The sequence below is a fragment of the Agrobacterium radiobacter genome, from assembly GCF_040801995.1.
GTDB lineage: Bacteria > Pseudomonadota > Alphaproteobacteria > Rhizobiales > Rhizobiaceae > Agrobacterium > Agrobacterium radiobacter.
The window spans coordinates 740791-852046 of the sequence record NZ_JBEGHX010000002.1 but is presented as its reverse complement, the minus strand read 5'-3'; the positions used below and the strand labels follow the sequence as shown (position 1 = coordinate 852046).

Below are 111256 nucleotides of genomic sequence, written 5' to 3'. Positions count from 1 at the left end.
GAAATAGATTTGCGCATTATCAAGCCCGCCGAGAATGGGCATGATGGCCAGCAGGATGGAGACCGCGCCACGCAGGCCCACCCACGCCACGAAGGATGTTTCCTGCTGGGTATAGTTGAAGGGCATAAGGCTCAGCCACACCGCGAGCGGGCGGGCGACGAAAATCAGGAACAGCGCAAGCAGGACGGCGGGGATGGCGATCGCCGGAAATTGCGACGGTGTGGCGAGAAGGCCGAGCATCAGGAACATGATGATCTGGGCAAGCCAGGTCAGCCCCTCATGGAAACGGCGTATGGTTTCCTTGGCGAAAATCCGGCGGTTGCCGGCGACGATGCCCGCCACATAGACCGCCAGAAAACCGCTGCCGCCAATGGTGCCGGTGAAGGAAAAGACGAGCAGCGCCAGCGCCAGCACGAAGATCGGCGCGAGCCCGCGGTCGGCGGCGAACCGATTGACGACGGTGGCGATCATGATCCCGCCGAGCAGGCCGAAAATCACGCCAAGGCCCATCTGCTCGATGAAAAGCAGCAGAAAGCCGCTGTCGATGCCGGCAAGCCCCTGACCTTTGGCGATGATTTCGACCAGGGCGATGGTGAGGAAGATCGCCATGGGATCGTTGGTGCCGGATTCGACTTCCAGCGTGGAGCGCACCTGATCGCGGATATGAATGCCGCCGATGCGCAGCAGGAAGAAAACGGCGGCCGCATCCGTGGAGGCGACGATGGCGCCAAGCAGCAGGCCCTCCAGCCAGGAAAGCCCGAGCAGCAGGGCGGCCGCGCCCGCGAAAAAGACGGATGTGAGAATGACGCCGACCGTGGCGAGAGCGACAGCCGGGGCTGCCGAAAGCCGGAAGGATTGTATCGACGTACCGAAACCGGAATCGAAAAGAATGACGGCAAGCACGAGCGAACCGAGCATATAGGCCAGTGGATTGTTGGTGAATTCAATGCCGAGGCCATCCACACCCGCCGCAAGGCCGATCATCAGGAAGAGTAACAGGAGAGGTGCGCCGAAGCGGAAGGCGATGAGGCTCGAAAACGCCGCGACGAGAACCAGAACAGTTGCGACCAGCAACAGAAGATAAAATGATTCCACGTCCACCGCCTCATTCAAACCGCGTTGACCGCCGCAATGAATGCTCTGCGCGTCTGCAGTCAATGCGCCACGGGTTGCGGTCTGTCAGCGCTGTTTCGGGTGGCGTTGAAAGGCGACGCAAGGCGGGTGTATCGAATGATACGGCAGGGCCGAAGTGCATTGCGCACGACCGTTATCCCTGTGTCTCTTGTCCGTCTCAAAGTGGACCAGACAAAGGCAGGAAATGGGAATTTTTTCGGCTCGCGGGCGAAAAAATGGATGGCAAGGAGAGCGGCAGATACCCCCGCAGAAACAATTCATCTTCCGGCGTCTCAACGTAACATAGAGACAATGCAGCTGCGTTAGTTCTCTCGTCCGAATTGCTTTTCAACATTACCGGAGCGATCGGATGAAGCGGATAAATATTACTGGACTTTTTATAGTATTGGCGGCGGGCTCGATTGTTTCGGGCTGCTCGAGCACGGAACAGACGGCTGAAAACATGGCCGCGCAACGCGAGCGCTGCCGCTCCTTTGGTTACCCCGAAGGCTCGCGGGATGCTGCCGACTGCATGATGAAGCTTTCCATGCAGCAAAGCGAGTTGAGGCAGCAGACTTTCGATACGATCTGGAGCAATGCCGGCTCGCGGGACCCAATCATCATCAACAACAGAAGGTGACGGTTGCGCCGGCAGGCTGGCAGCGGGTTGGTTCCTCTTGTCCCCCAACGATGGTTTCGATCCGAAGCGCCCCGCCTTGCTTCCGGATCGATGCCGACGGGTTTCCTCGTTCCCGTCGGCATTGTTACAAATAAAAAGCCGGCAGGATTGCTCCTGCCGGCTTTTTGATCGAACTGAGTTCCGCTTAGATGGTCTTCGCGAATGCGACGGCCGTGTCCGACATGCGGTTGGAGAAGCCCCACTCGTTGTCGTACCAGGACAGAACGCGCACGAACTTGCCTTCCATGACTTTCGTCTGGTCGATCGCGAAGATCGAGGAATGGCTGTCATGGTTGAAGTCGCGGGACACCAGCGGCTCTTCGGTGTAGCCGAGGATGCCCTTCAGCTTGCCATTGGCGGCGGACTTGATCGCTTCGTTGATTTCCTCAACCGTCGTGTCGCGCTTGGCGATGAACTTGAAGTCGACGACCGAAACGTTGGGGGTCGGAACGCGGATCGACGTGCCGTCCAGCTTGCCCTTGAGGTGCGGCAGAACGAGGCCAACGGCCTTGGCTGCGCCCGTCGAGGTCGGGATCATGGACAGGGCTGCGGCGCGGGCGCGGTACAGATCCTTGTGCATGGTGTCCAGCGTCGGCTGGTCGCCGGTGTAGGAGTGGATCGTCGTCATGAAGCCATGATCGATGCCAACGACGTCATCGAGAACCTTAACGACCGGCACGAGGCAATTGGTGGTGCAGGATGCGTTGGAAATGACCAGATGGTCCTTCGTCAGCTGGTCGTCGTTGACGCCGAAGACGACGGTGAGGTCAGCGCCGTCAGCCGGAGCGGAAACGATAACGCGCTTGGCGCCTGCCGTCAGGTGTGCTGCGGCCTTGTCGCGGGCGGTGAAGATGCCGGTGCATTCGAGCGCGATATCGACGCCGAGTTCCTTGTGCGGCAGCGTCGCCGGATCGCGAACGGCCGTCACCTTGATCGGCTTGCCGCCGCCAACGATGATCGTGTCGCCTTCGACCTTTACGTCGGCAGGGAACTTGCCGTGGATCGAATCGTAGCGAAGCAGATGGGCGTTGGTTTCAACCGGGCCGAGGTCGTTGATGGCAACAACTTCGATATCGGTACGGCCGGATTCGACGATGGCGCGCAGGACGTTGCGGCCGATGCGGCCGAAGCCGTTAATGGCAACTTTTACAGTCATTTACAGTCTCCCGAACAAGATATGTGCTTGGTCTTTGCGGAAATGTGAGGGCTTGGGAAGCCCTCACGCAAGTTTTGCCTCGACTGCGGCGACGACGGCTTCCGCCGTGATGCCGAAGTGCTTGAAGAGATCCTTCGCCGGGGCAGATGCTCCGAAGGAATGCATGCCGACGAAAGCGCCATCGTTACCGATGAAATAGTCCCAGCCCTGACGAATGGCGGCTTCGACCGCGATCTTGACCGGAGCCTTGCCGATGATGGCGTTACGATAGGTTTCCGGCTGTTCCTTGAAGAGCTCGAAGCAGGGAACGGAAACGACGCGGACGGAAACGCCGTTGTCCTTCAGCGTTGCAGCGGCCTTGAGCGCCACTTCGACTTCCGAACCGGATGCGAAGATCGAAACCTTGGCGTCGCTGGCGGATACGAGTTCGTAAGCGCCGTAAGCGGAAAGGTTCTTCTCTTCATATTCCTTGCGCGAGGGTGCGAGGTTCTGGCGGGTGAGTGCCAGGGCAGACGGACGATGCTTCTGCTCAAGCGCCAGCTGCCAGCATTCCGCCGTCTCGGTTTCATCCGCCGGGCGGAAAACGAGGAGGTTCGGAATGGCGCGCAGCGCTGCAATCTGCTCCACCGGCTGGTGGGTCGGGCCGTCTTCGCCGACGCCGATGGAATCATGCGTCAGAACGTGGACGACGCGGATGCCCATGAGCGCGGCAAGGCGGATCGACGGACGGCAATAGTCCGAGAAGATCAGGAAGCCGCCGGCATAGGGGATGAGACCGCCATGGAGCGCGATGCCGTTCATCGCGGCCGCCATGCCGTGCTCGCGGATGCCGTAATGCAGATAACGGCCGGAGAAATCCGTCGGGGTGATGGACTTCATCTGGCTGGTCTTGGTGTTGTTGGACGGCGTCAGGTCAGCCGAGCCGCCGACCATTTCCGGCAGGATGCCGTTGATGACTTCAAGCGAGTCTTCAGAAGCCTTGCGGGTGGCGACAGTCGGGTTGTTCTCGATGATCTTCTTCTTGAAGGCATCGATCGAACTGTCGAAATTGCCGGGCAGATCGCCGGCGAAGCGGCGCTTGAACTCGGCCTTTTTGCCGGCTTCAGCGGCCTCGAGACGGGCTTCCCAGTCCTGACGGGTCTTGGTGGAGCGCAGGCCGGCGAGACGCCATGCATCGAGCACATCTTCCGGAATGACGAAAGCTTCGGCTTCCCAGTTGAGGCTCTTGCGCGCAGCGGCGATTTCTTCGGCGCCGAGCGGGTTGCCGTGTACCTTGTGGGTGCCCTGCTTGTTGGGCGCGCCGAAACCGATGACGGTCTTGCAGGCGATGAAGGTCGGGCGGTCGGATTTCTGCGCGGCCTCGATGGCGGCAGCAATCGCATCCGGATCATGGCCATCGACGCGGATGGTGTTCCAGTGAACGGCCTGGAAGCGGGCGATCTGGTCGGTGCTGTCGGAGAGGCCAACTTCACCGTCGATGGTGATGTTGTTGTCATCCCAGAACAGAACGAGCTTGTTGAGCTTCAGGTGGCCGGCAAGCGCGATGGCTTCGTGGCTGATGCCTTCCATGAGGCAGCCGTCGCCGCACAGCACATAGGTGAAGTGGCTCTGCAGGTCGGAGCCGAATTCCTCTTCCAGCTTGCGTTCGGCAATAGCCATGCCGACGGCGTTGGCGATGCCCTGGCCGAGCGGGCCGGTGGTCGTTTCGATGCCGGTCGCATGGCCATATTCGGGATGGCCGGCGGTCTTGGAGCCGAACTGACGGAAACGCTTGATCTCGTCGATCGTCATGTCCTCGTAGCCCGTCAGATAGAGCAGCGAGTAAAGCAGCATCGAACCATGGCCTGCCGACAGCACGAAGCGGTCGCGGTCAGCCCAGAGCGGCGCCTTGGGATCGAATTTCAGGTAACGGGTGAAAAGAACGGTGGCGACATCAGCGGCGCCCATCGGCAGACCGGGGTGGCCTGAATTGGCCTTCTCCACTGCATCCATGGCAAGAAAGCGGATCGCGTTTGCCATCCGGTTGTGTTTGTCGCGAGAAATCATGGCTTTTCCGTCTGTTTCCGGGTGAAAGGAGATAGTTTTACGCAACTATCCAAAAAGCGGGTTGATCCATAGCAGGTGAGGCAGGCAAGTCAATAAATCCACGGGCGTTTGCGGTTCCCTCAGGGAGAAAAAATCGTTTAGAAAATCGGTCATCCTGACAAAATCCGTGCGATATGTGCCGCCGCCTCTTCGTTCATCCACAGAGCAAAACGCCTCAATGCACTGGTTTGATTGACGGGATGGTAAATCGGGTAATAACCTCGTGATTGTTGAAAAGGCCTGAAACCGGACGATTCGCCCGGTGGCGTGCGAGTTGGAAAAAACGATGTCGGCTGAGAAGACCGTACAATCTGCGCTGACGGAGCTGAATGCTGCCATCACAAATCTCGAAAATGCCATCGATATGCGTATCGAACGGCAAAGGGAGACGGGCGAGATCGATAATGAGGTCAAGCGGGTCCATGTCGACCGCGCAAGGCTCGCACATGAGCTGGATCAGGCCGAATTTCGCGCCAATCGTCTTGAAGAAGTCAACCGCGAGGTTTCCCGCCGGCTGGTAACGGCCATGGAGACGATCCGCGCGGTGCTGGATCGATAGGAGCGGGTTCATGGCGCAAGTCACAGTTATGATCGACGGCAAGGCCTATCGCATGGCGTGCGAGGCAGGGCAGGAAGACCATCTGACTGATCTCGCAACCAGGTTCGACCGGTATGTCGGGCACCTCAAGAGCCAGTTCGGTGAAATAGGCGACCTTCGCCTGACCGTCATGGCCGGCATCATGGTGATGGACGAGCTTTCCGAACTCAACCGCAAGATCGAAAAGCTGGAAGGAGAGGTCGCATCCCTTTCCCGCAACCGTGACGGCATGGCCGAGCACAGGGCGAAATCGGATGAAGTGGTGGCGCTCGCCATCGGCGATCTGGCCGACCGGTTGAACGGCATTACCGAAAAACTGCTGGCGCGGCCGAAGCCCGCGGCGCATTGACTGCGCAAAGAGTTCTGAGGCGGCAAAATTTCGCTCGGTGCCCTCTGGTGGTTTCCCCCGATCCGTCCTATATCTTGGATGCGTTCTGCGCTTCCCGACAGGAACCACAATCCCTGGGGCCATACTCGATCCAAAGGGAGCTGTCCCTGGCCAGTCCCGTGGGACTGGACACACGGCGCCCACCTACTTTTGTAGGCACCCAGGATCGTAAATCTCCATCGGTCGCCGTGGATCGCGCTTGAAGTTTCGGATCAACCCCGATGCTTCACCATATCCTTGATATATTCGACAGTGATTTTTCATAACTGCCGGACGCGGCTTTTTTATATTGCCGTCATTGCAATGGCGGAACAATTCCCTATTATTCGGATTGGTATGTCTGTCATGCCCTTTAAAAAAGGGCGCTGCGGCCAAAACCGCGACGTGCCGTTCAACAGCCCAAAGAGCTAAACTTGTTTACTGAAATTATGATCGTGGTCCTGCTCACCGTATTGAACGGTGTGCTTGCCATGTCCGAGCTTGCCGTTGTCTCCTCCAGACCGGCGAGGCTCAAGGTGCTTGCCGCGCAAGGCAGCAAGGGCGCCACCATGGCGCTCGGCCTTTCCGAAAATCCCGGACGCTTTCTTTCCACAGTGCAGATCGGCATCACGCTGGTCGGCGTCCTTTCCGGCGCTTTTTCCGGTGCCACGCTCGGTGCCCGCTTTACGGCGTGGCTTCTGGAACAGGGTGTTCCCGACCGTGCCGCCGATGCGCTTGGCGTCGGCTCGGTGGTCGTCGCCATTACCTATCTGTCGCTGATCGTCGGCGAACTTGTGCCCAAGCAGATTGCGCTGCGCGATCCCGAAAAGGTCGCTGCCCGCGTCGCACCCACCATGATGCTGCTGTCCAAGGTCGGCGCGCCGCTGGTATGGCTGCTCGACAAGTCGGGCAAGACGGTTCTTGCCCTTCTCGGTCACAGCGGCGAGTCCAACGCATCGGTCACCGATGATGAAATCCGCACGGTTCTGGCCGAAGCCCATAGCGCCGGTGTGATCGAGACCGAGGAATCGGCGATGATCACCAGCGTCATGCGCCTTGCCGACCGCAATGCGCGTGGCCTGATGACACCGCGTCGTGATGTCGAAGTGGTCGATATCGAAGACAGCGCCGAGGAAATCCGAGAGCAGCTTCGCCAGACGCAGCGTTCGCGCCTTCCGGTACGCAACGGCGCTTCGGATGAAATTCTCGGCGTGCTTTTCGCCAAGGATGCCTTCGATGCGCTGGCCTCCGGCAAGGAGCTCAACATTCGTGAGCTTCTGCGCGAAGTTCCTGTCGTGTCGGATCTGACGAGCGCGGTGGATGTCATCCAGTCGCTGCGTCGCTCCACCGTACACATGGTACTGGTCTACGACGAATATGGCCATTTCGAAGGTATCGTCAGCTCTGGCGACGTTCTGGAGGCCATCACCGGCGCCTTCCAGGAAGATAATGACGAGGAGCCGGCCATAGTCGAGCGCGAGGACGGTTCGTTCCTCGTCGCCGGCTGGATGCCCGCCGATGAGTTCGCTTATCGCATGGGCTTCAAGATCGACGAGGATGCCGAGTTCGAAACCGTTGCCGGTCTGGTTCTGGACGAGTTCCGTCGCCTGCCGGAACTGGGCGAACATGTGACCCGCAACGGCTGGCGTTTTGAAGTCATCGACCTCGACGGCCACCGCATCGACAAGGTTCTCGTGAGCCGGGCTGCCTGATGCCCGGCGATGTTGCCGAAAAAGCGAGGCTGCGCGGCGAAAGGCTCGCCGCGCGCGATGCGCTGACGCTGACGGAGCGGCAGCAGAAGAGCCAGTCTATAACGGCCCATGGCGCCTCCGACATTGCCTTTGCGCGTGGCACCGTGATTTCCGGCTTCATGCCTATCCGCTCCGAGGCCGATACACGGCCGCTGATGGAAGCATTGCGGACAAGGGGCGGGCGTCTCGTTCTTCCCGTTGTGCTGGATCGTGAAACCATCGTCTTCCGTCGCTTCGAGGCGGATACGCCGCTGGTGAAGACCGGCTTCGGCACGACTGGCCCGGGCGAGGATGCGGAGGTTGTCGATCCGGATATTCTGCTCGTGCCTCTCTCGGTCTTCGATGGGCGCGGGCAGCGGGTCGGTTATGGCGCGGGCCATTATGACCGCGCCATTGCGCGGTTACACGCGATGGGCAAACAGCCAGTTCTCATCGGCGTCGCCTTTGATTGTCAGGAAGTGCCATTCGTACCGGCGGAGCCGCATGATATGTCGCTTCACGCCATTCTGACGGAAAGCGGCCTGCGCTGGTTTTCCGCTCCGTTGTCGATCTCCGATAGTGGGCAAAAGGCGCTTTAGCACTTTTTAAAAGATGGATTACCCGCTAGAGGGGACGAAATATAGAAACATGCGCAAGATCGGGGCGGGTGAATGAGGCTTCTTTTTCTCGGAGATATGGTTGGCAAGACCGGACGCACTGCTGTCTGGGAACGATTGCCGGGGCTGATTTCCGATCTGAAGCTCGATTTTGTGATCGTCAACGGTGAAAACGCCGCCGGCGGCTTCGGCATCACCGAAGATATCTATCTCGAGACCATCAATGCCGGCGCTGATGTTGTCACGACCGGCAACCATGTCTGGGACCAGAAGGAAGCGGTTTCCTTCTGCGAGCGCCACGACCAGTTCCTGCGGCCCGCCAATTATCCTGACGGTACGCCGGGCAAGGGCTCGGGCCTTTTTTATGCCCGCAACGGCGCACGCATATTGGTCGCCAACATCATGGGGCGGGTCTTCATGCATCCGGAACTGGACGATCCCTTCAAGTCTGCGGAAAACATTCTTGCCGCCTGCCCGCTGAAGGAACAGGCCGACGCCATCATCTTCGATTTCCATGCGGAAGCGACGAGTGAAAAACAGTGTTTCGGCCATTTTGTGGATGGCCGCGCGAGCTTCGTTGTCGGCACCCACACCCATGTCCCGACGGCGGATGCGCAGATCCTTAATGGCGGCACGGCCTATATGTCGGATGCCGGCATGTGCGGCGATTATGACAGTTCGCTTGGAATGGAAAAGGAAGAGCCGATCAACCGCTTCATTTCCAAGATGCCGAAGGGCCGTTTTGAGGCTGCCAGCGGACCGGCGACGATCTGCGGCGTCGGCGTCGAAATCTCCGACCGCACCGGGCTTGCAGAAAAGATCGCGCCGCTGCGCATCGGTCCCCGGCTCTCGGAAACCCTGCCGTCCTTCTGGGCGTAATCTCTCCCTGAAGCGTTCACAATGACGAGAGTGTGAGCCTTCCGGCACTCTTGTAACTGGACGCTCCGCAAAACCTGCCCCATCCTCCCAACCTTCGCAAGTTCAGGGAGTGGCATGATGCTGCGCGTGCTAATGCTTGCAATATCGGGGCTGATCGCCTCATCGGGAGCGGCCTTCTCCCAGACGGAAAGCCGCCCGCCCGTCAGTCAATGCCAGGCGATCGCCAGCAAAATTCCCGGCGTCATGTTTGCGAGCTTCAGTCCGCCGGGTGTTCAGCTGGCTCAGGCGGCGGCGAAGGAAGAGGTGAAGATCAGCTTCATCGGCCATTCCACCTATCTGATCGAAAGCCCAGGCGGGGTAACGATCGCCACGGACTATAACGGCGTCTATCGCCCGCCGGTCGTGCCAACGGTAGTAACGATGAACCGGGCGCATTCGACCCACTTCACCCTTAGTCCGGACCCTGCCATTCAATATGTGCTGCATGGCTGGAGCGATACGCCGGGAGAAAAGGCCGAACACAAGGTTCTGGTAGGCGATGTCTATATTCGCAATGTCGCAACCGATATCCGCAACCGCTGGGGCGATTACGAATCCTTTCAGGAAAACGGCAATTCCATCTTCATCTTCGAAGTTGCGGGCCTGTGCATCGGTCATCTCGGCCATCTGCATCATGAGTTGACGGATACGCATTATGCAGAGATCGGCCGTCTGGATGTGCTGATGGTGCCGGTGGATGGCGGCTTGACCATGGGCGCTGACAGCATGAGCCGGGTGGTCAAGCGCCTGCGCTCGGCGCTGATCCTGCCGATGCACCGCACCGGCCCGCCGCTGGAGCAGTTTCTGACAATGTTTGGCGAAAGTTTTCGCATTGCCTATGCGACCGACCCGGTGATCCGGGTTTCGATGAGAAATCTTCCCCGCCAGCCGCAGATACTCGTGCCGAAAGGCATGTAACATGGCGGTGGGCGAGGAAAGGCCATAGGAGATGTTGATCAGGCAAAGTTGAGATGCTGGCGAACGCCTACATCTGGCGTCTTGTCATCCGACATGTTCGCCTTGGCGATTTCCCAGCCGAATTTAAGCGTGCTGTCCGTCGAAGCCCAGATATCGGCATCGTCGACATGCAACGCCAGCATTGTCAGCTGTGGATCGCTCTTGCCATGTTCATACCAGGCGGCCGTGACGGAATTCCAATATTCCTCGATCTTGGTTTTGTCGTCGCGCACTTCAAGAATGCCTGAAAGGCAGGCATGGTAGTCATGGTCCTTCCCCACGACGCAGAAATGCGCCCGGGAACCGGATTTCAGCGACTTCACCAGATCGGTGTCTTTTTTGGAGAAGAACCAGATCGTGTTGGTCTTGGGATCAGCGTGAGGTGCCATGGGCTGCATGTGATTATGCAGGCCTTCAAGACCGAGCATGCCGGCGTGGACGGAGTTGATCTCGTCCCAGAGCTGACGGGCCGGGGCTTCTCTTGCTTCAGTCAGGCTGACCATTTGTTTTCTCCTTCCGGTCTGATGCTGCGATGGAGAGAAATCAGGTGCCCTTCCGTCGCGTTCATGATCAGAACGAAGAGCGGATAAATCAGTTCCTTCTGTTGTTGCGGCAAGAGAAAGCGCTTGCGGGGTTGAACGGCGGGCGTATCGCACTTATAAGGCCCGCAATCTCCAAATTAAGACAATCAGGTTTTCCATGGCTGGTCATTCACAGTTCAAGAACATCATGCACCGCAAGGGCAAGCAGGACTCCGTACGGTCCAAAATGTTTTCCAAGCTTGCGCGTGAAATCACCGTTGCGGCAAAGGCGGGCATGCCCGACCCGAACATGAACGCGCGCCTGCGTCTGGCGATCCAGAACGCCAAGGCCCAGTCCATGCCGAAGGACAATATTGAGCGCGCCATCAAGAAAGCTTCCGGTGCAGACAGCGAAAACTACGATGAGGTCCGTTACGAGGGTTACGGCCCGGGTGGCGTCGCCGTCGTCGTCGAGGCCCTGACCGACAACCGCAACCGCACCGCCTCAAACGTACGCTCCATCTTCACCAAGGCTGGTGGCGCACTCGGCGAAACCGGCTCGGTCTCCTTCTCCTTCGACCGCGTAGGCGAAATCACCTACAAGGCGGAAGTGGGCGACGCCGACAAGGTCATGGAAGCGGCCATCGAAGCGGGCGCTGACGATGTCGAATCTTCCGAAGATGGCCACACCATCATCTGCGGTTTCGAAGCGATGAACGAGGTTTCCAAGGCGCTGGAAGGCGTGCTCGGCGAAGCCGAAAGCGTCAAGGCCATCTGGAAGCCGCAGAATACGGTGCCGGTGGATGAAGAAAAGGCGCAGTCGCTGATGAAGCTCATCGACAATCTCGAAGACGATGACGACGTGCAGAGCGTCTATTCCAACTTCGAGGTTTCCGAAGAAATTCTCGCCAAGCTTTCCGCCTGACGTTTCATGTTTCAAAAAAGCCCCGGCAGCGATCCGCTCCGGGGCCTTTTGTTTACGCGGCCTTCTTTATGGAGGTTCGCACATCGGCAAAAATCTCGACCGACCGCAGCCGCTTTTCGATGTCATGGATCGGCATCGAGACAATCAGCTCATCCGCCTGCGTTTCCGCCAGGAAGCCATCGAGATGGCGTTCGATCGTCTCAGGCGAACCGACGGCGGCGAAACGCAGCGTGTGTTCGACAGAGAAACGCTCCATTTCGTTCCAGTAATCGTCCATGCTGTGCACCGGCTTCGGAAACTGCGTGCGCACATTGCGGCGCAGGTTGACGAATTGTTGCTGCGAGGAGGTGAAGAGACGTTGCGCCTCCTCGTCCGTATCTGCGCCGACACCCATTACACCCACCATCACATAGGGCTTGTCCAGCACTTCAGAAGGCTGGAACCGCTCGCGATAGATATGGATCGCTTCCATCAGCATATCGGGCGCGAAATGCGAAGCGAAGGAATAGGGCAGGCCAAGCGCTGCGGCGAGATGCGCACTGTAGGTGCTGGAGCCGAGCAGCCAGAGCGGCACGTTGGAATTCATGCCCGGTACGGCAAGGATTGCCTGATCCGGCTGCGGCGGACCAAGATAACGCTGGAGTTCGACGATATCGTGCGGGAAGTTTTCCGCGCCGGCATCGAGATTGCGGCGCAGGGCTCGCGCTGTGCGCATATCAGTTCCCGGAGCGCGGCCTAGACCGAGATCAACGCGGCCGGGAAGGAGCGCTGCAAGCGTGCCGAACTGCTCGGCGATAACGAGCGGGGAATGGTTGGGCAACATGATGCCGCCGGAACCGACGCGAATATGTTTCGTGGCCGCGCCCACATGGGCAATGACGAGCGACGTTGCCGCGCTGGCAATGCCGGGCATGCCGTGGTGTTCCGCCAGCCAGATGCGGTTATAGCCGTGTTCTTCGGCCTTGATCGCCATTCGGCGGGAATTCTCAAGCGCCTGACTGACGCTCTCGCCTTCGCCGATCGGCGAAAGGTCGAGAATGGAAAAAGGTATCATCCGACGCTCCTGCGAAATTTAAATCTTTGCTGCGGATGTAAGGCGCGTGTCCCGATTTACCAGTGAAGTCGCGCAGAATTGAAGGATGGTTCAAAAAAATTGGGGCCTCCGAAGAGGCCCCGGTATTTCGCCGGCTGGCCTGTCTCAACCCACCCGCCTGAATTGCCTGTCCTCGCAATGCCCCGCGGCCTCGTTCTCCGGAGCCAATACGAACTGTCCGAGCCTGCCGTCCATTTCACCCGCTTCGGAAGCGAGATTGTGAATGGCGGCCGTCGTTTCCTCCACCATGGCGGCGTTCTGCTGGGTCATGGTGTCGAGGCTGGTGACGGTACTGTTGATTTCCGAAAGCGTGTGCGCCTCCTCGCGGGTAGACTCCATGATCTCTTCGATACGCGTGCTGATGGTCTGCACGTGTTTGCCGATGCCGGTCAGCGAAGCACCTGCCTTTTCCACCAGCACCACGCCCGAGGATACCTCGTCGGTGGAGCGTTTCAGCAGGCTGGTGATTTCCTTTGCGGCGGCGGCCGAGCGCTGCGCCAGTTCGCGCACTTCCTGGGCCACGACCGCAAAACCCTTGCCTGCGTCGCCTGCGCGCGCCGCCTCCACGCCGGCATTCAGCGCCAGAAGGTTGGTCTGGAAGGCGATTTCGTCGATGACGCCGATGATCTGGTTGATCTGGCGTGATGAGGTCTGGATCGCCTCCATGGCGGCGATTGTCTGCTCCATGACGCGGCTGGATGCCGTTGCCTCCGTGCTGGCGTCGCGGGCGATCCGCGTTGCCTGTTCGGCGCGTTCGATCTGGTCGCGGACGGCTTCGGTGATCGCCTTGATGGCGCTTGCGGTTTCGGTGATGGAGGCTGCCTGCCGTTCGGTACGTTCGGCGAGCTGGTCGGCTCCCACCCGCATTTCCTCGGAACCGCCACGAATGGCGGCGGAATTGCCGCCGATGGCCTGCATGGTTTCGCTGAGCCGGGCAAGCGCCGTGTTGAAGTTATGGCGCAGGCTTTCGAGATCGTCGGGGAAAGCGGTCTCGATACGATAGGCGAGGTTGCCATTCGCCAGCCGGTCGAGCCCCTCATCCAGAGATTGCACGACCATTTGCAGGGTGCCTGCCTCGGCCTCCCGTTCCGCAAGATGCGCGCGCCGGGCTGTTTCGGCTTCTTCCCGTGTGCGTGATGCGGTCTCTTCCATGTCCCGCTGCAGGATAAGTTTTTCACGGAAACTGCCGAGCGCACGCGCCATGCGGCCGATCTCGTCCTTTCGGTCCTGATTGCCGATCTCCGCATCGAGACGGCCTGCGGCCACTTCGCCGGTCAGTCCGGCAAGCTTTTCCAGCGGGGCGAAGAGACGCCGCGCGAAAAAGGCCGTCGCTGCACACATGGCGGCCAGAACGCAAAGGCCGATCACGGCAAGCGTGCCGGCAATCGAGATGGAGCCGGCGTTCAACTCGCTGCGCAGCATGCTTTCCACCGCGAGATATTTTTCGTCGGCGAAAGAGAAGGGGCGGGTATAGGCATTGGCTTCGCCATCCGCGCGGTCGATCTTGGCAATGGTCATGCCCGCCGCGTTCAGGGCCTCGCCGTGGAAATCGTAGATGGCTGGGTCAAGGCTGATCAGCCTGTCGCCCTCAACACCGATAACCTTGCCATCGGCTGATATGATCGCGGATTGTTCCGAACTGCCCGCCGCGATGCCTTTCGTCAGAATCTGACTGAAAACGCCTTCCTTGACCTGGAAGAGGACGATGCCCTTGAACGCGCCGAATTTGACGACCGGAACGCCGAAATAAATACCGGCCTCTTTTGTCGCAGCATCAATCCGCAGGCCGGAGAAACTGGTCTGCGCCACGTCGTTGACCGCCTTTTCGGCGTTCGCCGCGCCGCGGGCGAAGGCCGTGCCAAGGCCGCTTTCCGCCCAGGCGCCGCCCTTGACGGTTTCCCCGAAGGCCGGTCCCTTCAGATAGGAATAATAGACTGTACCGGCGGGATCGATGAAGAGAACATCGCTGAACGGCGTTCCCTTGATATAAGCGCCGATATCCGTCTGGGTCTTCTCATGGGTGGAGTAATAAAAGCCGCTGGGGCTTTCCGGCTTGATCAGCTTTTCCTTTTCGCCGAAGGGGTTTTCCTTGACGAAGACGCGCTGGAGTTCCGCCTTTGCGTCGCCGGAGTTTTTCTGCACGGTGGCCCAGCCGCTGCGCATGGAGACAACAGCCATCTGCAGGGATTCGATCTTGGCAATGGAATCCGCCTGTGTTTTCAGCTGCTCAAGGCGTTCCTGAAGCATGTCGCCGCGGAAAACCAGAATGCTCTCCATGGATCTCGACGCCTGCTCCTCAAGAACGCCGCTGCTGCTTTGATAGCCGAGAAGTGTCAGAGCCCCGGTCGAGATCGCCATCAGCGCCAGGAAAATCGCGAGCACTTTGGTGGATATGGAATGAAAACGGTTCAGCATGGCCGATGCAGCCCTCAATGTCGGATCAGTTCCCGCGCCATGCATGGATGGCGCCATTGGACGGCTGATATGGCGAACATATTGTGCTGCGGATCATCATGTCCGCAGCTCCCCTTTTTTGATTTTGTGGAGAACAATGCGGTACGCGGTTTAAGCAGAGGTAAATGCTGCACTGCAAATTTGATCAATGTTGTCGTTTTGTTCACTTATCGCTGGCAGGGTCGCAGCCGGAAAGATAAGGTGCCTCATGCAAAAGACGATTCGAATCATCGGCATTGACCCCGGATTGCGGCGCACCGGATGGGGTGTCATCGAAACCCTTGGCAACAGCCTTCGGTTCGTCGCCTCCGGTACCGTGACATCGGATGGCGATATGGATCTCGCCTCCCGGCTGTGCCAGTTGCATGACGGGCTGGCTGACGTCGTGCACAGCTACCAGCCCGACGAGGCGGCGGTGGAGCAGACTTTCGTGAACAAGGATGCGGTTGCAACATTGAAACTTGGTCAGGCGCGCGGCATCGCCATGCTGGTTCCGGCGCGGGCAGGACTGCCGGTGTTTGAATATGCGCCGAATGCGGTGAAAAAAGCCGTCATCGGCGTCGGGCACGGCGAAAAGCAGCAAATTCACATGATGCTGAAAATCCTGATGCCGAAGGCCGAATTCAAGGGTAACGATGCGGCGGACGCTCTCGCCATCGCAATCTGCCACGCGCATAATCGCGGCGGCGACAGGATGGCGCGGCTTTTGGCGGCCGGTTGAATATTTAAAGTCTCATTGCAGCGGGCGGCATCATGATCGGAAAACTGAAGGGCAGCATCGAGGAAATCGGCGCGGACTATGTGCTGGTGGATGTGCATGGCGTCTGTTACGTCGCTTATTGTTCGGCGCGCACGCTGTCGAAAATCGGCTCCGTCGGGGAGGCGGTGGTGCTGTTCATCGAAACCTATGTGCGTGAAGACCAGCTGAAGCTTTTCGGCTTTCTCTCGGCACTGGAGCGGGAATGGTTTAACCTGCTGCAGAGCGTGCAGGGCGTGGGTTCGAAAGTGGCCCTGGCCGTCCTTTCCACGCTCTCGCCCTCCGAACTCGCCAATGCCATCGCGCTTCAGGACAAGGTGATGATTTCGCGTGCGCCAGGCGTTGGGCCGAAGGTGGCGGTGCGTCTTGTGACCGAACTTCGCAACAAGGCGCCTGCCTTTGCGGGAGAGGCTTCCGCCTCGATCGGGCTCAAGCAGGAGCTTGGTGAAGGCGTTGCATCCGCGCCGGTGGCGGATGCCGTTTCCGCGCTCACCAATCTCGGCTATTCGCGCGACCAGGCCGCCAATGCGGTTGCTGCCGCGCTGAAGAATGGCGGGGAGGGCGGTGACAGCGCCAAGCTTATCCGGCTCGGGCTGAAGGAGCTTTCGCGGTAAGGACGCCTGGCATGCGGACGTGGAGCCCCGGTTATCCTGAATTTCGTGAAGCGCGTTGATGCGATAGTCGTGATATAGGGGCGGCGACCACCTGATGAATTCGGTTAGAACAATGGAATGCCCTGAATGAGCGATGCGGAGAGACTGATTACCCCGGAAAAGCGTGGCGAGGATATCGACACCACGCTGCGCCCGCAGTCGCTGGATGATTTTACCGGCCAGGCGGAGGCCCGTGCCAATCTCAAGGTGTTCATCGAGGCCGCCAAGAACCGCGGCGAGGCGCTGGATCATGTGCTGTTCGTCGGCCCGCCCGGCCTCGGCAAGACCACGCTGGCGCAGATCATGGCCAAGGAACTTGGCGTCAACTTCAAATCCACTTCCGGGCCTGTCATCGCCAAGGCGGGTGATCTCGCCGCACTTCTCACCAATCTGGAAGAGCGCGATGTGCTCTTCATCGATGAAATCCACCGCCTCAATCCGGCAGTGGAAGAAATCCTTTATCCTGCCATGGAGGATTTCCAGCTCGATCTCATCATCGGCGAGGGGCCGGCGGCGCGCTCGGTGAAGATCGATCTTTCCAAATTCACCCTCGTTGCCGCCACCACCCGCCTCGGCCTCTTGACGACACCGCTGCGCGATCGTTTCGGCATTCCCGTCCGGTTGGCTTTCTACACCGTTGACGAGCTGGAACTGATCGTCCGGCGCGGCGCGCGGCTGATGGGGCTGAATATGACCGATGAGGGCGCGCGTGAGGTGGCAAGGCGCGCGCGCGGCACGCCGCGTATCGCCGGGCGGCTGTTGCGCCGTGTGCGCGATTTCGCCGAGGTGGCGCGGGCGGAAGCCGTCACCCGTGAGATCGCCGACGAGGCTTTGACGCGGCTGCTGGTCGACAAAATGGGTCTCGACCAGCTCGACATGCGTTATCTCACCATGATCGCCGTCAATTTCGGCGGCGGCCCGGTTGGCATCGAAACCATCGCCGCCGGCCTCTCGGAGCCGCGCGATGCGATCGAGGACATCATCGAGCCCTATATGATCCAGCAGGGTTTCATCCAGCGCACACCGCGCGGGCGCATTCTGACTGCAACAGCCTGGAAACATCTGGGCATGCAGCCGCCCAAGGATATCGAGGCGGCGCAGTTCCGTCTGACGCTTGAGGATGATTGAAGGAACAATCCCGGCTTGCCGGCTTTGATCGTCTTTGGCACGGAGATGGTCATGTCTGGATATCGAAAGGGTACCAAGGTCCGGTGGAACTGGGGCAGTGGCACCGGTGAAGGTAAAATCGTCGAGACTTTCACTGACGATGTCGAACGCACCATTGCCGGCTCCAGAATAAAACGGAAAGCGAGCAGGCAGGAGCCTGCCTATCTGATCGAACAGGAAGACGGTGCGAAGGTTCTGAAAAGCAGATCGGAGCTGGAACACGTCGATTGAACGACGCCGTCCTCTGGCGTCAAGGGAGGTACCCTCATGCCTTACGATCCGCTGCGGGTTTTCCGCAAACTCGCGCGCAACAACCGGCTGGCCAATTTCCGGCTGCATCAGGCCTGTCTTCAGCTTTCGCAGGAGGCGTTTGTCGCTTCCCGTGTCAGTTTCTTTCCCACGCTCAGGGCGACGCTGAACCACATCTACACCGTCGACCGGTTTTATATCGATGCCCTCCAGGGCGGCACGCTCGGCCTTGCCGCTTTTGCCGAAGAGGAGCCCTTCGCCACCATGTCGGATCTGCGAGCCGCTCAGATGGAGCTTGACGAGGCGCTGATCGCATTTGTCGATGGTTTGGACGAAGACGGCCTTGCGGCCGACGTCAATATTCACCGCGGCAGGCGTATCCAGCGGGATCGCTGCGACGATGTTCTGTCCCATCTCTTCCAGCACCAGACGCATCATCGCGGGCAGGCGCATGCGATGTTATCAGGGACCACGGTCAAGCCGCCGCAACTGGATGAATTCATTGTGGGAGATGATGCAAAGACGAGAAAAGACGAGATGGATGCGTTAGGGTGGACGGAAACCGATTTGATGTTTCCAGCCCGCAGGCCAGCACCATGACACACGATACCAAGCAGGACACCCGCATCCGCATCAAGTTCAAGCCGAAGCGCATTTTCCAGATGCGTGTCGCGGGACTGGCGTTTCGTGATGGCCATGTGCTGGTGCACCGGGCGTCGCATGAAAAATTCTGGACCTTTCCGGGCGGCCGTGCCGAAATGGGCGAACGCTCCGAAGAAACGCTGGCGCGTGAAATGGTCGAGGAGCTTGGCGTTGAAGCCAAGGTGGGACGTCTTCTCTGGGCGGTCGAGAATTTTTTCCACTACGAGGGCAAGGACTGGCACGAACTCGGGTTTTATTACCTGATGGACCTGCCGGAAACGCTGGCCTTTCATCCGACTGACATCATTCACCGCGTTCAGGACGGCGATAACGAACTGGAGTTCCGCTGGGTTGCGGCAACCCGGCAGGCATTGACGGAGCTTGATATTCCGCCCTATTTCATCGCCGACGAAATAGAACACCTGCCGAAGACCACACGACACCTCGTCTGGCATGACGGCGATCTGGACGATAAATGATCTCTGCGCCTGAACGCCACATGATCCGGCTGGACCGGAAACCGCAGCTTTTCAGCATGCGGGTTGCGGCGCTGATCTTGCAGAATGAGCATCTTCTGGTCCAGCGCGGCACGAAGGACAGCTACTGGGCCTTGCCCGGCGGCCGTGCCGAAATCGGCGAAAGCTCCGAGGAAACCATCATCCGCGAGATCGGCGAGGAGCTTGACCGGGATTGCTCGGTCGAGCGTCTCCTCTGGTCGGCCGAAAATTTTTTCGCCTATGACGATTATGCGGCGCATGAGCTGGGATTTTATTATCTTATTTCGCTTCGCCAGCCTCTGCCGTTCCATGAAAACGATATCGTGCATCGGGTGCTGGATGGCGTCGAGGTGGAGTTCCGCTGGCTGCGCGCGCAGCCATCAGCGCTTTTGAAGAGCGATCTGAGGCCCCGTTTCATCGCGGAGCGTATCGAGGCGCTGCCTCAACGGCATGAGCATCTTATCATCCGCGAAGGTCGTTCCGATGCTGCCGAAATTCTCAAGGAGATAGTATGAGCGAGCTTGTGGTTTCGCTTTCGGGTGAACTGATCGAACATGGCCACCGCCTGACGCAACGGGTCTATTATGAGGATACGGATTTCTCCGGCCTCGTTTACCACGCCCGTTATCTGCATTTTCTCGAGCGCGGCCGCACCGATTACCTGCGTTGCCTCGGCTGCGAACAAAGCGCGCTTTTGACCGCCGATGAGGAGGGGCTGGTCTTCGTCGTGCATCGCATGGAGATCGATTTCAAAAGCCCGGCGCGGATGGATGACGTGTTGACGATCACGACCATCACCGAAAAGGCCGGCGGCGCGAAAATGGTGCTCAATCAGGAAATCCGGCGGGGCGAAACCCTGCTGGTCGCCGCCAAGGTCATCATCGCCGTCATCAATGCCAATGGCCGCCCGAGGCGTCTTCCGGAGGCGGTTGCCGAAAAATTCCTGAAGTAATTGACGGCTCCGTCCAGTAAATCCATCCGGCGTGGCCCGGCTGTAACACTCCTTTAACCATAATGGTGTCTTACTTTAGCAACTGGCATTTGTGCGGCGCACGCCTTCCTTTCACCAAATTTATTGGCAAGTAAGGCTTACTGGCAAGTATCGGGGTATGGCTAAGGGGTTGGCGGCTGCGGCTGCAGGACTTCGAGCGTTAACACGCGTTTGAATCGCCCGGTCCCGTACCGGGCGTTTGGATTCGGGGATTGGATATTTATGGAACAGGCAGGTTTGGCAGCGGCGACGCACGATGTAAGTCTCTGGGCGCTGTTTATGCAGGCGGGCCTCATCGTGAAGCTCGTGATGATCGGACTTATCGCCGCCTCGGTCTGGACGTGGGCGATCGTCTTCGACAAATATGTGAGCTTCGGCAAGGCAAAGCGCCAGTTCGACCAGTTCGAACAGGTCTTCTGGTCGGGCCAGTCGCTCGAGGAGCTTTATCGCACGCTGGCGGAACGCCAGAATGGCGGTCTTGCGGCAATTTTCGTTTCCGCCATGCGGGAATGGAAAAAATCATTCGAGCGCGGCGCGCGTTCGCCCATTGGTCTGCAGATGCGTATCGACCGGGCGATGGATGTGACGATCGCGCGTGAAGGCGAACAATACGAGGCGCGCCTTGGTTCGCTCGCCACCATCGGTTCGGCTGGTCCCTTCATCGGTCTCTTCGGTACGGTTGTTGGTATCATGACCTCGTTCCAGGCGATTGCCGGTTCGAAGTCCACCAACCTTGCGGTCGTGGCGCCGGGTATCGCTGAAGCGCTTCTGGCAACGGCCATCGGCCTTGTCGCGGCTATTCCGGCAGTTATCGCCTACAACAAGTTCACGGCCGACGCGCACAAGCTTTCCGCCCGCATGGAAGGTTTTGCCGACGAGTTCTCCGCGATCCTGTCGCGCCAGATCGATGAAAAACTTCAGACGCGGCAGGCCGCCCAGTAAGCGGCCGCATGCTGTGCATGCTGTGCAGTAATTTGCCGCAAGGCAAAATGGAGTAGATGATATGGGTATGTCAGCAGGTGGCAGCGGCGGTGGTTCCGGTGGACGCCGGGGTGGGCGCGGCGGACGACGCAAAGGCGGCGCGATCAGCGAGATCAACGTCACGCCGCTGGTCGACGTCATGCTCGTGCTGCTCATCATCTTCATGGTGGCGGCGCCGATGATGACTGTCGGCGTGCCGATCGACCTGCCGCAGACCTCCGCCAATGCGTTGAACTCGGACACGCAGCCGATCACCATTTCCGTTAATGCCAATGGCCAGATCCATCTGCAGGAAACGGAAATTCAGGCGGCCGAAGTGGCCGACAAGCTGCAGGCGATCGCCACGACTGGTTATAACGAACGCATCTTCGTGCGTGCGGATTCCGTTGCCGCCTATGGCGTCGTTGCCGACGTGATGGCGCGTATCCAGGCGGCAGGCTTCAAGAATATCGGCCTCGTGACCCAGCAGAAACAGGACAATTGACGTAAAACGATGAAGGGCAGCCTTACCACATCCGCGATCGTGCACGCGTCGCTTCTGGCTTTCGCCCTCGTTTCCCTGGGCTCGCCGGAACCGCTTGACGTGTCGCAGGCCGAGGCCCTGCCTGTCGAGCTGGTGCCGATCGAGGAATTGACCCAGATCCAGCAGGGTGACAAGAAGGCACCGAAGGCCGAAAAGTCCGCTCCTGTTCCGACCACACGTCCTGACATCATCGAGAACGCCCAGAATGTCGGCAACAACACGGCCGATCTTGACGCGCCCCCGACGCCTACCACCAAGCCTAACGACAATATTAGCGCGGCGGCTCCGCCCAAGCAGGAGAAGCCGCAGCCGGTCGTCGATACCAAGGCGAACGAGGTGAAGGAAATCGTCAAGGAAGAAACCTCGGCTCCCAAGCCGCAGGAAATGGCCGCCTTGCCGCAGACCAAGCCTGAAATCGCGCCGCAGCCGAAGACGGAACCGCCGCCGCAGGAAACCAAGGCCGAAGAGCCGCCGCCGGCAACGCAGGAGCCGGCCGAAATTCCCGTGCCGCAGAACGTGCCGCGTCCGAATTCCCGCCCGGAGCCGCCGAAGCCGGAGGAGCCGAAGCAGGCCGAGACCAAGCCCGCCGAGCAGAAGCCCGCGGAAAAACCGGCCGAGACCAAGCCCGATCAGGCGAAATCCACCGATAAGCCTTCCGACAAGAAGCCGGGCGAGAAGAAGCAGGAGACTGCAAAATCCGCCTCTTCGAAGGAAAGCGATTTCAACGCTGACGATGTTGCAGCGCTTTTGAACAAGCAGGCGCCTTCCGGCGGCGGCGCCAAGCGCTCCACCCAGCAGGCGGCCCTTGGCGGCAAGAAATCGACCGGCGGCTCTACACTCAGCCAGACGGAAATGGATGCGCTGCGCGGCGCAATCCAGAAAAACTGGCAGATCATTCCCGGCATGGCGGATGCCTCGGACGTTCGCGTCCGGGTCACCATGAAGCTTGACCGTGATGGAACCATCATCGGTCGGCCCGAGATCGAGGCAACCGGCGGTTCGGAAGGAACGCGCCGTGCTCTTTCCGGCGGAGCCTATCGCGCCATCATGCGTTCTGCTCCGTTCACGAACCTTCCTGCCGACAAATATGACGCATGGAACGAAGTCGTCGTGAACTTCGATCCCAGTGAATTGCTATGAATGCTGAAAGGCCTGGCAACATGAAGATATTTTCGCCGATCCGGCTGGTGCTCGCTGTCGCGGCCCTCATGTCGGTTTTCTCCGCACCGGCTTTTGCGCGGGTGGAAATCAACATCAACAAGGGCAATGTCGAGCCGCTGCCTATCGCCATCACCGACTTCATGTCGAGCGATGGTATCGGTGCGCAGGTTTCCGCGGTCATCGCCGCCGACCTGCAGCGTTCCGGCCTCTTCGCGCCGGTCAACAAGAACGCCTTCATCGAAAAGATCAGCAATCCGGATCAGCAGCCGCGTTTCGAGGACTGGAAGGTCATCAACGCCCAGGCGCTCGTGACCGGCCGTGTCACGCGTGAAAGCGATGGCCGCCTGCGCGCCGAGTTCCGCCTGTGGGATACTTTCGCAGGCCAGCAGATGACCGGCCAGCAGTTCTTCACGCAGCCGGAAAACTGGCGCCGTGTCGCCCACATCATCGCCGACGCGATCTATGAGCGTGTCACCGGTGAAAAGGGTTACTTCGACACCCGCGTCGTTTTCGTCTCCGAAAGCGGCCCGAAAACCGCCCGCAAGCGCCAGCTCTCGATCATGGATCAGGACGGCTTCAACGTCCGCAATCTTACCAACTCGAACGACATCGTTCTGACGCCGCGTTTTTCGCCGAACCGTCAGGAAGTGACCTACATGTCCTTCGAAGGCCAGCAGCCGCGCGTTTACCTGCTGCAGCTGGAAACCGGACAGCGCGAAGTGGTCGGCAACTTCCCCGGCATGACGTTCTCGCCGCGCTTCTCTCCTGATGGCCAGAAGGTCATCATGAGCCTGCAGCAGGATGGCAATGCCAATATCTACACCATGGACCTGCGCTCGCGCACCACGACGCGGCTGACCAATACGTCGGCGATCGATACGGCGCCGTCCTATTCGCCTGATGGTCAGCGTGTCGCCTTCGAAAGCGACCGCGGCGGCCGCCAGCAGATCTACGTCATGAATGCCGATGGTTCCGGCCAGCAGCGCGTCTCCTTCGGTGATGGTTCCTATTCCACGCCGGTCTGGTCCCCGCGCGGCGATCTGATCGCCTTCACCAAGCAGTCGGGCGGCAAGTTCTCGATCGGCGTGATGAAGACCGACGGTTCGGGCGAGCGCATTCTGACCAGCGGGTTCCACAATGAAGGCCCGACCTGGGCGCCGAACGGCCGCGTGCTGATGTTCTTCCGCCAGAACGCCGGTGCCGGTGGTCCGCAGCTCTATTCGATCGACCTGACGGGATATAACGAACAGCTCATCAAGACGCCGACCTTCGCTTCGGATCCGGCATGGTCGCCGCTTCTGGACTGATATGACTGTCATGATGGCGCCAGCATGAACCGGCGCCATCATGTTTTACCTGATACCATGGGGAAGTGTGCCTCTTTCTTGCCGCAAAGTGTTGTGAGGGAGCAAAAAACTGGGACATTTTCTTTCTGTTAACCATAAGCGTTTGCCGGCTATTAACCGCGATCAGTTAGTGTCCGGAAACGTTATTGAAATCCTAAGGAGAGACCGGCGATGAGCCGTACACACATTTCGGCACTCAGCCCCATGCAGAAACTGGCCCGTAACCCGGCTGTCATCGCCATGACGCTCGCGCTTGCTCTCGCAGGCTGCGCGAACAAGAAGAACATGCCGAACAGCGCCGGTGAACTCGGCCTTGGTGGCGCGGGCTCCGCAACGCCGGGCTCCCAGCAGGACTTCACGGTCAATGTCGGCGACCGCATCTTCTTCGACACTGACTCCACCTCGATCCGCGCCGACGCCCAGCAGACCCTGCAGCGCCAGGCCCAGTGGCTCGCCCGTTATCCGAACTACGCCATCACCGTTGAAGGCCATGCCGACGAACGCGGTACGCGTGAATACAACCTTGCGCTCGGCGCCCGTCGTGCGGCTGCAACCCGCGACTTCCTGGCTTCCCAGGGCGTTCCGGCAAACCGCATGAAGACGATCTCCTACGGCAAGGAAAAGCCGGTCGCGGTTTGCGACGACATTTCCTGCTGGTCGCAGAACCGCCGCGCCGTGACGGTTCTCGGTGGCGCGGGCATGTGATTGCCTGACGTTATTGTGATCTTGAATGGGAGGCGGTCTTCGGGCCGCCTTTTGTTTTTTTCATAGTTTGGCCGAAGTTAAGTTGCTTTTTCGGTTGATATGGAAAAAATCCGGCTTGCGCCATTCCGGTGCAAATCAGTTAAGGCAGGACGAATGAGATGAAGAAACTTGTCGTGGCGGGAATGCTGGGGCTTGCAGCCTGCACCGGCTTGAGCGGCGCAGCCGTTTCGGGTCCGCTGTTCGGTGCGGGGGGTAGTTTCGGCACGATCAACTCTCAACAGCAGCTCCCGGTCGTCCGGGTTCAGGCCAATGAAGCCTATCGGGTTCAGCAGCTTGAAGAACAGATCCGGCAGCTCAATGGCCGTATCGAAGAAATGAGCTTCCAGCTTCTGCAGATGCAGGAAACGATCCGCAAGGCGCAGGAAGACAACGAGTTCCGCTTCCAGGAACTGGAAGGCGGCAATGCCGGCGGCAAGGGTGCAAGCCCGACCGCTGCACCGAAAAAGAAGGCGGAAGCCAGTCCGGTCAATCCGGCCTCGCCGCCGACCGACGACGTTGCAACGATCATCGAAACGCCACCCGAGGGTGGCGCTTCCGTTTCTCCCTCTGCTCCCTCCAGTGCTCCGACAGGCGCACCGGGAGAGACGACGCTCGGCTCGATCGAGCTTGATTCCAAGGGAATGCCGATTGGCGGCACGCTCAATTCCGGCGCCAGTAATTCCTCCGGCAACCTTCCCGGTGTGACCACCGGCAACAGCGCCCGCAAGACCGATCCTGTCAACACGGCGGCGCTGACCAGCGAAGGCGACATCTATCAGGCCGCCTACGGCCATGTCCTTTCCGGTGACTACAAGCTGGCGGAACAGGGTTTCCAGCAATATCTGCAGGGTTACCCCAAAGGCACCAAGGCCGCCGATGCGAGCTTCTGGCTGGGCGAGGCGCAATATTCCCAGGGCAAGTTCAACGAGGCCGCCAAGACCTTCCTGAACGGCCATCAGGCCTATGGCAAGTCTCCGAAAGCGCCGGAAATGCTGATGAAGCTCGGCATGTCACTTGCCGCTCTCGACAATACTGAAACCGCCTGCGCCACGCTGCGCGAGGTGCCGAAGCGCTATCCCAATGCTTCGAAGACCGTGCTGACCAAGGTCGCCAGCGAACAGAAACGGCTGAGCTGCTGATTTTCCCCTGCCATGGCGGGTATTTCCATGCCGGTTGATGCCCGCACTCCGAATGAAAAGACAGTTGCGCCGCTCGCGGCGGCACAGTTTTTTGTCGGAAATCTACAAAACCCCGCCCATATCCTCGTCGCAATCTCCGGCGGCAGTGATTCCACCGGCCTGTTGCTGGCATTGCATGAGGCAACGGCGGGAGTGGGTAAGGACCGTTTGCGGCTTTCCGCCGTCACGGTCGACCATGCGCTGAGAGCGGAATCCGCCGATGAGGCGTGCAAGGTCGCCATGCTCTGCGCCGAACTTGGCATCCCCCACGTTACCCGCCGGTGGGATGGTGCCAAACCGGCCTCCGGCCTTTCCGAAGCCTCCCGACTTGCCCGCTACCGCCTGATTGCCGAGGTCGCCCTTGAGACTGGCGCCGATCTTGTCGTGACGGGGCATACAATCGGCGACCAGCGTGAAACCGTGGCGATGCGCGCCGCCCGCAACGGCGGCAGTAATAATCTCGGTCTATCCGGCATGGCGGACGCGGTTTTATACGATAGCCGCTACTGGGTCATGCGGCCGTTCCTGATGTGTGAGAGGCAGGCGATCCGTGACTATGTATCGTCCCGCGAGCGCGGGTGGCTTGACGATCCGAGCAATGAAAATATCAGATATGAGCGGGTGCGTGTTCGGCAGGCGCTTCCCGTCTCCCCCGCGTTGATCGATGCGGAGGTCTCTTTCAAAAGACGGGCGCTTTCCGACAAAACAGCCGTTTTCCTGCGCGATCACACGCAGATTTTCCATGCTGCTCTCGCCAGACTGGCCGACGATGCCGTCAATCCCGATCTTCCCGAGTTCCGGCACGGGTTGGCGGCGCTGATCGCCATCCTTGGCGGAAGGGCATATTTTCCGGCCGCAAGCGGCATGGAGCGCGTTTTGCGGTTTCTCAAAACGGGTGAAAACGGACGAATGACAGTCGGCCGTGTTCTTCTCGATCGGCGGCGGGATGGGCTTTATTTGTTGCGCGAGCAGCGAAACCTGCCGGAGCTTCATGTCGGCGCGCATCAGCAAGGGCTGTGGGACGATCGTTTCCTTGTGAAGAATGGATCGGCTTTTCCAATCCTTGTCAAAGCGGGCAGGGTTGGTGATGCCGTGGAAATGGCCGCGCATTTTCCGTCGGTGCCATCAGGGGTGACAAAACCGGCGATGGCGGGTCTGCCGCAAATTGCCGCAGCGGCCGAAGGGGAGGTTTCCATGCCGCAGGCCGTCACCATCACGCCGAGGCTTGCACCTTTCGATCTTTTCCTGCCGCGCTTCGACCTTGAGTTGGCAAATGCAATCGCCAATTTATTCGGACGGACGGCCTATCCACAGCCACCGGTTTAAATCCGGCCTCTTTTTCGTGAATTGCCATGGAAGAGTTTTTACACCAAAACGCATCAGATAACGCGCTTTGCCTTGGCAACGGCGGATGTCGTCCTTATGTTAGGGGCACATAATAGCGGGCAGCAGATATGCCCGTGTGAGTTCGGGGAGTTCGATGAACCCAAATTTCAGAAATTTCGCCTTGTGGGCCGTGATCGCCCTCTTGCTGATCGCGCTGTTCAGCATGTTCCAGACCTCGCCGACGCAAACGGGCTCGCGGGAAATCCCGTACTCCCAGTTTCTTCGCGATGTGGATTCCGGGCGAGTTCGCGACGTGACCGTCACCGGTAACCGGGTTCTCGGAACCTATACCGAAAACGGCACGGCCTTTCAGACCTATTCCCCCGTCATCGACGACAGCCTGATGGAGCGCTTGCAGAGCAAGAACGTCACCATCGTCGCGCGTCCCGAAAGCGATGGTTCCTCCGGTTTTCTGAGCTATCTCGGCACGCTTCTGCCGATGTTCCTCATTCTCGGCGTCTGGCTGTTCTTCATGCGGCAGATGCAGGGCGGTTCCCGTGGCGCGATGGGCTTTGGCAAGTCCAAGGCCAAGCTTCTGACGGAAGCGCATGGCCGCGTGACGTTTGATGACGTCGCAGGTGTGGACGAAGCCAAGCAGGACCTCGAGGAAATCGTGGAATTCCTGCGCGACCCGCAGAAGTTCCAGCGCCTCGGCGGCAAGATTCCGCGCGGCGTGCTGCTTGTTGGCCCTCCGGGTACCGGTAAGACGCTTCTGGCGCGTTCCGTCGCCGGCGAAGCCAATGTGCCGTTCTTCACCATTTCCGGTTCGGACTTCGTGGAAATGTTCGTCGGCGTCGGCGCAAGCCGCGTGCGTGACATGTTCGAGCAGGCTAAGAAGAATGCACCCTGCATCATCTTCATCGACGAAATCGACGCTGTCGGCCGCCATCGCGGCGCCGGTCTTGGCGGCGGTAACGACGAGCGCGAGCAGACACTGAACCAGCTGCTGGTCGAGATGGACGGTTTCGAGGCGAATGAAGGCATCATCCTCATCGCTGCCACCAACCGTCCCGATGTTCTTGACCCCGCACTTCTGCGTCCAGGCCGTTTCGACCGTCAGGTCGTCGTGCCGAACCCTGATATCGTTGGCCGCGAGCGCATCCTCAAGGTGCATATCCGCAACGTGCCGCTGGCGCCGAATGTCGATCTCAAGATTCTGGCCCGCGGCACTCCCGGTTTTTCCGGTGCGGACCTCATGAACCTCGTCAACGAAGCCGCCCTGATGGCTGCCCGCCGCAACAAGCGCGTGGTCACCATGCAGGAATTCGAAGACGCCAAGGACAAGATCATGATGGGTGCGGAGCGCCGTTCCTCCGCCATGACCGAGGCCGAAAAGAAGCTGACGGCCTATCACGAAGCCGGCCATGCCATCACCGCGCTGAAGGTTGCCGTGGCCGATCCGTTGCACAAGGCGACGATCATTCCGCGCGGCCGTGCACTGGGTATGGTTATGCAGCTGCCGGAAGGCGACCGCTATTCCATGAGCTACAAGTGGATGGTGTCGCGCCTGGTCATCATGATGGGTGGCCGCGTTGCCGAGGAATTGACCTTCGGCAAGGAGAACATCACGTCAGGCGCGTCTTCGGATATCGAGCAGGCCACCAAGCTTGCCCGCGCCATGGTCACGCAATGGGGCTTCTCCGACGCTCTCGGCCAGGTGGCCTATGGTGAGAACCAGCAGGAAGTCTTCCTCGGCCATTCCGTCTCTCAGTCGAAGAACGTCTCCGAGGCGACGGCGCAGACGATCGACACCGAAGTCCGACGTCTGATCGACGAGGCCTATACCGAGGCACGGCGTATCCTCACGGATAACCACGATGGCTTTGTCGCAATTGCCGAGGGTCTTCTCGAATACGAAACCCTGACGGGCGACGAGATCAAGGCGCTGCTGAGGGGTGAGAAGCCGGCGCGCGATCTGGGTGACGATTCTCCGGGCAGCCGTGGTTCGGCGGTGCCGAAAGCCGGCGCCAAGAAGGACGGCCCGAGCGAAGCGAAGGGTGACGGTGAGGCCGAAGGCGGCATGGAGCCGCAGCCGCATTGATCGTCCGGGCATGTTAGAAATTGTAAAAGGCCATCCGGGTTTCCGGGTGGCCTTTTCATTTTGGTAACAAGATATAAGCCATTTTTGCGGTAATTTACGTGCTGTTTATCGTGGTTTGTGGCATCTAGCCAAAAACGCTTCCGGCTGTTTTCAGCTTTTGCCGGAATGCCCGAAAGATTTGGAGTTCAAATGGCACGCCGTTATTTCGGAACCGATGGTATCCGCGGACAATCGAACGTATTCCCCATGACGCCTGATCTGGCGATGCGTGTGGGCATTGCCGTTGGAACGATCTTCCGCCGGGGCCATCATCGTCATCGCGTGGTCATCGGCAAGGATACGCGGCTTTCCGGCTATATGCTGGAGAACGCACTGGTTGCCGGTTTCACCGCCGCCGGCCTTGATGTCTTCCTGCTCGGCCCCATCCCGACGCCCGCCGTTGCCATGCTGACCCGGTCGCTACGTGCCGATATCGGCGTGATGATCTCGGCTTCGCACAATCCCTTCTCCGATAACGGCATCAAGCTTTTCGGACCTGACGGATACAAGCTTTCCGACGAGCTGGAGCTGGAGATCGAGGATCTTCTCGACAAGGATATCTACGCCCAGCTCGCCAAGCCGAGCGAGATCGGCCGCGCCAAGCGCGTGGATGGTGACATCTATCGTTATATCGAATTCGTCAAACGCACCCTGCCGCGCGATGTGACGCTGAGCGGGCTTCGGATCGCGATCGACTGCGCCAATGGCGCTGCCTACAAGGTCGCACCCGCTGCGCTCTGGGAACTCGGCGCGGAAGTCGTCACGATCGGCAATGAGCCGAACGGCATCAACATCAATCTCGAATGTGGCTCCACCCATCCGGAAGCTCTGCAGAAGAAGGTGCATGAAGTGCGGGCCGATATCGGCATTGCTCTCGACGGTGATGCGGACCGTGTCATCATCGTCGATGAGCGCGGCGAGATCGTCGATGGTGACCAGCTGATGGCTGTCATCGCTGATAGCTGGGCCGCCGACAACACGCTGCGCGGCGGCGGCATCGTCGCGACTGTCATGTCCAATCTCGGGCTGGAGCGCTTCCTCGGCGACAAGGGCCTCACCCTTGCCCGCACCAAGGTGGGCGACCGTTATGTCGTCGAGCACATGCGCAACCACAATTTCAACGTCGGCGGTGAACAGTCCGGCCATATCGTGCTGTCGGACTACGGCACGACGGGCGATGGCCTCGTCGCGGCATTGCAGGTTCTCGCCAAGGTCAAGCGCTCCGGCCTCACGGTCAGCGAAGTCTGCCGCAAGTTCGAGCCGGTGCCGCAGCTTTTGAAGAACGTGCGTATCTCCGGCGGCAAGCCGCTGGAAAATCCTGTTGTGCAGCAGGCGATTGCGGATGCGGAAAGCGCATTGGCCAATAATGGCCGCCTCGTCATCCGCCCCTCCGGCACCGAGCCGCTGATCCGCGTCATGGCGGAAGGTGATGACAGCGCGCAGGTGGAGCAGATCGTCAACGATCTCGTCGGCGTCATTGCCAATGCTCGCTCGGCCGCGTGAGCCGAGGCGTCAGTAATGTCCTAACAAAGCCGGCTGCCCAGCCGGCTTTTTCTTTGCGTATTTGCTAATAAATATAGTGAATGATCGTGGTTAATCGGGACTTAACCATTTTACGTCAATCTCCATGACTGAACAGTTCACTGGCATCTGCTGCCGAAAACGCACGTGCCTCTTCTGGAGTGGAAGTCATGAAAAACGCCCTGGCCGGATTTCTGGCCGTCCTGCTGACCGGTACCAGCGCTATCGCTGCCGATCTTTATCAAGCCGAACCCGCACCGGCCTATGTCGAGGCCCCCGAGGTCGCGATCACCCAGGCGAGCGGCTGGTATCTGCGCGGCGATGTCGGTTATTCCTTCAACAAGCTGCGCGGCGCCCATTATTATCAGGGTGGCCCGGGTGGCTATCTACAGGATTTTGATACAGCGACAATCAAGGACAGCTATGTCATCGGCGGCGGTGTCGGTTATCAGTTCAACAACTATTTCCGCAGTGACGTGACCTTTGACTATATGGGCAAATCGGATTTCAGAGGCTCCACGAGCGGCTTCTGTGGCTCTGTTCCCGGTCGTTGCGTCTCGGCGGATCTTAGCTCCCTGCGAGCCTACACGCTGATGGCCAACGCCTATGTCGATCTCGGCACCTATGGCCGCGTCACACCCTATGTGGGCGGCGGTATCGGCGGCTCTTACGTGAAATGGGACAAGCTGCGCAACACGTCGTGCAGCGTCAATGGCCTTGGCTGCGACCCGACCACCGAACATGGCGGCAAGGGCAAGTGGCGCTTTGCCTACGCTCTGATGGCCGGTGCGTCCATTGACGTCACCTGTAACCTGAAGGCCGATATCGGCTACCGTTTCCGCCACATCAACAAGGGCGATATGTTCGCTTATGAGAATGGCGGCGGTCCGGGCCGTGACAAGGGCCTTTATTCACATGAAGTGCGCGTCGGCGGCCGTTATGTCTTCAATGGCTGCGACACTGCGCAATACATGCCGCCCGCTGATATTCCGCTGCAGCCTGCCGTTTATAAATAAACGTCACGCACCGCTGGTACTTTCAGACCGTCCGCATCCTCCGGGTGCGGGCGGTTTTGTTTTACCGGCATCGGACACCGCGCATGACGCATATGGACCAAAATTCTTCTGCGCAGCGACATATTCCGCTTGACTGGGATCGGCGACAGGAATAGCAACGGCGTCAGGACACCTCTCCCTAACGAGAGGCGCCTATCTGAAAGGGTAGTTAAATGACAGATATAGTGAAGCCGGACGTGCGTCCGGGCAATACGCATTTTTCCTCTGGTCCCTGCTCGAAGCGTCCCGGTTGGTCGCTAGATGCTCTCTCCGATGCACCGCTCGGTCGCTCGCATCGCGCCAAGGTTGGCAAAGCCAAGCTGAAGCAGGCCATCGATCTCACCCGTGAAATTCTTGATGTTCCTGCCGATTATCGCATCGGCATCGTTCCCGCATCCGACACCGGCGCTGTTGAAATGGCGCTCTGGTCGCTTCTCGGTGAACGGGGCGTTGACATGCTCGCCTGGGAGAGCTTCGGCGCTGGCTGGGTTACCGACGTCATCAAGCAGCTTAAGCTGCGGGACGTGCGCAAGTTCGAGGCCGATTACGGTCTGCTGCCGAATCTCGCCGAAGTCGATTTCGACCGTGACGTCGTCTTCACCTGGAACGGCACCACCTCTGGCGTTCGCGTTCCCAATGCCGACTTCATCCCTGCCGACCGTAAGGGCCTGACCATCTGCGACGCCACCTCGGCGGCCTTCGCGCAGGACATGGACTTTACGAAACTCGACGTCGTCACCTTCTCCTGGCAGAAGGTTCTGGGCGGCGAGGGCGGCCATGGCGTCATCATTCTTTCGCCCCGCGCCGTCGAGCGCCTGCTGAGCTACGCGCCGGCATGGCCGCTGCCGAAAATCTTCCGCATGGTCTCCGGCGGCAAGCTGATCGAAGGAATCTTCACCGGCGAAACCATCAACACCCCATCCATGCTCTGCGTGGAAGATTACATCGACGCACTGCTCTGGGCGAAGAACCTCGGTGGCCTTAATGCGCTGATCGGCCGTGCCGACGCCAACGCCAAGGTCATCTACGACTTCATCGAGAAGAATGACTGGATCGCCAATCTGGCCGTCAAGCCGGAAACCCGCTCCAACACCTCCGTCTGCCTGAAGATCGTTGATCCCGAGGTGCAGGCGCTGGATGCGGCCGCACAGGCCGATTTCGCCAAGGGCGTCGTCGCCCTGCTCGAAAAGGAAAATGTCGCCCTCGATATCGGCGCTTACCGTGACGCACCGTCCGGTCTGCGCATCTGGGCCGGCGCGACCATCGAGACGGCCGATATGGAAGCCGTCATGCCCTGGCTCGCCTGGGCTTACCAGACGCAGAAGGCAGCACTTTCCAAGGCTGCCGCCTGATTTTGATACCGGCCCTGCGCTGATGCAGGGCCGCACATTCCCCGCTTTCAAAACTGCACCGCTTTTCAAGGAGCCCGTGAACCATGGCACCTCGCGTACTCGTATCCGACGAACTGTCGGAAACCGCCGTCCAGATTTTCCGTGATCGTGGCGTCGAAGTCGATTTCCAGCCGAAGCTCGGCAAGGACAAGGACAAACTTGCCGAAATCATCGGCAATTACGATGGTCTGGCCATTCGTTCCGCTACCAAGGCGACCGAAAAGCTGATCGAGGCGGCAACCAACCTCAAGGTCATCGGCCGGGCCGGCATCGGCGTCGACAATGTCGATATTCCGGCGGCATCGCGCCGCGGTATCATCGTCATGAACACGCCGTTCGGCAACTCCATCACCACTGCCGAACATGCCATCGCGCTGATGTTTGCCGTTGCGCGCCAGCTTCCGGCCGCCGACAGCTCTACGCAGGCCGGCAAGTGGGAAAAGTCGAAATTCATGGGTGTCGAAATCACCGGCAAGACGCTCGGCGTCATCGGCGCCGGCAATATCGGCTCCATCGTCTGCTCGCGTGCGCTTGGTCTCAAGATGCATGTTCTGGCCTACGACCCCTTCCTGTCGCCGGAGCGCGCGCAGGAAATGGGCGTCACCAAGGTTGAGCTCGACGAACTGCTGGCGCAGGCCGATTTCATCACCCTGCATGTGCCGATGACTGACAAGACGCGCGGCATCCTCAATGCCGAAAACCTTGCCAAGACCAAGAAGGGCGTGCGTATCGTCAACTGCGCCCGTGGCGGTCTGGTGGATGAAGCGGCTCTTGCCGAAGCCATCAAGTCCGGCCATGTCGCCGGCGCCGGTTTTGACGTGTTCGAAGTCGAACCCGCCACCGAAAGCCCGCTTTTCGGCCTGCCAAACGTCGTCTGCACGCCGCATCTCGGCGCTTCGACCACGGAAGCACAGGAAAACGTCGCTCTTCAGGTTGCCGAGCAGATGTCGGATTATCTGGTCAAGGGTGCCGTCTCCAACGCCATCAACATGCCGTCGATCACGGCTGAGGAAGCACCGCGCCTGAAGCCTTTCATCCGTCTGGCGGATGTTCTCGGCTCCTTCGTCGGTCAGGTGCAGGAAAGCGCCACCAAGGAAATCGAAATCCTTTATGATGGCGCAACCGCCAACATGAACACCAAGGCGCTGACCAGCGCCCTTCTGGCCGGCCTGATCCGCAGCCAGGTTGCGGATGTGAACATGGTTTCGGCCCCGGTCATGATCAAGGAAAAGGGCATCATCCTTTCTGAAGTCAAGCGCGACAAGACCGGTGTTTACGACGGTTACATCAAGCTGACGGTCAAGACCGAAAACCAGATACGCTCGGTTGCCGGCACGGTGTTCTCGGATGGCAAGCCGCGCTTCATCCAGATCAAGAACATCAACATGGATGCGGATGTCGGATCGCACATGATCTACATCACCAACACCGACGTTCCCGGCATGATCGGCTTCATGGGCACCACGCTCGGCGAAGCTGGCGTTAACATCGCCAACTTCCAGCTCGGCCGTGAAAAGGAAGGCGGCGACGCCATCGCGCTGCTCTATGTTGACGGCCCGGTTTCCGAAGAGGTGCTGGACAAGCTGCGCGCCAACCCGGCCATCCGCCAGGTCAAGCCGCTGACGTTTAACGTCGACTGATCTATCGTTCCTCCCAAGGGGACAATAAGGACCGGTGCAGGGGCAACCCTGCGCCGGTTTTTGTTTCTCCAGTTGCCCATTTTATGGCAATCCGCGCCGGTCTCGCGCCTCGGTTGCATATCACAAAAAATTTAAGCCGAGTGGTCTAAAAATGATGATCATGAGTTGCTATATCGCCTGCTGAGATGCCGCTCATGGGAGGGCGGCCAACAGGAGATAACGATGTTTGCTGCCTTTCGGCGCTTCAAGGGTTTGTTCGCAGTCGCCGCGCTTGGTATCGCGGTGTCTTTCGTAGCTGTTGATATGGCAGAAGCACGCCGCGCCAGCGGTGGTTTCGGCAGCCGCGGCACGCGCACCTATTCGGCTCCGCCTTCGACCAGCACGGCGCCAGGCCAGACCGCGCCGATCAACCGCAGCATGACGCCCAATACCAATCAGGCAGCACCGAGCGCTGCTCAGCCGGCCCGTCCCGGTGCGCAGGCGCCGCAGCAAAATCGCGGCCTGTTCGGCGGCATGATGGGTGGTTTGATGGGCGGCCTGTTGATGGGCGGCCTGTTCGGCATGCTTCTCGGCGGTGGCTTTGGTGGCATGGCCGGTTTCTTCGGCATGCTGCTGCAGGTGGCGCTGATCGGTCTCCTCGTTATGCTCGCCATGCGTTTCTTCGCATCGCGCCGTCAGGGTCAGCCCGCTTATGGCTCGGCCGGCGGTTCGCAGCGCACTGATCATTCAAGTTCCTCCTATAATGGCGGTTCGCAGGCGGGTCCTTCCGCATCCTCGTTCAAGATTCCGAAGATTGGTGCTCTGGCTGGTGCTGCGGGTGGCGCTGCGGCTGCTACTGCGGCAACGGCAAAGCCCGTGCCCCACGCCAATGCCATCTCGGAAGGCGATGAAATCGGTATCACGCAGGGTGACCTCGAAACCTTCCAGAAAATGCTGGAAGATGTGCAGGCTGCCTATGCGGCCGAGGATTACGGCACGCTGCGCAAGCTGACGACGCCGGAAGCCATGTCCTATCTCGCGGAAGAACTGAGCGACAACGCGACCAGCGGTGTGAAAAACGACGTGCGCGACGTGACGCTGCTGCAGGGCGATGTCGCCGAAGCCTGGCACGAAGAAGGGCAGGATTACGCAACGGTTGCGATGCGTTACTCCGCCATCGACGTGATGCGTGACCGCACGTCCGGCAAGGTAGTCGAAGGCGATGAACAGCATCCGTCCGAAGCGGTCGAGATGTGGACCTTCGTCCGTCGCCCCGGCAACGATAACTGGCAGGTCGCCGCCATTCAGGCCGCCGCCTGAGGCAACAGCCCGAGTTTTATAGAACGAAATGGCCCGGAGGTTCACGAACCTCCGGGCTTTTGTTTATCAGGACGCAAAGACGTCGACCGTCCTGAAATTTAGTCCCGGATACTCCTTGCCCTGGGCAGACGCGGCAGGGCAAAAAACCGATTGATAAATCTAACGGGTGATATCTCCGCCGATCATTGGCTGCAATTTCCGCTTCACCCTGCTATGCAGGGTTTTGAGCCCTGTTTGTCGTGGCATGTCGCCGGTGCATGGCTCGACCGCTTCACGGAATTGCCTTTTTTCATTCATCCGGCATTCAGTCCCTGCATCCTAACCAGAAAGCATACACGTCAATGTGACTTTTCGCGCCGGTTCTAAACCGCTTTGGAAAGGGAACCACAGCCGCAAAACAGCGTTGACAATCCAATTCCCGGCCCGCCTCCCGCAAGCCGGGCTGGGTGGCCGGGCAATGCACGGCCCGCGAGAACGGAGAGCTATCGAGATGAAACGCTTCGACCTGATCGACGGGATGCGTGGTTACTTCCTCGTCTTCATGCTGATCAACCATCTGGTGTTTGCCGGCGGCTTCTGGCTGGTGGAAATCAATCACCGGCAGTTTGCCTTTGTAGAGGACGCGCAGGGCTTCGTCTTCCTGTCCGGCCTGCTGATCGGCATGGTCTATGCGCGCAAGATGATGAAATATGGCTATGACGCTGGCAAGCAGATGATCTGGAACAGGGCGATGGAGCTTTATCGTTATGCGATGGGCCTCGTCATCGCCGTGCTGTTCTTCCGCATGGTCATCCCGCATGCGCCCTACATCTGGTACAACTGGCTTGGCATGACGACGTTCGACGATCCGCTGCGTCTGGCGGCGATTGCGACATTCCTTTTCCAGCCGACCTTCATGGATATTCTGCCGCAGTATATCGTCTACATGCTGTTTGCGCCGGTACTCGTTAAGCTCTGCCTTGACGGCAAGTGGGCCTATGTCATGGCCGGTTCCCTGCTGGTCTGGATGGCGGGCCAGCTTGGTCTTCAGCAGATCGTGACGACGCCGCTCAACGAACTCGTCAAGGGTGCGGACGAGCAGGGTATCCGCGTCAGCTTCAACCTGCTTGGCTGGCAGCTCGTTTTCTATTCGGCGCTGGTAATGGGCGCGATGACGGCGCAGAACCGCATTCCGTGGAAGGCGATCTTCTCGCCGCAGCACACATGGCTTCCGAAGGCAGCGCTTGTCATCTGCCTGTTCTTCATGCCGCTGCGCATCGCCACCGCCTGGGGCCTGATGCCGGAATTCATGATGGGCAAGTTCTCCACCATGGAAATCCGCGCCGATTTCGGCCCGGTTTACCTCATCAACTTCCTGGCGGTTGGCGTTGGCCTGACCTGGCTGGTGATTGCCGGTCCGCACCACCACCGTCCGCTTGTGCGCTCCATTGCTGAGGGCGTCATCTGGGTGCTGTCGTTGAAGTTCCTGCAACTGCTCGGTCGCCATTCGCTGCAGGTCTATGTCTGGCATGTGGCGATCGTCTACGGCGTCTATTATCTCGACGGCCGCACGGCGGAACTGTCGCAGCTGAACAAGACGCTGATCGCTTTCACGGCCATCGGATTGCTGGCCTTGCCGGCCCTGTGGCGGGAGCGCGACAAGTGGTTCGGCAGCAGCGGCCAGAAGACGGCCGGCGCTTAACAGCCTGTCGCGGACCGAATCTGATTGCTTTGCGGGGCGGTTTTCCGCCCCGTACTTGCGTGCGCGGCCATTCCTTTCTATATGCAGCCCTTAAATCCGCAGGATGGCGAGACAGGACGGCCCGATTGATGGCCATGGTTTCTCGCGGCGGATGACCGACAGGCGGCGGGGCCTTTACCCCCGTTATGACTGACGATGGGAAAAAACGTGAATACGCTCGATTTTGACAAGAGGCCGGAAGATACCCGGATCGTTGTCGCCATGTCCGGTGGCGTCGATTCTTCCGTGGTGGCCGGTATCCTCAAGCGCGAGGGCTATGATGTCCTCGGCATTACCCTCCAGCTTTATGACCACGGTGCCGCCGTGCACCGCGCCGGCTCCTGTTGCGCCGGGCAGGATATCGACGATGCGCGCAGGGTCTGCGAAACGCTCGGTATCCCCCATTATGTGCTGGATTACGAAGCGCGGTTCCGTGAAACCGTGATCAACCCCTTTGCCGAAGCCTATGCGATGGGTGAAACTCCGATCCCCTGCGTCGCCTGCAACCAGACGGTAAAATTCGCCGATCTGCTCGCTACGGCACAGGAACTGGGTGCCGATGCACTGGCGACCGGCCATTATATCCGCTCGCGCCCCAATCCCGTTGCCGGTCAGCCGGGGCGGCGTGCGCTCTATCGGCCGATTGACAGCGACCGTGACCAGAGCTGGTTCCTGTTTGCGACGACGCAGGAGCAGATCGACTATCTGCGCTTCCCGCTGGGCGGTCTTTCCAAGGCCGAAACGCGGGCGCTGGCGGAAGATATGGGGCTTGTCGTCGCCAAGAAGGCCGACAGCCAGGACATCTGTTTCGTGCCGCAGGGCAAATATACCGATATCATCAACAAGCTGAAGCCGAATGCGGCCTTGGCCGGCGATATCGTCCATCTGGACGGGCGCGTGCTCGGCCGCCATGACGGCATCGTGCATTATACCATCGGCCAACGCCGGGGCATCGGCGTCGCGACCGGTGAGCCGCTCTACGTCGTGCATCTCGATGCGCGGGGCCGCCGGGTCATCGTCGGCCCGCGCGAGGCGCTGGAAACCCGTCGTGTCTATCTACGCGACATGAACTGGCTGGGCGACGGTGAGCTGGCGAGTGACGCAGGGCAGGGCTTTGCCTGTTTCGCCAAGGTGCGCTCCACCCGCCCACCAACCGAAGCGATGCTGCATGCGGACGAAAACGGTATCTATGTGGATCTGATGACCGGTGAGGCCGGTGTCGCGCCCGGGCAGGCCTGCGTGCTTTATTCCGCGCCGGGTGCCGATGCCCGCGTTTACGGCGGCGGTTTCATCGAACGGTCGGAACGCTCGGTTGAAGCCGAGGCATCGCTCAAGGCGCTTCTCGAAAAGCCGGTTGCCGCCTGAAACCATTCGCTTTTTGCAGCAATGCGGAAAGCGAATTTTTTGCGCATCTTGCGCTTGACACTTTGGGGAGCGGCACCTTATAAGCCGCTCATCCTGATGGAACGGCCGGTCACATGACTGTCACGTTTCCACTGTGGCGGGGTAGCTCAGGTGGTTAGAGCAGCGGAATCATAATCCGCGTGTCGGGGGTTCAAGTCCCTCTCCCGCTACCACTTTCCTTCATATGAAAAATCTAGCAAGTAGCGTTCTGCGCCTGTGTTTCGTCGCTTCTCCAAGCCCCGAGAAACGATGGATCAGATGGTGTTTGCCTGTAAGTTTCGCCCAAAAAAAGGGAAACCCGCTTACTGCAAAAATGCAGCCAGCGGGTCTCAACCTCTACCCCCTCCCACAAGGGCGGCTGCACAAAAGCACATTGAATGAATTATGGCAAGATCAAGGCGACCATATTGTTGCGGTGGAGGGCCCTGTTCTCCAGTTTATTGGTGGATGGCAAAGCGTGACCAGTTCCGTGTGCCGTTGGTAAGGGGAGCGGTAGGATACCAAGTTTTCGGTGCACCCCATTTTTTCAACGGTCCGCGGTTGGTAATGTGTCTTGTGCGGTGAAACCTGTTCGCGGCCATAAACGATCATGTCTGCGGCAAGCGAGGTGGTTGGTATCGACAGGACGGCGAATGCGGCAGTCAAAAGAATTCTTCTGGAATATGCGGACATGGCTCTTCCCCTGTTTATCAACGCAGGAGAACGTCCGGCGCATATGAGCCGTTCCAGGGTTGATGCTGTTATTTTCGCGCGTGGCGGCGCCAGCAAAAAAAGATGCCCGCTCAAGGCGGGCAATCAGAGGGGAACTGAGGTTAGGAGCCTCGTGTCTGAAACGGACATCTTCAACATAAGTTCCGATTGCGGGATAATTTCCGCAGCGCGTGCCGACGGGAGTGCTGCGAAGGCAAAGTATTCCAGGCCGCATCGCCCGGAACGATTCGGTGTGCGGAAACAATGGTGCTTTCCTGAGGATTCAATCTTTAGGGAAATTTGGAGCGGGCGAAGGGATTTGAACCCTCGACCCCAACCTTGGCAAGGTTGTGCTCTACCCCTGAGCTACACCCGCTCAAATCCACCGGTCCGGGGTAGTACGCTGAACCGTGGGCCGCCAAGCGGCGACGGGCGCTATATCGCTCAATCGATTCTGGAATGCAACAGGGAAATGACAAAAACGCGAAAATTTCTTTGAGAAATGCGACAAGCGGCGGAAATGATTGAGAATTTTTCATTTCACTGTTTTTTCCTGCGTTGCCAAGCGTCAGTTGCCCCCTTAATCAGGAAACAAGGAAAACGGAATCGACAGAGGCAGGCGGCAGGATATGGCGGAAAATTCCCAGAAGACGGCAAAGGAACTGTTCGAGTTTCTCGACGGGCTTGGCATTTCCCACACCACGAAGCAGCATGAGCCGGTGTTCACCGTCGCCGAATCCCAGTCGCTGCGCGACCTCATTCCCGGCGGTCATACAAAGAACCTCTTTGTAAAGGACAAGAAGGATCAGTATTTCGTGCTGACCGTTGAGGAAAACGCGGCCGTGGACCTGAAAAGCGTTCACAAGACCATCGGTGCGGCGAGCCGCGTGTCCTTCGGCCGGCCGGAAAAAATGCTGGAATATCTGGGTGTCGTGCCGGGTTCGGTCACGGTGTTCGGCGCCATCAACGACACGGACAGGCAGGTCACCTTCGTGCTCGACAGCGATCTCCTGGAAAACGAGTTGGTGAACGGCCATCCGCTTTCCAACGACCAGACGACAACGATCGCGTCCAAAGATCTCATTCGCTTTCTCGAGGCAACGGGACATGCGCCGCTTGTCTTGAAAGTCAGCGAGTGAGATACGATCTTTGCTTCAAATAAGACAGATGACAGAAGTTTACGGGAGACCGGCATGAGCGGCGACAATAATCCTTACGGCGGTTCCTATAGCGGGCAGATGACCGCAAGCGCGCATCACAATGGCGAGCTTAACGGTGCGGCCTCCGGCCACATCAAGGACACGACGACGGCCGGTTTCTCCAAGGATGTTCTTGAAGAATCCCGTCGCCAGCCGGTTCTGGTGGACTTCTGGGCGCCCTGGTGCGGCCCGTGCAAGCAGCTGACGCCGGTGCTTGAGAAGGTCATCAACGAGGCGAATGGCCGTGTGAAGCTCGTGAAGCTGAACATTGACGATCATCCGTCCATTCCCGGCCAGCTCGGCATCCAGTCGATTCCGGCAATCGTCGCCTTTGCCGACGGCCGGCCCGTGGATGGCTTCATGGGTGCCGTTCCGGAAAGCCAGATCAAGCAGTTCATCGAAAAGATTGCCGGACCTGACGCGGGCGATCCCAAGGCTGAGATCGAGGCCGTTCTGACCGACGCGAAGCAGCTTCTGGCAGATGGCGATTTTAACGGCGCAGCGCAGCTTTTCGGCGCCGTCATGCAGGCCGATCCGGAAAATCCCGCAGCGATTGCCGGTATCGCCGAATGCATGATCGCGGCCGGTCAATATGAGCGGGCCAGCGAGCTGCTCTCGTCCCTGCCTCAGGAACTCAATGACGATGCGGGCATTCAACTCGTTTCGAAAAAGATCGCGCAATATGAGGAAGCCCGCAAGATCGGCGACCCCGTGGCGCTGGAGCGCGAGCTGGCACTTGATCCCGATCAACACGAGGTGCGGGTGAAGCTTGCCAAGGTGCTGAACGCGCAGGGCCGACGCGACGAGGCGGCGGATCATCTGCTCTATATCATGCGCAAGGACCGGACCTTCGACGATGACGGCGCGCGCCGCCAGCTTCTGGAGTTTTTCGAGGCCTGGGGCTTCAAGGATCCGGCAACCGTTGCCGGCCGCCGGAAGCTTTCGGCGATACTGTTTTCGTAATGCGGGCATATCCCGGCCAGGGCGGTTGAACCGCCGGCCGGGCAGCAGTGAACAGGGGGCTTGATCCCATGCACGTCGGAAATGCGAGATATGTAAAGAACGACGACCTGCCGGAAACCGTGCCGGTCTTTCCACTTCCCGGTGCCCTGCTGCTGCCGGAAGGCCATCTTCCGCTCAATATTTTCGAGCCGCGATATCTTGCCATGATCGACACGGCACTGGCGGGCCACCGGCTCATCGGCATGGTGCAGCCGGCCCTTCATGTCATTGAGTCCGGCCTTGAGGGCGGACCTCTGAGCGCAGTCGGATGCCTCGGCCGCATCACCTCCTTTTCCGAAACAGGTGATGGCCGTTACATCATCTCGCTCACCGGTGTGTGCCGTTTCCGCCTGCTGGAAGAGGTTGGGGTGGGCGAGCCCTATCGCAGCTTCCGGCATGCGCCTTTCATCGCCGATCTCTCGGGCGAATACGACGAGGAGGCCGTGGATCGTGAAAACCTGCTGCGGGTATTCCGCTCGTTTCTGGATGCCAACCAGCTGGAAGCCGACTGGGAAAGCGTTGAAAGGGCCGGCAACCGTGTTCTCGTCAATTCGCTTTCCATGATGTCTCCATTTGGACCCGCCGAAAAACAGGCGCTGCTGGAAGCGCCTGATCTGAAGACGCGAGCCGAAACATTGATCGCCATCACCGAGATCGTTCTTGCGCAAGGATCGGGTGAGGGCGGCAACGTGCTGCAATAGGATCGCCGCCATGGACGACAGGATGAGCAGTGTCGACCCCAAGCTGCTGGAGCTTTTGGTCTGTCCTTTGACGAAGGGGCGTCTTTCCTATGATCGCGCCCGCAACGAGCTCATTTCTGAAAGCGCCAGACTTGCTTATCCAATCCGCGACGGCGTGCCGATTATGCTGATTTCGGAAGCGCGCAAGATAGAAGACTAACCTCCCCGGTTATCACCTCCACACATTGCGTGTCGCGAATTGACGAAGATGCGTTGACAACCATGCGTGGATTTGACCAGAGTCCCGCCCGACATATCTGATGCGGGGAGAATACTGATGTCGTTGCGCGCGCTCGTCCGGATTTCGTTGGTTGTGGCCTCGGCCGCCCTCATTTTTCCGCCAGCCATGGCGGCGGAGCCCTCCCGCAAGGTTGTTACCACCCAAAACGGCGATTATTTCGGCTTCGATCTTCGCACTGAGCAGAATGTCTCGCTGGAGCAATGCGGCGAGATTTGCGTAGGCGATACCGTCTGCAAGGCCTTCACCTACAATCCCAAGGTGAAATGGTGCTTCCTCAAATCGGATTTCAATCAGCTGAACGCTTTCCCCGGCGCGGTTGCCGGCAAGATCGTGGAAGTGGTAGCGGAAACCGATATCGGCGCGCCGCAACGCCTGTCCTTCGTCACTGACAGTCTGCAGCAGGAAGCGCGCCGGCTGAAATCCGGCCTTGCGGCGAATGACGGTGAAGGCGGACAGGGCGTGGAAGCCCTCGTGCAGACGGCGCGGCAGCAGGCAACCGCGGGCAATATTCCCGATGCGGTCACGACCTATAAACAGGCGCTTGCTATCACGCCTGACGACGGCGCGCTCTGGGCGGAGCTTTCCGAAAAGGCGGCGCAGGTCACCGATAATTATTCGATTGCCGGGCAGGCCGCTTCCGCCGCCATCAATGCCTACCAGCTGAGCCGCACCGTCAGCGCCCGCACCGAGGCCCTGAACCGGCTGGCGAAGGCTTTCGAAAGAACCCAGAATTATCGCGCAGCACTCAATGCCTATAAGGAGAGCCTTGCGCTTACCGACAATGCGCAGACCAAGGCGGCCTATGCCGATCTGCGCACGCGACAGGGTTTCCGCGTCATCAATAATACCGTGGATACGGATAGCGTCAGCCCGCGCGCCTGCGTGCAGTTTTCCGAGCCGCTGGTGAAGAACGGTGTCGATTATTCCTCCTTCATTACGCTGGATGGGGCAGCCCCCAAGGCCATCGAAGCGAAGGGCAGCGAGATTTGCGTCGAAGGCCTCACCCATGGCCAGCGTTACAAGATCGCGCTGCGCGCCGGTCTGCCTTCCTCGGTGGAAGAGCCGCTGGAAAAGCAGGTCGATCTCGATATTTACGTGCGTGACCGTGCCGCCAGCGTGCGCTTCACGGGTGAGAATTTCGTGCTGCCGGGTACTGCCCGTCGCGGTATCCCCATTGTCTCTGTTAATGCCGACAAGGCCGACCTGAAGCTCTATCGCGTTGGCGACCGCAACATCACCTCGCTGCTCGCAAACTCCCAGTTTCTGACGCAGATGGACGGCTACAATGCCGACCGCATCGAAAACGAGATCGGCGAACTCGTCTGGCAGGGCTCGATCGATATCCAGCCCAATCTCAATAAGGATGTGGTGACGAGCTTCCCGGTGGATGAGGCCTTGCCGGAGCGCAAGCCCGGCATCTATGTGCTGACCGCCGTGCCGCCTGGCACCGCGCCGGAAACGTGGGATTCACGCGCCACACAATGGTTCCTGGTCTCCGATACCGGCATCACCACCTATGCCGGAACCGATGGGCTGAATGTGTTCGTCCGAGCCCTTGGCAGCGCCAAGCCGCTTGCGGACGTGGATTTGCAGCTGCTCGCCAAGAATAACGAGGTGCTGGGCACGGCGAAAACCGATGCGGACGGCCGCGCGGTATTCTCCGCCGGCCTGATGCGCGGCACGGCGGCGCAGGCGCCTGCCATCCTCACCGCGCGTAACGGCGACAAGGACTACGTCTTCCTCGATATGACCCGCGCAGGCTTCGACCTCTCGGATCGCGGCGTGACGGGACGTGCAGCGCCCGGCGCGATCGACGTGTTCAGCTGGACCGAGCGCGGCATTTACCGCGCCGGCGAGACCGTGCATGCCGCAGCGCTTGCCCGTGATGTCGACGGCAAGGCAATCGAGGATCTGCCGCTCACCTTCATCTTCTCGCGCCCGGACGGTGTCGAAGACCGGCGCTTCGTCAGCGACGGCAAGGCGCTGGGCGGCCATGCGGTCGATCTGCCGCTGCAGGCGAATGCCATGCGCGGCACCTGGACATTGCGCATCCATACCGACCCGAAAACGCCTGCGATCAGCGAAAAGAGCTTTCTCGTCGACGATTTCGTGCCTGATCGCACCGAGTTCGACCTCTCGAGCAAGGCGAAACAGATCGATCCGGGAGCGGAGACCGCAATCGACGTCGATGGCCGTTATCTCTATGGCGCGCCGGCCGCCGGTCTGACGCTGGAAGGCGAGGTCGCGATCAAGCCGACGCGCACCAGCGCCGATTTCGAAGGTTATTTCTTCGGTCTGGCGGATGAGGAAAGCGAAGAGGAAAACCGCACCGCGCTCGCCGACCTGCCGGTGCTGGACGAAGAGGGCAAGGCGAGTTTCAATGTTGACCTCACCGATCTGCCCTCCACCACTCAACTTCTTTCCGCCAACATCACTGTGCGCATGCGCGAAGCCGGTGGCCGCGCCGTGGAGCGCTCGCTGACGCTGCCTATCAAGGCGGAAGCCTCTGTTATCGGGATCAAGCCGCAGTTTTCGGGCGATCTCGCCCAGAATTCCGTCGGCCGTTTCCATATCATCGGCGTCAGCGCCGATGGCGCCAGGCAGGCGATGAACGGCCTCAACTGGAAGCTCATCAAGGTCGAGCGGAACTATCAATGGTATCGTCAGGGCAATTCCTGGCGTTATGAGCCGGTGGAATATACCAAGCAGCAGGAAGCGGGCACCTTGTCCGTCGATGCCAATGGCGGCGAGATTTCCGTGCCCGTCACCTGGGGCCGCTACCGGCTGGAAGTGGAGGGCGCGGGTAACGGCGCACCGGTTTCCAGCGTCGAATTCGATGCCGGCTTCTACGTCGAGGCAAGCTCGACGGAAACGCCGGATGCACTGGAAATTGCCCTCGACAAACAGAGCTACAAGATCGGCGATACGGCCAAACTCAAGGTATCCTCGCGTTTTGCCGGTGAGTTGATGGTGACATCAGGTTCGGAAAAGCTGATTGCCGTGCAGAATGCCGAGGTCGGTGAGGATGGCGGCGAGATCGACATTCCGGTCACCGAGGAATGGGGTGCGGGCGCTTACGTCACCGCCACGCTGTTCCGCCCCGGCGATGCGCAGGAAAGCCGCATGCCGATGCGCGCCATCGGTATCAAATGGCTCGCCGTCGATCCGGCTGAGCGCAAGCTTGCCGTCACCCTCGGCGCGCCGCAGAAAACACTGCCGCGCCAGCCGCTTGAAATTCCGATCACGGTTGCGGGCACTGGCGTCGGCGAAAAGGCCTATGCCATCGTTGCGGCCGTCGATGTCGGCATATTGAACCTCACCCGCTATGAACCGCCAAAGCCCGATGAATGGTATTTTGGCCAGCGCCGGCTGGGGCTGGAAATCCGCGATCTCTATGGCCGGCTGATCGATGGTTCGCTTGGCGCCACCGGCCGGCTGCGCACCGGCGGTGACGGCGGAGGGGCGGCCCTTCAGGGCAGCCCGCCCACCGAAAAGCTCGTAGCCTTCTTTGCCGGTCCGGTCGAACTCGACGCTAACGGCAAGGCGACGGTGAGCTTCGATATTCCGCAGTTCAACGGTACGGCCCGCATCATGGCGGTGGCCTGGACGAAGACAGGCGTAGGACATGCCGTCTCCGATGCCATCATCCGCGATCCCGTGGTAGTCACGGCCAGCGCGCCGAAATTCCTCGCCCCCGGCGATGTCTCGCAATTGCGACTCGATATCGCCAATACGGATGGCGAGGCCGGCGATTACCGGCTGGATGTGACCAGCAACACGGCCTTGACCGTCGATCAGGGAGAGATGTCGCAGACATTGGCGCTGCAGAAAGGCGGCAAGTCTTCGCTGACCGTGCCGCTGACGGGTGAACAGCCCGGCAATGGCGCGATCACCATCAAGGTTTCCAATGCCGCGGGTGTTTCGCTGGAGCAGGTTCTGAACGTTCCTGTGCGTCCGGCTGTCCTGCCGGTGACGACGCGGCGCGAAATCAAGATTGCGCCGAACAGCAGCCTGACGATCAATGGTGATCTTCTGGCCGACAGCATGCTGCTCGGCTCCTCGGTCGCCGTCAACGTCACGCGCTCGCCCGCCTTCGATATTCCGGCGCTGGTGATGATGCTGGACAAATATCCTTATGGCTGCGCCGAGCAGACGACGAGCCGCGCTTTGCCGCTGCTTTATGTCTCGGAACTGACGAAGGACAGCGGCATGGCTGAGGACCCTGATACCCGCAAGCGGGTGCAGGAAGCGATCCACCGTGTGCTGTCCTTCCAGTCGAGTTCGGGCAGTTTCGGCCTCTGGTCGCCTGGTTATGGCGATCTGTGGCTGGATGCCTATATCAGCGACTTTCTGACAAGGGCGCGCGAGCAGAATTACGACGTTCCCGAAGCGGCCATGGTGCAGGCGCTGAACAACCTGCAGAACGGTCTTTCCTATGACAGCAATGTCAAGGATCGCGGCAACGAGATCGCCTATTCGCTTTATGTGCTGGCGCGCAACCGCAAGGCGGCGATCAACGATCTCAGATATTACGCGGATACGGCGCTCGCCGATTTCCCGACGCCGCTTGCCAAGGCGCAGGTTGCCGCCGCCCTTTCGCTTTACGGCGATCAGGCCCGTTCGAAGACCGTGTTCGGCGCTTCGCTCGATATGGCAAGCCGCGCCACCAATGTCAGCCTCGCGCGTGCGGATTATGGTTCCGCCCTGCGCGATGGTGCGGCGACGCTGGCGCTTGCGGCCGAAAGCCGTCCGGTTCCGGCCGTCGTGCCGCAGCTTGCCGGTGCCGTGGCCAAGGAATGGGAAAAGAAGCCCTATACCAGCACCCAGGAACAGGCATGGATGCTGCTTGCCGCCCGCGCTGTCAAAGGCGAGGACAAGGATATCCGTCTCGATGTGAATGGTGATTTGCAGACTGGCGGTTTCGGCAAGCGGATGAGCGGCGATGAATTGCTGGCAGCTCCCTTGAAGATCGCCAATGCCTCGGCCGATCCGGTCACGGCTGTTGTCACCACCGTGGCGCCCCCGGCCCAGCCGCTCGCTGCCGGCGGCGAAGGCTTCACCATCACCCGCACCTATTATTCCATGGATGGCGAGGAGGTGAACCCGAGCGAGGTCACGCAGAACGAGCGTTATGTTGTGGTGCTGAATATCGTACCGAAGAATAACTGGCAGTCGCGCATTCTGGTGACGGATCTGCTGCCCTCCGGCTTCGAAATCGACAATCCCAGCCTCGTCAATTCGGCGGAACTGTCGAATTTCGACTGGTTACCGGAAACGGAAGCGGCCCATACCGAGTTCCGTTACGACCGTTTCGTGGCGGCCTTCGACCGCTCTGCCGGTGACAGTTCGGAGATTGCGCTCGCCTATGTGGTCCGTGCCGTCACCCCCGGCACCTATGATCATCCGGCAGCTTCGGTTGAGGATATGTACCGGCCGCAATTTGCCGCCCGCACGGCAACCGGCCGCATGGAGGTGCGCTCGGCAACCCCATGAGCCGGAAAAAGGCAATCATCGTTGGCATCGTGACTGCCGCGTTGCTTCTGGGCGGCGCGGCCTTCGGTCTCGATGCGCTGGACAAGGCCTATCCGCCGCCCCTGGAGGCCGCACGGCAGCGATCTTTCGAGGTGCTGGATCGCGATGGCAAACTGCTGCGGGCCTTTGCGACAGCAGATGGCCGCTGGCGGCTCAAAACCACGGCGGCCGAGGTCGATCCGCAGTTCATGCGTATGCTGGTCGCTTATGAGGATCAGCGTTTCTACGATCATCACGGGGTCGATCCCTTAGCGCTTTTGCGCTCCGCGTGGCAATTGGCCAGCAACGGCCGGATCGTTTCCGGCGCATCGACGCTGTCCATGCAGGTGGCGCGGCTGATCGAGCCGCGCGCCGACCGGTCATTCTCGGCGAAATTGCTGCAGGTCGTGCGTGCTCTCCAGATCGAAAGAAGGCTCAGCAAAGCTGATATCCTCGATCTCTATCTGAATATCGCACCCTATGGCGGCAATCTCGAAGGCGTCAGGGCCGCAAGCCTTGCCTGGTTCGGCAAGGAGCCGGGCCGGCTGGATACGGCGGAGGCGGCTCTTCTGGTGGCGCTGCCGCAATTGCCGGAAAAACGCCGCCCGGATCGCTTTCCAGAGGCGGCGAAGCAGGCGCGGGAGCGCGTATTGCAACGGCTTGCCGTCGAGCGCGTGGTGGGCGACGGGGAGGCGGCGCGGGCGGCTCTTGCAGATGTGCCTTCCAGCAGGCGCGATCTTCCCTCCTATGCGCCGCATATGGCCGTTGCCGCACGGGCGAAATTCCCGAATACCGCCAAAGTGCGCTCTACGCTGACGCTGCCGATTCAGCGGGAACTGGAAGATGTTGCCCGCCATGCGGCGGAAAAGCTTGAGGACAAAGTCTCCGTCGCCATCGTCATGGCCGACGCGCAGACCGGCGATATTCTGGCGGAGGTCGGTTCGGCGGACTATCTCGATACGGCAAGACGCGGTTTCGTGGAGATGAGCCGGGCCGTGCGTTCGCCGGGCTCCACCCTCAAGCCGTTTATCTATGGCCTCGCCTTCGAAAATGGCCTCATTGGGCAGGAAACCATCATCGAGGATCGCCCGGCTGATTTTTCCGGCTACCGGCCGCGCAATTTCGACATGCATTACCAGGGTGATGTCAGCATCCGCCAAGCGCTGCAACTGTCGCTCAATGTGCCGGCCGTGAAGCTGCTCGATGCGGTCAGTCCCTCGGCGCTGATGGTGCGGTTCCGGCGGGTGGGTGTCCGGCTCGTGCTGCCCACCAGCGAAGCGCCGGGGCTTGCCATCGCCCTTGGTGGTGCCGGCATTTCTCTGGTCGATCTGGTGCAGCTCTATGCCGGGCTTGCCGGCGGTGGTGATCCTGTGCGGCTTGGAGATGGTGTCCGCTCTGCCCCGGAACGGCTGGAGGGCGACCGGTTATTCTCCGATGCCGCGATCTGGAATGTCTCGGATATTCTCTCCGGCGTGCTGCCCCCGCTCGGCATGAAACAGCGCGGCATCGCCTACAAGACCGGCACCAGTTATGGATATCGCGACGCGTGGTCGGTTGGATATGACGGGCGGCACGTCATCGGCGTCTGGGTTGGCCGTGCTGACAATGGCGCGGTGCCGGGCATTGCCGGATACGCAACGGCGGCGCCGATCCTGTTCGAGTCTTTCGCAAAATCCGGCGTGGCGGTGACGCCGATGCCGGCCGCACCCTCCGGTGTTGCGCGCATTGCCGTGAGCGACCTTCCCGCCAACCAGCGGCGTTTCACCACGACGGCCAGCGGCCTGCTTGCGGCATCGAGGCGGGAAAGCGCCCCGCGCATCGTTTACCCGCCGGAAGGCGCGCGGGTGGAGCTCTCCGGCCAGTCAGGCATTTCGCCGCTGGTGCTCAAGCTGCAGGGCGGGCGTGCACCCTTCCGCTGGCTTGCCAATGGCTTGCCTTTGCCGGATGCGTCCCACCGCCGCAACAGCGAATGGCGACCGGAAGGGCAGGGATTTTCCACACTCACGGTGATCGACGCCGATGGCCGTGCCTCGAGCGTCAGGATTTTCGTCGAATAGCATGGACGTCCAACTCAACAAAGGGTCGCCCCTGAGCTTGTGTCGTACAGAGCCGCGAGCGTCTCGTCAGTTCTTTTTCGCCGTCTTGCCTATTGCGCCACATCGAATGAATGGCGGTCGATCCGCTCCTGAAGCGAAGCTACGACGGCTTGCAGAAACTCCCGGCGCCTGGGGTTGGTCGTCGCCGTCAGTGTCACCTGTAACCGGCTTCTGATCCTGTTCAGAAAGCCAACGTGATTAAAACTATCGGCGGCGATATTGACCTCTACCTCGTCCATGTAATGCGCCAGATGCGGTTCCAATACGAGATTTGCATCCGTCTGGTAGCAGGCAGCCATCTGTTCCCCAAGCGTAGACACCTGCACATATGGACCATATTCGTCGATCATCAAATCTCCTTCCTCTAGCGCAAACAATTCTGAGAGGCGCTTCATCATCACTGATAGGAAATAGGAAGCAATTGCCGGCTTTCAACGTTCCCTTTTGAAGCTTTGAATTTTCCGTGTTCGTGAAGGATGTCGCCGATACTTCGGTCGAGGTAGAGACCTGTCAAATGGTCGGCGGCTGCGCCGGGTGAGGCTGCGCTCAATCTAAATCGTTGTTTTTACTATATTTTACAGGAAAAATGGCGTCCACGAGAGGATTCGAACCTCCGACCCCAGGATTCATACCGCTTCGGCTTTCGCCGCCGTCCCGCCGTTGCCGGGCAAGACGTTCGTGGTCTGGACTGTCCCTTCACCATGGGCCATCGAGGCCTTTAGGTGCTGCCCATCCAGTCTCTACACCTTCACCGGATTTCTCCGGAGCTTGGCTCGGGATTGGCATGCTGGAAGACCAGCGAAGCTTTCCCCGACTTTGAGCAGATCGATTGCGTCGTTTCCGGGCGCAACCCCCAATTTGTCTTAGGAATCCTGTGCTCTATCCTGCTGAGCTACGTGGACACTGAATTGCTCTTTAACCTGACGATGCCTGCGGATCAACCGCGTTCTTTATCGCGGTTGATCTCGTCCTCGGCTTTCTTCACTTCCGCCGGCAATCAGCTCGCCAGGCGCTGTTCGGCGAGCTTCACCCAATAGGAAATGCCGTAGGCGATGGCGTCATCGTTGAAATCATAACCGGCATTGTGGAGGCCTGCCGAATCGCCGTTGCCGATGAAGATGAAGCAGCCCGGTCTTTCCTTCAGCATGAAGGAGAAATCTTCACCCGCCATGGAAGGATCGACATCGGGGTCGACATTCGGTTCGCCCGCCACATCGCGGGCAACAAGGATGGCGTGGTCGGTCTCGGTGGCGTGGTTGAAGGTCACCGGGCAATAACGCTCGTAGACGACTTCCGCTTCCGCTCCGTTGGCAAGGGCAATGCCTTCCGCCATCTGCTTGATGCGATCCTGCGCGAGATCGCGCACCGTTTCATCCAGGCTGCGTACCGTGCCGGCGATCAAGGCCTCGTTGGGGATGATGTTGTGGCTGGAACCGGCGTGAAAACGGGTGACGGAGACGACGACGGAACGGATCGGATCGGCGTTGCGGGAGGCGATCATCTGCAGGTTGCCGACGATCTGCGCGCCGATGGTAATCGGATCGATGGTGCGGTGCGGCTGCGCCGCGTGGCCGCCGCGGCCCTTCACCGTGATCGAGAACTTGTCGGGTGCCGCCATGATACCGCCCTTGCGGATGGCGAAGGCGCCGAGCGGAATGCCCGGCATGTTGTGCATGCCGTAGACCTCGTTGATGCCGAAACGCTCCATCAGGCCGTCCTCGACCATGGCAAGCGCGCCGGCACCTCCTTCTTCCGCCGGCTGGAAGATGACGGCGATGGAGCCGGCGAAGTTGCGGGTCTCGGTGAGATATTTGGCCGCGCCAAGCAGCATGGCCGTGTGGCCATCATGGCCGCAGGCATGCATGGCGCCTGCGGTTTTGGAGGCCCAGGGCTTGCCGGTTTCCTCCAGAATTGGGAGAGCGTCCATATCCGCGCGAAAGCCGATGGTGCGATTGCCCGGAAGATTGCCCCTGATGACGCCGACCACACCGGTGCGGCCGAGACCGGTCACGATTTCGTCAACGCCGAAAGATTTCAGCTTCTCCGCGACGAAGGCTGCGGTGTTGTCGACATCATACAAAATCTCGGGATTTTCATGCAGGTGATGCCGCCATTCGCTGACTTCCTGCTGGAGTTCGGCGGCTCTGTTCAAAATCGGCATTCGTTCATTCCTGGGTTCATCGGTACGGCGTGTCGTAAAATCCTATCCTCCGTGGTGGATAGTGCGCCGCATAATTGACGTAATCAATGTACTTTGCCATTGCTAGGACATATATGGTGAATATTGCCATTCCCCGACCGAAGACGGGAATTCGAGGACTAGCCTTGCCACAGACTTTTAAATCGCCAAACGCCGCCCGGCGGCTCTCCGCAGCTATTGCCATCATGACCGCAGGCCTCGTGGCCGCGGCGCCCATGGCAAATGCCAATCCGAAAATGGTGGTCGATGTCAAAACCGGCAAGGTGATTTCCCATCAGGAAGCCTTCCGCAAGTGGTATCCCGCTTCGCTGACCAAGCTGATGACCGCCTATATCGCCTTTTCACAGATGAAGGCCGGCAAGATCAGTCCGCAGACGGAAGTGGTGATGAGCAAGAAGGCCGCCGACCAGCCGGCCTCGAAAATGTATTTCAAGCCGGGCCAGAAGCTGACGATGGACAGCGCCTTGAAGCTGCTGCTCATCAAATCCGCCAATGACATCGCCGTGGCGATCGCCGAGACCATCGGCGGCACCAGCGACAATTTCGTGGCGCAGATGAATGCGCAGGCGCAGCGGCTGGGCATGAGTTCCACCCGTTACATCAATGCCAATGGCCTGCCCGGCAAGGGGCAATATACGACCGCCCGGGATCTGGCGCTGCTGGCGCTGATCATCAAGCGGGAATTCCCGGAATATGCCCATTATTTCTCGCTGGAGGGCGTCAGCACCGGCAAGAAGAATTACGCCAACTTCAACATGCTGGTCGGCCGCTTCGATGGCGCTGATGGCATGAAGACCGGTTTCATCTGTGCCTCCGGCTTCAACCAGGTATCGTCAGCCGTGCGCAATGGCCGCTCGGTCATCACGGTCGTGCTGGGCGCGGACAGCCTTGCCGGACGCACCGACCAGTCGGCCGATCTGCTGCAGATGGGGCTGACTGCGCCTTCCGGCCAGGGTGTTTCGCTTGCCTCGCTGGCGCCCTATGGCGATACCGGCGACGTGAATGATGTCAGCGCCGAGATCTGCAATCCGAAGGCCGCCAAGGTACGCAGCGAAAGCCGCGACGAGGCTGGCCGCATGGTCATCCATTCGCCCTATGTCCAGGAAATGACCCGCCCGCCGGAATATTCCTTCGCCGGTCTCATTCCGGGCAGCGAGACGGTGGCGGTGAATGCCGCCAAGGGAGCTGGCAAGGGTGAACTCGCGAACGTGCCGATCCCGATCCCGCGCCCGACATTCTGATCGTCGGTGGTGGCCTTGAGGGGCCAGTGCCGGGGTGGCGATGCACTTTGTGTATTCGCAGGCCAATGATGTTATGATATTACAATGTCGCTCGTGGCTTCCAGCCTCGGGCGATTTCTTTTAGCTCCATGCGGCTCCGGGTTTCGCGTCGTCCAGTGACCGGCCGGAGCGGCCATCAACATACAGGCAAGTCATGTCTCGCGATCGCATCCCGGTTTCCATCATCACCGGATTTCTCGGCGCCGGAAAATCGACGCTGCTCAACCGGCTTCTCAAGGATCCCGCGATGAGCGATGCGGCGATCATCATCAATGAATTCGGCGATGTCAGCATCGATCACATGCTGGTCGAAAGCGCGGGCGAGGGCATCATCGAACTGGCGGAGGGTTGCCTCTGCTGCACGGTACGTGGCGAGCTGGTGGATACGCTGGCGGAACTGATGGATGGTATCCAGACAGGTAAGCTGAAGCCGGTAAAACGGGTGGTGATCGAGACCACGGGCCTTGCCGATCCCGCCCCCGTCATGCAGTCGGTCATGGGCAACCCCGTTATCGCACAGAATTTCGTGCTGAACGGCATGATTACGGTGGTGGATGCCGTGAATGGCCTTTCCACTCTGGATAACCATCAGGAGGCGGTGAAACAGGCGGCCGTGGCCGACCGTCTGGTGATGACCAAGCGCGCTCTTGCCGATGCCGCCACGATTTCCGCGCTGACAGCCCGCCTCCAGATTCTTAATCCGCGCGCGACAATTGAGGATGGTGACAAAACCGACTGGAGCGCTGCGGAGCTTCTCGATAACGGCCTTTACGATGCCGGCAGCAAGAATGCCGATGTCGGCCGCTGGCTGGGCGAAGAGGCGGCAGACGATCACCACCACCACGACCACGACCATGATCATCACCACCATCATGACGACCACGACGACCATCACCATCATCACGATGTGAACCGGCACGACGCATCCATCCGGTCCTTCTCGATCATCCACGACCAGCCGGTCAGCCCGATGGCGATCGACATGTTCGTGGATTTGCTGCGCTCGGCGCATGGTGAAAAGCTCCTGCGCATGAAGGCGATCGTCAAGCTGTCGGATAATCCGGGCCGGCCGCTGGTGCTGCATGGGGTGCAGAATATTTTCCACACGCCCGAGCGCCTCGCGGCCTGGCCGGACCCGGCCGATCAGCGTACGCGCATGGTGCTGATTACGAAGGATTTGCCGGAAGCCTTCGTAAAGGACCTGTTCGCCGCCTTTACAAGTGCACCGGGCATTGACCGGCCGGACAGGCAGGCGATGACGGATAATCCGTTGGCGGTTTCCGGGTTGCGGTTCTAGGTCGCGCCGTGATGGCCTAGGTCGGTGGGTGTGGTTCACCCCCCCTCTGTCCTGCCGGACATCTCCCCCTCAAGGGGGGAAAGTTCGACTTGCGGCTAGGTCTCGCCCATCTTAACCGTTGCGAATGTACTGGCGACGACGCATCTTGCTGATCTCCCCCCTTGAGGGGGAGATGCCCGGCAGGGCAGAGGGGGTGAGCCACCGGCGACACCGTCAAATGTCGGTTTCCCCACCCTTCACAATCCGAAACCGATGCCCCTTATCCAGCGCAGTGGTCTCAACCAGACTATGCCCATCTTCATTACACATATGGGTAATATCGATCACCGCCAGCGGATCGGTCGTCTCGACGGTCAGAACATCGCCCCTCTTCAGGGTTGCGAGTTTCTTGCGGCTTCTCAAAACCGGAAGGGGGCATTTAAGCCCCCTCAAATCATAAGCGATCTCGGCCGTTTCGCTCATTCCTTGGCCCAGAACTTCCAGAACGGCTTCTTTTCCGGCGCTTCCGGTGCCGGTGCGGCGGAATAGGCAAGCGGGTTCATGGCCGGAACGGGGATGCTCTGGGCGGCAGCTCCGGTCTGACCGGCTGCGGCCGGGGTGGCTGAGGCAACCATCGTCGGTGCCGCGGGTGCCGGGTTCGATTGCGGAGCAGCGGGCTGGACGGCCGAAGGACGCGGGCCGCGCAGGGCCGAGGCGGTTGCGGTTGTGGCCGGTGAGGACGACGTCACCTGCTGCGCCTTCTTCTCCATCAGCGCGGCATATTCCGTTTCCTTCATCAGCTTGCCAGCTTTCAGCGCCGAGCCGGTCGGCGCATAGGCGGGTTCGCGGCCCTTGCGCTTTTCGGCCACCAGCGCCTTGCGCTCCGCCTCGCTCGGGTCGTACCAGGCCATGCCGTCATATTTCTTCATCGCCGTTGCATAGGCGAGATCGTAGGTCTTTTCGTAGCTCGACAGCGCGCTTGCGAGTGCCGGCGGCGTGCTCATCGGCGGGCACTGGGCGGCGGCATTGAAACTGCCGCCTTCGGTCTGCTGGTTGAAGACATATTTCTTCTCGCAGACATTCACTTCCGGCGGGCGCTTGGTGACTTCGAAATTGTCGTAGCCGACCTTCAGCATCTTCCAAAATTGGAGATGCTCGCTCTGGCGATGGCGAGCCATGTTTTCCGCCGTCATGCGGAAGGGGAAGGCCTGCAGCTGCACGGTTTTCTGGCCGCCCTTGAAGGCGTCGCGCGCGAAACCGTAGATTTCAAGAATCTGTGCATCCGTCATCGAATAGCAGCCAGAGGACGAGCAGGCGCCATGGATCATCAGATTGGTGCCGTTGCGGCCATTGGCGGCATCGTAACGGTTCGGGAAACCGGTATTGATGGCGAGATAATATTTCGAATTCGGGTTCAGATGAGCGGGAGTGAGGTTGTAGAAACCTTCCGGCGCCTGCCGGTCACCCTCTTTCACCTTGGGGCCGAGTTTGCCGGACCATGCGCAAATCTCGTAGCCGGCGATCTTTTCGAAACGGTTGTCGCGCCTGGCTTTCCAGATCTCTAAGGCACCTTCTTCCTTGAAGATGCGGATCATGATCGGTGAGGTACGGTCCATGCCCCTTTTGTCGATCTCGGCCAGAATGGACGGAGACAGCGGGTAATCGACCTTGTTCTTGACGTGTGAGACGTCGCGCTCAACGGTTTCGAGCGTATCGTTGCAGCCGGCAAGAACGAGCGCGGTGCAGGCAAGAAGTGCAAAATGTGTCAAACGCATGATCTGATCCGAAAGACGATGGCACGAAGCGGCGGCAGTTCTACACCGTCCCGTGTGTATTTTAAATACGGTATTAACCGTTTACATCTTCTTAACTCAAATCGGATCCGCCCCCGCGGCCGCCGATACATCTTTTGATGTGACCGGACTATGGCCGAGTTGGGGCGATATTCAAGGAAAATAAGGCCGGGCTTAAAGGTTCCGGCCGATATCCAGGAATTTCTGGCGGCGTTCGGCGCGCAGCTGTGTGCCGGAACGCTGGGAAAGATCGGCCAAAGCCTTGGCGATGACGTCACCGGTTGCATTGATGACGGTTTCCGGGGCGCGATGCGCGCCGCCGATCGGCTCCGGAATGATTCCGTCGATGACTCCGAGCGACTTCAGATCTTCCGACGTGATCTTCATGTTGGTCGCGGCTTCCTTGGCGCGGGTCGAATCGCGCCAGAGAATGGAGGCGGCACCTTCCGGCGAGATCACCGAATAGATCGCATGTTCGAGCATGTAGACGCGGTTGCCGGTGGCGATCGCGATTGCGCCGCCCGAGCCGCCTTCGCCGATGACGACGGAGACGATCGGCACCTTGACATTGAGGCACATTTCCGTCGAGCGGGCGATGGCTTCTGCCTGACCGCGCTCTTCTGCGCCGACACCGGGATAGGCACCAGCGGTATCGATGAGGGTCACGACCGGCAGCGAGAAGCGGTCAGCCAGTTCCAGCACGCGGATCGCCTTGCGGTAACCTTCCGGACGCGGGCTGCCGAAATTGTGCTTCAGGCGGCTTTTGGTGTCATTGCCCTTTTCCTGGCCGATGATGGCGACGGGCTGGCCGTTGAATCGGGCAAGGCCCGCCTGGATGGCGGCGTCTTCGGCAAATTTGCGGTCACCGGCGAGCGGCGTGAAATCGGTGAACAGCGCTTTGGCATAATCGACAAAATGCGGACGCTGCGGATGGCGCGCGACCTGCGTTTTCTGCCAGGCGTTCAGCTTGGAATAGATGTCCTGCATCGCGTCGTTGACGCGCGATTCCAGACGGTTGATCTCCTCCGAGGTGTCTATGCTCTCGTCTTCATCGGCAAGCTTCTTCAGCTCGATGATCTTGCCCTCAAGGTCCGAGATAGGTTTTTCGAAGTCGAGATAATTGTGCATGAGATCCGTTTCCGATCGTTTTGCGCAAGGTTTGACCGGATTATCCGGCGGTTCCGGTCGCTCTAATCAAGGTTTTTACCCTGTTTGGCAAGGGGGTGATGTGTTTGTACCAGCTCTTGCAAGCGTTCTTCCAGCACATGTGTATAGATTTGTGTCGTTGAAATGTCGGAATGGCCGAGCAGTTCCTGCACCGCGCGCAGATCCGCACCGTTCTGCAGAAGGTGGCTGGCAAAGGCGTGGCGCAGCACATGCGGCGATATCACGGACGGGGTCAGACCCGCGCGAATGGCGATGTCCTTGAGGTCGCGCGCGAAGACCTGGCGGGGTAGGTGCCCTTGCCTGCTGCTGGAAGGAAAGAGCCATGGGCTCTCCGTGGCTTCGGCCTTTTTCGGCGCCTTGTCTTTTTCCTGCACGAGCGCCTTTCGGGCTGCCTCGTATTTTTCCATCGCCTCGATGGCGGCACGGGAAAGAAGAACCATGCGGTCCTTGTTGCCCTTGCCGCGGATCATCAGGAAGCGGCCTTCCTGGCGCAGCACCTTGACGGGCAAGGACACGAGTTCGCTGACACGCATGCCGGTGGCATAAAGCAGCTCAAGCAGCAGATGCATGCGGATGCGGGCAAGCTGGCCGGGACCTGCGGTTGCAGCCTCTTGCGCCGCGAGCCCAAGTAGCCTGTTCACATCGGCGACGCTCATCGTTTTCGGCAGGGCGAGGCCTTTCTTGGGCGCATCGATGATGCCGGTCGGGTCGTCACCGCGCAGCCCTTCCGAATAAAGAAAGCGATAAAACTGCCGCATGGAGGAAAGGCGTCTTGCCTGCGAGGTTGCGGCAAAGCCCTGAGCGGAAAGGTGGGTCAGGTACGCGGAAAGGTCTGGTGTCGCGGCATCGGTCAATGACTGGCCGCGGTGGCTGAGAAATTCACTGAGATCGACAAGGTCGCGCTCATAGGAAGAGAGCGTGTTGGCGGCGGCGCCGCGCTCGGCGCTCATCATTTCCAGAAAACTTTCGAGCCGCGCGCCGTCGCGCCCTGTCGTCGGTTGCCCGCTCATGGGGTGCGCCTTGCCGGTTCTGTCGCCGGCGGGTTCAGCCGCTCGGAGGGGATGCGTACAGTCACCTCGCGGTCGCGCGGCTTGACGACCATGACGAGCAGCACCATGCCGCCATAGATCAGCCCCGCGATGGTCGCCAGTATCATCGTGAAGCGGAAGAGGGTGGGCATGGCGGCTCCGTAAGGGTGGCGGTCGAAATCTATATGCGGTGCGGCGAAAGCGGCGACAAGATCAAAATGGCCGCTCCGCCCCGTGCCGCATGCGGCGATGATTGTGATTCACCGCAATTCAGTCAGCAATTTGGCTTGACGCTTCGTAAACATTTGCAGATATCCATGCCAAACGGGCTTTCAAATTTATGAATGAAACGAATTTATCCGTCCCGGCCACACTCGGGGAGCAAGCGCGGGCAAAGCTCGGACGGCGCAACATCGTCTTCGTCGGGCTGATGGGGGCTGGAAAGTCGGCGGTGGGCCGCATGGTCGCCCAGCAGCTCAAGGTTCCGTTCATTGATACGGATGTCGAAATCGAGCGCGTATCGCGCATGACGATATCGGAACTTTTCGCCACCTATGGCGAAGAGGAGTTCCGTGCGCTGGAAACGCGGGTCATCAAGCGCCTGCTGCGCGGAGGCCCCAAGGTCATCTCCACCGGCGGCGGCGCCTTCATCAACGACAATACCCGCCGGCACATTACGCGCGGCGGCATTTCATTTTGGCTGAAGGCCGATCTCGAGGTGTTGTGGGAAAGGGTCAACAAGCGCGACCACCGTCCGCTTCTCAAGACCGAAAATCCCAAGGCCACCCTGGCGGCGCTGATGGAGAAGCGCTACCCGATTTATGCGGAAGCGGACATGACCATCGAATCCCGTGATGTCCGCAAGGAAATCATCGTGACCGAAGTGTTGACCGCCATAGCCGGCATCGAACAGAAAGACTGACACCATGACGCCTTCCGAAATCCACGCCGATGAACGTCTCGTCCATGTGCCGCTCGGCGAGCGCGCCTATGACATTCTGATCGGGCCTGGCCTGATCGGCCGGGCGGGCGGTGAAATTTCGGCGCGGCTGAAGGGCAGGCGCGCGGCGATCATCACCGATGAACATGTCGCGCCGCTTTATCTCGAAGGTTTGATGGATGGCCTGCAGACTGATGGCATCGAGGCCGTTTCGCTCACCCTGCCGGCTGGCGAAAAGACCAAGAGCTTCGAGCATCTGGTCACCGTCTGCGATGCGGTTCTGGCAGCAAGAGTGGAGCGTAACGATGCGGTGATCGCACTCGGCGGCGGCGTTATCGGCGATCTCGCCGGTTTTGCGGCGGGCATCGTGCGCCGCGGTGTGCGCTTCGTGCAGATACCGACCTCGCTGCTGGCGCAGGTCGATTCTTCCGTCGGCGGCAAGACCGGCATCAACACCCGCCACGGCAAGAACCTCGTCGGCGTTTTCCACCAGCCCGATCTGGTGCTGGCGGATACGGCGGTGCTCGATACGCTGAGCCCGCGGGAGTTCCGCGCCGGTTATGCCGAAGTCGTCAAATATGGCCTGATCGACAAGCCGGATTTCTTCTTCTGGCTGGAAAAGAACTGGGATGAAATCCGCACCGGCGGCCCTGCCCGCATCCAGGCGATTGCGACCAGCTGCCAGGCCAAGGCCGATGTGGTGGTGGCCGACGAGAAAGAAAACGGCGTGCGCGCCCTTCTCAATCTCGGCCACACCTTCGGCCATGCGCTGGAAGCGGCGACCAATTATGACAGCAAGCGGCTGGTTCACGGCGAAGGCGTCGCCATCGGCATGGTGCTGGCGCACCAGTTCTCCGCACGCCTGAACCTCGCAAGCCCTGATGATGCGGCCCGCGTCGAAGCGCATCTGAAGGCAGTTGGCCTGCCGACAACGATGAAGGATATTCCCGGTGAACTGCCGCCGGTCGAAACGCTGATGACGGCGATCGGGCAGGACAAGAAGGTCAAGGGCGGCAAGCTCACCTTCATCCTCACCCACGGTATTGGTCAGTCCTTCGTGGCTGACGATGTTGCGGCGTCCGAGGTGCAGTCCTTCCTGTCGGAGAAGCATCCGGGTTAAGTTATCCCCGGCGCCACGCGGTCAAAAGGCGCCGGTCTCGCTGGCAAGGCGTCCTATCGTTTGCAGCGGCATCGTCGACACATCTGCACGCCTTTGAAATCGGATTTTGCCGCCGCCGAAGGTTTCATAAAGCTGCAAATGTCCCGCAAAGGAGGATGACGTCGTCCGCGTCCAATAATCTCCTGCCCAAGCCAGAAGTGCCGCCTGATCGCTTTCGGTCTCGCCGTGCTGCGCTCCGCGCCGCAACAGGCCCTCGCGGCATTCTGCCCAGGGGAGGTCGAGCCATATCAGCACCTTCGCGCGCGGCAACGCCGTTTCAACCAGCCAGCCATAGACCCCTTCGATGATCCAGTCGCTGGTATTGGCATGCCGGGCCACCAGAAGTCTGGCTTCCGCCTCGTCCCGTTTGCGGCCATCCTCCTCCCAGTGAAGGCGATCGAGATCGTAAAAGGGCAATTTCAGCGCCGAACCGGCTTTTGCGGCGAGACTGCTTTTGCCGGATCCGCTGTTGCCGATGATGGCGATGCGGAGCGAAGGGCTGGCTGCTATCGACATTTGGGTAATCCGTCGAGTTAAGGTTCTCTCTTGGAATGCAGAATCTTTGCACCAACTGGATTTTTAGCCCGGAAATACGAAAGCAATGTTGCGTGGTTAAAACTAGAACCGCACCGCTTCCCCCGGCGCCGCCGCCTCGATCGCCAGCGCATGCAGCCCCGCGTCGAGTTCCGGCTTCAAAAGTGCGTTGATCGCCCGGTGGCGTTCGACGCGAGACTTGCCGGAAAAGCTTTCGGATACTATCTGAACACGCATATGCGTCTCGCCTGTGCCGGTCATATCCGGCTGGTGGCCCGCATGCATCTGGCTTTCATCGACGACCCTCAGGCGCTCGGGTGAAAAGCTCTCCCGGAGCTTGGTTTCTATGCGTTCTCGCAGGGACATGCGACGGGCTCCATTCTCGTTGGCTGGTCTTGAAGGGGGCTACCTAAAAGCCAGCAACATTCCGCTTTGTCAATTCTTGTTGTGCAGCTTTTCGCACCCCATAATCAGGGCATCATGAAACTGGATTCGAAATATTTCGATCGCATCCGCACGCGCCGGAAAAGGGAGCGGGAACCTGAGGTTCAGGCCCCCACCTGCCAGTGGGACGGATGCGACAAACCGGGCATTCACCGGGCACCCGTCGGCCGCAATGCCGAGGGGCAATTCTTCCTGTTCTGTTTTGAGCACGTGAAGGAATACAACAAGGGCTATAATTATTTTTCCGGCCTCTCCGACAGCGAGATTGCCCGCTACCAGAAGGAAGCGATCACCGGTCATCGCCCCACCTGGACGGTCGGCGTCAACAAGACGGCCCGCGACAGCCCGCTGCATTCCACGCTGCGTTCCGGCACGGCCAGCGGCAATGCCCGTATCCGCGATCCTTTCGGCTTTGCCGGCGGTTTTGCGGGCGGCGCAAAGGCAGGCGGCACCCGCCTGCAGCAGGACCGCAAATTGAAGACGCTGGAGGCAAAAGCCTTCGATACGCTCGGTCTTTCTTCCAGCGCAAAGCAGGAAGACATAAAAAGGCGCTACAAGGAGCTTGTCAAAAAGCATCATCCTGATGCTAATGGTGGCGATCGTGGTTCGGAAGAGCGTTTTCGGGCTGTTGTTCAAGCATATCAATTGTTAAAGCAGTCAGGTTTCTGCTAAGCCAACTTACGTGTTTACCGCCTGATTGATGATGTGGCCGGGTGGCTGCCGCCCGCCTTGGAGACGTGATGAGCAAAATCGACCTTGATATTTCCAACCTGCCCGACACGACGGTGTCCGTGCGGGAGGTTTTCGGCATTGATACGGATCTGCGGGTCCCCGCCTATTCGCAGGGCGACGCCTATGTGCCTGACCTTGATCCCGACTATCTGTTCGACCGCGATACGACACTCGCGATCCTTGCCGGTTTTGCTCACAACCGACGTGTCATGGTCTCCGGTTTCCACGGCACCGGTAAGTCCACCCATATCGAGCAGGTGGCTGCCCGCCTCAATTGGCCCTGCGTGCGCGTCAACCTCGACAGCCACGTCAGCCGTATCGACCTCGTCGGCAAGGACGCCATCGTCCTGAAAGACGGCAAGCAGGTTACCGAATTCAAGGACGGCATTCTGCCCTGGGCCTACCAGCACAATGTCGCGCTCGTCTTCGACGAATATGATGCCGGCCGTCCGGATGTCATGTTCGTTATCCAGCGCGTGCTGGAATCCTCGGGCCGCCTGACCCTGCTCGACCAGAGCCGCGTCATCCGTCCTCACCCGGCCTTCCGCATTTTCGCGACCGCCAACACGGTCGGCCTTGGCGATACGACGGGTCTTTACCACGGCACGCAGCAGATCAACCAGGCGCAGATGGACCGCTGGTCCATCGTCACGACGCTGAACTACCTGCCGCATGAGCAGGAAGTGAACATCATCGCCGCCAAGGTGAAGAGCCTCGACAATCCGAAGGGACGCGAAACCGTTTCCAAGATGGTGCGCGTGGCCGATCTCACCCGTTCGGCCTTCGTCAATGGCGATCTTTCCACCGTCATGAGCCCGCGTACCGTCATCACCTGGGCGGAAAATGCGGAAATCTTCGGCGATCTCGCCTTTGCCTTCCGTGTGACCTTCCTCAACAAGTGCGACGAGCTTGAGCGCACGCTGGTGGCCGAACAATATCAGCGGGCCTTTGGCGTCGAGCTGAAGGAAAGCGCTGCGAACGTCGTTCTCAGCGCCTGATCGTCCCCGGCTTGTCCGGAGACGATTTCGATGACTTGAAGACGCCGGCAGACCGCGCACATATCGATGGGCGGTCTCCACGCGTCGGCAAATGACAGGAAAGACAATGGCAGCGCGCGGCGACAATTCCAGAGCAAAACCGGGTACGGCTGTTGATACGGAGCCGTTGCGTCAGGCGATTGCCGGATGTGTGCGATCCGTTGCCGGCGATGCCGAGGTCGAGGTCGTCTTCGCCAATGAGCGGCCGGGCCTTGCCGGTGAGCGCATGCGCCTGCCGGAAATCTCCAAGAAACCGACCGCACAGGAAATCGCGATCACCCGCGGCCTCGGTGATTCCATGGCGCTGCGCCTCGCCTGCCATGACGCCGACACGCATGCGGTGATGTCGCCGCAGGGCGCCGAGGCGCGGCTGATCTTCGACGCGGTTGAACAGGCGCGCGTGGAATCGATCGGCGCGCTGCGCATGCCGGGCATGGCCTCCAACATCCAGGCCATGAACACGGAAAAATACGCCAAGGCCAACTTCGCCGGCATCACCAACAAGGACGACGCGCCGCTCGCCGAAGCCGTGGCGCTTCTGGTGCGCGAGAAGCTGACGGGCGAAAAGCCGCCGGAAAGCGCCGGCAAGGTTGTCGATCTGTGGCGCGATTTCATCGAGGACAAGGCCGCCGGCGATCTCAAGGATCTCTCCAGCGTCATCACCGACCAGAAGGCGTTTTCGCGACTGGTGCGCAAGATGCTGACCTCCATGCAGATGGCGGAAGATTTCGGCGACGAGGATAACGAGCCTGACAGTCAGGAAGCGGAGTCCAACGAGGACCAGCCGCGCACCAACGAGACGGAAGAAGAGCAGGTCGAGGAAGAGGCCGGCTCGGACGCGACGCCCGCCGATGAAAACGAGGCCTCGCAGGAGGAAATGGAAGAAGGCGAGATGGACGGCGCCGAGATGTCGGACGAGGAGATGTCCGACGATCTCGACGAGGATTCCGAAACGCCCGGCGAGACCCGCCGCCCCAACAGCCCCTTCGACGACTTTAATGAAAAGGTCGATTACCGCATCTTCACGCAGGAATTCGACGAGGAAATCCACGCCGAGGAATTGTGTGACGAGGCCGAGCTTGATCGTCTGCGCGCCTTCCTCGACAAGCAGCTCGCCCATCTTCAGGGTGCGGTCGGGCGCTTAGCGAACCGGCTGCAGCGCCGCCTGATGGCGCAGCAGAACCGTTCGTGGGATTTCGATCTGGAAGAGGGTTATCTCGATCCGGCTCGCCTCGTCAGGCTCATCATCGATCCCATGCAGCCGCTCTCCTTCAAGAAGGAACGCGACACCAAGTTCCGCGATACCGTCGTGTCGCTCGTCATCGACAATTCCGGTTCGATGCGCGGCCGGCCCATCACTGTTGCGGCCACCTGCGCGGATATTCTGGCGCGCACGCTGGAGCGCTCGGGCGTGAAGGTGGAAATTCTGGGCTTCACCACCAAGGCGTGGAAGGGCGGGCAATCGCGTGAGCAATGGCTGGCCAGCGGCAAGCCGGCTTCGCCCGGCCGTCTCAATGATCTGCGGCACATCATCTACAAATCGGCGGATGCCCCGTGGCGGCGCGCGCGACGCAATCTCGGCCTGATGATGCGCGAAGGCCTGCTGAAGGAAAACATCGACGGTGAGGCGTTGATGTGGGCGCATAACCGTCTGATCGGTCGCCCCGAGCAGCGCAAGATCATGATGATGATCTCGGACGGTGCGCCGGTCGACGATTCGACCCTGTCGGTCAATCCGGGCAACTATCTGGAACGGCACCTGCGCGCCGTCATCGAGCAGATCGAGACACGGTCGCCGGTGGAACTGCTGGCAATCGGTATCGGCCATGACGTGACACGTTATTATCGTCGCGCCGTGACCATCGTGGATGCCGACGAACTGGCGGGCGCGATGACCGAGCAGCTCGCAGCGCTCTTCGAGGATACGAGCAGCGCTTCCGGTTCGTCCCGCAGGGTTCGCCGTGCGGGATAAGCGGGGCCGGGCTCTCTCCGCCTGTAAAACGCTCTCAATGGCCGCCATTCTGGCGGCCGCATCGTTGTTCCCGGTTTCCATCGGCGCTTCGACCATCGATGTGCCGGTGAGTGCGCGTCTTCTGTCTTCTTTCGAAGTCGGCACCAGCGAGAAACGTTTCGGCAAGCTGGAATTTGTCGGCGGCATGGTAATGAGCGCGCCGGAAAAACTGTTCGGGGCCATATCCTCCATCCGCTTCCGCCCAAACGGGGAGGATTTCATTGCGGTGCTGGATACCGGCCATTGGCTGACGGGCAGAGTCACGCGTGACGCTGTCGGGGCGCTGTCTGGCCTTGCTGAAGTCCGTATCACCCCCATGCTGGATATGAGCGGCCGCGAACCGCCGCGCAAGATGGAGATGGATGCCGAAGGGCTGGCGCTGCGCGACGGCAAGGTTTTGGTCAGTTACGAGCAACGTCACAGGATCGATATCTATCCCGATCCAGGCTTCGCTACCTCGAAACCGCTCGGCCGTCTGCCGCATCTCATTCCCAATAACGAGTTACGCCACAATGGCGGCATGGAGGCGCTGGCAGTATCACCGGCCGATTCGCCCCTCGCCGGCTCTCTCGTCGTGGTGGCTGAAAAAAGCATCGATGCTGACGGCAATCTTCTCGCCGCCATATTGGAAGGCCCGCTGAAGGGCACATTCGCCGTCACCCATCACCCGTCATTCGACGTGACGGACGGCGCTTTCCTGCCAAATGGTGATCTGCTGCTTCTGGAGCGCCGGTTCAATTTCGCCGAAGGCGTCGGCATGCGCATCCGCCGCATCCGTGGGGCCGATATCCGGCCGGGTGCTGTGGTGGATGGCGAAATCCTCATGGAAGCGGGCATGGCCTACCAGATCGACAATATGGAAGGCATGGATGTGGTGAAGGGGCCGGACGGCTCGACGCGCCTCATCATCGTTTCCGATGACAACCACTCGTTTCTCCAGCGCAATCTGATGCTGGAATTCAAGCTGGTGGAGTGAATATCAGGCCTGCTCCTGTGCCGCCTTGTAGGCAGCCAGGAGATCCTCGACCGGAATGCCGTCGATCTTCATGCCGGTCATTCGGCACGCCGTTATCTGCGCGCCGGAGAGGTTCGTGTTGCTCAGCTTCAGTCCGGTAAAATTGACGTCATCGATCGACCAGCCGGACATGTTGCTGTCCGTAAACGACGCACCGGAAAAGTTGATGTCATTGAAGCGTGTGCCGGCCAGATTGACATTGTTGAAGACCGTCCCCGACAGATTGACGTTATCGAAGCTGGAGCCCGAAAGCGTGGCGCTCGTCGCATCCACAATGTCGATAACGTCCTTGATCTGCATGCCGATCCGCCTCCGAGCTTTGCCACGGACGGCAGATTGCAACGCCACCCGTGGGTTTGCAAGCGTGATCTGGTCGTGCATCCCCCGGCCACAAATCCCGCTGACGGAAAATATCAGCTCGGTTTGACGGTGCCTGGCATGGGCTTCAGCGTGTTCATCAGCGCGCCATAAGGCAGCAGCATGACGAGGCCGACAAGGACCTTCACCGAAAGATCGCCCAGCGCCCAGGAAATCCACCGGGGGGCTTCCAGAGCGAAGATGCCGAGCAGCGGCGCGCTTTCGATGGCGAAGGCATCATTGGGGCCGACAAAGGAGAAGCTCGCGGCAAAGGCGATTGAGAAGAACAGAGCCGTATCCAGCACCGAGCCAAGCATGGAGCCGGCCAGCGGCGCATGCCACCAGCGCTGGCGGCGCAGGCGGTTGAACACGGAAATATCCAGCAGTTGGCCGATGAGATAGGCGGTGCCGGAAGCAACAGCGATGCGCGGGATGGATGTCCAGAAGGACAGCGTGACGCCGACGACGAAGCCCGCAAGCACGACGCGACGCGCGATGGACGGACCGAACTGGCGGTTGGTCAGATCGGTAACAAGGAACGCGATCGGATAGGTAAAGGCGCCCCAGGTCAGAAGGTCGCCGAGATTGACGCCGAACAACGAGCCGGAAAGCGGGTATTGCACCAGAATATTGGAAGCCACGACGACGAGCGTCATCAGCAGAACATAGATAAGCGTATAGCGCAGATAGGGCATTTTTTTATCCTGGGTGATGCCACCAGTTGGAGCCAAGCATCGGCGCGAAACGTCTCAAACGGTTTCCGCAAAACTCGATGCAACGAAAATCTAAAACAAACAAAAGGCTTGAGCGGCAAAAGCCATTCAAGCCCTCTGAATATCAGATGATGTCGAAACCGCTATTAAGCAGCTTCAGCAGTCTTCTTGGCGATCTGGCGGCGCAGGAGACGAGCGCGCATGCTCAGTTCGTTTTCGCCGGACTTCAGAAGGAAGGCATCGAGGCCGCCACGGTGTTCAACGGAGCGCAGAGCGGCTGCGGAAACACGCAGGCGGAAGCGCTGGCCGAGAGCATCGGAGATCAACGTGACCTGGCAGAGGTTCGGAAGGAACCGGCGCTTGGTCTTGTTGTTGGCGTGGCTGACGTTGTTGCCCGTCTGGACGCCCTTGCCGGTCAATTCGCATACACGGGACATGGGTACACCTATTTCGTTTCGTCTGTTTCACCACTGGCTCGCCACCGGCAAAACCGGGGTGGCAATCCAACTGGCCATGATTGGAAAGTTGCGGTTCTATAGTCAGACGAGACTTAACAGTCAAGCCGCCCGCGAGCAAATCAAAGGAAATTCCGGCGTTTTCAACCGGCATCCGCTTTTTTATTGCCACAAGTCAGCGTATATGATCGCCCGATAAGGCCGCTTCCGCGCCTCATTTAAGGTGATATCGAAATGATTGCCAGAGGAAAAAGCATTTTCATGGCCGCTACCATGGCGCTTGCGGGTGTCTCCCCCTCGCTCGCCGCCGAAGCGCGCCACACAAGCGAATACAGCATTAATCTCGGCATTTTGCCGATCGCGCGGGCAAGTTTTTCGACTCGCATGGATGGGCCGAATTATTCGATCTCCGGTTCCTTCAGCGCCGCCGGCCTTGCCAGCATCCTCAAGGATATTTCCGGCAAGACGACGGTTTCCGGCGCCAAGCGCGGCCACCGGCTGCAGGCCAATGAATATTCGCTGGTCTACAAGGACGGCAAGCGGGTGCGCACCTATGACGTCGTCTATCGCAACGGCAACGTCACATCGACGACGGTGAAGCCTGAGCCTAAGGCGCGGCCGGACAACTGGGTTGACGTGAAGGACCGCGACCTGCGCTCGGTTCTCGATCCGATTTCCGGTCTCATCATTCCCGCCGGCGGCCGCATCTGCCCGACTCGCCTGCCGATCTATGACGGCGAATCGCGGCTTGATCTCGTTTTGAGCTCCAGCGGCACCAAGCCGTTCAAGACCAATGGTTTTAATGGCGACGCCATCGTCTGCAAGGCGCGTTATGTGCCGAAGTCGGGCTATCGGCAGGGGCGCAAGGATATCGAATATCTGAAATCCATTTCGATGGAGATCTGGTTTGCGAAATCCAACAACATGGATGTCTATGCGCCGGTCTACGCCATCATTCCGACGCGGGTGGGACAGGTCTACATTACCGCTACGAAATACGGCGGCTGATTGCTGGCGCATGGCGGGGTAAGTGACACGGCGGTGCGGTTCGGTTCTTCTCCCCGCCGGGGAGAAGAAACAAGTGGCATCCGCTCATTCCGCCGGCATTGCGCTGAGAATTACGGGGCATCGCCCGGCGACCAGCCGGGTTCGGCCATAACAAAGCTCGAAAAGGCAAAGCCTGGCGAGACGGTGCAGCCGACGAGGGTGAAATCGCCGAGGCTTTCGGCCGATTGCCAGCAGTTGGCGGGAACGATCACCTGCGGGCGCTCGCCTTCCAGAATGGCGGGGCCGAGCGTGAAGGTCTGCACCTCCCGGCCGTCCTGGGAAAGATGCAGCGCGATCGGCGCGCCGGCATAATAGTGCCAGACCTCGACCGCATCGGTGACCCGATGCCAGTGCGAGCGCTCGCCTTTTTCCAGGAGATAATAGATCGCCGTGGAATGGCCGCGCTCGCCGCCGGCCTTGTCACGGAAAGTCTGGTGGTAAAAACCGCCCTCGGGATGTGGCTCCAGCCCCAGTTCACGAATGATCGCCTGCGCCGATATATCGGTTGCCATCAGAAATTGTCCTTGCGCGTGCGGATTTCCGCGAAGACGTCGGCATCGGTGGCGCTTTCCAGGCCAAGATATTTGCGGATGCCGGGATCGGCCACCCGCATATAGGGATTGGTCTGTTTTTCGAGCCCGATGCTGGTGGGAATGGTGAATTCATTCGCCTGCCGCGCCTTTTCCACCTGCTCCGCGCGGTCGCGCAGCACGGTATTGTCGGGATCGACGGTCAAGGCGAAACGGGCATTCGTCAGCGTATATTCATGGCCGAAATAGACCTTGGTCTCATCCGGCAGGGCAATGAGTTTCTGGAAGGAGTGCCACATATCCGCCGCCGGGCGTTCGAACAGGCGACCGCAGCCCATGGCGAACAGCGTATCGGCGGCAAACAGCAGCCCGTCATCCGGCATATAATAACAGATATGTCCCGCCGTATGACCGGGTGTGGCGATGATCTGAACGCGGCGACCGGCGAATTCGAATTCGTCGCCATCGGCCTGCGAGCGGTCGAGCCCGGGTATTGCAACAGCCTCATCATAGGGACCGTGAATTTCGCACTGAAACTTGTCCTTCAGCGCCAGATTGGCTTCCACGTGGTCCTGATGATGATGGGTGGTGAAAATATGGGTGAGCTTCCAGCCGTGGCCGTCGAGAGCATGCAGGATAGGGCCTTCTTCCGGGGCGTCGATGGCGGCGGTCGCTCCGCTTTCGGGGTCATGCAGGAGAACCCCGAAATTGTCGCTGCGGCAAAGAAAGACGTCTATTTCCAAAGGTTTCATCTTATCCTCTCCATTTGCCGGCCAAAACCGGCGCATTCGCCCGCCTGATCTTCTATGTAAGGGCAGACGCCTTGAAGTCCAACCGCCTGATGCTACATTCTCGCCATGAATACCGATATCGTCGATCTGCGCGAATTCTATCATTCTCCGCTTGGCCGCTCGGCCGAGCAGGCGATCACCATGGCGCTTTCGACGCTCTGGCCGCCTTTGCCGGAAGAGCGTCTGGTCGGGCTGGGTTATGCCGTGCCGTTTCTGGACCGGTTCCGCCGCGATACGGAGCGCACCTTCGCCTTCATGCCGGCGGGGCAGGGGGCGGTGAACTGGCCGGCGGGCGAGCTTTCCTCCACCGCGCTGGTGTTCGATGAAGAACTGCCGCTGCCTGATTCGTCGATAGACCGGGTCCTGATGGTGCATGCACTGGAATTTGCCGAAAATCCGCGCGAAACGCTGAAAGAACTCTGGCGGGTGCTGGCGCCCGGTGGCCGCCTCGTCATCGTGGTGCCGAACCGGCGCGGTGTCTGGGCACGCATGGAACATACGCCCTTCGGTTCCGGAAGGCCCTATTCGCGCGGGCAGCTGACGGCGCTTTTGCGCGAAACCAATTTCACACCGGGCGCCTCCGCCGAGGCGCTGTTCTTCCCGCCGACCACAAGCCGGCCGGTGCTGAAATTCCGTCGTTATCTCGAGCATACCGGTCGCCGGCTGTGGCCGCTATTTTCCGGTGTCATCGTGGTGGAAGCGCAAAAACGCCTCTATCAGGGATTGCCCGTCACGCAGCGCGCCTCGCGCCGGGTTTTCGTGCCGGTTCTGGCGCCGCAGGGGGTGCCCACCACCCGCGCCGCCGTGTAGCAGGGAAAGCCGCGCTAACCCTCGACAAAACGCACATTCCGGTCTAATGCCTCCGGCATTGCTTTTGCCGGGTTCCCCGGCGCTTTTCCAAAGGTCGATCAAATGAGTGCAGAGCTTAGCCAACCTGTTCCGCGTCCGGGTATTCTGGATATCGCTGCTTATGTTCCCGGCAAGGAACATGTGGACGGTGTTGCGAAGGTTTATAAGCTCTCCTCCAATGAAACGCCGCTTGGGCCCAGCCCCAAAGCCATAGAGGCCTTCGGCACCGCGGCCAGCCATCTGGAAATCTATCCGGACGGACAGGCGATTGCGCTGCGCCAGGCGATTGCCGACGTGCACGGTCTCAACATTGCGAATATCATGTGCGGCAACGGTTCGGACGAGCTGCTCGGCATGCTTTGCCACGTCTATCTGGGCGCGGGCGATGAGGCGATCATCACCGAACATGGTTTCCTCGTCTACAAGATCCAGATCATGGGCGCGGGCGCGACCCCGGTGACGGTGAAGGAAAAAGACTGCGCGGTGGACGTGGATGCGATCCTCGCCGCCGTGACGCCGAAGACGAAGATGGTTTTCGTCGCCAATCCCGGCAACCCCACCGGCACCTATGTTCCCGTTGCGGAAATCCGCCGCCTGCAGGCCAGCCTGCCGAAACATGTCGTGCTGGTGCTGGATGCGGCCTATGCCGAATATGTCCGCAAGAACGACTACGAGGCCGGGCTTGAGCTGGTATCCGGCAACCGCAACGTGGTGATGACCCGCACCTTCTCGAAGGTCTATGGTCTCGCCGCCCTGCGCGTCGGCTGGATGTATGGTCCCGCCGCCATCATCGATGCGCTGAACCGCGTGCGCGGCCCATTCAACATGAGCGCGCCGGCCATTGCTGCCGGTGCCGCTGCGATTCGCGATCAGGCCTTCGTAGAGAAGGCCGTGACGCATAACGCGCTGTGGATGGAAAAGCTGGTCACGACCTTTACCGGCCTTGGTCTCACCGTCACACCATCCGTCACCAACTTCATCCTCATCCATTTCCCGGATCAGGACGGCAAGCGGGCAACGGATGCCGACGAGTTCCTGAGCCGCCGCGGTTATATTCTGCGTGCAGTGCGCGGTTACGGCTTCCCGAATGCGCTGAGAATGACCGTCGGTTCTGAAGAGGCCAATCTCGGCGTCATCGCTGCTCTTACCGAGTTCATGGGGCAGGCGTGATGGCTGAGATCATGTTTGAACGCATCGCGCTGATTGGCATCGGCCTGATCGGCTCGTCGATTGCCCGCGATATCAGGGAACTGGGTCTTGCCCGCCATGTGACGATTTCCACCCGCAGCGAAGACACGCTGAAACGGGCGGAAGAACTGGCGCTCGGCACGGATTACACCGTTTCAGCGGCGGAGGCGGTCAAGGATGCCGATCTCGTCATCGTCTCGGTGCCTGTTGGTGCATCGGAAAGCGTGGCGCAGCAGATCGCGCCGCATCTGAAACCGGGCGCTATTGTCACCGATGTCGGCTCCACCAAGGCCTCGGTTATCGCGCAGATGGCTCCGCATATGCCTGATAACGTGCATTTCATTCCCGGCCACCCGCTGGCGGGTACGGAAAAATCCGGCCCGGATGCCGGTTTTGCCGGCCTCTTCCGCGACCGATGGTGCATCTTCACGCCGCTGCCAGGCACGGATGCGGCGGCGCTGGAAAAGCTGAAGGATTTCTGGCGGGCGCTCGGCTCCCGTGTCGATGAAATGGATGCCGAACACCATGACAAGGTTCTGGCGATCGTTTCGCATCTGCCGCACATCATCGCTTACAATATCGTCGGCACGGCGGATGATCTGGAGACGGTGACCGAATCGGAAGTCATCAAATATTCCGCCTCTGGTTTCCGTGACTTCACCCGTCTGGCCGCCTCCGATCCCACCATGTGGCGAGATGTCTGCCTGCACAACAAGGATGCTATCCTTGAAATGCTGGCGCGGTTTTCCGAAGACCTCGCCTCCCTGCAAAGGGCGATCCGCTGGGGAGAGGGCGACAAGCTGTTCGAACTGTTTTCCCGCACCCGCGCCATCCGCCGCTCTATCGTGCAGGCCGGTCAGGATGTCGATGCGCCGGACTTCGGGCGTCATGCGCTGGATCAGAAGAAGTAAGGCGCATTTCGCTTATAGTCGTGGTGGGATTTGATCCGGCCCATAACGCCCGCCGGCAAAGTGCCAAAGCCTCCCCGTCGTCATCCTCGGGCTTGACCCGAGGATCCACGATCCGACGCGCCATGGATCCTCGGGTCAAGCCCGAGGATGACGTCGAGTATAAATCAATCCCTCAGATCGGCGGAATCTTTCCAAGCGGGATAAAGCCGCTGACCGTGGCGCGGCCGCGGTCCACCACGAGATCGACGGACGCCCGGTCACCACCTCCGGCGAGCGCGCCGAGCAGCTTGCGGGCCGTATCGATGGTGGATTGCAGCTGCGGAAAGGCCTGCTTGGCATTATCAGACCATGAGCCGAGCTTTTCGATCTCAAGCTTGAACTGGCCGGAGAGATAGCCCTCATTGTCGAAAGAGAAGGGGCCGCTGATGCGCATGGTGCGGCCCTCGCCAATATCGGCCACCAGACGGCGAAGCTCGCCGCTTGCGCCATAGAGACCTGACTTGTCGCTGCCATCCACCATGCCTGCCTTGCCCGCGAGCGTGACATCAACGATGGCATCGAGGCGGGGAAGAACCTGCGGCCAGTCCTTGATGACGGTCGCCGAATCGGTGAGCGTGATTGCGCCGTCGAGATCGGCCCCGTTCTGGCGCAGATGCATTTCCGTCTTGACGGCATCAAAATCGATGGTCTGGCCGGTGACCGAGGAAACCGCCTGCGCCTTCAGTCCGTCGATGACGAGCGAGCTGCGGTCAATGCCCTTCAGTTTGGTGACGATGCTGGACTGCATGTTCTTCCAGGCAGCCGAAATCGTCAGGCCGTGGGCGGAACGGATTTCCGCGGGCGAATCGAGTTCCCAGACGATATGGCCGGGATTATAGACCTGCGCCGCCGAGCGAAGTTCGCCGAAGGAAGCGGAAACGCCGTTCTGGCTGTCATCCACCGTCACCTTCGAGCAGAAGAGGCCGATGCGGAAGGGATAACCCTTGAAGGCGATATCGCCGCATTCCCCGCTGACGCTGCGGGCCTGCGAAGGAGAAATGACGTTCAGCACCGTCTGTTTCAGCCTGTCGGCGGCATAAAACCATCCGGCAGTGTAAAGTCCGATGACCACCACAATGGCGATGGCGAGCCAGAGGAATTTTTTGGTCGTGCCGGATTGGCTTGACGCTGCCATATTGATCTCCGATGAACAGACTTCAGGGAATTTTGATTTGGCTTGGGATATGGACGATTTTTGGGTCTTTGGCTACGGTTCGTTGATGTGGAACCCCGGCTTTGCCTTCGAGGAGAGGCAGCAGGCGCGGCTGCACGGTTATCGGCGCTCGCTCTGCATCAGTTCCAACTTCTACAGAGGTACGGAAGAAAAGCCCGGTCTCGTTCTCGGTCTGGAGCGCGGCGGCTCCTGCCTCGGCGTCGCCTTCCGCGTGCGCGGACAAGACCGCGACCCCGTGATGGTCTATCTGCGCGAGCGCGAACTGGTGACCAATGTCTACAAGGAGCGGATGGTTTCCATCGCACTGTCAGATGGCAGGCGCGGCAGCGCCGTGACCTATGTGGCCGACCCCGCGCATGAGCAATATATCGGCGGTCTCGGCGTTGCCGAATCGGCGACCATCGTCGCGGCGGCAACGGGCCGGTCCGGGCCGAATACGGATTATGTCTTCAACACCGTGCAGCATCTGCAGGAGATGGGCATTCGCGACTCACTGCTGGAAAGCATTGCCAAAAATGTCGGCACGCTCGCCGCTCAGCCGGCCGTGGTTTCCTTGCCCTGAAGTTCGGCGATCCGCTTTACGGCAGTCGGCGGCAGCGGCAGGTGGGGGTTGTTGCGCACGGTTTCCAGCAGCAATTCGTCGCTCGCCTTTTCCGTCACATCGATCAGACGCTTGAAGAACACATCGGGGTCCAGCCCCGGCTCGATGGCCGGCAGGATACGCACCTTGAAATGGCCGGGATAGCGCATCGTGGAACGGCGCGGCCAGAACAGGCCGGGATGCATGGCAACGGGAATGACCGGCACCTGCAGATCGCGGTAAAGCCGGGCGATACCGTAACGGTATTCAGGCTCGGCGCCCGGCGGGCGGCGCGTGCCTTCGGGATAGATGATGAGTTCGCGGCCGGCGGCCATTTCCTCTTTCGCCCGTTCCATGACCTTCAGCATCACCTTGCCGCGTGCGGCGCGGTTGACCGGTATCATGCGCTGTTTCAGCACATACCAGCCAAACAGCGGAATCCACATCAATTCCCGTTTCAGAATGTAAACAGGGTCTGGCAGATTGGGTAGTAGCGCATAAGTATCCCAGAAGGACTGGTGCTTCGGCGCAAAGATGCAGCCGGTCTCGGGAATGTTCTCCAGCCCCTCGATCTCGAAGGTGGTGCCGACGATGGTTTTCATCAGCCAATGGTTGGACCGCGCCCAATTCTTGGGAATTTCGAATGCGATCTTGCGGGGCAGGATGAAATAGATCGGCGTCAGCACAATCATGCGGACAATCAGGTTGAGATAAAACAGCGTATTGAAAAGAAAAGAGCGCAGCTTGAGCATCAACAGCCTTCCCGGGATGCAGCCGTTCCGAAACTTTGAGCGCCTCGATGCCGGATGCCGATGCCAGACGCCTACACGAAAACAAGGGGCCGCAGCAAGGGTGTTCTCGCTGGTCAGGGCGAAGCGGTCGCCACCGTCGGGGTGGAGTGGTCGGCGGCTGCCTTGCGCAGCCCGTCGCCCTTGCCGAAGCCGGTGAGGTCACGTCCGGCCGCGGCCACGAACTTCAGATATTCGTAGAGCATGGTTCTCACCACATCCGGCTCCACGAACCAGTTGGTGCGGGCGAGATCGGCGCTGATGACGGGATAGGCGATGAATTCCGTCTGCGGGCTGGCGCTGCGCAGCTCATGCAGGCTGCGATGCATATGATAATTATTGGTGACGACGACGATGGAGGAATAGTTGTGGTCACGTATCCAGCTTGCCGCCTCATTGGCGTTGCCGATCGTGTCGATGGCCTTGTAGCCCATATCCACACAGCAGGAGAACATGTCGGATGACCCTTGAGTCATCTTGCGAATCTGCGAGCGGGTGGTGGCGGGGTTTACGCCTGATATCAAAAGCCGCTTGCCCACGCCGTCCCTGAGCAGGCCGACCGCCTGTTCGATACGCTGATAGCCGCCGGTAAGCACAATGATGGCGTCGCCTCTCGCCCCTTCCGGCGGGCGCATGGAGGCGACGGAATCGGCAAACCACAGGAAGCCGCCTGAAAAAACACCAAGAAGAACGACGCAGAGCAGGATGAAGCCGCGAATAAAACGGCGCAAAGGACCACGCCGCGACAACAGGCCCTTTCTGGCCGGCCGCGCCGTCGTCTGATCCTGGTCCATCCGACTCACAAACATTCCTCCTGAATACTCGCCGATTAAGGCAAGGAACAGGCATTTTTGTCCACCGTCTGCAGGTTACATCCGGCCTGTGACGGTTTCAGTTTTACCGCAGGATTCCGGTGATATCCTCACGACGCGAGGCCGTCACTTTTCGATGGATCGGAGCGGACGCGGTCAATATCGTCGATGGTGCGGATGACGGTCATGCGCGCCGTGATGGTGGTGAGAAGCGCGATGATGATCATCGTCATGGCGATGCCGAGATAACCGCCGAGTCCGACCGAAAACGAGCCAAAAAGCGCGCTTGCCTGATCGCTTTGCGGTGTGGCGACCGTGCTTGATTGCCAGAAGCCGGCGACCAGGAACACGGCGGCTGCCAGTGCGCTGCCTGCCGCGGCCCCCTTGAGGCTGATCTTCAGGAAGTGCTTCTGGAATTCGCGCGCCACGAAGCTGCTTTCGGCACCGACGAAATGCAGCACCTCGACAATATGCCGGTTGCCGGAAAGCGCGCCGCGCGTGGCGAACACCACCGTCAGCACCATGGCCGTGAAAACGAGGATGAGGACGCCGACGCCGATCATGACTGTAGTTCTGGCCATGGAGACCAGCCTGTCGACCCAGGTGCGGTGATCGTCGAGAAATGCCTGCGGGATTTCCGCTTTCAGCATATCCCGCATGGCCTGGAAATCGGGCGGATTGCTTTCATCGATGGTGATGACGACGAGACGCGGAATGGGAAGTTCGGAAAGGTCGAGACCGCTGCCGAGCCATGGTTCCAGCAGGCGCGATGTTGCCGCATCGTCGAGGATGGTGCCATCCCGCGTGCCGACAAAGGTGAGCGCCAGATTACGCGCCTTGTTCAGCGCCGCATTCATGTCCAGCCCGTCCTCAGGCTTGATCTGAATGGTAATCTCGCGGGAAATCTGGCTCTGCCAGGTGGCGGCGGTGGCGCGCACCATGGAGACCGCGCCGAGCGTCAGACAGGCAAGGAAGGCCATGATGGCGATCACCACCATCAGCGCATTGCCCTGAATGTTGGAGGGCGGCAGGATGGGCGCCATGGGGCGGATGCGCATGGGCGGGCGCTTCGGCTGCGCGGCTTCCGGTTTCAGCTGTTTGCGGTTGATCTCATTCATAGATATCGAGCCGCCCTTCGGTGAGGATCATCCGGCGCGCATCGATCTGGTCCATCAGGCCAAAATCATGGGTGGCGATGACGACGGCCGTGCCCAGCCGGTTGAGCTCCAGGAAGAGGTTGAGCAGGCGTTTGGCCATGGGCGGATCGACGTTGCCGGTCGGTTCGTCGGCCAGCAATATTTCCGGCTGGTCCATCAGCGCGCGGGCAATGGCGGCGCGCTGCTTTTCCCCGCCGGAAAGAATGGCCGGCAGCACATTGATGCGCTCGCCGAGCCCGACCCATTTCAGAAGCTCGATCACGTCGTTGCGATAGGCGCTCTCTTCCTTGCCGCGCACACGCAGCGGCAGGGCGACATTCTCATAGGTCGTCAGATGATCCAGCAGCCGGAAATCCTGAAACACGATGCCGACACGGCGGCGCAGCATCGGCAGCTCGCTGCGCGGGATGCGCGACACGTCGCGGTTGAACATGCGGATATTGCCGCGCGTCGGCTGCAGCGACATCAAAAGCAGGCGCAGAAGCGTCGTCTTGCCTGCGCCCGACGGGCCGGTCAGAAACTGGAATGACCCCTTGGGAATGTCGAAGGTCATATCCCTCAGGATCTCGGGTCCCATGCCGTAACGCAACCCGACATTTTCGAAATGGATCAACGGACTTCCAGTCTCTTCGTTTCGTGGTGGTTCGCAAGCCGCTGGCGCGTTGGGTTCGGTGTCGGGGGTTAACCCGGATCCGGTGACCCGTGCGAGCCGTTTTTGCGAAGCATTAACCAATTAAATTTAAAACTTGGCAGGATTCGTTGCAATGCCCAGTTTTGCGGGCCGGAAAACCTGACCGGGGAATTCTATGGCTATGTTCCGTTCATCTCGCCGGCAAGCGGCATTCGATTTTGATCTCCTGATGCCGGAAACGCCGGTGCGCCGTGCGGCGCGGGCAGCAAATCCCGACCGCGACGTGGTAGACGCTGAATTTGTCACCATCAAGGAAAACCGTGCGCGCCAGCCCGGAAATGACAATCGTGGCGCAGCGCGCCGGCAGGCGGTAAAGCCGCCCATTACCCTCCCCATGCTGGGCCTCGCCTTCATCGGCTGGGTGGATCGCAGATTGTCGCGCCTTTCGGCGGATGCCTATTCGGCACTGGTGGCCGGCCTCGCTATTTTTGTCTTCGTATGCTCGGGTGGTCTCTCGGTCGTAGTACCGGAAAAGACGGCCGCCGCGGCCCCGGTCAGCCCGCTCGCCATTTCCCATGTTACCGTGACCCCGCAGGAAGCGGGCGGCATGGATATTCTGCTCATCAACGGCATCGTGGAAAACAATGGCGGCAATCTGGAAGAGGTGCCGGCCCTTCGCGCCGATCTCTTCGCCGCCAAGGGGCAGCTGGTGGCCAGCATGGTCATCGAACCGCCGGTGAAAGAGATGCAGCCCGGTTTCAGTCACGGTTTTTCGGCAAAACTGCGCCATCCCGGTGGAAAAACGCCAGAGATCAAGCTTTCCTTCGTCGAGGCGGGTGCGTCCGAACGCTGACTGTGCTAACGCCTGTCTTCTATTTTTACTGAAAGGTAAAATCGGCAAGGCGCAGCACAGGAGTAAGAATGCCCGTCGTCCGTGGAAAAAATATCGAGCCGCTTTATACCGCCGAGCAGATCGCCGAGCGCAATCGCGACATGGCCAAGCACATTGCCAGCGGCCCGACCAAGGATTTGCTGGTCATTGCCGTGCTCAAGGGATCGTTCATTTTCGCGGCCGATCTTATCCGCGCGCTGCATGACAGCGGCCTTGCGCCCGAAGTCGAATTCATCACGCTGTCGAGCTATGGCACCGGCACGGTTTCGCAAGGCGTCAGGATCGTCAAGGATATCGACAGCGATGTGAAGGATCGCGATGTGCTCCTGATCGACGATATTCTGGAATCCGGCCGCACGCTGCGTTTCGCCAAGGAACTGCTCTATGAGCGCGGCGCGCGCCACGTCACCATCGCCGTGCTGCTCGACAAGAAGGTGAAGCGCAAGGAAGATCTGGAGGCTGATTATGTCGGTTTCGAATGTCCAGATTATTTCGTCGTGGGTTACGGCATGGACGTGGCCTATGCCTTCCGCGAACTGCCTTTCGTCGGCGTCGTGACCGGCGACGCCTGACTACTTCTCCCGTGCCGGAACGGAACAGGGCGGAGACGCCTCATTAACCATTCACCCAGCCAAAGCCTGGGTGTTTACCTCTTGAAAAGAGGAGCCTGCGATGTTGCTCACGGCTGGAAATGATGCCCAGGAGCAATGATTGATGGCGAAGATTCTGATTACCGAAGATGAGGATGCATTGCGGGCTTTTGTCGCCCGCGCCCTGCGTCTCGACGGTCACGAGACCCATGAGGCGGCAGACGGCGAGCAGGGGCTGGAGAAGCTGCAGGAAACCAGTTTCGATCTTCTTCTTTCGGATATCCGCATGCCGGTCATGGATGGCATCGAGCTGGCGCACCGCGCCGCCGAAAGCTTCCCGGCCATGCGCATTTTGTTGATGACCGGTTATGCCGAACAGCGCGAACGCGCTGATGATCTGGCCGAAAAGATTGTCGATGTGGTTTCCAAACCCTTCGCGCTTCCCGATATCCGCAAGGCTGTCGCCCGTGCGCTCGCGGCGTGAGCGAAGGTTATAGAAATTTGAAAAGGGCGGCCGTCGGGCCGCCTTTTTTGTTGACCAGACTTACCCGATGGTCTTTCCGCTTCCACTTCCGTCATCCCGGCCTTGAGCCGGGATCCAGCCAGCCCAAGTCCTTGGGCTGAAAAGAGTCGTCTCGCCGCGCAGACGCGCGTCTGCTGGATGCCGGATCAAGTCCGGCATGACCGAGAAACTTTACCCTTTAAAACTGGCTGTACTGGAGCGCACGGAGTAAACCGGGCATGCGCCTCACTTGATATCCAGCAACCGCTCCAGATAACGCCGCTCGATTTCCCCCGGCGGGTTGTTGCCGAGCTTTTCACGGATAGCCTCGAGGATTTCGCGGGCACGCTGAACGTCGATCTCGTCAGGCACCTTCACCTGATCGCCGAAATCCGGGCCGGTGGTGCTGCGCGGACGGCCGAGCGGGTCGCGACCGTTCTGGCCGCCCTGTCCGGCCATGCCTTCCTGACCTTGCCCGGGCTGCTGACCCTGCTGGCGCATGGCCTGCATGATCTGGCCCATCATGTCCTGCGCGCCCTGTCGCAGCGCGTTCAGCGCATTGCCCTGGCCTTCGACAGCCTGTTCGCCCTGGCCCTTGCCCAGTGCTTCACCGGCGCCCTGCATTTCCTGCTGCGCCTTGCCGAAGTTTTCGCCCGGTTCCATGCCGAGATCACGAAGACCCTGCTGCAATTCGCCGAGTTGCTTGCCGAGTGCATCCTGCTGGGCCCGCAGGTTTTTCAGCGCTTCGCGCAATTGTTCCGCAGTCATCTGGTCAGACTGTTGCTGCCCACCCTGCTGGCCATTTTCGCCCTGTTCGCCCTGCTGTCCCTGTTGCGGCGGCTGGCCGTTCTCGCCCATCTGCTGGTCGTCTTCGCTTTCGCCGCCCTGCTGCGGGTCGCCGCGCTGCATGCGGTCGCGCAGCGCCTGATCGAGCTTGAAAGTCTCGTCCATCAGCTTCTGCTGCTGCTGCAGGATTTCGCCCAGCTTGTCGATCTGCTGGCGCATCTTGCTGCTTTGCTGCTGCCCCTGCTGGCCCTGACGCTGCGGCCTGCCTGCCTGCAGATTGTTCATCATGCGCTGCAGCTGCGAGAGCATTTCCTGCGCCGCGTCGCGGTTGCCGGAGCGGGCGAGGTTCTCGATCTGGTTCATCATGTTTTCCAGATCGCGCTGGCGCAGCACGTTCTGCGCCTGCTGGTTCATGTTGGCTTGCGGCGCGTTCTGCATGCGCTGCGCAAGCTCGTTCATGAATTGTTGCATCGCTTCCCGCAGTTCCTGCATCAGCTTGGCGACCTCCTCGTCGGAGGCATTGCGCTGCAACGCTTCCGAAAGCGCAGTCTGCGCATCGCGCAGGCGTTTTTCGGCCTGCGAAAGATCGCCATCCTCGATGCCGAGCGCAATTTCCCAGAGGTAATCAGCCGTATCCTTCAGCATCTCCTCATTATAGGCGAGCCGCATGCGGGTCTGCGCCGATTGCAGCAGGAGATAATGCGTGGTGTTGGGAATGGTCTCTTCCGGGCGCAGGCCTACCGCCTCGTTATAGGCGATGGCCTTCGGCATCTGGCGCGTGTCCAGTGAGAAAATCTGCCGCTGTTCGGCGATGGAGGCCGCCAGCGGTTCGGAGAAGTTACGGCCCGGCAGCACCATTTCATGCGCGGGGCTGCGGCCGGTCTGGCCGGCGCCGTCGGTCGCCACCAGCGTGATGCGCACGCGCTTGCCCGCCATCGGATGTTCGGTCAGGTTGCGGCTGGTCAGGCCCTTGATTTCGCGATTGTTGTGCCGCGGCAGATCGAGCTTGAATTCCGGCGCCGGGTAAAGTGCGGTTGCGCCTTCCGCTACGCCAAGCGGCTCGATGATCGCATGGGCTTCCTTCAGGCCGTAATCGTCTTTGGCCGTGAAGCCCACTTCCAGCGCGCCGTTGACGGCCCGGCGCGGCATGTTGTCGAAGGCGATGCTGGGCGGCTGGTCGGGAATGACGTTGAAGACCCATTGCTCGCCATTGGCGGTAATCATGCCGCTTTCGGTGACATCCATGGCGAAGGTGCGCGGCGCGACGGGCTGATCCGCCGAACGCACCGGCGCCTGAACGGCGACCTCGCCGCTTGCACTGTCGGCGCGCGCCGCTTCCGGTGCAAGCTTCTGCAATGCGCCTGCCATTTCCGGTTCGAAGGTCACCTCCTCGCCGCCATCGCCGCCGGTCATGCGGATCGTCAGCTTGGAGGATTGCGGCACGGAAACCGCGTCGCGGTTGGTTGCGTCACGCCCGGTCAGGAAAATCGGTGCGCGGCCGGTATAAGCGGGCGGCGTGACCCAGGCATCGAGACGAATATCCGGATTGAGCGGACCGACGACCGGCCGGCTGCGGAAAGCATCGGCAACGGTGCCCGCGCCGTTGGAATAGGAAAAACCGAAAGCAGTGACCAGAAGCAGTGCCGGAATGGCGCGCAGCGCCAGCCGGTCATAACGGGCGATATCGGGTTTCGGCAGGCCGGCATTGAGCGCGGCGATGCGCTCCGCCATGCGAATCTGGTGTTCTTTCCAGAGTGTGCGGGAAAATGGTGTGTCAAAGGCAGGTTCGTCTTCCTGCACGCCGACTGGCTGGTGCGCGAGACCGTTCCGATCCTCTAGGAGGCGCGACGCATCATTATCCGTCGGCCATTTCAGCCTGAGGATCGGCAGAAGCGTGGCGATAAAACTGAAAACCAGCACAAAAACGATGCCAAGCCGTAGGAAATCCGGCATGTGTCGGTAAAGGCCGAACCAGGCGAGCGCCAGAAACACGGCGGCGATGGAGAGCGGCCACAGGGTTTTAGGTGCGATTTTCTCGCAGAGCAGCACGATTTTCGCGAAGAAGCGCTTGGCGGCAACCAGACGGGCAAGGTCCGGCCGCTGCGCGAATGCGCCGGTCGGGCGCTTTCTGCCTGTCCTGTCCTCTCCGGTTGTGGTCATCAATCCGTTCTCCCGGTTCTGGCCACGTCAAACGCCATTCCCGGAACGGCGAGCTGCTTGTATCCTGAGGGGCAAGGATAACATTCTTTGTGGCGAAGACGAGGGCAAGCGGATGCTCACCCCCATTTTTTAGGCAACTTCGCTTGATTGTGATCGGTCCGCGGTGCGACAGGCGAAATCAATCGAGCCAGACGGGTACGGAATCGAGAGCGATCAGCTCTTCATAGGTGCCGCGCGGGCGGATGACGTGGAACTTGTCACCCTTCACCAGCACTTCCGGCACCAGCAGGCGCGAATTATACGTGCCGGCCTGCACCGCGCCATAGGCGCCGGCGGAGCTGACGGCGATGAGATCGCCCGGCTGCGGTGCGGCCATCTCGCGGTCCAGCGCCAGATAGTCACCGGTTTCGCAGACGGGGCCGACGATATCGGCCTTGATACGCGGCGCGTCTACAGCGGGCTGCGCGACCGGGCGAATGCCGTGATAGGCCTCGTAAAGCGTCGGGCGGATGAGGTCGTTCATCGCGCCGTCAACGATCACGAAGGTCTTCTCGCCGCCATCCTTCACATAGATCACCTCAGTCACCAGAATACCAGCATTGCCGACAATCAGGCGTCCCGGTTCGGTGATGATCTTACAGTTGAGGCTTTTCAGTTCATTCTTGACGATATGCGCATAGGCATCGGGCAGCGGCGGCGGGTTGTTGTCGTCGCGGTAGGGAATGCCGAGACCGCCGCCGATGTCGACATGGCTGATCGTGTGTCCGTCGGTGCGCAGCGCCTCGACCAGTTCACGCAGCAACCGGAAGGCATCCTCGAAAGGCTGCAATTCGGTAATCTGGCTGCCGATGTGCATATCTATGCCGGTGACTTCGATACCGGGCAAAGTGGCGGCATGGGCATAGACCGCGCGGGCGCGTTCATAGGAGATGCCGAACTTGTTTTCTTTCTTGCCGGTGGAAATCTTGGCGTGGGTGCGCGCATCCACGTCAGGATTGATGCGGAAGGAGACATGCGCCCTTTTGCCGGCCTTGACGGCGCGCAGGTTGAGGACTTCCAGCTCCGGCTCGGATTCGATGTTGAAGCAGTAGATGCCGGCATCCAGCGCGTAATCCATTTCCGCCACGGTCTTGCCGACGCCGGAAAACATGATGCGGCTTGCCGGCACGCCGGCTGCAAGCGCGCGGCGCAATTCGCCACCGGAGACGACGTCGATGCCCGCGCCGAGCTTCGCCAGCGTCTTCAGCACCGCCTGATTGGAATTGGCCTTCATGGCGTAACAGACCATGGCGTCCACATCGGCAAAAGCGCCTGAGAACACCTTGTAGTGGCGCTCCAGCGTCGCGGTCGAATAGACGTAGAAGGGCGTGCCCACCGCCTTGGCGATCTCAGGCACGGGCACGTTTTCGGCGTGCAACACGCCGTCGATATAGCCAAAATGGTTCACGGGCTTTTATCCGTCAGAGAAGCTTGTCGAGGATGAAAGGACGTTCCGCCGTTGCCGGTTTCGTTTCCGTTCCGTCGGCATTGCGTTTGTTGCGCATTTCGACCGGCGTGCTCGGTGGATCGATATCGCCCTTTCGCCCACAGGCGCTGAGAGCAAGGCTGACGGCGAGCGTCATGCCGATGGGAACGATGATTTTGCGCGCGGTTTTTGAAAGCATGAGCCTGTCCAAAGGAAATATGTGCCTCTCTGATAACGAAAAACAGGGCGCTTGTGCACCCTGTTTCTTGTGATCGCAGCGTAACGCAGATTTATCAGTTGCGTCCACGCCACCAGGCGATCTGCTTTCGCACTTCCGAAGGGGCCGTGCCGCCGAAGCTCACGCGGCTGGCAACCGATGCTTCGACCGAAAGAACGTCGAAAACGCCGCTGGTGATGGCAGGATGAATTGCCTGCAGCTCCTCGAGCGAAAGATCGGCCAGATCGCAGCCCTTCTTTTCCGCCAGCGCCACGGCATTGCCGGTCACATGGTGGGCATCGCGGAAGGGCAGGCCCGCCTCGCGCACCAGCCAGTCGGCGAGATCGGTGGCGGTGGAATAACCAGATCCCGCCGCCGCACGCATGCGGTCCTTGCGCACTTCGAGGTCGCGGATCATGCCGGTCATGGCGGCAATCGCCAGTTCCAGGCTTTCGGCGGCGTCGAAAACCTGTTCCTTGTCCTCCTGCATGTCCTTGGAATAGGCGAGCGGCAGGCCCTTCATAACAGTCAGAAGCGCTACCAGCGAGCCGTTGATGCGGCCGGTCTTGGCGCGCACCAGTTCGGCTGCGTCAGGGTTCTTCTTCTGCGGCATGATCGACGAGCCGGTGGAAAAAGCGTCCGACAGGCGGATGAAGCCGAATTGCGGCGTCGACCAGATAACGATTTCTTCGGCGAGACGCGACAGATGCGTGGCGCAGATCGAGGCGATCGACAGGAATTCCAGCGCGAAATCGCGGTCGGAGACGGTGTCGATGGAATTGCGGGTCGGCTCGCGGAAGCCGAGCGCCTTCGCCGTCATGTGGCGGTCAATGGGGTAGCCGGTGCCGGCAAGAGCGGCAGCACCGATCGGGCTTTCATCCAGATGCTCGATGGCGTGGCGCACGCGGGCGCGGTCACGGCCGAACATTTCCACATAGGCCATGCAATGATGGCCGAAGGTGACGGGCTGGGCTGTCTGCAGATGGGTGAAGCCGGGCATGACCGTATCGGCATTTTCTTCGGCGCGATCGAGGAAGGCGGCGATGAGCGCGGTCAGCATGCTCTCCGTCTTCTGCAATTCTTCCTTGACCCACAGGCGGAAATCGAGCGCCACCTGATCATTGCGCGAGCGGGCGGTGTGCAGACGGCCGGCCGCCGTGCCGATGAGGGTGGCAAGCCGCGCCTCGATGTTCATGTGAATATCTTCGAGCTTGCGCGAGAATTCGAAGGTGCCGGCCTTAATCTCTGACAGGATCGTGTTCAGGCCGTGAACGATCTTGTCTTTATCTTCCTGCGAAATAATGCCTTTTTCCGCCAGCATGGCGGCATGCGCCATAGAGCCGCGGATATCCTGGGCGTAAAGCTTCTTGTCGAAGCCGATGGAGGCATTTATCTCTTCCATGATGGCAGATGGCCCGGAAGCGAAACGTCCGCCCCACATCTGGTTGGAGGATTTCTGATCTGTGCCGTCAGCCATGTTAAGTGCCCTGGAGTATTCGATGACAGAAAAAAGGCCGTTCAGGCTTCCTTCCGCCAAATTGGTTGCAATTGCTGCCGTGGCCGGTGTGCTCGCCGGTGCTGGCGCGGTCTGGTTCAGGCATATTGGGTCTGAGAGCCCGGTTCAAGGGGCAGCGGTGGCCGAGGGCGGTTTATGTGAAGGTGCGGCAAACCGCATCGCTTCGCTGAAGCCGTTTCTGAAAGGGCAGGTGGCGGCCATGTCGGCGGCGGACAAGCCGCGCGTCATCCCGCTGTCCTTCAAGGGACCGGAGGCTAAGGACATGACGCTTGCCGACCTCAAGGGCAAGGCGGTCCTTCTCAACCTCTGGGCCACATGGTGCGTGCCCTGCCGGGAAGAGATGCCGGCTCTGAACGCGCTGGAGAAGGAAAAGGGCGGCGAGAATTTTGAGGTCGTTGCCGTCAATATCGATGTCGGCGCGGATGAAAAACCGAAAGCCTTCATGGATGAATACAAGATCGACGCCCTGAAACACTACCGCGACAGTTCCATGGGCGTCTTCAACGTTTTGAAAAAGGAAGGCCTCGCTTTTGGCCTGCCGGCCACCCTGCTGCTGGATGAAAATGGCTGCCTGCTCGCGGCCATGAACGGCCCGGCGGCGTGGGACAGCGAGGATGCCAAGGCGCTGGTGACCGCCGCGACGGGAAAATGATGCCGGTGGCTGGATCCATGAGTTGAGAGCCGCAACCGCCCTCAAGACAGGCCTGTCCAGGATGGGCCGGTGCAGACAAGCCAGCGTCCGCCCCGTATAATGATCCTGCTTCCGCCATGGAATAGGTGCCGACATGGAGTTGCTTATCCCCCGGCTTGGTCTTGCCCTTGCCATCGGCCTGCTCGTCGGCCTTGAGCGCGGCTGGCGGGAGCGTGATGCGCCGGCGGGCAGCCGTACCGCCGGGATCAGGACCTATGGCATTGCCGGCTTGCTCGGTGGCATCTTCGGCATCTTGGCCGATGAGCAGGGCAATGCCTTCGCCTTTGCGGCGGGTTTTTTGGGTTTCGCATTCAGTTTTTCGTGGTTCAAGCTGCGTGAGGCGCGCCATGACAATGATTTCAGTGTCACCGGCGTGGTTGCGGCGCTCTGCGTCTTTGCCCTCGGCGGGCTTGCGGTAACGGAGCAATATCAGGCGGCGGCTGCTGGTGGCGCGGCCCTTGCGGCATTGCTTGCGGGCAGGGAAGTTCTCCACCGTCTGCTGAAACGGCTGACATGGATCGAGCTGCGCTCCGCACTGGTGCTTGCAGTGATGACCGCCGTCGGCCTGTCGATCCTTCCAAACCGGACAATCGATCCGTGGGGCGGTTTCAACCCCTGGGAAATATGGCTGTTCACCGTGCTCAGCGCCACGATTTCCTATTGCGGCTATATTGCCGTGCGGTTGCTCGGCTCAACCCGCGGCCTGCTGGTGACCGGGCTGGCGGGTGCTCTGGTTTCATCAACCGCCGTAACCGCCAGCTTCGGGCAGAAGGCGAAAAGCGGCGAAAACGTCTGGCCTCTTGCGGGTGTGGCGGCGCTGGCCGCGGCTGTATCGCTGCTTCGGGTTCTCGCTATCGTCCTCGCCCTCTCGCTGACGACGTTTTCCCTCATCGCACCGGCAACGCTGACCGCTGCACTGGTTCTCGGATTGAGCGGCGCCGGCCTCATAAGGCTGCAGGACACGCAGCCCGGACAGGAAATCGACGCAAAAAATCCGTTCGACTTGGTGCCCCTTGCCATCTTCGCCGCGCTCTTTGCTGCAACGCGAACGCTGAATGCCGTTCTTCTCGTCTGGATCGGCACGGGTGGTTTCATCGCCCTCACGGCTTTGTCGGCCATATTCGATGCCGATGTCGCCGTTCTCAGTGCGTTGCGAGCCAACGCGCAGAATCTTTCGCCTGATATCGTGGCGAGCGCAATTCTCGCCGCTCTCGCCGCCAACGCGGTAGGCCGCGTATTCGTCGCTGCCGTTTCCGGAACGCTCGTTTATTGCGGGTTGCTCACGGCCGCATCCGTCCTCGCCGCTGGCGCTGGCGCGGTCACTTACCTGCTGATTGCCTGAGAGTTTAGCCGAAGGCAGAGACGATATTGGTCCGGGCTCAGCGCGTGGGGACCGGCGTCTCGCCGCGATAGTCGTAGAATCCGCGGCCGGACTTGCGGCCGAGCCAGCCGGCCTCGACATATTTGACCAGCAACGGGCATGGGCGGTATTTGCTGTCGGAGAGGCCATCATGCAGCACCTGCATGATCGACAAACAGGTGTCGAGACCGATGAAATCGGCAAGCTGCAGCGGTCCCATCGGGTGGTTGGCGCCAAGCCGCATGGCGGTATCGATGGCTTCGACGGAGCCGACGCCTTCATAAAGCGTGTAGATCGCCTCGTTGATCATCGGCAGCAGGATGCGGTTGACGATGAAGGCTGGGAAATCCTCGGCGACGGTGATCGCCTTTTCCAGCGTCCGCACATAATCCTTGGCCGCGTCGAAAGTCTTTTCATTGGTGGCAATGCCACGCACCAGTTCCACCAGCTTCATGACCGGCACCGGATTCATGAAGTGGATGCCCATGAACTGCTCGGGCCGATCGGTGGCGGATGCAAGGCGAGTGATGGAGAGCGAAGACGTATTGGTGGCGAGCAGCGCTTCGGGCTTCAGGACCGGGCAGACCTGCGCATAAATCTTGCGCTTGATCTCTTCATTTTCCGTCGCGGCCTCAATGACGAGATCCATGGCTGCCAGATCATTGATATCAGTCGATCCGCTGATCAGCGCCAGCGCCTGCTTGCGGGCGTCGTCCGAAAGCTTGCCGTTGGTGACCTGGCGGGCGAGATTGCCGTTGATCGTGGCGAGACCGGCCTCGATGCCTTCCTTGGAAAGATCGTAGATATGGACCCTGTAACCGGCGATGGCGGAGACATGTGCAATGCCGCATCCCATCTGACCGGCTCCGATGACACCGATGTTTTTAAAGGGGGCGGTCATAGGTTGGTCTCCTCTCAGGGATTTTGTCTGCGTTATTGCCGGCGATGTTACGCATATCGCCGAAAAAGAGAAGGCGGCGCGTTTAAAAAACGCGCCGCCTCCAATTTATGCTTAAATTACAGCGATTTTTCGAGTTCCGGCAAGGCTTCGAACAGATCGGCGACGAGGCCGTAATCCGCAACCTGGAAGATCGGCGCTTCTTCATCCTTGTTGATGGCGACGATAACCTTCGAGTCCTTCATGCCGGCCAGATGCTGGATGGCGCCCGAAATGCCGGCGGCGATGTAAAGCTGCGGGGCAACCACCTTACCGGTCTGGCCCACCTGCCAGTCGTTCGGCGCATAACCGGCATCGACGGCTGCGCGCGATGCACCAACGGCTGCACCGAGCTTGTCGGCGACGGGAAGGATGACTTCCTTGAACTTCTCGGAAGAACCAAGCGCACGGCCGCCCGAGATGATGATCTTCGCAGAGGTCAGTTCCGGACGGTCGGACGACGCCAGGGCATCGGAAACGAAGCTGGAAAGGCCGGGGTTTGCGGCCGCGCCGATGGTTTCGACCGCTGCCGAACCGCCTTCTGCCGCTGCCGCAAAGGCGGTCGGACGCACGGTGATGACCTTCTTGGCGTCGGTTGCCTGCACCGTCTGGATGGCGTTTCCGGCATAGATCGGGCGCTTGAAAGTATCAGGGCTGACGACTTCGATGATTTCCGAGACCTGGGCAACGTCGAGAAGGGCCGCAACGCGCGGCGTCACGTTCTTGGCGGATGCCGTCGCCGGGGCGATGATGACGTCATAGGAGGGGCTGAGCGAAACAACCAGCGCCGCCAGCGGCTCGGCGAGCGCGTTGGCATAGGATGCGTCTTCGGCAAGCAGCACCTTGGACACACCGGAGAGTTTCGCGGCAGCGTCGGCAGCGCCCTTGGCATTGGCGCCGGCAACCAGCACATGGACGTCGCCGCCAATCTGCGTTGCCGCCGTCAGCGTCTTCGCCGTCAGGTCGGAAAGGGTTGCGTTGTCGTGTTCTGCCAGAAGAAGAATGGCCATAAGAATATCTCCCTTTTCCGAAACCTTAGAGGACGCCGTCGGCTTTGAGCTTTTCGACCAGCTCGGCAACCGAGCCAACCTTGATGCCGGCCTTGCGGCCTGCCGGCTCTTCGGTCTTCAGCACCTTCAGGCGCGGCGAAACGTCGACGCCGAAATCGGCCGGCGACTTTTTGTCAAGCGGCTTCTTTTTCGCCTTCATGATGTTCGGCAGCGAGGCGTAACGCGGCTCATTGAGACGAAGATCGGTGGTGACGACGGCGGGAAGTTTCAGTTCGATCGTCTGCAAACCGCCATCGACTTCACGGGTGACCGCGACCTTGCCGTCTGACGGTACGACCTTGGAGGCAAACGTGCCCTGGCCCCAGCCGAGAAGGGCGGCCAGCATCTGGCCTGTCTGGTTGCTGTCGTCATCGATCGCCTGCTTGCCGACGATGACGAGACCGGGCTGTTCAGCCTCAGCGACACCCTTCAGCAGCTTGGCGACGGCGAGCGGCTCAACCGTTTCGTCGGTCTCGATCAGGATGGCGCGGTCGGCGCCCATGGCGAGCGCGGTGCGCAGCGTTTCTTCCGCCTTGGCCGGGCCGATGGAGACGACCACAACCTCTTCGGCCTTGCCGGCTTCCTTCAGGCGAAGGGCCTCTTCCACCGAGATTTCGTCGAACGGGTTCATCGACATTTTCACATTGGCAAGCTCAACGCCAGAACCATCCGCTTTCACGCGGATCTTCACGTTGTAATCGACGACTCGTTTAACGGGGACAAGGATTTTCATCGGCGGCTTTCCTCAAACTCCTGTCCGCTTTGGCCAGTTGACCGCGCGGACCTCCAAAAACAGGTTGGCGACATGGATAAGCATTTTTCCCGCAAATACAACGGAGCAATCTTCATTATCACATGCACGTAAGGCATATCTTACGTTGACGTTAACGTAAATACTCTATCTCTCACGCAGGGTCTCATCTACCCCCGTCATAGCCCCGTTCGATTTGCGACAACCCTGCCGTTTGCGACGTATTCTTGAACTGCGCCGCCCTCGGCGCAACAATGGTGCGGTCAAACAGGGGCACGCCTCGCCTGCGCATGAAAACCACCAGGATCGCGCCTGCTATTATGCCGCCGACATGGGCGCCCCAGGAGACGTTTTCCTCGAGCCCCAGCGCCAGCATCAGGAACTGCTGGCCAATCCACAGCGCCAGCGGAATGAAGGCGGGCAAAGGAAGCGGAATACGCATGAGAACCAGCACCCAGACACGCACCCTGGGATGCAGCAGGAAATAGGCCGCGACGACACCGGAAACCGCACCCGAAGCGCCGATCAGCGGCCCTTCCGATGTGGGTGAGACGACGCCGTGAAACAGCGCGCCGACAATGGCGCAGGCAAGATAGAAGATCAGGAAACGGAAATGGCCAAGCGCGTCCTCGACATTGTCGCCGAAGACCCAGAGAAACAGCATGTTGCCGGCCAGATGCCAGAAATCGAGATGCAGGAATGCGTAAGTGACAACAGTCAGATCGTCAGGCACCACCTGCAGGGCCGGTTCCAGATAAGCATAATCGAACACGACGGCCGGAATGAAGCCAAGGCCGAGCGCTGCGGCATTGGCCTCGGTATCGCTGGCAAGCACGCCGGTAAACAGCCAGACCAGCACATTGACCACGATCAGGCCGATGGTGACATATTGTAGCCGGATATGTTTGAGGGAATTCGCATCGTGCAGCGGTATGAACATGGAACGTCCTTCATTTGCGCAAGTGATGCGATCTAGCGGTTCTTGCCCGGAACCCACAATATGTCGGCTTTGCCGGCATCATTGGCGAAACGGGCCGCGACGAACAGGAAATCGGACAGGCGGTTGGCATATTTCAACGCTGCCGGACTGACGATCTCATTCTCGGAAACGGAAAGTTCCACCATCAGCCTCTCCGCCCGGCGGCAGACGGTGCGCGCCAGGTGCAGATTGGCCGCCGCCGCGCTGCCGCCCGGCAGCACGAAAGAGGTCAGCGGTTCGAGGGCGGCATTGAGTTCGTCGATTTCATTTTCCAGCCGTGTGACCTGGCTTTCGACGATACGCAGGGGCTCGTAAGAAAGCGGCTCTCCACTATCAGGTGTGGCGAGATCGGCGCCGAGATCGAACAGATCGTTCTGGATGCGAAAGAGCATGGCATCCAGCCGTTCCAGCCCGCCCGTATGCAGTCGCGCGACGCCGATGGCCGAATTGGTCTCGTCCACCGTGCCATAGGCCTCGACGCGAAGATCGTGCTTCAGCCGGCGCGGGCCGGAAACCAGCGCGGTCGTGCCTTTGTCGCCGGTGCGGGTGTAGATCTTGTTCAGTTTCACCATGTCAGCGGCCACCGCCGGTGAGCCAGAGGGTAAGCATGATCAGCGCGATGGCGATGGCCTGCAGGAGAAGGCGAAGCTGCATCAGCTTGTTGGACCGGTTGGCATCCTGCCCCTTCAGCATGTTGAAGAGGCCGCGTATCAGCACGATGACGACGAGGCCCATGACGATAAGGGCCAGAACGGTGGTGAAGCCGGACATGCGGTATTACTCCTCCTCAATCGAATCTGCGCAGCAGACGATAGAAAAGTCCGGCAGGCAAGAGCCGTTTCAGGATAAGCCCCTGTTTGGCTGGCACCGTGACGGGATAATGCGGCTTCGGTTTTGCCGCCGTCAGGGCGTGTTTCAGCACGGCATAAACCGCATCGGGGCCAAGCTTGTGACGGTTGACGGGACCGGAGCCATCCATGCGCGCCAGCTGGCGTTTATATTCCGCCGCATGGGCCGAATTTTCGAGATCGATATGCTCGTTGATATGGGCAAGCGCCGTCGCGGTGAATTTCGAGGTGATGGGACCGGGTTCGATCAGGCTCACATGGATGCCGCTGCCCTGAAGCTCCATGCGCAAGGTGACGCCCAGCCCCTCAAGCGCGAATTTCGAAGCGGTGTAAGCGCCGCGATAACGATAGGGCACGAGGCCGAGAATGGAGGAGCAATGCACGATGCGGCCGACGCCGCGGGCGCGCATGAAGGGAATGACCCGCCGTGTCAGATCGTGCCAGCCGAAGACATTGGTTTCGAACTGGGCTCTCAGCGCTTCGACAGGCAGGTCCTCCACCGCGCCCGGCTGGCCATAGGCGCCGTTGTTGAAAAGCGCATCGATGCGGCCGCCGGTTCGGGCGGCGACGGTATCCACCAGCGCGGCGATGGTTTCGGGCTTGGTGTAATCCATGATCAGGGTTTCGATGCCCTGATTTTCAAGTGCGGCCATGTCGGCGATGCGGCGCACGGTGGCGAAAACCCGCCAGCCGTCCCGGTGGAGCGCGCCGGCGCAATAAGCGCCAATGCCCGAGGAACATCCGGTAATGATGATGACGGGCTTTTCAGACATCTGCCGCTCCGGGAAACCGACTATTGCTCTGGCCCGTTTGACCGGCCCATGGAAAACGCATTGCGCAAAATCCTTCTCAGTGACGGAACCGAAAGCCGGGCTTGCGCGCTGTACAAAGCGAAGCTGATTTCCCATATTCGGGACGAAGTTACAAATGAAATGCCGATGAATGGAGGTGACATGGTTGCCGCAGTGCGCCTGGCAGGCAAGGTTGCCTTCGATGCCTATTCCCATTTCGCCGAGGATGACGGCTGGGCGATGGCGAGCCATATGGCGCTTTCCATCCTGCTGGCGCTGTTCCCCTTTCTGATCTTCGGTACGGCGCTTGCCGGTTTTCTCGGCGCTGACCAGTTTTCCGAAACGGCGGTGCATCTGATTTTCGACACCTGGCCTGAGGCGATTGCCGGGCCGCTGGCGGCGCAGGTGCAGCAGGTGCTGACCATTCCGCGCGGCGGGCTGCTGACGATTTCGGTGCTGGCCGCCGCCTATTTTGCCTCCAATGGCGTCGAGGCGCTCCGAATTTCACTCAACCGCGCCTATCGTGTCACCGAAACGCGATGGTGGTATGTCACCCGCCTGCTCAGCCTGCTTTATGTGCTGATCGCCGTGGTCGTCTTTGCCGGCATCAGTATCGTCCTTGTTGCCGTGCCGGTCGCCACCTCTTTTGCCGAGCAGCGGTTCCCGTGGCTGACGGATGTGCTGAACACCATCTCCAGCCTTGGTCTTTACGGCACCATCGTGGTTCTGACGGCGGGGCTGGTGGCCGCGCATCTTTGGCTGCCCGCCGGCAAGCGCCGTATCTGGGATGTCTGGCCGGGCATTCTCTTGACGATGATCTTCTGGGTCATCGGCGCGGCGATCTTTGCCTATTATCTCTCCACCTTCGCCAATTATGCCGCCACCTATGCCGGTCTTGCCTCCGTCATGGTGGTTCTGGTGTTTCTTTATATGGTCGGCGTCATCTTCATGCTCGGTGCGGAGGTCAATGCCGCGCTCATGAAATACAAGGTGCGGCAGATCATCCGCCGCAATATCGGCGGCAGCGGCGCGCGCCGGGAGCGGGCGCTAGAGGAGACCGACAAGCCGGCGGATATCTGACGGCGTCACCCCTTCCGCCCGCAGGGCGGAAAGGCCGGTACTGCCTTCGCTTTTCGAAAGCTTTCGCCCGTCTGCGCCCAAAATAAGCCGGTGATGATGATAGTTGGGTTGCGGCAGGTCCAGCAGGTGCTGCAGCAGCCGGTGGATGGCGGTTGCGTGGAAGAGATCCATGCCGCGCACCACATGGGTGATGCCCTGCAGCGCATCATCAACCACAACGGAGAGATGATAACTTGAAGGCGCGTCGGAACGCGACAGCACCACATCGCCCCAGAGCGCGGGAAGGGCCTCGATCCGCCGGGGCCCGCCGTCGCCGCTCTCCTGCCAGTACAGGGGGATGCCGGCGGCGCGGATCGCCTTTTCCATATCGAGCCGCCAGGCGTGCGGACGGCCGGAGGCGAGCAGCGCCTCCCGCTCAGCCTTTGGCCTCTCCCGATCTAAGGCCGGGTAAAGTGGCGCACCATCAGGATCGCGTGGCCAGAGCCTTCCTTCTGCCTCAAAAGTGCGAACGATGGCCTTTGTTTCCCCACGGCTGAGAAAAGCCGGATAGGCGAGGCCCGCGTCGATCAGCCTGTCCAGCGCCGCGCGATACTCATCGAAATGTTCCGATTGCCGCCGCACCGGTTCTTCCCAGGAAAGTCCCAGCCAGCCGAGATCATCATGGATCGCCTGCTCCAGCTCCGGCGTGCAGCGCGTCTGGTCGATATCCTCGATGCGCAGCAGAAAGCGGCCGCCATTGTCCTGCGCCATGTCATGGTTCAGGAAGGCGGAAAGCGCGTGGCCGAGATGCAGCAGGCCGTTGGGGCTTGGCGCAAAGCGGTAAACCGGTTTTTGACGGAAAGGCGAAGGCATGGTTTCTTCTGCCATGTTTTAAAGCGCCCCACCAGCCGGCTGGCGGCATATGGAATGACGGATATGAAAATCATTACCGGGATGGATGACATCAGCGAAGGGCTGGAGCATCTCGCCCACCTCGATCCGGCTCTCAGCCTCATTATCGAAAAAGCCGGTCCGCTGGAGCTGCGCATTCACGAGCCCGGCTTTGCCGGCCTTGCCCATATCGTCGTGTCGCAGATGGTGTCGCGCGCCAGCGCCAACGCCATATGGGCGCGTATCCTTACCGGCACCGGCGGCGTGGTCACGGCGGAAAATTATCTCGGCGCACCCGAGGAATTGCGCGCTGGCTTCGGCCTTTCCCGGGCCAAGGCGACGACGCTGGAAGGGCTGGCGCGCGCCGTCACGGAAGGGCAGATCGATCTTGATGGCGTGGTGCGCAAGGAAGCCGCTGCCGCCCTTTCCGAACTGGTTGCGCTTCGTGGTATCGGCCCGTGGACGGCGGAGGTCTATCTGATGTTCTGCGGCGGGCATCCGGATATTTTCCCGGTCGGCGATGTGGCGCTGAGATCGGCGGTGGCTCACGCGCTTGATCTGGAGGTGAGGCCGGAAGCGAAATGGCTGGCGGAGCGTGCGGCACTCTGGTCGCCTTGGCGCTCCGTGGCCGCGCGGCTTTTCTGGGGCTACTACGCCAATATCATGCGGCGCGCCATGGTGCCTTTACCCTGATACTCCCGCGGCGCTAGAAGTCGGCGATCCTGTAGGGCAGGGCTCCGCGCGAAAGATGATCGAAATGCAGCTTGCGTTTCAACGGCGGCACGGCGCGCTGCACGCAGTCCACCCTTTCGCAGACCCGACAGGAAATGCCGATCGGCTTGAAGGAGGCCGCATTGCCGAGATCGAGCGTATCGGCATAAACGAAATTCTGTGCATGGGAAATTTCGCAGCCAAGCGCGATGGCGTAACGTGGTCTTTCCGTATTGAAACCCGCGCCAGCTTTCTCGATTTGCGTGGCGATGGAAAGATAGCGCACACCGTCAGGCGTTTCCGCCAGCTGCCGCACGATCCTGTCGGAGCTTTCGAAAGCCTGATGGATATTCCAAAGCGGACAGGCCGCTCCGAAACGGGCAAATTGCAGCCGCGTGGCGCTGTGGCGTTTGGTAATGTTGCCGGCGCGGTCGATCTTGGCGAAAAAGATCGGCACGCCCTTCATGCCCGGGCGCTGCAAGGTGCTCAGCCTGTGGGCAACCTGCTCAAGGCTCGCGCCGAAGCGCACGGCGAGAAGCTCCAGATCGTGACGCAGTTCCTGAGCCGCCCGATGAAATCGGCCATAGGGCAGGATGAGGGCTGCGGCGAAATAATTATGCAATCCGATACGACAGATTTCCGCCGCTTCCACATTGCGGAATCCGGCACCGGCCAGCACTCTGTCCACCGTCGCGCCGGCGTGAAGCTGGGCGATCTGCAATGCAAGCTGAAAACAGCGGGTCGGCGCGGCCATGTAGGAGCTGAGAGCGAGCGTTTTGCCGGTGGGGTCGAAGTGCCGGATCAACCCGCCTGCCGCCTCCGTTCTTGTGATATGGATGCCGTAACGGTTGCGCAGTTGCGCGGCCAGAATGCCGTAGGTCTCGCCGCCTTCTATCTCCAGTTCTTCCGCCAGCTCTTCGGCCAGAAGGTCGATCTCGGCGACGTAATTGTCGACGAAGTGGAAGAAATCGCGCACCTCCTCATAGGGGGTTCTTTCCACCTGCGCGGTTCCGCGGCCCAGCCGGTCATCCAGCTGCACCAGCTGCTCGCTGTTCTGGCGATAGGCCTGATGGGCGCGCAGCAGCGCATGGGCAAAACCCGGCGCGTTCTGGGCGATCAGTTTCAGTTCCTGAAGGCCCGGTTCGTAGTTCATGAAGAGCGGATCTTTCAGTGCCTCACGCACGGCGGAAACCAGCCGGTCGCTTTCGCCCGTCGCCAGTTCCGCCATGTCGAGCTGGAATTTTTCCACCAGCGTCACCAGAACGCTGGCCGAAACCGGGCGTTGATTGTTCTCGATCTGGTTCAGGTAGCTCGCGGAGATGCCCAGCCGCTCGGCAAATTGCGCCTGCGTGGCGCGGGCGTTTTCGCGAAGGCCGCGCACCTTGCGGCCGATGAAGAGTTTTTCCGTCGCCATATTGCAACTTTGCAAAATTAAATATTGCAAATATTTATGGCACGCATACGCGCACGATCAAGGCTTCTGGCAGACTATTTTCTGGGCTATGGATCGTAATGACAACGCATGGAGGAAACATGCCCGGCATTCTGGAGCAGTTGGAAACGCGGCGGGAAGAGGCGCGGCTCGGCGGCGGCGTCAAGCGCATTGAGGCGCAACACGCCAAGGGCAAGCTGACGGCGCGCGAGCGTATCGACGTGCTCTTGGATGAAGGTTCCTTCGAAGAATACGACATGTACGTCACCCACCGGGCGGTGGATTTCGGCATGGCGGACCAGAAGATTGCAGGTGACGGCGTCGTCACCGGCTGGGGCACCATCAATGGCCGGCAGGTCTATGTTTTCTCGCAGGATTTCACCGTGCTCGGCGGTTCGCTGTCGGAAACCCATGCGCAGAAGATCTGCAAGATCATGGATATGGCGGTGCGCAATGGTGCGCCGGTGATCGGGCTGAACGATTCCGGCGGTGCGCGTATCCAGGAGGGTGTGGCCTCGCTCGGCGGTTATGCCGATGTGTTCAAGCGCAATGTCGTCGCCTCCGGCGTCGTGCCGCAGATATCAGTTATCATGGGGCCTTGTGCGGGTGGTGCTGTCTATTCGCCTGCCATGACCGATTTCATCTTCATGGTGCGCGATACCTCCTACATGTTCGTGACCGGGCCGGATGTGGTGAAGACCGTGACGAACGAGATCGTCACAGCGGAAGAGCTTGGCGGTGCCTCCACCCATACGAGAAAATCCTCCGTCGCTGACGGCGCTTATGAAAACGACATCGAGACGCTGGAACATGTGCGGCTGCTGTTCGATTTCCTGCCGCTCAACAATCGCGAAAAACCGCCTGTCCGGCCGTTTCATGACGATCCGGCGCGGCTGGAAGCACGTCTCGATACGCTGATCCCCGACAGTTCCAACAAACCCTACGACATGAAGGAACTGATCCACGCGCTGGCGGATGAGGGAGACTTCTTCGAACTGCAGGAAGCCTTTGCCCGCAACATTATCACCGGCTTCATCCGCCTTGAAGGCCAGACGGTGGGGGTTGTCGCCAACCAGCCGATGGTGCTGGCCGGCTGCCTCGATATCGACGCCTCGCGCAAGGCCGCCCGCTTCGTGCGCTTCTGCGATGCCTTCAACATTCCGCTGCTGACGCTGGTGGATGTGCCGGGCTTCCTGCCGGGTACGGCGCAGGAATATGGCGGCGTCATCAAGCACGGCGCAAAACTTCTCTTCGCCTATTCGGAGGCCACGGTGCCGATGGTGACGCTGATTACGCGCAAGGCCTATGGCGGCGCTTATGACGTGATGGCCTCCAAACATATCGGCGCGGATGTGAACTACGCCTGGCCGACGGCGGAAATCGCTGTCATGGGAGCAAAAGGAGCGGCGGAAATCCTCTATCGTTCCGAGCTTTCCGATCCCGAGAAGATTGCCGCGCGCACGAAAGAATATGAGGAGCGTTTCGCCAATCCCTTCGTGGCGGCGGAACGCGGTTTCATCGATGAGGTCATCATGCCGCATTCCTCACGCCGCCGCATCGCCCGCGCCTTCGCGTCGCTGCGCAACAAGAGCGTCGAAACCCGCTGGAAGAAACACGACACCATTCCGCTCTGATTTGCTGCAGGGCTGGAAAAATGCTTCGGCCACCTTACTATATGGATGTTCAGGCGCCCGGATTTCCGGATGTCCTCCCGAAACGCACAAGGACAGTTTTTCATGGCCGAAAATTCCTCCGCAGATAATTTCCCCGCCGGATATGAAGTGCCCAAGGTCTGGACCTGGGATAAGGGCAATGGCGGCCAGTTCGCCAATATCAACCGTCCAATCGCCGGTCCCACCCATGAAAAGGAACTGCCTGTCGGCAAGCACCCGCTGCAGCTTTATTCGCTGGCGACGCCGAACGGCCAGAAGGTCACCATCATGCTGGAAGAATTGCTGGCTGCCGGCCACAAGGGCGCAGATTATGATGCGTGGCTGATCAAGATCGGTGAAGGCGACCAGTTCGGTTCCGGTTTCGTCGGCGTCAATCCGAATTCCAAGATCCCGGCGCTGATGGATCATTCGACCCCTGAGCCCACGCGTGTTTTCGAAAGCGGCTCCATTCTCGTTTATCTCGCGGAAAAATTCGGCGCCTTCCTGCCGAAGGAGGGTAATGCCCGCACGCAGGCGCTGAACTGGCTGTTCTGGCAGATGGGCTCCGCCCCCTTCCTCGGCGGCGGTTTCGGCCATTTCTACGCCTATGCGCCGGTGAAGATCAAATATGCGATCGACCGTTACGCCATGGAGGTCAAACGCCAGCTCGACGTGCTGGACCGGCACCTCGCCGACAACCGTTATCTCGCCGGTTCGGAATATACGATCGCCGATATGGCCGTCTGGCCGTGGTATGGCAAGATCGCGCTCGGTCAGGCCTATGGCGATGCCGGTGCGTTCCTTGAAGCGGACAGCTATAAGAACGTCATGCGCTGGACGCTCGAAATCGGCGAGCGCCCGGCGGTCAAGCGCGGTGTGATCGTCAACAAAACCTCGGGCGATCCGTCCGAACAATTGCATGAACGCCACGATGCCTCCGACTTCGAAACGAAGACTGAGGACAGGATCGGCAAGGCATAACGAAAAGATTAGAGCGCTAAAAGCGCTCTAACTATTTGAATTGACGCATTTCCGGACGTAAAAGCGATTCCGCTTTTACTGGAAATGTTCTGGAAGGACTAAAGATGGCGAACCTGCCCGAAATGACCAAACACAAGGGATTTCCCTCCGGCATGCCGAGCACGGGCGTCCAGTTCACCATCCGTCGCGCCAACCCCAAAGGGGTAACACCGATCAAGATGATACCCCGCCGGGCGCGCAACGACACCAAGGAGCATCGCATCGATGCCGCCTTCCTGCACTCGCTCTGGCACCATTTTGGTGCCGAGCCCTTCGAGCGCGGCAATCTCGACGCCGCCCGCCTCAACCTGCTTTTCGGCCGTGAGGTCATACCTGCGGAAAAGAATTTCGATCCGCTTTCCTATCAGGCGATGCTGGTGATTGACGAGCGCGTTGCCCGGCAGAATTTCCCGGAATCATTCGAGAATTTTTTCGAGATCTGAGGGCAGGCGACGGCATTTTTCCTGAGGGGGAGGAGGAACATGATTGTCGACATACTCCATATGGACCTGCAATGGCTGCGACGCTGGGTGAGGCAAGGTCGCGGCGGTAACGCGGGCAGAGCATCGGGCAGTCGTGATCCAAAGCCAAAGATGACGCCGGAAGCTGCCCGGCTCGATCACCGGCAGATGCTGCGTTTCATGGCGTTCAATGCGGCGGTCGGCGTGCTGATCGGCGTCTGCGTCGGTGCAGCGCTGATTTTTCTCGACATTGGCGGTTTGGGCGCGCGCATCGGTCGCGCCGCAAATCCGGTTGTGCCGGTATTGCTGGTGGTCGTGCCCATCGCGTCCCTGTTCGGCGCGGCGGCCACCGCCTCGGCGATCCTGATGATGCCCTATGAAAAGAAATTCCGCGACGATGATGACGATGCGAGGGGAGAATAACCGCATGATCAAGAAAATCCTCATCGCCAATCGTGGCGAGATCGCCTGCCGTGTGATCAAGACCGCGAAGAAGATGGGCATCGCCACTGTCGCGGTCTATTCGGATGCGGATGCCAATGCGCTGCATGTGAGACAAGCGGATGAAGCCGTTCATATCGGCCCGGCTCCCTCGTCGCAGTCCTATATCGTCATTGACAAGATTCTCGAGGCAATCGCGAAGACCGGGGCAGATGCTGTCCATCCCGGTTACGGCTTCCTGTCGGAAAATGCTGCCTTCGCTGAGGCTCTGGAAAAGGCGGGTGTCGCCTTCATCGGCCCGCCTGTTGGCGCCATCAAGGCCATGGGCGACAAGATCACCTCGAAGAAATTGGCCGCAAAAGCGGGCGTTTCCACCGTCCCCGGCCATATGGGGCTGATCGAGGATGCGGATGAGGCGGTAAGGATCGCCTCCCAGATCGGTTATCCGGTCATGATCAAGGCGTCCGCCGGCGGCGGCGGCAAGGGCATGCGCATCGCCTTCAACGATACCGAGGCGCGCGAGGGGTTTCAGTCCTCGAAAAACGAGGCGAAATCCTCCTTTGGTGACGACCGCATCTTCATCGAGAAATTCGTCACCCAGCCGCGCCACATCGAAATTCAGGTGCTGGGCGACAAGCACGGCACCATCCTCTATCTCGGTGAGCGCGAATGCTCGATCCAGCGCCGCAACCAGAAGGTCATCGAAGAAGCGCCGTCACCCTTTCTGGATGAAGCGACCCGCAAGGCCATGGGCGAGCAGGCCGTGGCGCTGGCAAGGGCGGTCGGTTACCATTCGGCCGGCACGGTGGAATTCATCGTCGATGGCGAGAGGAATTTCTACTTTCTGGAAATGAACACTCGCCTGCAGGTGGAACATCCGGTGACGGAGCTTGTTACCGGCATCGATCTGGTCGAGCAGATGATCCGTGTGGCATCAGGTGAAAGGCTTTCCTTCGCACAGGCGGATGTGAAACTGAATGGCTGGGCGATTGAAAGCCGGCTTTATGCCGAAGACCCCTATCGCAACTTCCTGCCTTCCATTGGCCGGCTGACGCGCTATCGACCACCGCGGGAAGGTGCGCAGGAGAACGGAACGGTCATCCGCAACGATACCGGCGTCTTCGAAGGCGGCGAAATCTCGATGTATTACGATCCGATGATCGCCAAACTGTGCAGCTGGGGCCAGGATCGCGAAACGGCCATCGACGCCATGGGGCAGGCGCTTGACCGTTTCGAGGTGGAGGGCATCGGCCACAATCTGCCCTTCCTGTCGGCCGTCATGCAGCATGAGCGGTTCCGGGCCGGAAGGCTCACGACGGGCTTTATCGCGGAAGAATTTCCGGAAGGGTTTTCCGGCGTCGAGCCGGATGAAGCCGCGGCGCGTAAGCTTTCCACCATTGCCGCCATCATCAACCAGCGCGTACAGAACCGCGCGGTCGAAATTTCCGGCACCATCGGTAATCACCGCCGCATTGTCGGCCATGACTGGGTGGTTTCATTTGGCGCATTGCACCAAAGGGTCAGCGTTGAAACCGGTCCGGATGGCACGGTGGTCCGCTTTGAGGACGGGGCGGCTTTGGCCATCGATACCGGCTGGCTTCCGGGCCAGAGTCTGGGTCTGTTCAACTTGGCGGGCGAAGTTATCGCCGCCAAGGTTGATCTTGCCGGCGCGGCGGTTCGCCTGCGCTGGGGCGGCATGGATATTCTTGCCCGCGTGCGCAGCCCGCGCGTGGCGGAACTGGCGCTGCTGATGCCGGAAAAACTGCCGCCGGATACATCGAAACTGCTGCTCTGCCCCATGCCTGGTGTCATCACCGGTATTTCGGTGGGCGAAGGCGACGAGGTGGAGGCCGGGCAGGCGCTGGCGACGGTGGAGGCCATGAAGATGGAAAACATCCTGCGCGCGGAAAAACGCGGTCGGGTTGCCAGGGTGGCGGCAAAACCGGGCGACAGCCTCGCGGTGGACGAAGTCATTCTCGAATTCGAGTGATAGCCGCTGCCGTTTTCCGGAACGGATGCGGGCCGGAGCGGTTTACGGGGTCGGGCCTGCGGGCGGCCGTTCGATTTTCGTCACGATCACCGGCCACAGTGCTAGAATGAAATGCAGAAGGGGAGAGATGCATGTCGGGTGAAAAAACGGTGCGGGATTGGCTTCACCTCGCCGAAAAAGAGCTGAAGCGCTCACCGGACATACTCGTCTGGCACACGCCTGAGGGCATCGAGGTCAAGCCGCTCTATACGGCTGACGATCTGCAGAAGATTTCTCATCTTGATAGCCTGCCGGGCTTTGCGCCTTTCACGCGCGGCCCGCGCGCCACCATGTATGCCGGGCGGCCCTGGACCATCCGCCAATATGCCGGTTTTTCCACGGCCGAAGCCTCGAATGCCTTTTACCGCAAGGCGCTCGCCGCCGGCCAGCAGGGTGTTTCCGTGGCTTTCGACCTCGCCACCCATCGCGGTTATGACAGCGATCACCCGCGCGTGGAGGGCGATGTCGGTAAGGCTGGTGTGGCGATCGACAGCGTCGAGGACATGAAAATCCTGTTCGACGGCATCCCGCTCGAAAAAGTCTCGGTGTCCATGACCATGAACGGCGCGGTCATTCCCGTGCTCGCCAGTTTCATCGTGGCGGGCGAAGAACAGGGCGTTCCCCGCGCCGCCCTTTCCGGCACCATCCAGAACGACATCCTCAAGGAGTTCATGGTCCGCAACACCTATATCTATCCGCCCGAACCCTCGATGCGGATCATTGCCGACATCATCGAATATACGGCGAAGGAGATGCCGAAATTCAACTCCATCTCCATTTCCGGTTACCACATGCAGGAGGCGGGCGCGACGCTGGTGCAGGAGCTTGCTTTCACGCTGGCGGATGGCCGCGAATATGTGCGCGCGGCGCTGGCCAAGGGGCTGAATGTCGATGATTTCGCCGGGCGCCTGTCGTTCTTTTTCGCCATCGGCATGAATTTCTTCATGGAGGCGGCGAAGCTGCGCGCCGCGCGCCTGCTCTGGTCACGCATCATGGAAGAATTCAAACCGCAGAAGGCCTCGTCGCTGATGCTACGCACCCATTGCCAGACTTCTGGCGTCTCGCTGCAGGAGCAGGACCCCTATAACAACATCGTCCGCACCGCGTTTGAGGCCATGTCCGCCGTGCTTGGCGGCACGCAGTCGCTACACACCAATTCCTTCGATGAGGCGATTGCCCTGCCGACAGAGTTTTCCGCCCGCATCGCCCGCAATACCCAGCTTATCCTCCAGCATGAAACAGGCGTTACCAAGGTCGTCGATCCCCTGGCCGGTTCCTATTATGTCGAGAGCCTGACCGATGAACTGGCTGAGAAAGCCTGGGCATTGATCGAGGAGGTGGAGGCGCTTGGCGGCATGACCAGGGCGGTGGCGGAAGGCCTGCCGAAACGGCTGATCGAAGAGGCGGCAACGCGCCGCCAGGCGGCGGTGGACAAGGGCGAGGAGGTCATCGTCGGCGTCAACCGTTACCGTCTCGAAAACGAGGAAGATATCGATGTTCTCGATATCGACAATGCCGCCGTTCGCGTCGCGCAAATCCGCCGCATTGAGGAGACGCGCCGTCGCCGCGATGGCAAGGACGTGACCTCCGCCTTGGCAGCACTTTCCGAGATCGCCCGCAGCGGCAAGGGCAATATTCTCGAAGCTGCGGTTGTCGCCGCCCGCGCCCGCGCCACAGTGGGAGAGATTTCCGATGCACTGCGTGCGGTCTTCGGTGACCATGCCGCCGTGCCGGAGGTGGTGAGTGATATCTACGGCGAGGCCTATAAGGATGAGCCGGAACTCGCCACGCTCGCCGCCCGCCTCTCCGGTGTTGCCGAACGGATCGGCACCAAACCGCGCATCATGGTCGCCAAGCTCGGGCAGGATGGGCATGATCGCGGCGCGAAGGTCATTGCTTCGGCCTTTGGCGATATCGGTTTTGATGTGCTGGCCGGCCCCTTGTTCCAGACTCCCGTTGAAGCGGCGGATCTCGCCGTTCAGAACAGGGTTCATGTGGTCGGCATGTCGTCGCTCGCCGCCGGTCATAAGACGCTTGCGCCGCAGCTGGTCGAGGCGCTGAAACAGAAGGGTGCGGAAGACATCATCGTCGTGGTCGGCGGCGTCATCCCGCGGCAGGATTACCAGTTCCTGCTCGACCACGGGGTTTCGGCGATCTTCGGACCCGGCACCAATGTCATGGACGCGGCCAACAAGGTTCTCGACCTGCTCGAAGGCGTCAGGCGGAACGTGTGAGGGGAAGATGGCCATGTTCGGAAGATTGAATCACGTCGCCATCGCGGTGCCCGATCTCGAAGCCGCCATTGCCCGATACAGGGCGCTTGGCGCAGATGTCTCCGAGCCGCAATCCCTGCCTGAACACGGCGTGACGGTGGTTTTCATTCAGGCTGAGAATACCAAGATCGAACTCCTTCACCCCCTCGGAGAAAATTCGCCGATTGCCGCCTTTCTCGAAAGAAATCCGGGCGGCGGGACGCACCATCTCTGTTTTGAGGTGCCGGATATTGACGCGGCTCGTGATGATCTCATCAAGAAGGGCGCTCGAATTCTGGGCGATGGCAAGCCGAAGATCGGCGCGCATGGCAATCCTGTTCTTTTCCTGCACCCGAAGGATATGGGCGGCGTGCTCTATGAGCTTGAGCAGGTTTCTCAGACACACGGCTGAAACATAAATCTCCTAGGAGACTGACGTTGTGACGCACCGCTCACGGCGCTTTCATTTGCGTTTATATGGTTCGTTTGTTTTCTTTTGACATTCGTTTCGTTTTCGTTTTTATATAATTGTCTTTCCATAAGGGGTTTCTCCCCTGCATTGTCGCGGAGGCTTCATGTCCGGCGAAAACATTTTTGATCTTTTTGTCATCGGTGGCGGCGTCAATGGCTGCGGCATTGCCCGCGATGCCGTGGGCAGGGGTTATTCCGTGGCGCTTGCGGAAAAGGGCGATTTTGCCTCCGGCACGTCTTCGGCGGCCACCAAACTCATTCATGGCGGCTTGCGTTATCTCGAACATTACGAGTTTCGTTTGGTGCGCGAAGCGCTGATGGAACGCGAGATCCTATGGGCCATGGCGCCGCATGTCATCTGGCCCATGCGTTTCGTTCTGCCCATTCAGAAGGGCGGAGTACGCCCGGCCTGGATGGTCCGGCTCGGCCTGTTTCTTTATGACAATCTCGGCGGCCGCAAACTTTTGCCGGCGACCCGTACGCTCGATCTTCGCAAGGACCCGGCGGGCAAGCCTCTGAAGCCGGCTTTTGCCAGGGCTTTCGAATATTCCGACGGCTGGGTGGATGATGCCCGTTTCGTGGTTCTCAACGCGCGCGATGCGGCGGATCGCGGCGCGACGATCATGAACCGCACGCGGGTCGTTTCCGCACGGCGCGAAGGCGGGCTGTGGCGCATCGAGACGCTGGACGAAAAAACCGGTCGTTCGGCCACGCATAAAGCGCGCATGCTGGTCAACGCTGCCGGTCCCTGGGTGGACACGGTGCTTTCCGGCGTCTTCGGCCGCAAGGATGTTCACAATGTCCGGCTCGTGCAGGGCAGCCATATTATCGTGCGCAAGAAGTTTTCCGATCCGCGCGCCTATTTCTTCCAGAACCCTGATAACCGCATCATCTTCGCCATTCCCTATGAGCGGGATTTCACGCTGATCGGCACCACCGACCGTGACTATAAGGGTGATCCGGCCAAGGTTCGCATTTCCGAGGAAGAGATTTCCTATCTCTGCAACGCGGCGAGCGACTATTTCAGCGAGCCGGTTCGGCCGGAAGACATCGTCTGGACCTATTCCGGCGTGCGGCCGCTCTTTGATGACGGCGCTTCGAAAGCGCAGGAAGCCACACGCGATTACGTGCTGAAGGTTGAAGAGGCCGAAGGCGAGGCTCCACTCCTCAATATTTTCGGCGGCAAGCTCACCACCTATCGGCGGCTGGCGGAACATGCGCTGGAAAAGATCGGCGCGGCGATCGGCGAAAAGGGCAAGCCGTGGACGGCGGGCTCCCACCTGCCGGGCGGCGATTTCGGCGCGGAAAGATATGAGGTGCAGGTTCGGGCGCTCGTCTCCCGATATCCTTTCCTTGATGGACGCCACGCCGAGCGGCTTGTCAGAAATTACGGCACGAAGGCTGCAGAACTGTTGGGCAGCGCCACCGACGTGTCCAGCCTCGGCCGGCATTTTGGCGGCACGCTTTACGAATGCGAAGTGCGCTGGCTGGTTGAGCACGAATGGGCCTTTGCGGCCGAGGACATTCTCTGGCGCCGCACGAAACAGGGCCTGCGCCTGAGCAAGGACGAGGCCGCCGGTCTCGATGAATTCGTGGCCATGCTGACAGGCGGTAAACAAAAGACCGAAGCCGTGGCGGAGCAGGCCTGAGCTTCCGTCAGGTTTTCCGTCAATTCCCTGAACTCCTCAGCGGTCTCTCGGGCCCGTCGGCGCTCAAGATGTAGTCGTCGGCAGCGGAAAGGGCGTGTTCCATATGCCCTTCGAACACCAGCTCCGGCTCGTGAGGGGCGATTGCGATTTTCGGCATGCCGCCGAAACGCACCGCCTGTGACTGTGCAAGTCCATCATGCAGGCCGCTTTCCAGAAGATCGAAATAACGCGTGCCGGGACCGATAATGAAAACCGGCATATGCCCATGCAGGCTGAAGAGGCGTGAAAGGCCGTTACCGAGCGCGAGGCCGGCGGTGCGGAAGGCAAACCGCGCCATTCGGCCCCCGGCGCGAGCCGAAGCGGCGATCTTGTCCACCTCGGCGATCGGCACGAATTTTGCCGGTTCCGCCTGCGGTGGTGCCTCGAAAGCCGACCGCAGGATGGCGTAGAAGCCGGAATAGGCCTCAATGCAGCCCCTGGTGCCGCAACGGCAGAGCGCACCATCGGCCAGATGCAGCATATGACCGAAATTGGGGGCGCTGACTTCGATTGCGCCGCCCGTTGCGCGGGCAATGCCAAGGCCGATGCTGTGGCCGAGCGACAGGGTGACGAGCGCTTCCGGCGCCGGGGTTTCCCTTGCGTGCTCCCGCATCCAAATGGCTTTTGCGGCCAGCAGCGTCTCGTTGTTCAGCGTCACGCGGGTGCGGCCGTCTTGCGAAATAAGCTGCTGGAAATCTATCTTTTCGTTACCGAGGACTGGCGACCACACGAGTACAGCCGTTGCCGCATCCACGAGGCCCTTGCTGCTGATCGAGACCTGAAGAATGTCGTGGCGGTTGATGCGGGAACGGTCCGCAAGTCTCGCAAGGCCCGCCAATATCGAACCTCCGAACGAGCCTTTTTCAGCCGTGATCCTCTGCTCGGTAAAGCGGTCCACCAGCTTGCCGGCATAATCGACGAGCGAATATTGCACGCTGTCGGAGGAGATGATGACGATCGCAACGTAGCAGAAGTCGCCGCTTGGCGCGAAGAGGATACGCGGCCGCCCGCGGCCGGCAGTGGCAAGCTGTTCTTTCCTGAGAATGAGCCCCGCACGTTCGAGTTCCATGGTGATGGCGGAAACGGTTGCGGAGGCAAGCCCGGTGAAAGTCGACATGTCGGTATGGGAAAGACTGCCGTGCAGACGCAGTGCCGCCATCACCGACAGGCTGTTTTTCTGGCGCACCAGTTCCGTGCTTGCAATGGCGGACATGGGCTGGGGCATGCTCCCTGAACGGCTTTTTTCCTGTCGTGCTGATCCCTCTGATGGCGCATGCCGAAAGCAAGATCAAGGCACCCGGATGCTGCCCGCAGCCGTTGTTGACAGCATGGGGAATCTCTGACATTAATTTTCTCGACTGTCGAGAAAATTGTGAAATCACAGAGACCGGCAGCTTTTTCCGGGCGTTTTTCCTGCATGGAGGTGCAGGCTTCGCCCTTACCGGGAGGACATCATGAATTCTTTTGCCAAGCTTTTGGCGGGTACGGCCGTACTCGTTTCCCTGCATACTGCCGCTATTGCGGCTGATCTCGTCGTTGGCGTTTCCTGGTCGAATTTCCAGGAAGAACGCTGGAAGACGGATGAGGCGGCCATCAAGTCCGCTCTCGACAAGGCCGGCGCGAAGTACATTTCCGCCGATGCGCAGTCGTCCGCCGCAAAGCAGCTGACCGACGTGGAATCGCTGATTTCCCAGGGCGCCAACGCGCTGATCATCCTGGCGCAGGACAGCGACGCGATTGGCCCGGCCGTTGAAAAGGCCGTTGCCGAGGGTATTCCGGTCGTTGGTTACGACCGCCTGATCGAAAACAAGAACGCCTTCTACATTACCTTCGACAACAAGGAAGTCGGTCGTCTTCAGGCTGCCGAAGTCTTCAAGGTGAAGCCGGAAGGCAACTATGT

The 111256-nt window shown here is 60.1% G+C and carries 106 protein-coding genes, 2 tRNA genes and 1 other RNA gene (2 of these 109 running past the window's edge); 69 read left to right on the top strand and 40 right to left on the bottom strand.

The genetic code is table 11. The annotated features are described in order from the left end of the window. Positions 1-1095, bottom strand: the 5' portion of a protein-coding gene (locus MRBLRC7O_RS17825) for a potassium/proton antiporter (RefSeq protein ID WP_080867451.1). Its footprint begins 771 nt before the window's first position; 1095 of the gene's 1866 nt are visible here — the first part of the coding sequence; it begins with the start codon at positions 1093-1095; the stop codon falls past the left edge of the window. A 481-nt stretch (positions 1096-1576) separates the two neighbouring features. Here MRBLRC7O_RS17825 and MRBLRC7O_RS17820 point away from each other — a divergent pair, with 481 nt between their 5' ends. Beyond that, positions 1577-1753, top strand: coding sequence for a hypothetical protein (locus tag MRBLRC7O_RS17820; RefSeq protein WP_020810341.1), 177 nt, complete (start codon positions 1577-1579; stop codon positions 1751-1753). Between the two features lie 184 nt (positions 1754-1937). Here MRBLRC7O_RS17820 and gap read toward each other — a convergent pair whose 3' ends face one another. Together gap and tkt are read right to left on the bottom strand one after the other, a co-directional pair. Beyond that, the gene (gene gap / locus MRBLRC7O_RS17815) at positions 1938-2948 is read right to left on the bottom strand and encodes a type I glyceraldehyde-3-phosphate dehydrogenase (RefSeq protein ID WP_003506200.1); all 1011 of its coding nucleotides are present in this window, start codon (positions 2946-2948) and stop codon (positions 1938-1940) included. Between the two features lie 63 nt (positions 2949-3011). Next, a complete protein-coding gene (gene tkt, locus MRBLRC7O_RS17810; RefSeq protein WP_003506203.1) occupies positions 3012-4994 on the bottom strand; it encodes a transketolase in 1983 nt (660 codons plus the stop codon). A gap of 325 nt (positions 4995-5319) precedes the next feature. Here tkt and MRBLRC7O_RS17805 point away from each other — a divergent pair, with 325 nt between their 5' ends. From MRBLRC7O_RS17805 to MRBLRC7O_RS17775, 7 genes are all read left to right on the top strand, one after another. Next, a complete protein-coding gene (locus MRBLRC7O_RS17805) occupies positions 5320-5592 on the top strand; it encodes a DUF4164 domain-containing protein (protein ID WP_003506205.1) in 273 nt (90 codons plus the stop codon). 10 nt (positions 5593-5602) lie between these two features. Next, positions 5603-5980: a cell division protein ZapA gene (locus MRBLRC7O_RS17800; RefSeq protein WP_003506206.1), complete on the top strand. Its 378-nt coding sequence runs from the start codon at positions 5603-5605 to the stop codon at positions 5978-5980. 79 nt (positions 5981-6059) lie between these two features. Continuing rightward, positions 6060-6218: non-coding RNA, 6S RNA (ssrS, locus tag MRBLRC7O_RS17795), on the top strand. A gap of 229 nt (positions 6219-6447) precedes the next feature. After that, positions 6448-7710, top strand: coding sequence for a hemolysin family protein (locus MRBLRC7O_RS17790; protein WP_003506208.1), 1263 nt, complete (start codon positions 6448-6450; stop codon positions 7708-7710). Further along, positions 7710-8327 (top strand): 5-formyltetrahydrofolate cyclo-ligase, encoded by a 618-nt coding sequence (locus MRBLRC7O_RS17785; protein ID WP_020809623.1) that lies wholly within the window; start codon positions 7710-7712, stop codon positions 8325-8327. The genes MRBLRC7O_RS17790 and MRBLRC7O_RS17785 overlap by 1 nt, the downstream gene beginning before the upstream one ends. A gap of 72 nt (positions 8328-8399) precedes the next feature. Then, entirely contained in the window at positions 8400-9224 is an 825-nt protein-coding gene (locus MRBLRC7O_RS17780; protein WP_003506212.1) for a TIGR00282 family metallophosphoesterase, read from the top strand. Positions 9225-9338: 114 nt separating this feature from the next. Then, positions 9339-10181: an MBL fold metallo-hydrolase gene (locus tag MRBLRC7O_RS17775; RefSeq protein WP_020809622.1), complete on the top strand. Its 843-nt coding sequence runs from the start codon at positions 9339-9341 to the stop codon at positions 10179-10181. A gap of 38 nt (positions 10182-10219) precedes the next feature. Here MRBLRC7O_RS17775 and MRBLRC7O_RS17770 read toward each other — a convergent pair whose 3' ends face one another. Further along, entirely contained in the window at positions 10220-10723 is a 504-nt protein-coding gene (locus MRBLRC7O_RS17770; RefSeq protein ID WP_003506216.1) for a pyridoxamine 5'-phosphate oxidase family protein, read from the bottom strand. A 196-nt stretch (positions 10724-10919) separates the two neighbouring features. Between MRBLRC7O_RS17770 and MRBLRC7O_RS17765 the strand changes: the two genes are divergently transcribed. Then, on the top strand, positions 10920-11666 hold the full coding sequence (locus MRBLRC7O_RS17765) for a YebC/PmpR family DNA-binding transcriptional regulator (protein WP_003497595.1): 747 nt from the start codon (positions 10920-10922) through the stop codon (positions 11664-11666). A 52-nt stretch (positions 11667-11718) separates the two neighbouring features. Here MRBLRC7O_RS17765 and MRBLRC7O_RS17760 read toward each other — a convergent pair whose 3' ends face one another. After that, positions 11719-12720: an LLM class flavin-dependent oxidoreductase gene (locus MRBLRC7O_RS17760; protein ID WP_080866991.1), complete on the bottom strand. Its 1002-nt coding sequence runs from the start codon at positions 12718-12720 to the stop codon at positions 11719-11721. Between the two features lie 144 nt (positions 12721-12864). Beyond that, positions 12865-15174 (bottom strand): methyl-accepting chemotaxis protein, encoded by a 2310-nt coding sequence (locus MRBLRC7O_RS17755; protein ID WP_080866990.1) that lies wholly within the window; start codon positions 15172-15174, stop codon positions 12865-12867. A gap of 247 nt (positions 15175-15421) precedes the next feature. On the opposite strand from MRBLRC7O_RS17755, the gene ruvC reads away from it, so the two are divergent. The 24 genes from ruvC to MRBLRC7O_RS17635 all read left to right on the top strand — a co-directional run bounded on the left by ruvC (position 15422) and on the right by MRBLRC7O_RS17635 (position 39771). After that, entirely contained in the window at positions 15422-15934 is a 513-nt protein-coding gene (ruvC, locus tag MRBLRC7O_RS17750; RefSeq protein WP_003506222.1) for a crossover junction endodeoxyribonuclease RuvC, read from the top strand. 32 nt (positions 15935-15966) lie between these two features. Further along, positions 15967-16584, top strand: a complete 618-nt coding sequence (gene ruvA, locus MRBLRC7O_RS17745; protein WP_003506224.1) for a Holliday junction branch migration protein RuvA — start codon at positions 15967-15969, stop codon at positions 16582-16584. Between the two features lie 126 nt (positions 16585-16710). Next, the gene (gene ruvB, locus MRBLRC7O_RS17740; RefSeq protein ID WP_003506226.1) at positions 16711-17751 is read left to right on the top strand and encodes a Holliday junction branch migration DNA helicase RuvB; all 1041 of its coding nucleotides are present in this window, start codon (positions 16711-16713) and stop codon (positions 17749-17751) included. 51 nt (positions 17752-17802) lie between these two features. After that, positions 17803-18021: a hypervirulence associated TUDOR domain-containing protein gene (locus tag MRBLRC7O_RS17735; RefSeq protein WP_077998660.1), complete on the top strand. Its 219-nt coding sequence runs from the start codon at positions 17803-17805 to the stop codon at positions 18019-18021. A gap of 36 nt (positions 18022-18057) precedes the next feature. Then, complete coding sequence (locus MRBLRC7O_RS17730) at positions 18058-18639, top strand: DinB family protein (protein WP_003506229.1); 582 nt, start codon at positions 18058-18060, stop codon at positions 18637-18639. Continuing rightward, positions 18636-19160, top strand: coding sequence for an NUDIX hydrolase (locus MRBLRC7O_RS17725; protein ID WP_003506231.1), 525 nt, complete (start codon positions 18636-18638; stop codon positions 19158-19160). The genes MRBLRC7O_RS17730 and MRBLRC7O_RS17725 overlap by 4 nt, the downstream gene beginning before the upstream one ends. Beyond that, the gene (locus MRBLRC7O_RS17720; RefSeq protein WP_003506234.1) at positions 19157-19693 is read left to right on the top strand and encodes an NUDIX hydrolase; all 537 of its coding nucleotides are present in this window, start codon (positions 19157-19159) and stop codon (positions 19691-19693) included. The genes MRBLRC7O_RS17725 and MRBLRC7O_RS17720 overlap by 4 nt, the downstream gene beginning before the upstream one ends. After that, positions 19690-20130 carry a tol-pal system-associated acyl-CoA thioesterase gene (ybgC, locus tag MRBLRC7O_RS17715; RefSeq protein WP_003506236.1) on the top strand — a complete coding sequence of 147 codons (441 nt, stop codon included), beginning with the start codon at positions 19690-19692 and terminating at the stop codon, positions 20128-20130. The genes MRBLRC7O_RS17720 and ybgC overlap by 4 nt, the downstream gene beginning before the upstream one ends. A 261-nt stretch (positions 20131-20391) precedes the next feature. Beyond that, the gene (gene tolQ / locus MRBLRC7O_RS17710; RefSeq protein WP_003497570.1) at positions 20392-21111 is read left to right on the top strand and encodes a protein TolQ; all 720 of its coding nucleotides are present in this window, start codon (positions 20392-20394) and stop codon (positions 21109-21111) included. Positions 21112-21172: 61 nt separating this feature from the next. Then, positions 21173-21634, top strand: coding sequence for a protein TolR (gene tolR / locus MRBLRC7O_RS17705; RefSeq protein ID WP_003506238.1), 462 nt, complete (start codon positions 21173-21175; stop codon positions 21632-21634). Between the two features lie 9 nt (positions 21635-21643). Beyond that, on the top strand, positions 21644-22813 hold the full coding sequence (locus tag MRBLRC7O_RS17700; RefSeq protein WP_060723155.1) for a cell envelope integrity protein TolA: 1170 nt from the start codon (positions 21644-21646) through the stop codon (positions 22811-22813). 20 nt (positions 22814-22833) lie between these two features. After that, positions 22834-24141: a Tol-Pal system beta propeller repeat protein TolB gene (tolB, locus tag MRBLRC7O_RS17695; RefSeq protein ID WP_003506242.1), complete on the top strand. Its 1308-nt coding sequence runs from the start codon at positions 22834-22836 to the stop codon at positions 24139-24141. Between the two features lie 210 nt (positions 24142-24351). Continuing rightward, the gene (gene pal / locus MRBLRC7O_RS17690) at positions 24352-24885 is read left to right on the top strand and encodes a peptidoglycan-associated lipoprotein Pal (protein WP_003506243.1); all 534 of its coding nucleotides are present in this window, start codon (positions 24352-24354) and stop codon (positions 24883-24885) included. Positions 24886-25043: 158 nt separating this feature from the next. Further along, a complete protein-coding gene (ybgF, locus tag MRBLRC7O_RS17685; protein WP_003506245.1) occupies positions 25044-26063 on the top strand; it encodes a tol-pal system protein YbgF in 1020 nt (339 codons plus the stop codon). Positions 26064-26075: 12 nt separating this feature from the next. After that, positions 26076-27428, top strand: coding sequence for a tRNA lysidine(34) synthetase TilS (gene tilS, locus MRBLRC7O_RS17680; protein WP_003506248.1), 1353 nt, complete (start codon positions 26076-26078; stop codon positions 27426-27428). A 154-nt stretch (positions 27429-27582) separates the two neighbouring features. Then, a complete protein-coding gene (gene ftsH / locus MRBLRC7O_RS17675; protein ID WP_003506249.1) occupies positions 27583-29529 on the top strand; it encodes an ATP-dependent zinc metalloprotease FtsH in 1947 nt (648 codons plus the stop codon). A gap of 189 nt (positions 29530-29718) precedes the next feature. After that, complete coding sequence (gene glmM / locus MRBLRC7O_RS17670) at positions 29719-31071, top strand: phosphoglucosamine mutase (RefSeq protein WP_003506251.1); 1353 nt, start codon at positions 29719-29721, stop codon at positions 31069-31071. A 188-nt stretch (positions 31072-31259) separates the two neighbouring features. Beyond that, positions 31260-32105: an outer membrane protein gene (locus tag MRBLRC7O_RS17665; protein ID WP_003506253.1), complete on the top strand. Its 846-nt coding sequence runs from the start codon at positions 31260-31262 to the stop codon at positions 32103-32105. A 212-nt stretch (positions 32106-32317) separates the two neighbouring features. Then, positions 32318-33496 (top strand): phosphoserine transaminase, encoded by a 1179-nt coding sequence (locus tag MRBLRC7O_RS17660; RefSeq protein WP_080866989.1) that lies wholly within the window; start codon positions 32318-32320, stop codon positions 33494-33496. Positions 33497-33579: 83 nt separating this feature from the next. Beyond that, positions 33580-35175 (top strand): phosphoglycerate dehydrogenase, encoded by a 1596-nt coding sequence (gene serA, locus MRBLRC7O_RS17655; RefSeq protein WP_003506257.1) that lies wholly within the window; start codon positions 33580-33582, stop codon positions 35173-35175. Positions 35176-35397: 222 nt separating this feature from the next. Then, entirely contained in the window at positions 35398-36474 is a 1077-nt protein-coding gene (locus tag MRBLRC7O_RS17650) for a Tim44 domain-containing protein (RefSeq protein WP_003506258.1), read from the top strand. 490 nt (positions 36475-36964) lie between these two features. Then, positions 36965-38155, top strand: a complete 1191-nt coding sequence (locus MRBLRC7O_RS17645) for an OpgC family protein (RefSeq protein ID WP_003506259.1) — start codon at positions 36965-36967, stop codon at positions 38153-38155. Positions 38156-38362: 207 nt separating this feature from the next. Next, positions 38363-39559 carry a tRNA 2-thiouridine(34) synthase MnmA gene (mnmA, locus tag MRBLRC7O_RS17640; protein ID WP_003506260.1) on the top strand — a complete coding sequence of 399 codons (1197 nt, stop codon included), beginning with the start codon at positions 38363-38365 and terminating at the stop codon, positions 39557-39559. A 135-nt stretch (positions 39560-39694) separates the two neighbouring features. Further along, positions 39695-39771, top strand: a tRNA-Met gene (locus tag MRBLRC7O_RS17635). A gap of 818 nt (positions 39772-40589) precedes the next feature. Here MRBLRC7O_RS17635 and MRBLRC7O_RS17630 read toward each other — a convergent pair. After that, positions 40590-40664, bottom strand: a tRNA-Gly gene (locus MRBLRC7O_RS17630). Positions 40665-40917: 253 nt separating this feature from the next. Here MRBLRC7O_RS17630 and MRBLRC7O_RS17625 point away from each other — a divergent pair. From MRBLRC7O_RS17625 to pbpC, 6 genes are all read left to right on the top strand, one after another. Further along, entirely contained in the window at positions 40918-41427 is a 510-nt protein-coding gene (locus MRBLRC7O_RS17625) for a prolyl-tRNA synthetase associated domain-containing protein (RefSeq protein WP_003506262.1), read from the top strand. A 54-nt stretch (positions 41428-41481) separates the two neighbouring features. Further along, positions 41482-42450 carry a thioredoxin gene (trxA, locus tag MRBLRC7O_RS17620; protein WP_003506265.1) on the top strand — a complete coding sequence of 323 codons (969 nt, stop codon included), beginning with the start codon at positions 41482-41484 and terminating at the stop codon, positions 42448-42450. A gap of 68 nt (positions 42451-42518) precedes the next feature. After that, the gene (locus tag MRBLRC7O_RS17615; protein WP_003506267.1) at positions 42519-43190 is read left to right on the top strand and encodes an LON peptidase substrate-binding domain-containing protein; all 672 of its coding nucleotides are present in this window, start codon (positions 42519-42521) and stop codon (positions 43188-43190) included. A gap of 10 nt (positions 43191-43200) precedes the next feature. Continuing rightward, positions 43201-43389 (top strand): Trm112 family protein, encoded by a 189-nt coding sequence (locus MRBLRC7O_RS17610; RefSeq protein ID WP_003506270.1) that lies wholly within the window; start codon positions 43201-43203, stop codon positions 43387-43389. Positions 43390-43506: 117 nt separating this feature from the next. After that, a complete protein-coding gene (locus MRBLRC7O_RS17605) occupies positions 43507-48963 on the top strand; it encodes an alpha-2-macroglobulin family protein (protein WP_112539544.1) in 5457 nt (1818 codons plus the stop codon). After that, the gene (gene pbpC / locus MRBLRC7O_RS17600; RefSeq protein WP_162690780.1) at positions 48960-51038 is read left to right on the top strand and encodes a penicillin-binding protein 1C; all 2079 of its coding nucleotides are present in this window, start codon (positions 48960-48962) and stop codon (positions 51036-51038) included. Before MRBLRC7O_RS17605 ends, pbpC begins: the two co-directional genes overlap by 4 nt. An 89-nt stretch (positions 51039-51127) precedes the next feature. On the opposite strand, the gene MRBLRC7O_RS17595 is transcribed toward pbpC, so the two are convergent. Both MRBLRC7O_RS17595 and MRBLRC7O_RS17590 read right to left on the bottom strand, forming a co-directional pair. Then, on the bottom strand, positions 51128-51427 hold the full coding sequence (locus tag MRBLRC7O_RS17595; RefSeq protein WP_035213555.1) for a hypothetical protein: 300 nt from the start codon (positions 51425-51427) through the stop codon (positions 51128-51130). A gap of 647 nt (positions 51428-52074) precedes the next feature. Further along, a complete protein-coding gene (locus tag MRBLRC7O_RS17590; RefSeq protein ID WP_003509852.1) occupies positions 52075-53238 on the bottom strand; it encodes a M20 aminoacylase family protein in 1164 nt (387 codons plus the stop codon). 224 nt (positions 53239-53462) lie between these two features. On the opposite strand from MRBLRC7O_RS17590, the gene MRBLRC7O_RS17585 reads away from it, so the two are divergent. Both MRBLRC7O_RS17585 and MRBLRC7O_RS17580 read left to right on the top strand, forming a co-directional pair. Next, positions 53463-54518 carry a D-alanyl-D-alanine carboxypeptidase family protein gene (locus MRBLRC7O_RS17585; RefSeq protein WP_003509856.1) on the top strand — a complete coding sequence of 352 codons (1056 nt, stop codon included), beginning with the start codon at positions 53463-53465 and terminating at the stop codon, positions 54516-54518. 193 nt (positions 54519-54711) lie between these two features. Beyond that, positions 54712-55854: a CobW family GTP-binding protein gene (locus MRBLRC7O_RS17580; protein ID WP_020811723.1), complete on the top strand. Its 1143-nt coding sequence runs from the start codon at positions 54712-54714 to the stop codon at positions 55852-55854. Between the two features lie 213 nt (positions 55855-56067). On the opposite strand, the gene MRBLRC7O_RS17575 is transcribed toward MRBLRC7O_RS17580, so the two are convergent. The 5 genes from MRBLRC7O_RS17575 to MRBLRC7O_RS17555 all read right to left on the bottom strand — a co-directional run bounded on the left by MRBLRC7O_RS17575 (position 56068) and on the right by MRBLRC7O_RS17555 (position 59973). Further along, positions 56068-56316 (bottom strand): sulfurtransferase TusA family protein, encoded by a 249-nt coding sequence (locus MRBLRC7O_RS17575; RefSeq protein ID WP_003509859.1) that lies wholly within the window; start codon positions 56314-56316, stop codon positions 56068-56070. Continuing rightward, positions 56313-57608, bottom strand: coding sequence for a L,D-transpeptidase family protein (locus MRBLRC7O_RS17570; RefSeq protein ID WP_003509862.1), 1296 nt, complete (start codon positions 57606-57608; stop codon positions 56313-56315). Before MRBLRC7O_RS17570 ends, MRBLRC7O_RS17575 begins: the two co-directional genes overlap by 4 nt. 192 nt (positions 57609-57800) lie before the next feature. Continuing rightward, positions 57801-58754, bottom strand: coding sequence for an acetyl-CoA carboxylase carboxyltransferase subunit alpha (locus tag MRBLRC7O_RS17565; RefSeq protein WP_003509864.1), 954 nt, complete (start codon positions 58752-58754; stop codon positions 57801-57803). A 62-nt stretch (positions 58755-58816) separates the two neighbouring features. After that, positions 58817-59803, bottom strand: a complete 987-nt coding sequence (gene xerD, locus MRBLRC7O_RS17560) for a site-specific tyrosine recombinase XerD (RefSeq protein WP_003509866.1) — start codon at positions 59801-59803, stop codon at positions 58817-58819. Further along, positions 59800-59973 carry a hypothetical protein gene (locus MRBLRC7O_RS17555; protein ID WP_003509868.1) on the bottom strand — a complete coding sequence of 58 codons (174 nt, stop codon included), beginning with the start codon at positions 59971-59973 and terminating at the stop codon, positions 59800-59802. The genes xerD and MRBLRC7O_RS17555 overlap by 4 nt, the downstream gene beginning before the upstream one ends. Positions 59974-60161: 188 nt before the next feature. Between MRBLRC7O_RS17555 and MRBLRC7O_RS17550 the strand changes: the two genes are divergently transcribed. After that, entirely contained in the window at positions 60162-60743 is a 582-nt protein-coding gene (locus MRBLRC7O_RS17550; RefSeq protein WP_003509869.1) for a shikimate kinase, read from the top strand. A 4-nt stretch (positions 60744-60747) separates the two neighbouring features. Beyond that, on the top strand, positions 60748-61881 hold the full coding sequence (aroB, locus tag MRBLRC7O_RS17545) for a 3-dehydroquinate synthase (RefSeq protein ID WP_003509871.1): 1134 nt from the start codon (positions 60748-60750) through the stop codon (positions 61879-61881). Between the two features lie 21 nt (positions 61882-61902). Here the strand turns inward: aroB and MRBLRC7O_RS17540 are convergent, their stop codons facing one another. After that, positions 61903-62436, bottom strand: coding sequence for a P-loop NTPase family protein (locus tag MRBLRC7O_RS17540; protein WP_003509872.1), 534 nt, complete (start codon positions 62434-62436; stop codon positions 61903-61905). 102 nt (positions 62437-62538) lie between these two features. Further along, positions 62539-62820, bottom strand: coding sequence for a BolA family protein (locus tag MRBLRC7O_RS17535; protein ID WP_003509873.1), 282 nt, complete (start codon positions 62818-62820; stop codon positions 62539-62541). Between the two features lie 114 nt (positions 62821-62934). Between MRBLRC7O_RS17535 and MRBLRC7O_RS17530 the strand changes: the two genes are divergently transcribed. From MRBLRC7O_RS17530 to MRBLRC7O_RS17515, 4 genes are all read left to right on the top strand, one after another. Then, positions 62935-63570, top strand: a complete 636-nt coding sequence (locus tag MRBLRC7O_RS17530; RefSeq protein WP_020012181.1) for a J domain-containing protein — start codon at positions 62935-62937, stop codon at positions 63568-63570. 68 nt (positions 63571-63638) lie between these two features. Continuing rightward, positions 63639-64628, top strand: coding sequence for a cobaltochelatase subunit CobS (gene cobS, locus MRBLRC7O_RS17525; protein ID WP_080866941.1), 990 nt, complete (start codon positions 63639-63641; stop codon positions 64626-64628). A gap of 106 nt (positions 64629-64734) precedes the next feature. Further along, positions 64735-66639, top strand: a complete 1905-nt coding sequence (gene cobT, locus MRBLRC7O_RS17520; protein ID WP_026364031.1) for a cobaltochelatase subunit CobT — start codon at positions 64735-64737, stop codon at positions 66637-66639. Between the two features lie 37 nt (positions 66640-66676). Continuing rightward, positions 66677-67654 (top strand): esterase-like activity of phytase family protein, encoded by a 978-nt coding sequence (locus MRBLRC7O_RS17515; protein ID WP_162706179.1) that lies wholly within the window; start codon positions 66677-66679, stop codon positions 67652-67654. A 3-nt stretch (positions 67655-67657) separates the two neighbouring features. Here the strand turns inward: MRBLRC7O_RS17515 and MRBLRC7O_RS17510 are convergent, their stop codons facing one another. The 3 genes from MRBLRC7O_RS17510 to rpmB all read right to left on the bottom strand — a co-directional run bounded on the left by MRBLRC7O_RS17510 (position 67658) and on the right by rpmB (position 69200). Further along, on the bottom strand, positions 67658-67993 hold the full coding sequence (locus MRBLRC7O_RS17510; RefSeq protein ID WP_020811446.1) for a pentapeptide repeat-containing protein: 336 nt from the start codon (positions 67991-67993) through the stop codon (positions 67658-67660). Between the two features lie 113 nt (positions 67994-68106). Next, on the bottom strand, positions 68107-68745 hold the full coding sequence (locus MRBLRC7O_RS17505) for a queuosine precursor transporter (RefSeq protein WP_080866939.1): 639 nt from the start codon (positions 68743-68745) through the stop codon (positions 68107-68109). Between the two features lie 164 nt (positions 68746-68909). Beyond that, positions 68910-69200 carry a 50S ribosomal protein L28 gene (gene rpmB, locus MRBLRC7O_RS17500; protein ID WP_003509888.1) on the bottom strand — a complete coding sequence of 97 codons (291 nt, stop codon included), beginning with the start codon at positions 69198-69200 and terminating at the stop codon, positions 68910-68912. Here rpmB and MRBLRC7O_RS17495 point away from each other — a divergent pair. Together MRBLRC7O_RS17495 and MRBLRC7O_RS17490 are read left to right on the top strand one after the other, a co-directional pair. Next, entirely contained in the window at positions 69199-69417 is a 219-nt protein-coding gene (locus MRBLRC7O_RS17495) for a hypothetical protein (RefSeq protein WP_143242746.1), read from the top strand. The genes rpmB and MRBLRC7O_RS17495 overlap by 2 nt on opposite strands. 35 nt (positions 69418-69452) lie before the next feature. Continuing rightward, a complete protein-coding gene (locus MRBLRC7O_RS17490) occupies positions 69453-70226 on the top strand; it encodes a DUF3108 domain-containing protein (protein ID WP_003509889.1) in 774 nt (257 codons plus the stop codon). A gap of 110 nt (positions 70227-70336) precedes the next feature. Here the strand turns inward: MRBLRC7O_RS17490 and MRBLRC7O_RS17485 are convergent, their stop codons facing one another. Together MRBLRC7O_RS17485 and gloB are read right to left on the bottom strand one after the other, a co-directional pair. Further along, positions 70337-70777, bottom strand: a complete 441-nt coding sequence (locus MRBLRC7O_RS17485) for a cupin domain-containing protein (protein WP_060724967.1) — start codon at positions 70775-70777, stop codon at positions 70337-70339. Beyond that, positions 70777-71547 carry a hydroxyacylglutathione hydrolase gene (gene gloB / locus MRBLRC7O_RS17480; RefSeq protein ID WP_060724966.1) on the bottom strand — a complete coding sequence of 257 codons (771 nt, stop codon included), beginning with the start codon at positions 71545-71547 and terminating at the stop codon, positions 70777-70779. The genes MRBLRC7O_RS17485 and gloB overlap by 1 nt, the downstream gene beginning before the upstream one ends. A gap of 105 nt (positions 71548-71652) precedes the next feature. On the opposite strand from gloB, the gene MRBLRC7O_RS17475 reads away from it, so the two are divergent. The 3 genes from MRBLRC7O_RS17475 to MRBLRC7O_RS17465 all read left to right on the top strand — a co-directional run bounded on the left by MRBLRC7O_RS17475 (position 71653) and on the right by MRBLRC7O_RS17465 (position 74534). After that, positions 71653-72396 carry a class I SAM-dependent methyltransferase gene (locus tag MRBLRC7O_RS17475; RefSeq protein WP_080866938.1) on the top strand — a complete coding sequence of 248 codons (744 nt, stop codon included), beginning with the start codon at positions 71653-71655 and terminating at the stop codon, positions 72394-72396. Between the two features lie 102 nt (positions 72397-72498). After that, positions 72499-73605 (top strand): histidinol-phosphate transaminase, encoded by a 1107-nt coding sequence (gene hisC / locus MRBLRC7O_RS17470; RefSeq protein WP_080866937.1) that lies wholly within the window; start codon positions 72499-72501, stop codon positions 73603-73605. Then, positions 73605-74534, top strand: coding sequence for a prephenate/arogenate dehydrogenase family protein (locus tag MRBLRC7O_RS17465; protein WP_003509895.1), 930 nt, complete (start codon positions 73605-73607; stop codon positions 74532-74534). Before hisC ends, MRBLRC7O_RS17465 begins: the two co-directional genes overlap by 1 nt. 172 nt (positions 74535-74706) lie before the next feature. Here MRBLRC7O_RS17465 and MRBLRC7O_RS17460 read toward each other — a convergent pair whose 3' ends face one another. Beyond that, positions 74707-75708 (bottom strand): DUF2125 domain-containing protein, encoded by a 1002-nt coding sequence (locus MRBLRC7O_RS17460; protein WP_080866936.1) that lies wholly within the window; start codon positions 75706-75708, stop codon positions 74707-74709. Positions 75709-75757: 49 nt separating this feature from the next. Between MRBLRC7O_RS17460 and MRBLRC7O_RS17455 the strand changes: the two genes are divergently transcribed. Next, the gene (locus MRBLRC7O_RS17455) at positions 75758-76309 is read left to right on the top strand and encodes a gamma-glutamylcyclotransferase (protein ID WP_003509900.1); all 552 of its coding nucleotides are present in this window, start codon (positions 75758-75760) and stop codon (positions 76307-76309) included. Here the strand turns inward: MRBLRC7O_RS17455 and MRBLRC7O_RS17450 are convergent. The 4 genes from MRBLRC7O_RS17450 to ftsE form a co-directional block, all read right to left on the bottom strand. Continuing rightward, on the bottom strand, positions 76282-77079 hold the full coding sequence (locus tag MRBLRC7O_RS17450) for a lysophospholipid acyltransferase family protein (protein WP_080866935.1): 798 nt from the start codon (positions 77077-77079) through the stop codon (positions 76282-76284). The genes MRBLRC7O_RS17455 and MRBLRC7O_RS17450 overlap by 28 nt on opposite strands. A gap of 113 nt (positions 77080-77192) precedes the next feature. Further along, entirely contained in the window at positions 77193-77909 is a 717-nt protein-coding gene (locus tag MRBLRC7O_RS17445) for a YdcF family protein (RefSeq protein ID WP_162706187.1), read from the bottom strand. Positions 77910-78037: 128 nt separating this feature from the next. Beyond that, positions 78038-79045: a cell division protein FtsX gene (locus MRBLRC7O_RS17440; RefSeq protein ID WP_003509918.1), complete on the bottom strand. Its 1008-nt coding sequence runs from the start codon at positions 79043-79045 to the stop codon at positions 78038-78040. Next, the gene (gene ftsE / locus MRBLRC7O_RS17435) at positions 79038-79697 is read right to left on the bottom strand and encodes a cell division ATP-binding protein FtsE (protein ID WP_003497447.1); all 660 of its coding nucleotides are present in this window, start codon (positions 79695-79697) and stop codon (positions 79038-79040) included. The genes MRBLRC7O_RS17440 and ftsE overlap by 8 nt, the downstream gene beginning before the upstream one ends. 199 nt (positions 79698-79896) lie before the next feature. Between ftsE and MRBLRC7O_RS17430 the strand changes: the two genes are divergently transcribed. The 3 genes from MRBLRC7O_RS17430 to MRBLRC7O_RS17420 all read left to right on the top strand — a co-directional run bounded on the left by MRBLRC7O_RS17430 (position 79897) and on the right by MRBLRC7O_RS17420 (position 81681). Further along, a complete protein-coding gene (locus tag MRBLRC7O_RS17430; RefSeq protein WP_003509920.1) occupies positions 79897-80568 on the top strand; it encodes a DUF3426 domain-containing protein in 672 nt (223 codons plus the stop codon). Between the two features lie 68 nt (positions 80569-80636). After that, on the top strand, positions 80637-81179 hold the full coding sequence (gene hpt / locus MRBLRC7O_RS17425) for a hypoxanthine phosphoribosyltransferase (protein ID WP_003509922.1): 543 nt from the start codon (positions 80637-80639) through the stop codon (positions 81177-81179). Positions 81180-81321: 142 nt separating this feature from the next. Then, on the top strand, positions 81322-81681 hold the full coding sequence (locus MRBLRC7O_RS17420) for a response regulator (protein WP_003509924.1): 360 nt from the start codon (positions 81322-81324) through the stop codon (positions 81679-81681). Between the two features lie 264 nt (positions 81682-81945). Here the strand turns inward: MRBLRC7O_RS17420 and MRBLRC7O_RS17415 are convergent, their stop codons facing one another. The 4 genes from MRBLRC7O_RS17415 to argH all read right to left on the bottom strand — a co-directional run bounded on the left by MRBLRC7O_RS17415 (position 81946) and on the right by argH (position 87804). Then, entirely contained in the window at positions 81946-84645 is a 2700-nt protein-coding gene (locus MRBLRC7O_RS17415) for a TIGR02302 family protein (RefSeq protein WP_112539548.1), read from the bottom strand. 178 nt (positions 84646-84823) lie between these two features. After that, positions 84824-86092 carry a diaminopimelate decarboxylase gene (gene lysA, locus MRBLRC7O_RS17410; protein ID WP_060724958.1) on the bottom strand — a complete coding sequence of 423 codons (1269 nt, stop codon included), beginning with the start codon at positions 86090-86092 and terminating at the stop codon, positions 84824-84826. A 13-nt stretch (positions 86093-86105) separates the two neighbouring features. Continuing rightward, entirely contained in the window at positions 86106-86309 is a 204-nt protein-coding gene (lptM, locus tag MRBLRC7O_RS17405) for an LPS translocon maturation chaperone LptM (protein ID WP_060724957.1), read from the bottom strand. A gap of 94 nt (positions 86310-86403) precedes the next feature. Beyond that, positions 86404-87804, bottom strand: coding sequence for an argininosuccinate lyase (gene argH, locus MRBLRC7O_RS17400; protein WP_060724956.1), 1401 nt, complete (start codon positions 87802-87804; stop codon positions 86404-86406). A gap of 22 nt (positions 87805-87826) precedes the next feature. Between argH and tlpA the strand changes: the two genes are divergently transcribed. Together tlpA and MRBLRC7O_RS17390 are read left to right on the top strand one after the other, a co-directional pair. Then, the gene (gene tlpA / locus MRBLRC7O_RS17395) at positions 87827-88495 is read left to right on the top strand and encodes a thiol:disulfide interchange protein TlpA (protein ID WP_003509934.1); all 669 of its coding nucleotides are present in this window, start codon (positions 87827-87829) and stop codon (positions 88493-88495) included. Positions 88496-88628: 133 nt separating this feature from the next. Beyond that, positions 88629-89876, top strand: coding sequence for an MgtC/SapB family protein (locus MRBLRC7O_RS17390; protein WP_060724955.1), 1248 nt, complete (start codon positions 88629-88631; stop codon positions 89874-89876). A gap of 37 nt (positions 89877-89913) precedes the next feature. Here the strand turns inward: MRBLRC7O_RS17390 and MRBLRC7O_RS17385 are convergent, their stop codons facing one another. The 7 genes from MRBLRC7O_RS17385 to MRBLRC7O_RS17355 all read right to left on the bottom strand — a co-directional run bounded on the left by MRBLRC7O_RS17385 (position 89914) and on the right by MRBLRC7O_RS17355 (position 95231). Beyond that, complete coding sequence (locus MRBLRC7O_RS17385; RefSeq protein WP_003509938.1) at positions 89914-90795, bottom strand: 3-hydroxybutyryl-CoA dehydrogenase; 882 nt, start codon at positions 90793-90795, stop codon at positions 89914-89916. 116 nt (positions 90796-90911) lie between these two features. Then, positions 90912-91841: an electron transfer flavoprotein subunit alpha/FixB family protein gene (locus MRBLRC7O_RS17380; protein ID WP_060724954.1), complete on the bottom strand. Its 930-nt coding sequence runs from the start codon at positions 91839-91841 to the stop codon at positions 90912-90914. Positions 91842-91866: 25 nt separating this feature from the next. Then, a complete protein-coding gene (locus tag MRBLRC7O_RS17375; protein WP_060724953.1) occupies positions 91867-92613 on the bottom strand; it encodes an electron transfer flavoprotein subunit beta/FixA family protein in 747 nt (248 codons plus the stop codon). Between the two features lie 184 nt (positions 92614-92797). Beyond that, positions 92798-93571 (bottom strand): rhomboid family intramembrane serine protease, encoded by a 774-nt coding sequence (locus tag MRBLRC7O_RS17370; RefSeq protein WP_060724952.1) that lies wholly within the window; start codon positions 93569-93571, stop codon positions 92798-92800. Positions 93572-93603: 32 nt separating this feature from the next. Further along, a complete protein-coding gene (locus MRBLRC7O_RS17365) occupies positions 93604-94182 on the bottom strand; it encodes a cob(I)yrinic acid a,c-diamide adenosyltransferase (protein ID WP_020812917.1) in 579 nt (192 codons plus the stop codon). A gap of 1 nt (position 94183) precedes the next feature. Then, complete coding sequence (locus tag MRBLRC7O_RS17360; RefSeq protein WP_004445622.1) at positions 94184-94381, bottom strand: twin transmembrane helix small protein; 198 nt, start codon at positions 94379-94381, stop codon at positions 94184-94186. 16 nt (positions 94382-94397) lie between these two features. Then, positions 94398-95231: an SDR family oxidoreductase gene (locus MRBLRC7O_RS17355; protein ID WP_087745915.1), complete on the bottom strand. Its 834-nt coding sequence runs from the start codon at positions 95229-95231 to the stop codon at positions 94398-94400. A 180-nt stretch (positions 95232-95411) separates the two neighbouring features. Here MRBLRC7O_RS17355 and MRBLRC7O_RS17350 point away from each other — a divergent pair, with 180 nt between their 5' ends. Continuing rightward, positions 95412-96329, top strand: coding sequence for a YihY/virulence factor BrkB family protein (locus MRBLRC7O_RS17350; protein ID WP_031234460.1), 918 nt, complete (start codon positions 95412-95414; stop codon positions 96327-96329). Here the strand turns inward: MRBLRC7O_RS17350 and gluQRS are convergent. Then, positions 96297-97196: a tRNA glutamyl-Q(34) synthetase GluQRS gene (gene gluQRS / locus MRBLRC7O_RS17345; protein WP_111792172.1), complete on the bottom strand. Its 900-nt coding sequence runs from the start codon at positions 97194-97196 to the stop codon at positions 96297-96299. The two genes, MRBLRC7O_RS17350 and gluQRS, sit on opposite strands and share 33 nt — an antisense overlap. 39 nt (positions 97197-97235) lie before the next feature. Here gluQRS and MRBLRC7O_RS17340 point away from each other — a divergent pair, with 39 nt between their 5' ends. Beyond that, a complete protein-coding gene (locus MRBLRC7O_RS17340) occupies positions 97236-97892 on the top strand; it encodes a DNA-3-methyladenine glycosylase family protein (protein WP_162266787.1) in 657 nt (218 codons plus the stop codon). A 13-nt stretch (positions 97893-97905) separates the two neighbouring features. Here the strand turns inward: MRBLRC7O_RS17340 and MRBLRC7O_RS17335 are convergent, their stop codons facing one another. Beyond that, positions 97906-99324 (bottom strand): helix-turn-helix domain-containing protein, encoded by a 1419-nt coding sequence (locus tag MRBLRC7O_RS17335; protein WP_060724949.1) that lies wholly within the window; start codon positions 99322-99324, stop codon positions 97906-97908. A 119-nt stretch (positions 99325-99443) separates the two neighbouring features. Here MRBLRC7O_RS17335 and MRBLRC7O_RS17330 point away from each other — a divergent pair, with 119 nt between their 5' ends. The 8 genes from MRBLRC7O_RS17330 (at position 99444) to MRBLRC7O_RS17295 (ending at position 109317) form a co-directional block, all read left to right on the top strand. Further along, entirely contained in the window at positions 99444-100976 is a 1533-nt protein-coding gene (locus MRBLRC7O_RS17330; protein WP_060724948.1) for an acyl-CoA carboxylase subunit beta, read from the top strand. A gap of 102 nt (positions 100977-101078) precedes the next feature. Then, positions 101079-101975, top strand: a complete 897-nt coding sequence (gene yghU, locus MRBLRC7O_RS17325) for a glutathione-dependent disulfide-bond oxidoreductase (RefSeq protein ID WP_003509582.1) — start codon at positions 101079-101081, stop codon at positions 101973-101975. 104 nt (positions 101976-102079) lie between these two features. After that, positions 102080-102457: a hypothetical protein gene (locus MRBLRC7O_RS17320; protein WP_003509581.1), complete on the top strand. Its 378-nt coding sequence runs from the start codon at positions 102080-102082 to the stop codon at positions 102455-102457. Between the two features lie 39 nt (positions 102458-102496). Continuing rightward, the gene (locus MRBLRC7O_RS17315; protein WP_060724947.1) at positions 102497-102898 is read left to right on the top strand and encodes a hypothetical protein; all 402 of its coding nucleotides are present in this window, start codon (positions 102497-102499) and stop codon (positions 102896-102898) included. A gap of 4 nt (positions 102899-102902) precedes the next feature. Further along, positions 102903-104906: an acetyl-CoA carboxylase biotin carboxylase subunit gene (locus tag MRBLRC7O_RS17310; RefSeq protein WP_112539550.1), complete on the top strand. Its 2004-nt coding sequence runs from the start codon at positions 102903-102905 to the stop codon at positions 104904-104906. Positions 104907-105037: 131 nt separating this feature from the next. Next, on the top strand, positions 105038-107179 hold the full coding sequence (gene scpA / locus MRBLRC7O_RS17305) for a methylmalonyl-CoA mutase (RefSeq protein WP_111792169.1): 2142 nt from the start codon (positions 105038-105040) through the stop codon (positions 107177-107179). A 13-nt stretch (positions 107180-107192) separates the two neighbouring features. After that, positions 107193-107609: a methylmalonyl-CoA epimerase gene (mce, locus tag MRBLRC7O_RS17300; protein WP_060724944.1), complete on the top strand. Its 417-nt coding sequence runs from the start codon at positions 107193-107195 to the stop codon at positions 107607-107609. A gap of 163 nt (positions 107610-107772) precedes the next feature. Continuing rightward, a complete protein-coding gene (locus MRBLRC7O_RS17295; RefSeq protein WP_060724943.1) occupies positions 107773-109317 on the top strand; it encodes a glycerol-3-phosphate dehydrogenase in 1545 nt (514 codons plus the stop codon). A 19-nt stretch (positions 109318-109336) separates the two neighbouring features. Here MRBLRC7O_RS17295 and MRBLRC7O_RS17290 read toward each other — a convergent pair whose 3' ends face one another. After that, the gene (locus tag MRBLRC7O_RS17290; RefSeq protein ID WP_060724942.1) at positions 109337-110569 is read right to left on the bottom strand and encodes an ROK family transcriptional regulator; all 1233 of its coding nucleotides are present in this window, start codon (positions 110567-110569) and stop codon (positions 109337-109339) included. A gap of 241 nt (positions 110570-110810) precedes the next feature. On the opposite strand from MRBLRC7O_RS17290, the gene xylF reads away from it, so the two are divergent. Continuing rightward, positions 110811-111256, top strand: the 5' end (the start) of a protein-coding gene (xylF, locus tag MRBLRC7O_RS17285; RefSeq protein WP_020812929.1) for a D-xylose ABC transporter substrate-binding protein. Its footprint extends 595 nt past the window's final position; the window shows 446 of its 1041 coding nt (coding positions 1-446); the start codon lies at positions 110811-110813; its stop codon lies beyond the right edge, outside the window.

Bases quoted from the DNA above. Each gene is read 5' to 3' on its own strand.
- MRBLRC7O_RS17775 (WP_020809622.1), top strand. From the start codon at position 9,339: ATGATGCTGCGCGTGCTAATGCTTGCAATATCGGGGCTGATCGCCTCA.
- MRBLRC7O_RS17390 (WP_060724955.1), top strand. From the start codon at position 88,629: ATGGAGTTGCTTATCCCCCGGCTTGGTCTTGCCCTTGCCATCGGCCTG.
- MRBLRC7O_RS17465 (WP_003509895.1), top strand. From the start codon at position 73,605: ATGGCTGAGATCATGTTTGAACGCATCGCGCTGATTGGCATCGGCCTG.
- gloB (WP_060724966.1), bottom strand. From the start codon at position 71,547: ATGAAACCTTTGGAAATAGACGTCTTTCTTTGCCGCAGCGACAATTTC.
- MRBLRC7O_RS17730 (WP_003506229.1), top strand. From the start codon at position 18,058: ATGCCTTACGATCCGCTGCGGGTTTTCCGCAAACTCGCGCGCAACAAC.
- MRBLRC7O_RS17310 (WP_112539550.1), top strand. From the start codon at position 102,903: ATGATCAAGAAAATCCTCATCGCCAATCGTGGCGAGATCGCCTGCCGT.
- MRBLRC7O_RS17430 (WP_003509920.1), top strand. From the start codon at position 79,897: ATGTTCCGTTCATCTCGCCGGCAAGCGGCATTCGATTTTGATCTCCTG.
- pal (WP_003506243.1), top strand. From the start codon at position 24,352: ATGAGCCGTACACACATTTCGGCACTCAGCCCCATGCAGAAACTGGCC.
- MRBLRC7O_RS17320 (WP_003509581.1), top strand. From the start codon at position 102,080: ATGGCGAACCTGCCCGAAATGACCAAACACAAGGGATTTCCCTCCGGC.
- MRBLRC7O_RS17530 (WP_020012181.1), top strand. From the start codon at position 62,935: ATGAAACTGGATTCGAAATATTTCGATCGCATCCGCACGCGCCGGAAA.
- MRBLRC7O_RS17580 (WP_020811723.1), top strand. From the start codon at position 54,712: ATGTCTCGCGATCGCATCCCGGTTTCCATCATCACCGGATTTCTCGGC.
- yghU (WP_003509582.1), top strand. From the start codon at position 101,079: ATGGCCGAAAATTCCTCCGCAGATAATTTCCCCGCCGGATATGAAGTG.
- MRBLRC7O_RS17755 (WP_080866990.1), bottom strand. From the start codon at position 15,174: ATGCTGAACCGTTTTCATTCCATATCCACCAAAGTGCTCGCGATTTTC.
- MRBLRC7O_RS17720 (WP_003506234.1), top strand. From the start codon at position 19,157: ATGATCTCTGCGCCTGAACGCCACATGATCCGGCTGGACCGGAAACCG.
- MRBLRC7O_RS17450 (WP_080866935.1), bottom strand. From the start codon at position 77,079: ATGCTCAAGCTGCGCTCTTTTCTTTTCAATACGCTGTTTTATCTCAAC.
- MRBLRC7O_RS17780 (WP_003506212.1), top strand. From the start codon at position 8,400: ATGAGGCTTCTTTTTCTCGGAGATATGGTTGGCAAGACCGGACGCACT.
- trxA (WP_003506265.1), top strand. From the start codon at position 41,482: ATGAGCGGCGACAATAATCCTTACGGCGGTTCCTATAGCGGGCAGATG.
- MRBLRC7O_RS17625 (WP_003506262.1), top strand. From the start codon at position 40,918: ATGGCGGAAAATTCCCAGAAGACGGCAAAGGAACTGTTCGAGTTTCTC.
- MRBLRC7O_RS17700 (WP_060723155.1), top strand. From the start codon at position 21,644: ATGAAGGGCAGCCTTACCACATCCGCGATCGTGCACGCGTCGCTTCTG.
- MRBLRC7O_RS17330 (WP_060724948.1), top strand. From the start codon at position 99,444: ATGCCCGGCATTCTGGAGCAGTTGGAAACGCGGCGGGAAGAGGCGCGG.
- glmM (WP_003506251.1), top strand. From the start codon at position 29,719: ATGGCACGCCGTTATTTCGGAACCGATGGTATCCGCGGACAATCGAAC.
- MRBLRC7O_RS17760 (WP_080866991.1), bottom strand. From the start codon at position 12,720: ATGATACCTTTTTCCATTCTCGACCTTTCGCCGATCGGCGAAGGCGAG.
- MRBLRC7O_RS17665 (WP_003506253.1), top strand. From the start codon at position 31,260: ATGAAAAACGCCCTGGCCGGATTTCTGGCCGTCCTGCTGACCGGTACC.
- MRBLRC7O_RS17420 (WP_003509924.1), top strand. From the start codon at position 81,322: ATGGCGAAGATTCTGATTACCGAAGATGAGGATGCATTGCGGGCTTTT.
- MRBLRC7O_RS17380 (WP_060724954.1), bottom strand. From the start codon at position 91,841: ATGGCCATTCTTCTTCTGGCAGAACACGACAACGCAACCCTTTCCGAC.
- MRBLRC7O_RS17570 (WP_003509862.1), bottom strand. From the start codon at position 57,608: ATGCGTTTGACACATTTTGCACTTCTTGCCTGCACCGCGCTCGTTCTT.
- MRBLRC7O_RS17485 (WP_060724967.1), bottom strand. From the start codon at position 70,777: ATGGCAACCGATATATCGGCGCAGGCGATCATTCGTGAACTGGGGCTG.
- MRBLRC7O_RS17335 (WP_060724949.1), bottom strand. From the start codon at position 99,324: ATGGCGACGGAAAAACTCTTCATCGGCCGCAAGGTGCGCGGCCTTCGC.
- MRBLRC7O_RS17800 (WP_003506206.1), top strand. From the start codon at position 5,603: ATGGCGCAAGTCACAGTTATGATCGACGGCAAGGCCTATCGCATGGCG.
- gap (WP_003506200.1), bottom strand. From the start codon at position 2,948: ATGACTGTAAAAGTTGCCATTAACGGCTTCGGCCGCATCGGCCGCAAC.
- MRBLRC7O_RS17505 (WP_080866939.1), bottom strand. From the start codon at position 68,745: ATGCCCTATCTGCGCTATACGCTTATCTATGTTCTGCTGATGACGCTC.
- MRBLRC7O_RS17365 (WP_020812917.1), bottom strand. From the start codon at position 94,182: ATGGTGAAACTGAACAAGATCTACACCCGCACCGGCGACAAAGGCACG.
- MRBLRC7O_RS17615 (WP_003506267.1), top strand. From the start codon at position 42,519: ATGCACGTCGGAAATGCGAGATATGTAAAGAACGACGACCTGCCGGAA.
- gluQRS (WP_111792172.1), bottom strand. From the start codon at position 97,196: ATGGCAGAAGAAACCATGCCTTCGCCTTTCCGTCAAAAACCGGTTTAC.
- tilS (WP_003506248.1), top strand. From the start codon at position 26,076: ATGGCGGGTATTTCCATGCCGGTTGATGCCCGCACTCCGAATGAAAAG.
- MRBLRC7O_RS17725 (WP_003506231.1), top strand. From the start codon at position 18,636: ATGACACACGATACCAAGCAGGACACCCGCATCCGCATCAAGTTCAAG.
- MRBLRC7O_RS17385 (WP_003509938.1), bottom strand. From the start codon at position 90,795: ATGACCGCCCCCTTTAAAAACATCGGTGTCATCGGAGCCGGTCAGATG.
- aroB (WP_003509871.1), top strand. From the start codon at position 60,748: ATGACGCCTTCCGAAATCCACGCCGATGAACGTCTCGTCCATGTGCCG.
- MRBLRC7O_RS17735 (WP_077998660.1), top strand. From the start codon at position 17,803: ATGTCTGGATATCGAAAGGGTACCAAGGTCCGGTGGAACTGGGGCAGT.
- tolR (WP_003506238.1), top strand. From the start codon at position 21,173: ATGGGTATGTCAGCAGGTGGCAGCGGCGGTGGTTCCGGTGGACGCCGG.
- hisC (WP_080866937.1), top strand. From the start codon at position 72,499: ATGAGTGCAGAGCTTAGCCAACCTGTTCCGCGTCCGGGTATTCTGGAT.
- MRBLRC7O_RS17645 (WP_003506259.1), top strand. From the start codon at position 36,965: ATGAAACGCTTCGACCTGATCGACGGGATGCGTGGTTACTTCCTCGTC.
- lptM (WP_060724957.1), bottom strand. From the start codon at position 86,309: ATGCTTTCAAAAACCGCGCGCAAAATCATCGTTCCCATCGGCATGACG.
- MRBLRC7O_RS17290 (WP_060724942.1), bottom strand. From the start codon at position 110,569: ATGTCCGCCATTGCAAGCACGGAACTGGTGCGCCAGAAAAACAGCCTG.
- MRBLRC7O_RS17475 (WP_080866938.1), top strand. From the start codon at position 71,653: ATGAATACCGATATCGTCGATCTGCGCGAATTCTATCATTCTCCGCTT.
- MRBLRC7O_RS17650 (WP_003506258.1), top strand. From the start codon at position 35,398: ATGTTTGCTGCCTTTCGGCGCTTCAAGGGTTTGTTCGCAGTCGCCGCG.
- tlpA (WP_003509934.1), top strand. From the start codon at position 87,827: ATGACAGAAAAAAGGCCGTTCAGGCTTCCTTCCGCCAAATTGGTTGCA.
- MRBLRC7O_RS17785 (WP_020809623.1), top strand. From the start codon at position 7,710: ATGCCCGGCGATGTTGCCGAAAAAGCGAGGCTGCGCGGCGAAAGGCTC.
- MRBLRC7O_RS17355 (WP_087745915.1), bottom strand. From the start codon at position 95,231: ATGTCTGAAAAGCCCGTCATCATCATTACCGGATGTTCCTCGGGCATT.
- hpt (WP_003509922.1), top strand. From the start codon at position 80,637: ATGCCCGTCGTCCGTGGAAAAAATATCGAGCCGCTTTATACCGCCGAG.
- tolQ (WP_003497570.1), top strand. From the start codon at position 20,392: ATGGAACAGGCAGGTTTGGCAGCGGCGACGCACGATGTAAGTCTCTGG.
- cobT (WP_026364031.1), top strand. From the start codon at position 64,735: ATGGCAGCGCGCGGCGACAATTCCAGAGCAAAACCGGGTACGGCTGTT.
- MRBLRC7O_RS17375 (WP_060724953.1), bottom strand. From the start codon at position 92,613: ATGAAAATCCTTGTCCCCGTTAAACGAGTCGTCGATTACAACGTGAAG.
- MRBLRC7O_RS17610 (WP_003506270.1), top strand. From the start codon at position 43,201: ATGGACGACAGGATGAGCAGTGTCGACCCCAAGCTGCTGGAGCTTTTG.
- MRBLRC7O_RS17515 (WP_162706179.1), top strand. From the start codon at position 66,677: ATGGCCGCCATTCTGGCGGCCGCATCGTTGTTCCCGGTTTCCATCGGC.
- xerD (WP_003509866.1), bottom strand. From the start codon at position 59,803: ATGAGCGGGCAACCGACGACAGGGCGCGACGGCGCGCGGCTCGAAAGT.
- tkt (WP_003506203.1), bottom strand. From the start codon at position 4,994: ATGATTTCTCGCGACAAACACAACCGGATGGCAAACGCGATCCGCTTT.
- scpA (WP_111792169.1), top strand. From the start codon at position 105,038: ATGTCGGGTGAAAAAACGGTGCGGGATTGGCTTCACCTCGCCGAAAAA.
- ybgC (WP_003506236.1), top strand. From the start codon at position 19,690: ATGAGCGAGCTTGTGGTTTCGCTTTCGGGTGAACTGATCGAACATGGC.
- MRBLRC7O_RS17540 (WP_003509872.1), bottom strand. From the start codon at position 62,436: ATGTCGATAGCAGCCAGCCCTTCGCTCCGCATCGCCATCATCGGCAAC.
- MRBLRC7O_RS17340 (WP_162266787.1), top strand. From the start codon at position 97,236: ATGACGGATATGAAAATCATTACCGGGATGGATGACATCAGCGAAGGG.
- ruvA (WP_003506224.1), top strand. From the start codon at position 15,967: ATGATCGGAAAACTGAAGGGCAGCATCGAGGAAATCGGCGCGGACTAT.
- MRBLRC7O_RS17770 (WP_003506216.1), bottom strand. From the start codon at position 10,723: ATGGTCAGCCTGACTGAAGCAAGAGAAGCCCCGGCCCGTCAGCTCTGG.
- mce (WP_060724944.1), top strand. From the start codon at position 107,193: ATGTTCGGAAGATTGAATCACGTCGCCATCGCGGTGCCCGATCTCGAA.
- MRBLRC7O_RS17565 (WP_003509864.1), bottom strand. From the start codon at position 58,754: ATGCACAATTATCTCGACTTCGAAAAACCTATCTCGGACCTTGAGGGC.
- MRBLRC7O_RS17805 (WP_003506205.1), top strand. From the start codon at position 5,320: ATGTCGGCTGAGAAGACCGTACAATCTGCGCTGACGGAGCTGAATGCT.
- ftsH (WP_003506249.1), top strand. From the start codon at position 27,583: ATGAACCCAAATTTCAGAAATTTCGCCTTGTGGGCCGTGATCGCCCTC.
- MRBLRC7O_RS17595 (WP_035213555.1), bottom strand. From the start codon at position 51,427: ATGATCGACGAATATGGTCCATATGTGCAGGTGTCTACGCTTGGGGAA.
- MRBLRC7O_RS17590 (WP_003509852.1), bottom strand. From the start codon at position 53,238: ATGCCGATTTTGAACAGAGCCGCCGAACTCCAGCAGGAAGTCAGCGAA.
- MRBLRC7O_RS17550 (WP_003509869.1), top strand. From the start codon at position 60,162: ATGAATGAAACGAATTTATCCGTCCCGGCCACACTCGGGGAGCAAGCG.
- MRBLRC7O_RS17455 (WP_003509900.1), top strand. From the start codon at position 75,758: ATGGACGATTTTTGGGTCTTTGGCTACGGTTCGTTGATGTGGAACCCC.
- cobS (WP_080866941.1), top strand. From the start codon at position 63,639: ATGAGCAAAATCGACCTTGATATTTCCAACCTGCCCGACACGACGGTG.
- MRBLRC7O_RS17585 (WP_003509856.1), top strand. From the start codon at position 53,463: ATGACCGCAGGCCTCGTGGCCGCGGCGCCCATGGCAAATGCCAATCCG.
- argH (WP_060724956.1), bottom strand. From the start codon at position 87,804: ATGGCTGACGGCACAGATCAGAAATCCTCCAACCAGATGTGGGGCGGA.
- MRBLRC7O_RS17445 (WP_162706187.1), bottom strand. From the start codon at position 77,909: ATGGACCAGGATCAGACGACGGCGCGGCCGGCCAGAAAGGGCCTGTTG.
- MRBLRC7O_RS17315 (WP_060724947.1), top strand. From the start codon at position 102,497: ATGATTGTCGACATACTCCATATGGACCTGCAATGGCTGCGACGCTGG.
- serA (WP_003506257.1), top strand. From the start codon at position 33,580: ATGGCACCTCGCGTACTCGTATCCGACGAACTGTCGGAAACCGCCGTC.
- rpmB (WP_003509888.1), bottom strand. From the start codon at position 69,200: ATGTCCCGTGTATGCGAATTGACCGGCAAGGGCGTCCAGACGGGCAAC.
- ruvB (WP_003506226.1), top strand. From the start codon at position 16,711: ATGAGCGATGCGGAGAGACTGATTACCCCGGAAAAGCGTGGCGAGGAT.
- MRBLRC7O_RS17575 (WP_003509859.1), bottom strand. From the start codon at position 56,316: ATGAGCGAAACGGCCGAGATCGCTTATGATTTGAGGGGGCTTAAATGC.
- MRBLRC7O_RS17360 (WP_004445622.1), bottom strand. From the start codon at position 94,381: ATGTCCGGCTTCACCACCGTTCTGGCCCTTATCGTCATGGGCCTCGTC.
- tolB (WP_003506242.1), top strand. From the start codon at position 22,834: ATGAAGATATTTTCGCCGATCCGGCTGGTGCTCGCTGTCGCGGCCCTC.
- MRBLRC7O_RS17765 (WP_003497595.1), top strand. From the start codon at position 10,920: ATGGCTGGTCATTCACAGTTCAAGAACATCATGCACCGCAAGGGCAAG.
- MRBLRC7O_RS17510 (WP_020811446.1), bottom strand. From the start codon at position 67,993: ATGCAGATCAAGGACGTTATCGACATTGTGGATGCGACGAGCGCCACG.
- MRBLRC7O_RS17790 (WP_003506208.1), top strand. From the start codon at position 6,448: ATGATCGTGGTCCTGCTCACCGTATTGAACGGTGTGCTTGCCATGTCC.
- MRBLRC7O_RS17555 (WP_003509868.1), bottom strand. From the start codon at position 59,973: ATGCCCACCCTCTTCCGCTTCACGATGATACTGGCGACCATCGCGGGG.
- MRBLRC7O_RS17295 (WP_060724943.1), top strand. From the start codon at position 107,773: ATGTCCGGCGAAAACATTTTTGATCTTTTTGTCATCGGTGGCGGCGTC.
- ruvC (WP_003506222.1), top strand. From the start codon at position 15,422: ATGCAAAAGACGATTCGAATCATCGGCATTGACCCCGGATTGCGGCGC.
- MRBLRC7O_RS17490 (WP_003509889.1), top strand. From the start codon at position 69,453: ATGATTGCCAGAGGAAAAAGCATTTTCATGGCCGCTACCATGGCGCTT.
- MRBLRC7O_RS17370 (WP_060724952.1), bottom strand. From the start codon at position 93,571: ATGTTCATACCGCTGCACGATGCGAATTCCCTCAAACATATCCGGCTA.
- MRBLRC7O_RS17605 (WP_112539544.1), top strand. From the start codon at position 43,507: ATGTCGTTGCGCGCGCTCGTCCGGATTTCGTTGGTTGTGGCCTCGGCC.
- MRBLRC7O_RS17535 (WP_003509873.1), bottom strand. From the start codon at position 62,820: ATGTCCCTGCGAGAACGCATAGAAACCAAGCTCCGGGAGAGCTTTTCA.
- MRBLRC7O_RS17495 (WP_143242746.1), top strand. From the start codon at position 69,199: ATGGGTACACCTATTTCGTTTCGTCTGTTTCACCACTGGCTCGCCACC.
- MRBLRC7O_RS17820 (WP_020810341.1), top strand. From the start codon at position 1,577: ATGGCCGCGCAACGCGAGCGCTGCCGCTCCTTTGGTTACCCCGAAGGC.
- pbpC (WP_162690780.1), top strand. From the start codon at position 48,960: ATGAGCCGGAAAAAGGCAATCATCGTTGGCATCGTGACTGCCGCGTTG.
- MRBLRC7O_RS17350 (WP_031234460.1), top strand. From the start codon at position 95,412: ATGGTTGCCGCAGTGCGCCTGGCAGGCAAGGTTGCCTTCGATGCCTAT.
- MRBLRC7O_RS17660 (WP_080866989.1), top strand. From the start codon at position 32,318: ATGACAGATATAGTGAAGCCGGACGTGCGTCCGGGCAATACGCATTTT.
- MRBLRC7O_RS17460 (WP_080866936.1), bottom strand. From the start codon at position 75,708: ATGGCAGCGTCAAGCCAATCCGGCACGACCAAAAAATTCCTCTGGCTC.
- MRBLRC7O_RS17415 (WP_112539548.1), bottom strand. From the start codon at position 84,645: ATGACCACAACCGGAGAGGACAGGACAGGCAGAAAGCGCCCGACCGGC.
- MRBLRC7O_RS17440 (WP_003509918.1), bottom strand. From the start codon at position 79,045: ATGAATGAGATCAACCGCAAACAGCTGAAACCGGAAGCCGCGCAGCCG.
- ybgF (WP_003506245.1), top strand. From the start codon at position 25,044: ATGAAGAAACTTGTCGTGGCGGGAATGCTGGGGCTTGCAGCCTGCACC.